The organism is Mesorhizobium sp. WSM4807, from assembly GCF_055811615.1.
The window spans coordinates 279,129-392,676 of record NZ_JBVVQY010000002.1; the positions used below are offsets into that span (position 1 = coordinate 279,129).

Genomic DNA, 113,548 nt, shown 5'->3' on the forward strand with positions numbered 1-113,548 from the left:
AAACCCCCTTTTTTTTTTTTTTGGCCCCCCACCCCCCCCCCGCCCCCCCCACCCGCCATCGTTAAAACCCCCCCTTTTTTGGGGGGGGGGGGGGGGGCGCCGGGGGGCGGGGGGGGGGGGCCCCGCCCCCCCCCCTCGACCAGGCCATTTTCATCAATCTCAACGCTGCAGGGGGACGGAGTGACTGCCGCCGCCATTCTTGAAATCCGCGACATATCGAAATCCTTCGGCGCCATCAAAGCGCTGACCGGGGTCGATTTCACGCTGCAGCGAGGCGAAATTCACGCGCTGTGCGGCGAGAATGGCGCGGGCAAGTCCACGCTGATGAACATCATCGCCGGCATTGTGCAGCCCGACGATGGCACCATTCGTCTCGAAGGCAAGGGCGTCACCATCGCATCGCCATCCGTCGCGCAGCGGCTTGGCATAGGCCTCGTCCATCAGGAAATCGCGCTGTGCCAGGATGCTACGGTCGCCGAAAATATCCTCATGGCGGCCATCAACAATCGGCGCGCGCCGCTGATGAATTTTCGCCGGCTCTACGCCGAAGCGCAGAAGATAATGGACCTGCTGGCGCCGATCCCGGTCGAGACACCGGTCGCCGACCTTTCGATTTCCAACCAGCAGCTTGTGGAAATCGCCAAGGCGCTGACGCTCGAATGCCGGGTGCTGATGCTCGACGAGCCGACAGCCGCCCTGACCGAGACCGAGGCGCGGCGCCTTTTCGCAATCGTCCGCGATCTCAAGGCGCGCGGAATTTCAATCATCTACATCAGCCACCGCATGGCCGAGATCTTCAGCCTGTGCGACCGCGTCACGGTGTTTCGTGACGGCAGATATGTAGCGACCGATTTGATCGCTTCGGTCACTCCCAACGATGTCGTGCGCAAGATGGTCGGGCGCGAAATCACGCAGCTCTATCCGCAAAAGCTCTCGCCTGAACGGCGCACCGACCGCCCTGTGCTGTCGGTCGGGAATCTCTCCTATCGAGAGGGTTCCGACGGCGTCAGCTTCACGCTTCGTGCAGGCGAAATTCTTGGCATCGGCGGATTGATTGGCGCTGGCCGCAGCGAGATGGTTCAGACCGTTTGCGGCTTGCGCGCGAAGCTGTCGGGATCGGTCGAACTCAATGGCGAGCCGGTCAGCATCAGGACCTACAGCGATGCAGTGCGCGCCGGCCTGGTCTACCTCTCCGAGGACCGCAAGGCGTCTGGCCTGTTCCTCGACCTATCGGTTGCCTCGAACATCTCCGCGCTGGACCTTCGGAAACTGACCACACCACTTGGGCTGCTCGATCGCCGCGCCGAGGCAAAGCAAGCCACCGACCTGGTCGAGCGCCACGGTGTGCGCATGGGCGGCATCGAGACACAGGTGTCGACGCTTAGTGGTGGCAATCAGCAGAAAGTCGCCATCGCCAGGCTTCTTTCGGTCGGCCCCAAGGTGGTCATTCTGGACGAGCCCACACGCGGGGTTGATGTCGGCGCCAAAGTGGAAATTCATCGCCTGCTTCGCGACCTCGCCGAGCGGGGCGTCGGCGTCATCGTGATTTCATCCGAGCTTCCGGAATTGATCGGGCTCAGCGACCGGGTGCTTGTCATACGCGAAGGTGCCCTCGTCGGCGAACTTGAGGCGGACGAATTGACCGAAGAAGCGATCATGCTGCTGGCTTCGGGTGTCCGGCAGAAACGATCAAACGCAAGGCAGGTTCAGAATGTCGCTTAGACAGACCGGAGGAACCCTCATGGACGCCGAAATCAAGGCGAGCGCCCCCGGGCTTGGCGGGCGCAACTGGCTGCGTCTGGGGTCAATGCGCGAGGCGGGGCTGATCGCAATCATGCTGGCGCTGTGCCTCGCCATGACATTCGCCTCGCCGCATTTCCTGACTTGGGGGAATTTCCGCGCGATGCTGATGAGCTTCTCCATTGAAGGCATCGTCGTGGTCGGCATGACGATACTCCTCATTGTCGGCGGCATCGACCTGTCCGTCGGGTCGGTGGTCTGCTTCTCCATGGTCGTGTCAGGCGCTCTCTTCCTGATGGGTCTGGACCCGTGGACCGCGAGTCTCATCGGCATAGGCGCCAGCGCGCTGATCGGCGCGGTCATGGGCTTCTTCGTGACCGTTATCGGGCTCAATCACTTCATCACATCGCTGGCGGCGATGGTGATCGTGCGCGGTCTCTGCCTTGTCATCACCAAGGGAACCCCGCTGTCGCTGTTCACCCTGCCGCCCGGATTCAAGGCGATCGGCCAGGGCAGCTTCGGCAATGTGCCCTATGTCATCGTCATCTTTGTTGTGGTCGTGGCCATCTTCGATTTTCTGCTTCGGCGTGCCACCGCCTTCCGCAAGGTCTTCTATACCGGCAGCAACGAGAAGGCGGCCCAATTTTCGGGCATCAAGACCAAGCAGGTCAAATTCTGGGTAACGGTCCTCTGCTCCACCCTCGCGGGCTTTGCCGGCGTCATCTATATGTCACGCTTTGGCGCTGCGACCCCGACCTTCGGCGCTGGCATGGAGCTCAACATCATCGCCGCGGCGGTGATTGGCGGAGCATCGCTCAATGGCGGCTCGGGCACCATCTTCGGCGCCATACTGGGCATGGCGCTGCTCTCGGTCGTCACAAGTTCGCTGATCCTGCTCGACGTTTCCGTCTATTGGCAGGACATGATCAAGGGATGCATCCTGCTCGCGGCGGTATCGATTGACCATTTCCTGCACCGCAGGAAATCGTGAGCAGCAGCGGCGAGAGTTGAGCATCCATCATGTCACCAACCAATTCGCGGGACGACGTCACGATCGTCCGCCAGATGTATCAGGCGCTTGTGCTTCATTACATGGAAGCCAAGACGCAGGCGGAAATCGCCAAAGCGCTCGGCATCTCGCATGCGACCGTCAACCGCCTCATCAAACGCGGTCATCAACTCGGGCTTGTCGAGATCAAGATCAAGTCGCCGGTCGAGCAACTGGTCGACATCGAGGCGCGACTTGTCGCGATAGGGGGACTCCAAAGGGCTGTCGTCGTCCCTTCCGTTTCGGACAATCCGCAGACTGCGCTTCAGCGTGTCGGCGAGGCCGCGGCCAGGCTGGTGCTCGAGACGATCAAGGACGGCGACACGATTTCCATTACCGGGGGCAAAGGAGTGAGTGCCGTCGTCGCCGGCCTCAAGCCGAACCGAAGCTACGACGTCGAGGTCGTTCCCGCGACCGGCCTGGTTCAGGGCAAGCATTACACCGACGTCAATCATGTCGCGTCGCTGATGGCCGACAAACTCGGCGGGCGCGCCTATCAGGTTCACGCGCCGCTGTTTGCCGACAGCCCGGCCCAACGCGACATGCTGATGGGCGTGCGGGCGGTTTCGGATGTCTTCAGCAAGGCGCGGGAAGCAACGCTTGCGGTCGTCGGCATCGGCTCCATCCTGACCGACGATTCGAGCTACTACGATCTGCACCCGTCCTCGAGCGCCGACCGGCTGGCCATCGAACGCTCGGGCGCGGCGGGCGAGCTGCTCGCGCATCTCATAGACAGCAACGGCAAGCTCGCCGACTACCGCCTCAACCACTCACTGGTTTCGCTGACGCTCGAGGAATTCGCGACCATTCCGCAGTCGATAGGGGTCGCCAGCGGCGCAAGCAAGGTGGTCCCGATCCTCAGTGCCATGCGCGGCGCTCACCTCGACACTCTCGTCACCGACGAAACCACCGGCTTGAAGATCCTCGAGCTCGCCGAAGGAAATGCAGCATGAATTCTCGACAAATCACCCGCTCAATCGGCAAGTCCGGCGTTGTCGCTTCGGCGGTGGGACTCGGCACCTGGGCCATCGGCGGCTGGATGTGGGGTGGCACGGATGAAGCAGAATCGATCGCTGCGATCCAGGCGTCCATCGATGCCGGCGTCTCGCTGATCGACACCGCGCCGGCTTACGGTCTCGGCCGCAGCGAGGAGATCGTCGGCAAGGCCATCAAGGGCCGGCGCGACCGCGCGGCCATCGCCACCAAATGTGGCCTGAACTGGCATTCGAAAAAGGGCAATCACTTCTTCGATCAGGATGGAACGCCGGTGAACCGATATCTCGGTGCCGAGGGCATTGCTTATGAAGTGGAACAGAGCCTGCGGCGGCTCGGCACCGATTATATCGATCTCTACATCACCCATTGGCAGGACCCGACGACCCCCATTGCCGAAACAATGCAAGCGCTCGAACGCCTCAAATCAGCTGGCAAGATCCGCGCCATCGGCGCAAGCAATCTCAGCCCCGCCGAGCTGCAGCACTACGTGACCGCTGGCCAGCTCGACGCGATCCAGGAAAAATATTCGATGCTGGATCGCGAGATTGAGCAGACATTGCTGCCGATCGCGCGCCAGCATCAGGTCGCTGCGCTCAGTTACTCGTCGCTTGCACTCGGCCTGCTTTCGGGCGCCATCGATCCGGCGCGTGAGTTCAGCGGTGACGACCAGCGCAAGGACAATCCGCGCTTCTCTCAGGCCAGCCGGCGCAAGGTAGCCGCTTTGAAGCATGCCCTGACCCCGGTCGCGGAGGTCCACCAGGCAAGCATGGCGCAGATCGTCATCGCCTGGACGCTGGCGCAGCCCGGCATCACCTTCGCGTTGTGTGGAGCGCGAAACGCGACGCAGGCGCTCGACAACGCCAGGGCAGGGGAGATTTTACTGAGCGCCGCGGAACTGACCGCCATCGATGCGGCGGTGGCCGGGCATCTCGTAGCGATAGATGCGTGATCGAAAGCGCGTCCTGAGATGAATCGCATCCAGACGATCGCCGGCTTGCGCGAGAACCCCGATATTGACGTCCTCGTCATAGGCGGCGGCATTAACGGCATCAGCGTGTTTCGCGACCTCGCTTTGCAGGGCGTCGATGTCCTGCTCGCGGAAAAGGGCGATTATTGTTCCGGCGCCAGTGGAGCCCTCTCGCGCATGGTACATGGCGGCTTGCGCTATCTTGAAAACGGCGAGTTCAAGCTGGTCCGCGAATCTCTGCTCGAACGCGATCGGCTATTGAAGAACGCGCCGCATTACGTTGCGCCACTGCCAACCACGGTGCCTATCTTCGACCTGTTCTCAGGCATCGCAAATGGCGCATTCCGCTTCCTTGGGCTAAGCCGTCGTCCGGGTCGGCGCGGCGCATTGGTCATCAAGACCGGCTTGGCGATGTATGACTTCTTCACCGCCGCACGGCGTATCGTCCCGCCGCATAAATTCAGGAGCCGCGCTGAAACACTCAAGGTCTGGCCTGCAATCAATCCTGCTATTCGCAATTCGGCGACATACTATGACGCCTGGGTCAGCCACCCCGAGCGGCTGGGTACCGAGATGCTGCGCGACACCATGAAGGAAAAACCGTCCGCCCGGGCGCTCAACTATGCACGCGTATCGCTCGGTGACGCGAGCCTGGTGCTTAACGACGGACTGTCTGGCGAAACCGTGGCCGTAAAGCCGCGGCTCGTCGTCAACGCCACCGGCGGCTGGATCGACTTGACCAATTCGGCGATCGGAGCCGTTGCGCCGAAGCTTATGGGCGGCACCAAAGGTTCGCATCTGATCGTCGACAATCGCGAGCTTCATGACGCGCTCGACGGCCACATGATCTACTACGAGAACGAGGACGGACGGATCTGCATCCTGTTCCCCTATCTCGGCAACGTGCTGGTCGGCTCGACGGATATCCGTGTCGACGATCCCGACCAGGCGCGCTGTGTGGATGACGAGCGGCAATACATTCTGCAGTCCCTGTCCTTCGTGTTTCCCGGGATCGAGATCGCTGATACCGACATCGTCTTTCAGTTCACCGGGGTGAGGCCACTGCCAATAAGCCAAGACAATTTTACCGGGCGCATTCCCCGCGATCATTTCTGCGAGCTCATCGAGGGCGCCGGTATAGTGCCGCCGACGCTCTGCATGATCGGCGGGAAATGGACAACCTTCCGATCGTTCGGCGAGCTGGCAGCGAATATGGTGCTCGAGCGATTGTGCCGACAGCGCATCGTCGGCACCCAAAACATGCCGATCGGCGGCGGCCGGCATTTTCCCATTGCCCCGGCAAAATGGTGCGCAGAACGCGCGGCGGGGCATGGCCTGTCGCTTGACCGCATGCGTAGCCTCTTCAAGCGCTACGGCACCGCGGCGGATGCCGTCGCCGCCCATATGGCAGCGGGACATGACGAGCTCTTGCCCGGCAACGACTACTCGGCCCGGGAGATCCAATATCTCATTGCCAATGAATATGTCGAACAGCTGGAGGACCTGCTGCTTCGCCGCACGACAATCGCCATCACCGGCGCTCTCTCTTCCGGCCTTCTCGATGCGGTTCTCGATATTCTCGCTGTGGAAAAGAACTGGGACGCCGCGCGCAAGGCATTCGAGCGCACCGATTTCCTCGCCCTGTTGCAACGCCGGCACGGCGTCGATCTCGACCAGCTATCCCAAGAAGACGAAGGAAGGAGCGCCGAATGCGCATCAACAAGAAAGTCCGCATGAACCGATTGTTCGGCCGGGCGCGCTGTCTCGACGTCGCAATCGACCATGGCGTGTGCAACGAGCCGTCGTTTCTGGAAGGGCTCGAGGATATGGCCGGCGTCGTCGCCCAGCTGGTTGCCGCGGGACCGGACGCCATTCAGATGAATTATGGCCAAGCCGATCTGCTGCAGTCCTTGCCCGGCAAGGACAAGCCGGCATTGGTCATGCGCATAGACATGGGCAATCCATATAACAAAACCCGCCATCGCTCGATGTGGGCCATCCTGCAGAACGAAGCCGAACCACTGATCGGCGCGCTGGAGATGGACGCGGCCTGTGTGGTCGTCAATCTATTCATGCTACCCGACGAGCCGGACCTGTTCCGGCAATGCGTCCACAACATTGCCCGCGTTCGCGCCGACTGCGAAAAATACGGCCTGCCGCTGATGATCGAGCCGCTGGCGATGCTGCCGAACTCGGATCGCGGAGGCTACATGGTCGACGGCGACCCCGAAAAGATCGTCACCCTGACCCGGCTCGCCAGCGAGATGGGCGCCGACATCATCAAGGCGGACCCGACCACCGATCCGAACGACTTCCACCGGGTGGTGGCGGCGGCGCGCTGTCCTGTCCTTGTGCGCGGTGGGGGCAGGGAGGATTTGCGCGCAGTCTTCGACAAGTCGGCGGCGCTGATGGCACAAGGCGCGGCAGGCATGGTCTATGGCCGCAACATATACCAGCATTCCAACCCTCGCGCCGTCGTGAGAGGATTGATGGCGATCATCCATGAGAATGCGGATGGCGCGGCGGCCTGGGAGCTCTACCAACAAGAATAATCTTTGCAGCTTGGGAGGAGCTTCAATGCAGCGATACATTCTTGGTCTTGATGCGGGCAATACCGTCATCAAGGCCATCATCTTCGACACCGCCGGTCGCGAACTCGCGCTCGCCGCCCGGGACGGCCGCTCCTGCATGCCAAAGCCCGGCCATGTCGAGCGGGACCTCGGCGAATTATGGCGCAACGCCGTCGAGGTCATCCGTCAGTGTCTCGACCAGTCGGGCATCGACCCCCGCGACATCGCGGCGATCGGCTGCGCCGGCCACGGCAACGGGCTCTACGCACTGGACCGCGGCGGTGACCCGCTGCTCGGCATCCAGTCGCTCGACACGCGCGGCATCGGCATCGTCAGCGAATGGGCAGCCGCGGGCGTTGGCGACCGGACCTATGTCCACTGCCTGCAACGGCCCTGGGCGGCGCAGACGCCGACTCTGCTGGCGTGGCTCAGGCGCCATGACCCGGCGCTCTTTGCCAAAATAGGCACCGTCTTCCTGTGCAAGGATTTTATCGTCAACCGCCTCACCGGCACGCGCTCGACCGAGACCTCGGATATGTCGGGCTGCGGGCTTTTGCACATGCCTGATCGACGCTACGAGCGAGAGTTGCTGGCCGCCTACGGGCTCGACGATTGCATGGAACTGCTGCCGAACGTGCTGGAGGCTTCCGACATCGCCGGCCATGTCACGCGGGATGTCGCCGCTGCTACCGGCCTTCCTGCGGGCACGCCTGTGGTGGCGGGCCTGTTCGATGTCGTCGCCAGCGCCATCGGTTCGGGCGTCACCAGCACCGGCGCCGCCTCGATCATTGCCGGCACCTGGAGCATCAACCAGGTCATCACCGAAGAGCCGATCCGCGATCCGTCGATCTTCATGCTGTCGACCTTCGATCCGGTGCGCTACCTCGCCATCGAATCGAGCGCCACTTCGGCCGCAAATCTCGAATGGATCGTGCGTGAGTTCTTCGAGCATGCGCCGCCGGCAGGCGCATCGCCATTCGAAATCTGCAGCGAGCTTGTTGCGTCCGTCGATCCCGCGGGAGACATGCCGATCTACCACCCCTTCCTTTACGGTTCGCAGCAGAATGGCAAGGCGCGTGCAGGTTTCTACGGCATCGCCGGCTGGCATACACGGGCGCATATGCTGCGCGCACTGTTCGAGGGCGTCGTCTTCGAACACCGGCGGCATGTCGAGACGCTGCGCCGAGCGGGAGCGCCTGTCAGCCAGGCGGTTCTTTCGGGCGGCGGCTCGCGCAGCGCCATCTGGCCGCAGATATTCGCGGATGTGCTGGACGTGCCGGTGACCGTGGCGCGCAGCCGCGAGACGGGGGCGCTGGGAGCTGCAATTGCAGCCGGGACAGGCGTCGGCCTGTTTACCGACTTCTCTGCGGGCGCCGCCGCGATGACCGCGCCCGACCGCTGCTACCAGCCCAACAGCGCAATCGCACCGGCCTATGAGCAGCGTTATCGTCTTTATGGCGAGATCAACCAGGCCATGGGTCCGCTATGGGACAGGATGGCAAGCGAACGGACGTCCAATTGACACAGACCGCTGCCGATTTTGGACAATACGACTTCATCATCGTCGGCGCAGGCTCAGCCGGCTGCGTGCTGGCCAACAGACTATCGGCCAATCCAGCCATGCGCGTGCTGCTTCTGGAAGCCGGCGGCAGCGATCGCTACCACTGGGTCAACATTCCCATCGGCTATCTCTACTGCATGGGCAACCCGCGCACCGATTGGCTGATGAAGGCCGAGCCGGAGGCCGGGCTGAACGGTCGTGCGCTCAACTATCCGCGCGGCAAGCTTCTGGGCGGCTGCTCGTCGATCAACGGCATGATCTACATGCGCGGCCAGGCGGCCGACTATGATGGCTGGCGGCAAGCCGGAAATCTCGGTTGGGGCTGGGATGACGTGCTTCCGTATTTCCGTAAGTCCGAGGACCATTTTGGTGGCGCCAACGACCTTCACGGCGCCGGTGGCGAATGGCGCGTCGAGCGCCAGCGCCTGTCGTGGCCAATCCTGGATGCCTTCCGCGACGCTGCCGAGGAACTCGGCATCCCCCGGACCGAGGATTTCAACGGCGGGACCAACGAAGGGTCGGGCTATTTCGAGGTCAACCAGAGGAAAGGCGTGCGCTGGAATACCTCGAAGGCGTTCCTGCGCAGCGTGCTGCGGCGGCCGAATTTGCGCGTCGTCACCGGCGCCGAGACCGAGATGCTGGATTTCGACGGAGCTTGCGTCACCGGCGTTGTCTTCCGCATGGGCGGCCAGCTGCATCGTGCGCGGGCAGGCGAGACGATCCTTGCCGCCGGCGCGATCAATTCGCCGAAGCTGCTCGAGCTTTCCGGCGTCGGCCGACCTGCCGTGCTTGGCGCAGCAGGAATCCCGGTTCGCCACGCGCTGGAAGGCGTCGGCGAGAACTTGCAGGATCATTTGCAGATCCGCACAGTCTTCAAGGTCGCCAACGCCTCGACGCTAAACCAGCGCTACCACAATCCGTTCAGCCGTGCGGCCATGGGCGTCGAATACGCTATCCGTCGCAGCGGGCCGCTGTCGATGGCTCCGAGTCAGCTTGGTATCTTCGCCAGAAGCGACCCACGCCTGGAGACGCCCGATCTCGAATACCATGTCCAGCCGTTGAGCACTGACCGGCTGGGCGAGCCGCTGCATCGCTTCCCCGCGGTCACGGTTTCGGTCTGCAATCTCAGACCGGAAAGCCGCGGCACCGTCCACATGGAGGCGTCCGATCCGCAGGCGGCTCCGAAGATCCGGCCGAACTATTTGTCTACCGAGGGAGACAGGACCGTGGCTGTAGCATCGCTTCGCCACGTCCGCCGCTTGATGAAGGCGCGCGCCATTGCCCGTTTCGCGCCTGAGGAAATGCTGCCCGGTGCACACTATGAAAGCGACGAAGATCTCGTCCTCAAGGCCGGCGATATCGGCACGACGATTTTCCACCCGGTCGGCACCTGCAAGATGGGCGGGGATTCGAGGGCGGTGGTCGACGGCCGGCTGCGGGTGCACGGCATTTCTGGCCTGCGCGTCGTCGACGCCTCGATCATGCCGACGATCGTTTCCGGCAACACCAACTCTCCAGTGGTCATGATCGCGGAGAAGGCATCGGAGATGATCCTGCAGGACGCCAACCAGAAGAAATAATCCTCGGTGGCGCATCTGAGCTGACGCAGACCGGCAGCTATTCGCTGTCGTGCCGTCGCCCCGCTCCATGCAGCGCCGAGGCGTTTACTGCGGCTTTGTCGCGCAGATCGCGAAACGGTGTTGAGTGGCGCGTTCGAGCGCCTTGGGCCAACTCATCCGGCGAGCCTGGGCGCGATGGATCGCGCCCAGTTTCCAGTCGACGACCGGCTGCTCGAACCCGGCTTCGGCCAGCAAGCGAACTATCTCTTCCGCCCGTGCGCCGCCTGAGAAATAGACACGGGCAAGAATGTTCTGGTGACGTCTGGCCATGGTGGCGCCGTCATTGTCCGAGAGCCGGGACTTGCCGGCCGTGAGCTTCTCCCAGACTTCCCGCAAGCGCGTCGCCCAGCTGCGGCTGACAAAATCGCCGTCGATGACCAGCAGCTTGCCGCCGGGCTTCAGCAGCGAGCACCATTCGGCAAAGGCTGCCTTCGGATCCAGCAGCGTCCAGACCAGGTGACGGGTGACGATGACATCGTAGCTCGCTCTGTCCTCGAGCGTCCGTTCGGCATCCCTCACGATGAAGCGGATATCTGCGCCGCGTTTTCGTGCCTTGGCGCGCGCCTTGGCGAGCATGGCTTCCGACCAGTCGAGGCCTGTCACCACAAAGCCTAGATCGTGCATCAGATGCGAAATGACGCCTGTCCCGCAGGCGAGATCCAGAGACGCCCGCCCGGCGCCAGGCCCAATGTGCCTGCTTATGAGCGCGTGCCAGGCGGCCCGCTCCTGCTCGGAAAAAATCTCGTGGCCGACCTGCAGGTCGAATGTCTCGGCGCGGTCGGACCAATAGTCCCGAATTTCGTCGCGCAGCGAATAGTTTGCGTGAGCCGTCATTGCCCGAAACGCTCTCCCCGAAAGCGGTACATTGGAATTGCTCTAAAAGATAATTCTTGATTACAAAACTCATGTTTTCTAAAGCCGGGCCGGTAAACTGAATTGCGAGAGCCCAATGATCTTGAAGTCGATATTCGCGGCCGCGGTCGCCCTCGCGGCCTTGATGCCGCTAACCCATGGCGCGCGCGCCGAGACCGTCACCGACATTACCGGCCGCAAGGTCGAGGTGAAGACGCCGGTCGAGAAGGTCATCCTCGGCGAAGGCCGGCAGATCTACCTCATCGCCGCGCTCGATACCGACAACCCCTTCAAGCGCATCGTTGGCTGGCGCGAGGATTTCTCCCAGGCCGATCCCGACAATTACGCCGTCTATCTGGAAAAATTCCCGTCGATGGCGGCGATACCGACCTTCGGCGGTTTCAAGGACGGCACCTTCGACATCGAGCAGGCCATCGCGCTTCAGCCGGACGTGATGATCATGAACATCGAGTCCAAGCAGGCAACCGAGGACGCGCAATACATCGAGAAGCTCGCCGCCGTCGGCATTCCGGTGGTCTATGTCGATTTCCGCGAGCAACCCTTCACCAACACCGAGCCGAGCATGCGCCTGATCGGCAAGCTGCTTGGCCAGGAACAGCGGGCCGAGGCGTTCATCGCCTACCGCGCGGCCCAGATCGCGCGCGTCACCGATGTGATCGCCGAGAAGAATCCCAAGCGCCCGACCGTGTTCATCGATCGCGCCGGGGGCTATTCTGATGATTGCTGCATGAGCTTCGGCAACGACAATTTTGGTAAGTTCGTCGACATGGCCGGCGGGGCCAATATCGCGGCCGACCTGATCCCGGGCACGTTTGGCGCGCTCAATCCCGAACAGATCATCGCCAGCGATCCCGACCAGGTGATTGTGACGGGCGGCAATTGGGAGGCCTATGTGCCGGGCGGCAAATGGGTCGGCGTCGGTCCCGGCGCCGACGAAGCGGCGGCACTGAAGAAACTCAAGGGCCTGACCGAGCGGCCCGCGCTAACCGGCATCAAGGCGGTGGAGAACGGCCAGGTCCACGCGATCTGGCACCAGTTCTACAACAGCCCATATCAGTTCGTCGCCATACAGCAGATGGCCAAATGGCTGCACCCCGACCTGTTCACCGATCTCGACGCCGAGGCCACCTTCAAGGAGTTGCACGAGAAGTTCCTGCCGGTCGGGTACAGGCCTGGCCATTGGGTCTCGCTCTCCGATGAGCAGTGAACCGGCCGCACTGTCAGCCAGACAAGGGCGCGGGCTCTACCGCGCCCTTGTCCTGCGCAAGCAGCTGATCCTGGCGGGGCTCGCCCTGGCGCTGCTGCTGAGCCTTTGCATCGACCTCGCGCTCGGGCCCGCAAGCTATAGCCTCGACCAGGTGGTGCTCGCCCTGGTTTCTCCCGGCAGTGTGCCGCTTCAGGTGCGCGTCGTGTTGTGGGACATCCGGCTTCCCATCGCGCTTATGGCCGTGGTCGTCGGCGCGGCACTGTCGGTCGCCGGTGCACAGATGCAGACTATCCTCAACAATCCGCTCGCCAGCCCGTTCACGCTCGGCATTTCGGCGGCGGCCAGCTTTGGCGCAGCACTCGCGCTCGCCTTCGGCGTCACGCTCATCCCCGCGGCAATCGAATATGTCGTGCCGCTCAACGCCTTCGTGGTGGCGATGCTGACCGCATTCGTTATCCACCTGCTGAGTCTCAAGCGCGGCGTGACGGTCGAAACCATCGTGCTTCTCGGCATCGCGCTCGTATTCACCTTCAATGCGCTGCTGTCGCTCGTCCAGTATCTTTCCTCAGAGCAAGCGCTCGCCGCGGTCGTGTTCTGGACCATGGGAAGCCTCACCAAGGCCACCTGGCCCAAGCTCATCATCATCAGCCTCATCCTTCTCGCAACGCTTCCGATATTCGCACGCCGCGCGTGGGCGCTGACGGCGCTGCGGCTGGGCGAAGACAAGGCCGCGAGCTTTGGCGTCAAGGTCGCGCGCCTGAGGCTCGAAACCATGATGATGGTGAGCCTGCTTGCTGCCATTCCCGTCGCCTTCGTCGGCACGATCGGCTTCATCGGGCTGGTCGGTCCGCACATCGCCCGCATGCTGATCGGGGAGGATCAGCGCTTCTTCCTGCCCGCCTCGGCGCTTTCGGGGGCACTCATCCTTTCGGCGAGTTCGGTTGCCAGCAAATCGCTCATTCCAGGCACGATCTTCCCGATCGGCATCGTCACCTCGCTAGTCGGCATTCCCTTCTTCATCTCGCTGATCCTCTCGAATGTGAGGCGCTCATGGTAACGATCAGGCTCGATGGTCTCGGAGCCTTCCACGGGACGCGGCTCGTCCTTTCGGACGTTTCAACTCCCATTTTTCGGGGTGGCGAGGTAGTCGCCGTTATCGGGCCCAACGCAGCGGGCAAGTCGACGCTGTTCAAGCGCATCGCCGGACTTCTGGAGGGCCCGGGCCGTGTCTGCCTCGAGGGAGCGGTGAAGGGGCCGGACGGCATCTGCTATATGCCGCAGGATACGGCAGCCAACGCGGTGCTGACCGTCTATGAATCGATCCTGCTCGCCCGCAAGCAGGGCTCGGCCTGGTCGGTCGGCGACGGCGACCTCGCACTCATAGACGGCATCGTGGCCGCGCTCAGCATCGCGGATATTGCCTTTCGCAACGTCGGAGAATTGAGCGGCGGGCAAAGGCAGGTGGTAAGCATTGCCCAGACCCTCGCGCGCGAACCTGAAATCCTGCTGATGGACGAGCCCACGTCCGCGCTTGACTTGCACCGGCAGGTCGAGGTGCTGAGCTTCATGCGCGGGCTTGCGCGCAAGCACGGGATTGCAGTGCTGATCGCAATTCACGACCTCAATCAGGCCCTGCGCTTCGCTGACAAATGCATCGTCATCGCCGAGGGACGGATGTTCGCCTGCGGTACGCCGGAAGAGGTCGTCACGCCGGCGCTCCTGCGTGATGTGTACCGCGTCGAGGCGAGGATCGAGCGCTGCTCGCGGGGCATCGGTCATGTAATGGTGGATGGCGTCGCGGACGAAACGGCAGCGGCCGCGTCGATGGCAGCTTAAGGCATCGCCAAGGCGGCTACTTTGGCGACGAATGGGGGCGTTCACTCACGATCGCTGCACGTCCTTCGACGAGCCGCTGTTGTACGAGACACCTTGGGTAGACAGAGGTCGTGAAAACGCGCGATAAGGTTAGCCTGCGCTAGATCTAGGGATGGCCGGGGCACCAGAAGATGGCACGCCGAATGTGCAACGCAATGCTTGGCTTCGCGGCGCTTGCCATAACCGCGTGCCAATCGGCTCCTGAAACGCCGCGACCCACCCTCGAACCTGCGTTAGGCTCTGGTACCATTCCTGCCCAAACCGCCTCGGATCCTGCCGCTGTTCCCTCCGGCTCGGCAATTATGGATCAATCCGTGGCGGTCACTCCCCCTGACAAGACCGTTCCGACAAAATATGCTGTTTTTTCGGGTCTATGGGCCGGACGTTTGGATGGGATGTATGACGCCAAACTTGCTGTTGAGACGATTTCTTCCAATGGGAAGGTGACGGTTACCTATGCCTGGGGAACTCTGGGCGACAACCATCCGGGCGAGGCCGCCGGCGTTGGAAGAATTGTGGGGACTACGTTGAAGCTTGAGCGCCTACCGAATGGCGCAGACGTCAGTCTTGTCATGCGGCCCGACAGAACCCTGGCCGGAACCGTTAGGCTTGCCGGCCAGACCTACACGGGCGCGTTCCTCAAGCAATGATCAAAGACGCGTCTGAAGGCTATGTAGGGGCCAGGCGACTGCCAGAAGGCGGAAATTGCTGGAAGTGGATGATGATCTGCCAGGTTGGGTCTGTGAAGGCCGATAAAGCTTGGCATGCGTTCTGATACCACCACGCCCAGGATGCACCCGAACACTCAGTCGTAGGCATTGGCAAACATGCTCAAATTGTCACCGCCGTGTTTGAAGCGTCCGGCGTACGAACCTTGTGGCAAGAGCAATGCCTCGCCTGAACCCATCCGCAAAGTTACAGCCTTCGGCCCGCTTGAGAGGTGGACTGGCGGATCAAAGACGGTGCCGTCAATGTCAACCGCGCCCCGTAATGGCGTTCCGGTTGCGCTGTACAGGCCATATACGCCAGGGATTGGGACATCGAAGACCTCCTGCTCACCGAGGTAAAGTCGACGGCCGGCAATCCTCAAGTTTGGCGCGACGGTGACATAGCTGTTCCGGATCAGAGGTGCGATCACTGGATAGATATATTCCGTACGGTAAGACCACAGGATCATTTTAGGCGGAGACTTACTGAATACTTCATAGGCCTCGGATCTGTCGCCCTGTCGCAAAGTCGCGAGGACATAGTGTCTATCAAGCCATAACGTCGACGGTTCGCTCCTGTTGGGCAGCATCCCGATGCCGTCGAAGTACCGGTCACCCGGAGCGAGCAAAGATTCTGCACGCGCGACCAGTTCAAGTTGCGCCGCGTTGTTGAAACGGAGGTAAACAATATTGCTGACGAAACTTAGGACCACGGCGGTCACCAGCGCCACCGATGCAATTCGGAAGTGGCGTGTGTTGGCCACGATCCGATCCAATGGTGCCAGTGACCACAATGACATGAACGGCAACGCCATGATGAATACGTAAGGCCAAGGCTGATCGTGAATGAAGACCAGAACGGTGATCACGATCGAGAAGATAAGCGCGATGCGATTTCTTTCCTCAAGCTGCCTGAACCGCATCAGTGACAAAGCCATTCCAGAGAAACAGAAGACGTAGAGTACTACGTTCCGCAAAAGCGTCTGCAACACGAGGTGCCTCAGTCCGCCGTACTCAACACCCCCGCGGGTCGCAACTTCAATCGGACCTAATACAAGGCTCTCGGCGATGGGAACTGGGTTGCTGCCGCCGAAAACGAAGCAGTACGCAAGGATCGAAAGAGCCCACCCCAACACCAGGCATGCCCCGCGAGCCAGCCCAGTTGAATAGCGTCTCATCATGGCTGCGTCAGTGACCAAGCCGAGCCCCAGCGCAACATTGAAGTAGACCGATTTTTGAGTGGCCAGGAAAGCCAGTCCGCTTAGGACGCCTGCAGCAAGTATATGTCGTGCACTCAACGCATGTGCACGCACCACGACCAGGAGCGCAGCCACCGCGAAGAACACCGCCAGCGGTTCGGCGATTGTTCGGAAAACACGCTCCATGAAGTTCGAAAAGCACAGTAGGACGAGAACGATGCTTAAGGCACGCACGCGATCCTCCCCGAGCGCACGGGCGCAGGCGTATACCATGGCAACGATCGCGCAGCCCAGCAGCGCGGTTTGTATGCGCCCGACAAGCAGAATAGACGTGGCATCCCAGCCTACCAGGTGCGCCAGCTTAAAGAACGCTGTCGATCCCGCCGCTTTACTCGGCTGAATTGTATCGAAAAGTTCCCTGAACAGATATTTGGCGTATCCGAGCTGCCCGAACTCGTCCATGACGAAGAGACTATTCCACGCAAGGACGAAAAGCAGAATAATCTTCACCATGATAAGACCGAGGGCGATTGTGCCTATCTGGTATCGGTCTCCACCGTAGGCTCGCATTCAAACATCGCCCTGATTTTCAGAAGAATTGGGCTTCTCTCCTCGTGCCAACGCAAGTAGACGCTCCGCCATAGACCTCCAGTCATAATGTGCTAACGCGTAGCGAGCCATGGCGGCCCGTTCCTTAGATGTGGGTGCAAGGGAATTAATGGCTTGGGCGCAACGTCTGGCCGAGCCTTCCGCGTCGCTGAGATCGATGGTCACGCCACGGAGCCAGTCGGTTGCGTTAGGGTCGGCTCGGTTGCTGGGTTCACCGCAGACGACCGGCAGCCCAGAAGCCATCGCCTCCTGGATTACGAGCGGAAAGCCTTCGCCCACGCTCGGCAACAGCAAGAGGTCAACGCTGCGATAGAGAGTGGCTAGAGCCTGCGGGCTCTGAGTCCCAAGGTCATGGACGTTGGCCAGTCCCCACATGGCGGGGCAGATCGGTCCGCTGCCGACCATCAGAAAGGCCAGGTCTTCCCTGGACGCAGCCAGGGCGCGTACCACCCTGAGTCCCTTCTTCTCGACATAGCGACCAACGAAGAGAATGCGGCGCGCACCCGGCGCAATTGGCATCCCGGCCAGAGCGTCCGGCTCGGGAGCCAAACCTTCGCCGGGATGAAAAACTGTACTGTCGACACCATTGAACAGTAGAGAACACGGCATGCGGGCTGGCGTACCGACAAGGTCGTGTCGCACGGTATCGCTAATGAACACGAGTGCGTCGGCTGCCCTCAGCATGGGGCGCGTGACGACGATGTTGGCCAGTGCAACTGCCGAGCGGAGCACGCGCGATGAAAAAGCAACGCCAGCAATATGCTGGACCAAGACAACGCGCTTGCGGTGCGCCTTCGCCATCAGCAATGCGAGTATCGAGGTGACGTACAATGCGTCATGCACCACCACCGCGTCGCAGCGGCGCACTTCGCGAGCCAGGGTTCGGATCGCGCGCGCACCCGGTAGGGGCATGGGCAGGCCAGTGATCTTCTCGATTGGGTTGGCGCAGGCAAGCGGGTGCGCCTCAACTTCGGTATACGGCGCTGGATCGGCATTACCAGCCGCCCAGACTGCCTCAGCACCTAAGCTTGCGAATTGGCGGCACAGTTGTCCGGCGACACGTTCTATGCCGCCGCCATGGGCCTCATAGAAATGGCTGATCGTGAGAATGCGCAACGGCTTATTCGGTCATACTGGCTCGAAGCGCATGGTTACTTCGAGCCGATTGGGAAACAGCAGTGCACCGACGCTTTTTCGATACCGCGCTGGTGTAGCGCGACAAGCGATGCGGTAGCCACTGTTGGCGGCCAGCATCTCCCATTCTGCTCGAGTGAGGTAACGCGCCCAGATCATGCCCCCAAAGGGGATATTCCCTATGGCATCCAAGGCCATGAGCCGCAGGTTGTCCAGCGTGCCGCATCTTTCGTGATCTTTGATATAAAGTGGACCGGTTACTACCCGCTGTATTTCGCGCAAGAGATCCGAACGGGCAGTGACCGGAACGTGGTGCACGACGTTGTTGAGCGTCGCTGCTTCAAAAGTTGCGTCAGCGAAAGGTAGTGTTTTGCCGTCATATTGCCGGGTTGGTACGCTGAGCGAGGAGCAGAAGCGATCGATTAGATCAACTGCCTGGACTTCGTCGACTGGGAAAAGTTCCGCCATGGCCTGGGCAATCACGCCAGTGCCGCCGCCGACGTCGAGCAGGTTCCGATGGCGCGCGGCCCATACCTCACGCAAACTATCGAGCATCGTCGCTTGATAAATTGGGACCCTGGTCCGATACACCGCGAGATGACGCGACAGGATGACTTGCAGGAGCCGCGGGTCTATCGGCGACATCGTTGTGTTCATCGTCAATCACCTTAGTTCCGTCCAGCGGGTCGGCGTGACGATGGCCCAGCGACCGAGCAGGAAATTCAGAGCTAGCATGCAGACCGAAGCGATCGGTGCGGCGAATGTCATCGGCAGATCGACCTGCTCATGCCAGAACCAGGTGGCAACGAAAGCGAACGGTATATTTGCCGACATTGCGATGAAGTAACGAACCAGGCCAATCGGGGCTAGCGGCTGACGAAAAGTGAACAACCCATGCAGAACATACCCGGCGCAAGCAACGATGCCGAAGGACAGCAGCACGGCGAACCACAGCGGCATACCGACACTATCTGCCAAGATGACAACGGCGTTGTGTAGCGCTATGCACAGGCCGGCGACAGCAACGTAAGCGAGAGGGGTCCGCACAGTCATGCAGCAGCCTTGCGAGCTCGTACCAGGAAGACACAAGCGTTGTCATCGCGTATGTGAGCGGGCGTGATCCGGTCTTCCAGCTGAGCGCGCAGGTTCATCAACACGGCCAATGAGGACGCCAAAATGCCACCGATGATAGGCACACGCCTGAGGATGAAAGAAAATCCCGTCGATCGGATCAGTGTGGTAGTCGCCAGCGGACCGACGATTGCGTGCACATCCTCCACTTGGAGGCCTCGATTGGCGAGGTCCAAGATAAGCCCGGTGCGCGTCCAGCGGCGATGATCTTCGGGGTGAGCATGATAGAGCCAAGTGCCGTGAGTAGATAGCAGCAGCACGCCATCATCGCGCAACAGCCTCCGTATTTCGCCACAATAGGCGTCGAGGTCGCGCACGTGCTCAAGTACCTGCACCGAAAGCACTGCACCTGCCGCACCATCGGCAAGCGGCACACGGCCCTGCTCGTCTATTTGCAAGAAACCATCACCGCCGATGTCTGCACCGCAGTAATCAATATTCATTTGACGCATCATGTCAGCATACGGCATGTCGCCGCAGCCAATATCTACCATCAGCGAGCCTTGTCTGACATGCGCACTTGCTTCTTCCCGCAACAGTCGCGCAAGCGCGCGTAGGATCAGCCAGTCCGTATCCCAGACGCGTGGAACAGCCCTGCTTTGTCTCATGCGGTCCAGTCCCCAAGAACACGCACTATCAGCCCCGCGGCACGTAGGTCCGGAATGTCCGAAACCGAATGGTTAGCAGACACGTCGGTTGTCCAGATTATCCAGGAGCAATTTGAGAACAAATCCGGAAAGCACCATGGAAACGCCTGCCACGCAGACCGTGGTAATCACAAAAGTCAGATGCACGGATTGCTCCATTGAGCCGCCAACGAAGATCCATCGCAGCGCCAGCAATATGTCCCCGAGGAAACCAATCGTCGCGAGCACACCTCCGGAGAGGACTAGCCATTCCAGCGGGCGGCTGCGCATCAGCCAGGCGATCATCAGTCCTGCCCGTACAGGGTGATAGATTGCGATCGCTACCTTGGCCAGCGTCCCGAAGAGAATGGCCGAAAGACCGATCAATGTTGCCATCGACGAGAGCGCGACGAAGTGGATCCCGAAATACTGCCCACCTATGGTGACAGGCCCAGCAGCGAGGATGGCAAGCCCGATGACACCGGCAATCAGCAGGATTAGTCCGGGTAAAAGATACATCGTGTCCGGTGCATGAGCTACGATCAGCCGCAGGTGTCGCCACCCGTCACGGAAAGAGCGCAGGTGAGGAGGGCGGTCACGTTTGTCGGGATAGAGCTTGATCGGCACCTCACGGATGATCAATCCGGCGCGATGCGCGTTGATGACCATTTCGGAAGCGAATTCCATACCGGGCGAGCGTGCGCCCATTCTTTGGAATGCGTCACGAGTGAAACCCCGCATGCCGCAATGAAAATCGCCTATAGGAGAGTGGTGAAGCCAGCGCGCAATCGTCGAAAGCACAGGATTGCCAAGATATCGGTGCAGAGGAGGCATGGCGCCAGGCTCTATCCCGCCAGCGAAGCGATTGCCCATGACCAACTCCGCGCCATCCTCCAGCGCGTCGATGAAGTCGTCGAGTTTGCTCCAGTCGTAGGAATCGTCTGCATCGGCCATGATCAGGTACTTGCCATGCGCAGACCCAGCCGCTGCACTAATCGCGGCGCCGTAGCCCTTGACCGGCTGGTGCGCGACGCGCGCACCAAGCGACCGGGCAATCTCCACCGAGCGATCGCTCGATCCGTTATCCCCGACCACGACCTCACCTCTGATCCCCCGCTTTGCGAACGCATCAAGCGCCTTTCGAATACAGATGCCGAGCGTGCGCTCTTCGTTCAGGCAAGGTATGATCGCCGATACCAAGGGAGCCTCCAACTCAAGGAAGCCTTGGTCAGTTTGGCCCGTCGCGACGTCAGACCAGCTATTCATCATTCCACCTGATCCAGTCGAATCGTCAGCTGCATCGAGAGTCGGGCACGTGACCAACGTGTTGCTTCTGGCCTTTATCGACCTAGAAAGAACAAGTTGCGTAATTATTCCCAAAGCCTAATTACCGTTGGGCGCGTTAATTTTTTGTGCTTATGCAACCACGACGATTGCAATCAGGAACACGATAGCTCCTGGCCAACACGACGCGCACAGCGCAAACCTAGCGGGAGAATGTCTGGAACTTTGGTGGATAGCTGTCGTTCTCGTCAATCTGCAAGCCTGCAGCCGCTTTGGGAGGCATTCGGTCAGCTCTTAGCTGACATTTAGGCCGGTCATGCCACGGTGTCGCAAATCACCTTCGCCAGGCTCTGACGAGCCGAGGGGAATCAAGCAGGCACTCCATCCGAAGATGACCGCAGGCGGTTGGATTTTATTCGACGCTCGCTTGGTCGCCGGTCTACCCGCTGTTTGCGCTGACCGCGTCACCAAGCACCTTTGTGCGGGGCTGCATGCGCGCGGCGGCAGGCGCGAACACCGAAATCGCCTTCGGGTGGACCTTGAAATGCGCCGGGGTCGAGGTGACGATCTCACCATCGGTGTTCACCGGCATCGGCCTTTTCGTCTCGATGTCGAACTCGACGCATCTGGCCGTGCGAACCTCGCTCCAGGCGCCGTGCGTGCCTGAGCGGAACGAGCGCAGCAAGAGCGCCATCTTCCAGAGGTTCGTCATTTCCAGGCTGTACAGGTCGAGATGGCCGTCATCGATCTCCGCCGTCTCCTCAACGACGTTGCCGCCGCCATAGTGCCGGCCGTTGCCGACTGCTATCTGGTAAGTCTCGACTTCGGTCGCTACGCCCTTTTCGGTAATCCTTGCTTCGAAGTGGCGGGCCTTGGTCAACACTTTCATGGCCGCCAAGGCATAGCCAAACCGGCCGAAACGTTTCTTCAGCGCCGGGTCGAGACCCTGGGCAAGGTCGGTGCTGAGGCCAATGCTCGCAACATTGAAGAAAGCGTGACCATTGACGGTCCCGACATCGATCAGACGCCTTCCGCCCTGTACGATCACGTCGGCGGCCTTCCGCAGATCCAACGGTATTTCGAGCGTTCGTGCCAGATCGTTCGCCGTTCCCATTGGAATGATGCCCATCGGCAACCCGCTTTCCATGGCCGCGACCGCCGCCGAGGACACCGAGCCATCGCCGCCGCACACGATCACAAGGTCGGCCCTATGGCGAAGGCGTACGATATCGCGTGCTATCTCGGGCAGCGCCTCAAACGTCTCGACGCTGACGCGGAGCCCACCGGCCTCCAGCCGTTCGACGACCGGTGCGATAGATTCCTGCCCGCGTCGCGCCTTTGGATTGACGAGCAGAAGCGCGCGTCTGGTCGTGATGTCGTTCATGCGGCGTAGATAGGGTGCTTGCCTGCGGATTACGACGTCAAAAGGCGCTTGGGAAGACAAGTCACAAAATGACGGCTCCGGCAGCCGTATGCGAAGGTTGAAATTCGGCCCAAAGGTAATACCTTATAGAAAACGGGTATTACCAGGATACGGACATGACCAGCACAGTCACAGCTAAAGGACAGGTGACCATCCCGAAGGCGGTTCGCGACCTGCTCGGAATCGTTCCGGGCAGCAAGGTTGATTTCCGCCGCACCGATGACGGCAATGTGTTGATTGTGCGTAGCGACAAGAAGCAGCCCGCCAGCCGCTTCGCGAAATTGCGCGGCCATGCCGGCAAGGGACTCGACACCGACGCGATCATGGCACTGACGCGTGGCGACGCGTGACTCTGGTCGACACCAACGTTCTGCTCGACCTTGTCACGGACGATGCGAACTGGGCGGATTGGTCGATCGCCCAGCTTGAGACGGCAAGCCTCAATGGGTCGTTGTTGATCAACGATGCAGTCTATGCCGAACTTGCCGTTCGCTACGACCGCATCGAGGATATCGAGGCGCTTCTTGACGAAGCCGGTCTCAAAGTGGCTCCGATGCCCCGGGCAGCACTGTTCCTCGCCGGAAAGGTCTTTACGCGGTATCGCAAATCGGGCGGATCGCGCACTGGGGTGCTGCCTGACTTCTTCATCGGCGCCCATGCCGCCGTCAATGGACTGCCGTTGCTCACCCGCGACGTCGGCCGCTACCGCACCTATTTTCCATTGCTGAAACTGATCGCACCGGACTCCTGAACAGCCCGCCAGCCCGAGAAACACGATTTGGCGCCAAGGCAGAGGCCTTTTGCCTCTTAATCCTGAAGTCTTGGTGAGATGGTTCCGTGCAAAATTGTCGTCTGGCTATAGGACTGAGTGGCTGCATGGCCTAACCGGCGACCGGTCTCTGGTTTCATCAGATGTTCAGAGCGGTTTCCGGATCCATTTTGCCAGGACGCCAACGATGCCCTCCCGGAACAACAGCACCGCGACAACGAAGATGATGCCCTGGCCGATCGTGACCCAGTCGCCAAATGTCGCGAGGTAATTCTGCATCGTGACGATGACTGCCGCGCCGACGATCGGTCCGAACACCGTGCCCATGCCGCCCAAGAGCGTCATCAGCACGACCTCGCCGGACATGGTCCAGTAGACGTCGGTAAGCGACGCCAATTGGAACACGATTGCCTTGGTTGCGCCGGCGACGCCGGCGAGCGTGGCCGACAGCACGAATACGGCGAGCTTGTAGCGGTTGACCCGATAGCCCAGCGAGATCGCGCGGGGCTCGTTCTCGCGGATCGCCTTCAACACCTGTCCAAACGGCGAATGGATGATCCGATAGATCAGCAATATGCCGGCGAAGAAGATGGCGAGCACGAAGAAATAGAGCACTTCGCTCGAGCGCAGGTCGATCAGCCCGAACAGATGCCCGCGCGGCACGGCCTGGATGCCGTCCTCACCACCGGTAAACGCCGCCTGCAGCGAGAAGAAATAGATCATCTGCGCAAAAGCCAGCGTCACCATGGCGAAATAGATGCCGTGGCGGCGAATGGCGAGGGAGCCAATCGCGAGACCGAGCACGGCTGCCACCAGCGTGCCCGCGATGATGGCGAGTTCAGGCGTCAGACCCCACACCTTTGCCGCATGGGCCGAGACGTAGCTCGCCATGCCGAAATAGGCAGCGTGGCCGAACGACAAGAGCCCGCCATAGCCGAGCAACAGGTTGAAGGCGCAGGCAAACAGCGCGAAGCACAGCACCTTCATGACAAAGATCGGATAGAGCAGAAATGGCGCGGCGATGAGGAAGACGAAGAGCGCGGCGAAGATCGCAAAGTGATGACGTGGCATGCCCGCGGCGCCAACCGAGGTGATGGCCGCCATAGCGATCGGGTTGGTGTCGGTTGTCATCACACACTCCGCCCAAACAGGCCGGCCGGCTTGACGAGTAGCACGAGCGCCATGATGACAAAGATCACCACGGCCGAGCCTTCCGGATAGAACACGCGGGTCAGACCCTCGATCAGCCCAAGCCCGAAGCCGGTGAGGATCGAGCCCAGGATCGAGCCCATGCCGCCGATGACGACGACGGCGAAGACGACAATGATCAGGTCTGCCCCCATGTTCGGATTGACTGCGTATATCGGCGCGGCGAGCACGCCGGCGAAACCCGCGAGTGCGACGCCGAAACCATATGTGAGCGTGACCAACAGCGGCACGTTGATGCCGAACGCGCCGACCATGGTCGGGTTCTCGGTAGCTGCCCTGAGATAGGCGCCAAGCCGGGTCCTTTCGATGATGAACCAGGTCGCGAGGCACACGATGAGTGAAGCCACGATCACCCAGGCGCGCGAATTGGGCAGGTACATGAAACCGAGATTATGTCCGCCGGTCAGAAGCGGCGGCGGCGGGTAAGGCAGGCCGGATACGCCGAAAAACTGGCGGAAGAAGCCGACGATGATCAGCGCCAGGCCGAAAGTGAGAAGCAGCCCGTAGAGATGGTCGAGGTGATAGAGCCGTCGGATCAGCACGCGCTCGAGCACGATGCCGGTGGCGCCGACGATCGGCGGCACGATGAACACGGCCCACCAGTAGCCGACGCCGAGATAGTTGAGCAGCATCCATGCGCCGAAGGCGCCCAGCATGTACTGCGCGCCATGCGTGAAATTGATGATGTTCAAGAGACCGAAGATGACCGCCAGCCCGAGGCTCAGAACCGCATAGAAGGACCCATTGATCAGCCCGAGCAGCAATTGGCCGAACAGGACCTGCGGCGGAATTCCAAGCAGTTCGAACATGGTCGCTCCGGCTGACTTGTCGACGAAAGGACGCGCCGAGCGGCTCGGCGCGTCGCTGGCGAGGCTCGCTTACTTGACGAGCGGACAGGCGCCGTCGGCGAGCGGGCGGAACGCTTTGTCGGCCGGAATGGTCGCAACCGTCTCGAAATAATCCCATGGCCCCTTCGATTGGTCCGGCTTCTTGACGCGGAACAGATACATGTCGTGCAGCTTGCGCCCGTCCGCGCGGATCGTGCCCTTGCCGAACAGCGGATCCTCGGTCGGCATTTCCTTCATCTTGGCCATCACCTTGGCCGCGTCCTTGTCGCCAACGGCCTCGACGGCTTTAAGGTAATGCAGGACCGAAGCGTAGACTCCGGCCTCGATCATCGAAGGCTTTTGTCCGGCATTCCGCTCCTGGAAGCGGGCAGAGAATTCACGCGTTTGATCGTTCTTGTCCCAGTAGAATGCGCCGGTGAGCACGAGGCCCTGCGCCACGTCGAGGCCAAGCGCATGCACGTCATTGATGAACATCAGCAGAGCGGCGAGCGCCTGGCCGCCCTGCGTGATGCCGAATTCCGACGCCTGCTTGACCGCGTTGATCGTGTCGCCGCCGGCATTGGCGAGGCCGACGACCTTGGCACCCGACCCTTGCGCCTGCAGCAGGAAGGACGAGAAATCCTGGCCGGGGAAAGGATGACGGACGGCGCCGAGAACCTTGCCGCCCGATGCTTCGACGACCGCCGACGTATCGCGCTCGAGCGCGTGGCCGAAGGCGTAGTCCGCTGTGACGAAGAACCAGCTATCGCCGCCCTGCGCGACCATGGCCGAGCCCGTGCCGTTTGCAAGCGCCCAGGTGTCGTAGGTCCAGTGGACGGTGTTCGGCGAACAGGCTTTGCCGGTGAGGTCCGACGAGGCCGGACCCGAGGCGAGGAAGATCTTGTTCTTCTCCTTGGTGATCTCGTTGACGGCGAGCGCCACCGACGAGGTTGGCACGTCGGCGATTACATCGACATTTTCGGTGTCGTACCACTGGCGCGCGATATTCGAGCCGACGTCGGGCTTGTTCTGGTGGTCGGCGGAGACGATCGACACGTTGATGCCCTTGTCCGCCGCCTTGAAGTCTTCCGCCGCCATCTGGGCGGCGATGACCGAACCTTCACCGGCGATGTCTGCATAGATGCCGGAACGGTCATTCAGAACGCCGATCTTGACATCCGTGGCGTAGGCCGCACCGGCCATCAGCAGGCTCGTCAGCGAAGCCAGAATAAACCCCATTTTTTTCATCGCTACTCTCCTCCGATTACGGCGCAATGCGCCATTGATAGTGGCCTCAGACACCGAGATAGGCGTGCAGTTTGTCGATGTTGGCGTCGAGTTCGTCGTTGGGGATCGTGTCGATCACGCGCCCCTGTTCCACCACGTAGTGCCGGTCCGCGACCAACGCGGCGAAATGAAAATTCTGTTCAACGAGCACGATCGTGAATCCCTCCTCCTTGAGCCGGGCAATGGTGCGGCCGATCTGCTGCACGATCACGGGAGCAAGCCCTTCGGTCGGCTCGTCGAGCAGTAAGAGCTTCGCGCCGGTCCGCAAGATCCGGCCGATGGCGAGCATCTGCTGTTCGCCGCCCGAAAGCTTGGTGCCTTGGCTCGAAAGCCGCTCCTTCAGGTTCGGGAAAAGCTCGAAAATCTGCTCGACGCTGAGCCCACCGGGGCGCACCTGCGGCGGCAACATCAAATTCTCCTCGACCGAGAGACTGGAAAAGATCGCGCGTTCCTCCGGGCAGTAGGCGATGCCCATCTGTGCGATCAACCGCGACGGCAGCTTGATCGTCTCCCGACCGTCATAGCTGACCGAGCCCGAGCGCCTGGAAAGGATGCCCATGACGGCCTTCAGCGTCGTCGTCTTGCCGGCGCCGTTGCGGCCGAGCAGCGTCACCACTTCGCCTTCGCCAACCTCGAAACTCACGCCGTGAAGCACATGGCTCTCGCCGTACCAGCCCTGCAGGCCATCCACGCGCAGCAGGGGTCTCGCCGAGGAGGCAACAGACGGCCTGCTCGTCAGTTCAACTTCAACCATGTCCGGCCCCGATATAGGCTTCGATAACGTGCGGATCTTTGGAAACCGCAGCATAATCGCCTTCGGCAAGGACTTTGCCGCGCGCGAGCACGGTGATGCGGTTCGACAGCGAGGCTACGACCGAAAGATTGTGCTCAACCATCAAAATGGTGTGGTTCTTGGAGATGCGCCGGATCAGCGCCGAGATACGCTCGATATCTTCTTGTGCCATGCCGGCCATAGGCTCATCGAGGAGCAGCATTTCAGGGTTCAGCGCCAGCGTCGTCGCGATCTCAAGCGCGCGTTTGCGGCCGTAAGGCAGATCGCTGGCGCGGATATCTGAAAACTCGGTCAAGCCGACATCGGCGAGAAGAGTCGCAGCCTCGCTATTGAAATTGGAGAGCACTTTCTCCGAGCGCCAGAAATCGAAACTGTCGCCGCGCCGGCGCTGCAGCGCGATGCGGACATTCTCGAGGGCCGTCATGTGCGGAAACACCGCCGATATCTGAAACGAGCGCACAAGGCCCAGCCGCGCGATGTCGGCCGGCTGCATCCTGGTGATGTCCCGGCCCTCGTAGCGGATCGCGCCGCGCGTTGGCTGGAGGAATTTGGTCAGCAGGTTGAAGAGGGTCGTCTTGCCTGCGCCGTTGGGGCCGATCAGCGCGTGGATCGATCCTCGCTCCACCGTCAGGTTGACATTGTTGACAGCGACGAAACCCCCAAATTCCTTAGTCAATCCCGCGGCTTCGAGGATCGCTCCGGAATTCATGCGCAGGAGCCTTCGCCCGTCATCGGCGTGAAAACGTGGAACCGCGCTGCGGGGCTGTCCGCCCCCAGGGTGACTTCCATGGTTTCCTCCGTGGCACTCCTGCCCGCAACAAACGACCTAATGCACATCGCGTCAAGGCTGCAATTTTCAGAAGGGTCTAACTTCGCGAAAAGCTGAGTCAACTTCCCTTGGCACAGGCGCGCCTGGAGAAGCTGGCGTGCGGTTGGCATCACATCCGATCGAGCGGCATTTACAGGATCTGTTGCGGTCTTTGACTGCCGGCGCTGTGGCACGGGGCCTTCGATCATGTTCGGATTGCAACGTTCGAGGGGCGCAAACGACAGACGAGATATGCCTGCAATCCGAACCCCTCCCTGGCCGAGCAGTGCGAAATCCTCGCCGCCCGACTAGATGAATGCGAAAAGCTTAGCTGCGTTAGTTCGAGTTGGGGTTGTCCTTGCCGCGGATTGGATCCTTGCCGGCAGCCTGGCTGCTCTGTTGCGGCTTGTCCTTCTTGTCCTGATTGCCGCCGCGGTTGCTTGACGCGGCGATTGTTCCCGGGGGAACATATCGGCCTTTCGAGAGTTCGCGCTATAGGACCGCAATGAACGCGAGGAAGGGGATTGCCGTCGAAGCTTTTTGAAGGATGACCTTCGCTTTCGAGAAGTTGTCAGGATTGATCCTGAACGCACCGGACGAAGCTGTGGACGCGGTACCGCGGATAAGCGGCTTCGATCGTGCACGGGTGCGACAAACTTTTGAAGTGCGATTTCACGGTCGAGCGCATGTGCAGCCACTACTTGGCGATCTATCGCTCGCTCATGGAGGGCACAACGAATGCACTTGGTTCTCAAAACAAGCGCGCTAAAAATACCGCAATGATGACTATGTCTACCCGACCGAGCAAGGCGACGGCCCGGCTGCCCGGATCAGCGCCTGAGCCGCCTTGGTCGCTTCTGAACGAGAGGGGTTGACCATGACCATTCAACTCGAAGACCGCAAGATTGATCCAGCCGTAGCGCTCCCGGCAATCGACGAAACGGCACCGCGCGAGCCGCATCGGCAATTTGCGCTGAAACACGAGGATTGCTTCGTCGTCGCAGACAGCTACGGCGACATACGCGGCACCGGCGACGGGCTTTTCCGCGACGACACGCGTGTACTGTCGCGCTTCCGCCTGTTCATCGGCGGCCGGATGCCGTCGCTGCTCGGCGCCTCGCTGTCGCAGGACAACATCCTGTTCACCGCCAACCTCACCAATCTAGCCGCTATCGGGCCGAATGGCAGCGAAGCGTTGCCGGGCGTCGTCCATATCGACCGGACGCGGTTCATCTGGCAAGATCGCATGTTCGAACGCATCACGTTCACCAACTACTCCGCGCGCGAGGTGGTTCTGCCGGTTCGGCTCGACTTCGACGCCGATTTCCGTGACATGTTCGAGGTGCGCGGCACTACGCGTAGCCGCCGCGGCCGCGCGCATGACGCGCTGGTCGGCGAGGCGAGCGTAACGTTCCGATATGAAGGCCTCGACAATGTGGCTCGTCAATCGGTCATCGCATTCTCGATCAAGCCCGATCAGGTACACCCCAACCACGCCGACTTCGTTATTCTCGTGGCGAGGCGTGACAGCAGAGCATTGTACCTGGAGGTCGGCCACAGCGAAGAGACCCCCTCCAGCGACCGCTTTCGCGCGGCCGCTGCGCGAGCCCGCTTTGCCATGCGCTCAAAGCGTCGGCAGGGCGCCACCGTCTTCAGCTCCGGCCGCGTGTTCAACGACTGGCTAACACGCACCCGCGCCGACATCGCGCTACTGACGACCGATCTGGCGACCGGGCCATACCCGTATGCCGGCATCCCCTGGTTTTCGACGGCTTTCGGCCGCGATGGCGTCATTTCCGCCTTACAGATGCTCTGGCTCAATCCGGACCTTGCTCGTGGGGTGCTGGCCTTCCTTGCCCACTATCAGTCGACCGAGACCTCTGTGTTCGACGATGCCGAACCTGGCAAAATCATGCATGAAACCCGGAAGGGCGAAATGGCCGTGCTGCGCGAGCTGCCGTTCGGCCGTTACTATGGCGGCGTCGACACCACGCCACTCTATGTCTATCTGGCTTCGTCCTACGCCGATCGCACCGGAGACGAGGCATTCGTCGATCGCATGTGGAACTCGCTGGGCGCTGCCACGGCGTGGATGGAGGAGGTCGGAACCCGCAACGGGGAAGGCTTTGTAACCTACAACAGGGCGGCCGACACGGGTCTGTTCAACCAAGGCTGGAAGGACAGCGCCGATGCCATCTTCCATGCCGACGGCACGATCCCCAAAGGGCCGATCGCATTGGTCGAGGTGCAAGGTTATGTCTTCGCCGCATATCAAGGGATGGCCGCGCTGGCCGCCAGACGCGGCGACGATGCAAAGGCGGCGCACTGGAGCGCCCTGGCAGAGGGGATCCGTGAGGCGGTGGAGACGCATTTCTGGATGCCGGACCGAGATTTCTATGCTTTGGCAATCGACGGAGAAGGCAAGCAATGCGCGGTTCGCGCGTCCAATGCCGGTCACCTGCTCTATGTCGGGCTGCCTTCAGCGGAACGGGCGCAGGCACTTGCCACCCAGCTGCTCTCAGGTCATCTCCATAGCGGTTGGGGCGTTCGCACACTGGCAGACGACGAGGTCCCATTTAACCCGATGTCCTATCATAATGGGTCGATCTGGCCGCACGACACTGCACTCTGCGCCTCCGGGCTCGCCCGCTATCACGAGCGCGACAGCGTCGTGAAGCTGATGAGCGGTATGTTCGAGGCGGCGGTCCGTTTCAACATGCGCCTGCCGGAGCTGTTCTGCGGCTTTACGCGCGCGGCCAGCGATTCACCGGTGGCCTACCCGGTCGCATGTCTGCCGCAGGCATGGTCGGCAGGCTCCGCGTTCATGATGCTGCAGGCCTGCCTGGGCATCCGGGTCGACGGCTGGACGCGCGAGATCACTGTGGAACGCCCGCGGCTCCCGATCGGTATCGACAACATTGTTATCCGCCATCTGGCCATCGGCGAGGCGAAAGTCGATCTCATCTTCGAGCGCATTGGCGACCGCGTTGTGTGCTATCTCGACCATCGCCATGAAGGTCTGGTGCCTCTGGTGGTGCGTTCTTAGCGCAGGCTGGCTCGCCATGTGCTCCGTGATGGACACTGCCATCCTGCCCAAGCCAAACCGGACGACTATCTGCTCGCCAGCGTCGCTACAAGATCGCTGAAACGTCGCCCTGGATGCTGACATGCTGGCGCAGGAGCGTGCGCGCCCGCTCCGCGTCGCCGGCGAGGATTGCTTCCACGATCGCGCACCCACCGTCCTCATTGCCCTCCGCGCATGCGCCGGGCTTTCCTTCTGGCCGAACGTCGCGCCAGCCACAATGAGCCGGCGCAACTTTGGTTCTTCATCTGTCGCCGGGCGTGTCGGGCGCATTGTTATGCTCCCCAGACCTGCCGGGATCCCGATCGCCTAGCTCGCCGGCAGCACCTTCACCGCCATTGCCTGGACCTGAGTTGACGTGGCCGGAGTTGCCGTTTCCGTCGTCATCGCCATCATCGCCATCATCGCCATCATCGCCGCCGCCGCCGCCATCGCCGCCATCGCCGCCACCGCTGCCATCATTGCCCCCATCGCCATTATCGCCGCCATCGCCACCATCGCCATTGTCGCTACCGCCGCCATTATCGTCGCCGCTGTCGTCGGCAGCCAAGACACTTTGGATTTGCGCAGTGGTCGTCGGCGGACATTGGTCGATTTGCGCCGCCGTGAGAATGTCAGTCCGGTTCAGCGCCACGCAGCAAAGCTCATAGTTAGCGTTCGTCAGAGGGTTGCATTGCTGAGCCGTGAGTACGGGCCGCTCGATCTCTTGGACTCGTGCTGGAACGGTCGCTGCCACTCCAAAAAAGGTGGCTGATATCAACACTATACCGGTGCTGTTGAGTAGTGACTCTAGCGTACGCATATTAGCTCTCCATTATATTAATTGCTACTAAAACGCGAATACTGTTTCAAATGTTCCCGTCACCGTTACAATTTGTTAACCAAAAACGGGACGCTAAGGCGTCGCGAGGGATTGCTTTAGGTTCAGCGTCGACTATTGCGAGGCGACCACAGAGGCCCCTCGTTTATGATGCGAATTCTGACGCTGCACACATGCGCTGTCCTGCTCTCGGCCTGCACCCAGGCTTCCGGCGCTGGCACTACAATGCAGACGCAGGGCTATGCGTTTGCGCCCCCTGCCTTCAAAACCTTCTGCGCTAAGGAAAAAACGCTTTGCGACACCAGAGGCAAGACCAAAGTTGTGGACTTGACGGGACCTCGCAAGGCGGAGCTCGCAAGAGTCAACGCCGCAGTCAACCACCGCATTGCTGAACGAAGCGATGTCAGCACCACGGGCAAGGCCGACGAGTGGGACTTGCCGAAATACCAGGGCGATTGCGAGGACTTCGCCATCCTCAAGAAAAGCGAGCTACTCAAGCTCGGCTGGCCGGCTTCTGCCCTGCTGCTGACTGTGGCGCGCAGCGGGAAAGAAGGCCACACCGTTCTGACAGTGCGCACCAGCCAGGGTGATCTGGTGCTCGACAACAAAACGTCGGCGATCAGGGACTGGTCGCGAACGTCCTACCGTTACTTTGCACGCCAGTCACAGTCGAACGGCAAGGTGTGGGAGCGGATAGGCAAGGCCGGACAACCGTAGGCGCGTCTGCGGCTCGCGCAACCGCTTGTGCTGCGGTCCCTCAAGATCGTTCGGGCACGCGTTTTTGGCGAGCGCGAACTCGCGATGCTGAAATGGGATATGCCGTCATTGCGCAACTGAGCCTATCACGAAACGCGAATCCGCAGCATGTGAGGGAAGCCGCTATAGGAATGTTCGATGTTTGTTCGCCAAAAGTCGCGTAACATTGTATTCGGGAACCACTGGGCGATCCACTATCTGCTCGCCATCGTCGCTACAAGATCGCTGAAACGCTCGCCCTGGATGCTGACATGCTGGCGCAGGAGCGTGCGCGCCCGCTCCGCGTCGCCGGCTAGGATTGCTTCCACGATCGCGCCATGCTCGGCGAACGAGGTGGCAACGCGGTTGCGCACGCGAAGCTGGAGACGCCTGTAGGGTTGCAGACGGCGATGCAGTGCGACGCACTGCTCGGCCAGGAAACCGCTGTGGCTGGCAGCATAGATAGCCTTGTGAAAACGTTCGTTATCGTAATAGTAGAGGTCGCTGTCGCCGGCCGAGGACGAACGCTCGCAATCTGCATGCGCTCCCAGGATGGTTGTGCGATCGGCATCGGTGAACCGTCGCGCGGCCAGCGAACCGGCCAAACCTTCAAGTTCCGCCATCACCTCGAACATTTCGAAAACGCGGTGCGGTCCCGGATCGATCACCACGGCACCCCGGCGCGGCCGGATCTCCACCAGCCCGATCGCGTTCAACTGCATCAGCGCCTCGCGCACCGGCGTTCTCGACACGCCGAAGCGTGTTGCCAATTGCACCTCGTCTAGTCGTGCACCGGGGGCGAAGTCGTTCGAGATGATGCCGTTTTCGATCTCGTCACGTAGGCGTTGAACAACATTCCCTGACATTTTTCGGACTCCAAAATGCATTACCCGAATTCTTGTATGCAAGATAGTTGACTTTGCGCACAATCGCATTTATTAACGATACCATAATAGGCAAGTCGCACACAATTGGCGGATTCAACCGAGCAGTAGCACCGCGAGCGCGCGGAGGGTCTTTTGCGCCGATTTCGACTTTGCCAGGAGGACTCCGACATGGCAGGCATCTCGTTCTTTAGCGATATGGTGCAAAGCATCACCGATCGCGGCCGCAGGCTGCTCGCGGCAGGGGCGCGCAGCGAGCCGGTCCAAGCCGAGACGAATATCGAAACACTCTGCGACATGCTTTTGTCGAGCCGGGGCGAAGCCTCGGGCATGGCATTGGCCGCCGAGGTCCTTCAGCGCTGGGCCCAACTGGACGCGGCCGGTCAGCAAGACTTCGTGCGTATGCTGCACGAACAGTTCGGCCCAGACATCGCCAAGCTTGACAAAGCCATCGAGCGCTACCGCAGCGACAGGAGTTCGGACGCCGTCATCGAACTGCACCAGGCAGCCGAGCCGCGTCGCCAGGAACTGGTGCGCAGACTCAACCTGGCCCCCAAAGGCACGGCAAGACTGGTGGAGATGCGCGAGCGCCTATTAGCCATGAAGGATGCGACGGAACCGTTTCGCGCCGTCGATGCCGACTTCGCCCACCTGTTCGGCTCATGGTTCAACCGCGGTTTTCTGACCCTGCGTCCGATCGACTGGTCGACGCCAGCCGACATCCTGGAGAAGATCATCAGATACGAGGCTGTGCATGAAATCGCCGGCTGGGAGGAACTGCGGCGGAGGCTAGCTCCAGCCGACCGCAGGTGCTTTGCGTTCTTCCACCCGCGTCTCGCAGACGATCCGCTGATCTTCGTTGAGGTCGCGCTGACCAAGGCGATTCCCTCTGCCATCGCTGATGTGCTCGATGTAAACCGTTCGTCGATCACGGCCCAGGACGCCACCACCGCTGTCTTCTATTCGATCTCCAACTGCCAGGACGGACTGCGCGGCATCTCTTTCGGGAACTTTCTGATCAAGCAGGTGGTGGAGGATTTGCGCCGCGACCTGCCGGGCTTGAAGACCTTCGTGACGCTGTCGCCGGTTCCGGGTTTCGCTGGCTGGCTAGCAAGACTGCGCAAGGCGACCGATGCGAGTCTCGATGATCAGGCCCTCAAGACGCTCGAGTTGCTGGACGATCCGAGCTGGGCGGACAATCCGCAGAAGGCACGGGTCGTGGAAGCTGTGCTCCTCCCGCTCGCCGCACGCTATTTCGTCAAGGAACGTGCCACCGGCAGACGGCCGGTCGATCCTGTGGCGCGTTTTCATTTGGGCAACGGCGCTCGCCTTGAACGGCTGAACTTCCTCGCCGATCGCTCCGCCAAGGCGATGCGGCAGTCCCACGGCTTGATGGTCAACTACTTTTACAAGTTGGACGACATCGAGGCGAACCACGAAGCCTTGGCGCAACATGGCGAGATCGCTGCTTCGCCGGAGGTGAGAAAACTGGCGGCAACCGCTTCGACCGACACCAGTATTGGCGCCCCGGTTCGTCGACGCCGCACCGAAATGCAGAAAACCTAAAAGCAAATTGGGAGGAGTTCAATGAGCAATCACCTGTTCGACGCCATGCGAGCATCCGCCAAGTCAGGCGAGTCGATTTTCATCGAGACTATTGATGGTCAGCGTTGGACCTATGGAGATGCGCTGCGGCTCTCCGGACAGATCGCCAGCGCAATTGATGTGCTCGGCGTTCGCCCAGGCGACCGCGTCGCGGTCCAGGTGGACAAGAGCCCGCTGGCTCTGATGCTCTATCTCGCATGCGTGCGCTGCGGGGCGATCTATCTGCCGCTGAATACCGCCTATACGCTGGCTGAACTCGACTATTTTATCGGTGACGCCGAACCGCGGCTCGTCATCGTCTCCTCGAAGTCGCGAGCTGATGTCGAAAGGATCGCGCACGGCCACGGCGCGATTGTCGAAACGCTCGATGCGGACGGCGCCGGGTCGCTCATGGAGTTGGCCCGGGACGAGTCTGCCGATTTTCTCGACGCGGCGCGCGCGCCTGACGATCTCGCCGCGATCCTGTACACATCTGGGACCACCGGCCGTTCCAAGGGCGCAATGCTGACGCACGACAACCTTTTGTCCAATGCATTAGCACTGCGCGAATGCTGGCACGTGACCGCAGCCGACCGGCTGATCCACGCGCTGCCGATTTTTCACACGCATGGGCTCTTCGTGGCGACCAATGTCACGCTGGTTTCCGGCGCCTCGATGTTTCTGCTGCCAAAGTTCGAGCCTGGCGAAATCCTTCCTCTGATGTCGCGGGCGACGCTGATGATGGGCGTGCCGACCTTCTATGTCCGGTTGCTTCAGCATGAGGGCCTGAACCGGGAGACGGTCGCCAACATTCGGCTGTTCATCTCCGGCTCGGCGCCGCTGCTCGCTGAAACGCACGCCGCATTCAAGCAGCGCACCGGTCACGCCATTCTCGAACGCTACGGCATGACCGAAACCAACATGAACACCTCAAACCCCTATGACGGCGAGCGAAGGGCAGGGACAGTAGGTTTCCCACTCCCGGGCGTGTCGGTGAGGGTCACCGATCCGGCCACGGGCGAGACGCTCGGATCAGGCGAAACCGGCATGATCGAGATCAAGGGCCCGAACATTTTCAAAGGTTATTGGCGGATGCCTGAAAAGACTGCGGCGGAGTTCACCAAGGACGGCTATTTCATCAGCGGCGACCTCGGCAAGATCGATGAGGCGGGCTATCTCCACATCGTCGGCCGCGACAAGGACCTGGTGATCTCCGGCGGCTATAATATCTACCCGAAGGAAGTCGAGGGTGAGATCGACCGGCTCGACGGTGTCGCCGAGAGTGCGGTCATCGGCATTGCACATCCGGATTTCGGGGAGGGGGTGACGGCCATCGTGGTGCTCAAGCCCGGTGCCACAATGGACGAAAAGGCCGTGCTCAACGCGCTGAGCGACCGCCTCGCGCGCTACAAGCAGCCGAAACGGGTGATCTTCGCCGAGGACCTTCCGCGCAACACCATGGGAAAGGTGCAGAAGAACCTTCTGCGCGACCGGTTCAGCAACCTTTACATGCCCGCCTCCTAGCAGGCGCTGACTACCCTGCGTTGGGGCTTGGGAGCGAGACCAGCGCAGGCTGATCTACTACCGATGGAAATGAGAACGGGCGCCTGAAGGCGTTTCCCGAGGGAGGAAGCTATGAACATCCAGATTCTGTCGATCGCGCTGCTGGTCGGCATGTTCGTGATCGCCACCATCCAGCCGATCAATATGGGCGCACTCGCCTTCGCATGCGCCTTTCTGGTCGGCTCGCTCATCATGGCTATGAAGCCGGCGGAAATATTTGCTGGCTTCCCGAGCGACCTGTTCCTGACACTGGTCGGCATTACCTACCTGTTCGCCATCGCCCAGATCAACGGTACTATCGATTGGCTGGTCGAGGGCGCGGTCAAACTGGTGCGCGGACATGTGGCGTGGATTCCCTGGGTCATGTTCCTGGTCGCCGCCGTCATCACCGGCTTCGGTGCGCTCGGACCTGCGGCGGTCGCCATCCTGGCCCCGGTGGCGCTGGGTTTTGCGTTCCAGTACCGCATCAATCCGGTCATGATGGGATTGATGGTTATTCACGGTGCACAGGCGGGCGGCTTTTCGCCGATCAGCGTCTATGGCGGCATCACCAACCAGATCGTCGAAAAGGCGGGGTTGCCGTTCGCGCCGACATCACTGTTTCTCTCCAGCTTCTTCTTCAACCTGGCCATCGCCGTCCTCGTATTCTTCGTCTTCGGCGGCTCGAAGGTGCTGCGTAAGTATTCGATGGCGTCGGGACCGCTGCCTGACCTCCACCCCGAGGGCGTGACGCAGTCAATCGTCGGCCACGGCGGCACGCCGGCAACTCCGATCAGCCATCACGTCTTTGAGGAGCAGACAAAAAATGTGTCGGCGCTTTCCGGCCTGACTACGGAAACGTTGACGACATTAATCGGCCTAACCGCGCTCGCGGTCGGCGCACTTGTCTTCAAGTTCAATGTCGGCCTGGTGGCGATCACTGTCGCGGTCGCGCTCGCGCTCCTCTCGCCGAAGACCCAAAAGGCAGCGATCGACAAGGTCAGCTGGTCGACGGTGCTCCTGATCGCCGGCATCATCACCTATGTCGGCGTCATGGAGAAGATCGGCACGATCGACTACGTCGCCCACGGCATTTCAAGCCTGGGCATGCCGCTGCTGGTTGCACTCCTCCTCTGCTTCACCGGCGCCATTGTATCGGCATTCGCCTCGTCCACGGCATTGCTGGGAGCCATCATTCCACTGGCCGTGCCCTTCCTCCTGCAGGGACAGATCAGTGCCATAGGTGTGGTTGCCGCGATCGCGATCTCCACCACCATCGTTGACACCAGTCCGTTTTCGACCAACGGCGCGCTGGTCGTCGCCAATGCCCGGGAAGCAGAGCGCGAGAGCGTGCTGAAGACGTTGCTGATCTACAGCGCGCTTATCGCCATCATCGGCCCTGTCATCGCCTGGCTGGTTTTCGTGGTCCCCGGGTTAGTTTGAACGGTCGGCCGCTTCCCGGGCATTCCCAATCAGTCTGGCCGCTCCGGTGCAATTTGACCGGCGGCCAGGCTTGACCCCGAACCTGATCTGGTCGGCGTCAATAAGAAAAACGCCGGCGCAGGCAGAACTGATTCCCTATCAAATCGGCCGTTGGGTCGATAGGGTGCCCCGCCCGGCTTGGCTACGTGACTCCGCTCATGCGGGCGAGGGCGCGTAGCGGCTGCCCAGTGAATAGCGGCTGCCGACATAGGTGAGCTTGTTGACGGTGGCGACCGCCGCGCCTGACCAGGTCCGCCGATGCAGGAGCAGGCAGGGGTCGCCTGGCCGGATCATCAAACGGCCGGCGGCCACCTCGTCGGCGGCGACGGCCGAGATCACGTGCTCCACTTCCGTCAGCGGCGTCGCCCGCTGCAGATAGTCGTAGGTGGTGGTCGCAACAAAATCTTGCCGGTGGTAGTCCGGTGCGAGAGCCGAATTGACGAAGCGTTCCTCAAGCTGGACGGGCACATCGTCCTCGAAATGCACGATGATCGAATGGGCGACCGGTCTGCGGCGCATGAACTCGAAGGCGACAATGAGGTCCAGCGCCGGGTCGCGGATCTTCTCGAGCACGACGACCTCGGCCCTGTGGCGTCCGCCGCGCGCGGCGATCTCGCCGGCGATGTTCCTGATTTCGATGAGGGCAGATTGCGGTTTCGGCGGCGCCACGAAGGTGCCTACGCCCTGGATGCGCAGGAGGTGGCCTTCCGAGGTCAGTTCCCTCAGCGCCCGGTGCACGGTCATGCGCGAGACGCCGAGCGTGCTGACCAGCTCGTTTTCGGAAGGCAGCCTGCGGTCCTTCGGCCATTTGCCGCTGCCGATGTTGCCAAGCACGTAGTCCTTGACCTTTTCGTAGAGCGGTCCGGCGGTTTCGGGAAGCTTGATCATCGCCCTCTCTCCATTCGGACGATGGTCTTCAGGCCGCCGCTCGCGCCTGCGATCAGGCGCTGGTAGGCGGCGGGAATTTCGCCGATCGCGATCTCTTCGGCCACGAAACGCGACAGCGCCGGGGCGAGATCGCCAAGCATGGCTACGGCCGGCGCAAGCTCGTCGGCGAAGGCGTGGCAGCCGACAAGCGTGATCTCGCGCTCGACCAGGAAGTTGGGGTCGAGGTCGAGGCGGCCATGCGAAATGCCGACCAGCGCCAGCGTGCCGCCGCCGGCCAAAAAATCGAGCAGCCGCGCTATCACCGCCACGCTGCCCGTCGCGTCGATGGCATGGCGCAGGTTGGGATCGTGGGGCAGGATGTCCAGGGCGACGACGGTCGCGCCGCTCACCTCGGCCACGAGATCCGCACGCGCCGCATTGCGGTCGGCGACGAGGACCGGTCTGTCGCTGCGCCGCGACAGGAGCAGCGCCGCCAGCCCGCCGATCGGGCCGCAACCGGCGATAAGCACCGGCGCCCCGGCCGGCGCCGACAGCCGCCGCACTGCGTGCAGGGCGACCGCCAGCGGCTCCGCCATGGCGGCGATTGCGGGATCGAGCGTGGGGTCATGGCGCAGGAGCAGCCGCGCTGGCAGCTCCGTCTCTTCCGCGAAGCCGCCGTCGCAGACCTCGCCTACAAAGCCCAGTGTGGCACAGACATTATGCAGGCCGGCCCGGCAAGCAGGACATTCGCCGCACCAGAAACGCGAATCGGCGACGACCCGGTCTCCGAGGGCCACCTGGGACACGCCGGCCCCCACGGCAGTCACTTCGCCAGCGAACTCATGTCCAACGACACTCGGCGCGCGGCTGATCCACTGACCGGTGCGGAAATTGTGGAGGTCGGAGCCGCAGATGCCGGCGGCCGTCACCCTGAGCCGCACCCAGCCAGGCCCTGGTTCGCCGGGAGACGGCACATCCTCGACCCGCAAGTCGCCCGCCGCATGGAGTCTGGCCGCCTTCATCATCCGCTACCGCACCAGATATCGGTCGCGCACGTCGGAAACGGCGTGTTCGTGCGAGGAAAAGCCTTCATAGCGGGCAAGCGTGCGGGCATGACGCGCGAATTCCGGATAGGCCGTCGCCGTCACGTAGCCGATGGAAGAGCGCTTGACGAAATCCGTGACCGAGAGCGGTCCACCGGTACGCGCCCAGCGGCTGGTCGGCAGCACGGCGTTCAGGCCCAGCCCGAAATTGCCGATCGAAACCGGCGTGTGCGGCCCCATCAGGATCTCGGCGGCTTCGGTGATGTGGCCAAGGTGCGCAAAGGGATCGGTGGAGAGGATCTCCAGATGCTCCGGTGCGTAGTCGTTGATGAAAAGGTAGCTCTCCTCGATCGATGCCGTCAGCACGATGCCGCCACAGGCACCGGTCAGCACCGCGGTGGAGAACGCTACCCGCTGATCGGTCATGCGCGCCCAGTGCTCGGGCAGCGCCGCCAGTGCCTCCTCCGCCACGCGGCGGCTGTGAGTCACCAGATAGGCCGACGAGTCCGGCCCGTGCTCCGCCTCGATCAGGAGGTCGAGCGCGGCCAGTCCGCCATGCACGCTGTCGTCGGCGAGGATAATCGCTTCCGACGGACCAGCGGGAAGCCCGGGATCGATGACTCCCGCAAGCAGCCGCTTGGCCGCAACGACCCAAGGGCTGCCTGGACCGACGATCTTGAGCGCGGGCCTGATCGTCTCTGTGCCGTAGGCGACCGCGGCGACCGCCTGCGCGCCGCCGCATTTGTAGACCGTTTCGACGCCGGCGAGGCGCGCCGCAACCAGTGTCGCTGCGTCCACCGAACCATCGGCCGCTGGCGGCGTCATGATAGCAAGCTCCGGGACGCCCGCCACGACGGCGGGCACTGCGGTCATCATTGTCACCGAAGGGAACGCCCCCTTGCCGCGCGGGACATAGAGCGCCACCGAGCGGATCGGCGTGAAGCGGTCCCCGGCATAGGCACCGGGCCGCATTTCCTTAAGCCACATCGCTTCCGGCTTCTGCTCTTCGTGGAAATGCCGGATGTTGTCGATGCCGAAGCGAATGGCGGCGACCACGTCCTCGTCCACCATGCCGAAGGCGGCATCGAACTCGGCGGGGCTGACCTTCAGCCGCGCGGCATCGAGATCTGCCTTGTCCAAGTCGCGGGCGAAGCGGACGAGCGCGGCGTCGCCTTCTGTTCGGACCGCCTCGATGATCGGTGCGGCCTTCTCCATAAAGCTGGAGAGATCGGTCTCTGAGCGCCGCATCAGTGCCGCTCGACTGGCGGCGTCGATCTGGCTCAGGTCGTGGAACGATACGTTTGGCATAGGATTTCCTTTTCGGCCCGGCGGGCCGGCATTGCTCATTTCGATTTCAGGAAGATGTCGAGCCCGACCAGCCTGTCGAGCAGGAAGACGGCGACAGCCGAGCAGGCGATGAAGACCACGGAGATCGCGGCAAGATCCGGCGTGATGATCGAGCGGATGGAGTTGTAGATCAGCACCGGCAGCGTCACGATGCGGGCATCGACGAGCAGCAGGCTGACCAGGAACTCGTTGAGCGCAAGGATGAACATCAGCAGCGAGCCGGTGATCACCCCCGGCATAACCGCCGGCAGGGTGACGGAGAAGAACACCTGGAGCGGCGGCGCGCCGCAATTGGCGGCGGCCAGTTCCAGGTCCGGGTCAAGCCCGGTGGCACTCGCCGTCACCGCCCAGATCATGAAGGGAAGGTTGATGACGCAGCAGGCGATGCCGACCGGCCAGAGTTGGCCGAGAATGCCGGCGTTGCCGTAAATCAGCATGAGGCCGATGCCCGATCCGATCAGCGGGATGGTAAAGGGCAGCAGCAGATAGATCTGGATCGTCTTCTCAAAACGCACCGCATATTTCGCCAGCGCGATGCCGGCCAGCGTGCCCACGGGAATGGCAACGATCGTACAGACCGTCGCAACTTGGAGCGTGCGCAGGAAAGCGTTGCGCAGGTCGGAAGCCTGCGAAATGCGCGCATACCACCGCAGCGACAGCCCATCCGGCGGAAACGTGATGATGTTGCCGCCGGTGAAGGAAGCGCCGAGCACGACGATCGTCGGCGCCGAAAGCGTCACCAGGGCGATCGTAACCAGGGTCCACAAGACAACGGATTTGCTGCGCGAGCCGCTCACGCCCGTGACCTCCCCATCGCAAGCGTTCCGGCTCCGAACAGCGCGAACACCAAGCCGACGAGGATTGACCCGAGCGCGACCAGCATAAGCGCCAGCGTTGCACCGAGGCCCTGGTCGGACGTTCGGAAGAACTGGTCGTAGATGGCGTTGGCGATGAAGTCCTGAGAGCCGCCGCCAAGGATCGCGGGGACTGCGAAATCGGTGAGCGAAAGCGTCAGCACCACCACGCCAGCGCCGATGAAGCCCGGACGAGCGAGTGGCAACACGACATGGATGAACGTGCGAACCCAGTTCGCGCCGAGCGATCCAGCTGCCGCCTCCAGCTCTTCGGGAATGGCGGTGAGTGCCGGCGCCAGCATCAGCACGGCAAACGGCAGCATGTACTGGACGAGGCCGAACAGCACGGCGGGATAGTTGTAGATGAGCCGCATCGGGGCGACCCCGACAAGGCCGAGTGCCTCGTTCACCATGCCCTGGTTGCCTAAGATGATCAGCCAGCCATAGGCACGCACTACCTGGCCGATGAAGAAGGGCAGGAACAGCGCAATCAGCAGGAATTTGCGCAGTCTTGGCGAACGCGTGCGCACCATCAGATAGGCGTAGGGAAAGGCGAAGACGAGTGTCACCGCGGTGACGATCAGGGCGGCGATGAGGCTGCGCTGCGCAACAACGAGGAATAGCGGCTCTGTCAGCGCCCGCCGGAAATTGGTGATGGAATAGTCGTCCGAGAATTGGAAGGTGGTGGTATCGAGCGTGCGCAGGCTGGCGTCCGCGATCTGGATGAGTCCAAGCGCGAGCAGTCCGACCAGCAGCACCGCCGGAAGCAGCATCAGATAGGGCGTGGCGCGCCTTAACCGAGCCGGCCAGATGGCGGCGGCAATGCCTTCCAGCGCATCCATGATGCGCCATTTCAGGGGATAGGCTGTCCTGGCTGCCCGCATGAAAAAATCCGTATCCGACGTCGTGAAGGAGCCGGTGCCGCCAGCGCAGCACCGGCCGACCCGGCGTCAGCCCTGCATGATCGCCTTGAACTTGGAAAACCACTCGCTCTCGTTCTCGACCTGGATCTTCGACGAGATGCGGATAAGGCGCTGGAAATCCGCTTCGGTGGTCGGATAGGACGGATCGCCCACCAGATCCTTGGGCGGCGTGAGGCCCGGCACCACGCCCGGCAAGCCAAGCCCATCCAGCCAGACCTGCTGCGCTTCCTTGGTCAGGGCGTGATTGATGTACCGCTTGGCCCAGTAGAGTTCGTTTTCCGGCAGGCCCTTGGGAATCCACAAACCGTCCGTGTCGAATTTTGCACCCTCTTCCGGCACGACCCATTCGATTTTGACGCCGTTCTTGCGGGCCTCCCGAGCGTTGGTCGAGATGGTGCAGGCGGCGTCGATCTCGCCGTTCTGGAACCAGGTGGTGAAGTCGGGATCTTCACCGAGCAGCGGCTGCTGCGCCTTCATCTTGGTGATGAAATCCCAAGCCGGCTGCATGTTGCCAGGTATGTCCTCCAGCTTGCCACCACCGGCGACCTGGGCCGGGAAATGGAAGCCGATGCCGTCATTGTAGAAGGCAAGCCGACCCTTGAACTTCGGGTCGAGCAGATCTTTCCAGGACTTGGGCGGTCCATCCGGGAATGCCGCAGGCCGATAGGCAAGCACATAGACATAACCGTAGGTGTTGACGATCGGGAAGCCTTCCAGGCCGGCCGGCTTGGCAAGGTCCGTCACATTGGCGAGGTTCGGCAGGTCGGAGAGGTCTTCCGTCACGCCGCGCAGTGCCGATTTCGTGGCATTGGTGGTGGTGTCCCAGTTGATGTGGATCGGCGGGATCCGGTTCTGCGCTACGGCCGCCCAGACCTTGGGCTGGATCTCATTGTCTTCGGTCAGGTCGTGACGAACAGCAATCCCCGTCATTTTGGTGAAGCTGTCGGACACACCGGCCTTCAAACTATCCACCCAACTGCCGCCCCAGGCGCGCACGATGATCTCCGCCGGCTTTTCCGGTTCCTGCGCATAGGCGCCGCGCAGGCCGAGCGACAAGGCGCCGCCAAGCGCGGCACTGGCCTGAAGGAAGGTTCTGCGGGAAAGATGGGATAATGTCGGGTTAAAGCGCTTCATCTGCATTCTCCTCTGGGTTTGACCGGTTTCCGGTTCTATCGAAAAACAAGCATGTCCCTGGCATTCCACCCCAGGAACACGCTTTCGCCTATGTCGAATTGCGTGTGCGCGGCGGGATCATGGTCAAAAACGCGAATGACCTCGTCGCCAATCGCGGCGCAGGCTACCTCGTAGACCATGCGCTCGCCTTCGAAGATGGTGTCGGCCACAGTCCCGGCCAGCATGCAATCAAGCTTCGACAGCTGCGCAGCATCGCCGGCGAGACGGATCTGTTCGGCGCGGATCGCTCCCGACGCCTTGTCGCCCTCCGCAGGTGGATTGACCGGATCGCCGATCTTTCCGGCAAGCATCAGATCACCTCGAAGGATGGAGACGTCGCCTGCTTCCGAGACGGCCCGTACCGTGCCGGCAATGAAGTTGGTGACGCCGATGAAATTGGCGACGAAGGCGTTGCGGGGCTGGCGGTAGGTGTGGATCGGCTGCGCCTTCTGCTGGATCTCGCCCTGGTCCATGACGACGATGTCGTCGGAAACCACCAGCGCCTCGCGCTGGTCATGGGTGACGTTGATCGTGGTGACGCCGAGCTCGCGCTGGATGCGGCGGAATTCGAGCTGCATTTCCTCGCGCAGCTTGCGGTCGAGCGCCGCCAGCGGCTCGTCGAGAAGCAGCAGGTCGGGCTCGAACACCAGCGCGCGCGCGATCGCGACGCGCTGCTGCTGCCCGCCGGAAAGTTCGTGAATGCGCCTGCCGCCATAGCCCCCGAGCCGGACCAGCCCGAGATATCGCTCGACGCGTTCGGGAATGGTGCGTGCGTCGCGCCGACGCATCTTCAGCGGGAAGGCGACATTCTCAGCCGCCGTCATATGTGGAAATAAGGCAAGCCTCTGAAAGACCATGCCGATCGACCGCTTGTGCGGTGGCACTGCGCTCACCGCTTCGCCGTTGATGAAGATCTCGCCGCTGCTCGGGGTCTGGAACCCGGCGATCATCCGCAGGAGGGTTGTCTTGCCGGACCCAGAAGGCCCGAGAATGGTGAGGAACCGGCCCTTCGGCAGATCGAAGGACGCATTCTTGACGGCATGAACCCCATCGAAGTCCATCCCGACGTTGCGGACCGTGACTGCGATTTCCCTGCCGCCTTCCGCTTCGCGTGAAGCTGTGGCCCGGAAAGGCTCCTGCATGGCGGTTCCCCTTGCTTGTCGCCGGTCGCATGCAAGGAAACGTCCGGGCTCCTAAGGTGGTATATACAACCATATACAAGTCGGGTCTACACGGTTCTTGTTGCACCACCTCAGTCGCTCAGATGGATGCGAGATAGCCGCCGTCGACTGGGAGGCAATGCCCGGTGACATAGGCTGATGCCCCGCTGGCCAGGAACACAACGGCTCCGGCCAGATCCTCCATCGTGCCGAAGCGCCGCTGCGGGATCTTGGCCAGCATCGCCATCTGCCAGTCGGCATCCTGATAAAAAGCATCCGTCATCGCCGTATGGAAATACCCCGGAGCGATGGCGTTGACGCGGATGCCGAGCGATGCCCATTCCGCGGCGAGCGCGCGCGTCATGCCCAGGAGCCCAGACTTGGACGAACCGTAAGGCACCGCGGTCGGAATGCCGACATAGGAGGTCAGCGAGCACAGATTGATGATCGCGCCACCGCTGTTGTCGGCAGCCATCCGCCGCGCCGCGGCCTGCGCGCAGAAGAAGGCGCCCTTCAGATTGGTCGATACGATGCGGTCCCACACCGCCTCGTCGACGTCGAGCGAGGGCTGGACTTGCTCATAGCCGGCGTTGTTGACCAGGATGTCGAGCCCGCCAAAGCCATCCGCGACATCGTCGACCACCACGCGGATACGATCGGTGTCGAGCACGTCGAGAGAGCGGCAAAGCGACCTTCGCCCGTTAGCGCTAATTCGGTCCGCCGTCTCACGAAGGAATGTTTCGTCGCGGGCGGTCACCGCGACGTCGGCACCAGCCGCGGAGAGCGCCCCCGCCATGGCCTGGCCGATGCCACGGCTGGCGCCGGTCACCAGCGCTTTTTTTCCCGTCAGGTCGAACAAGCGAGCGGCGTCCATGCTGTCACGGTTCCTGCATTCCCGAAAATTGCATGCGGGAAACGAACACCAGTTGCGGCCGGTTGTCTATACATCTTGCGATCTTCGCCGTGACGATCGGCGATATCGCCTTGGGCATCCAGAAAATTCGACCCGATCAGCGTGCCGAGCGTCTGGAGCGGGAACTCTCGTATTGTCGTCGGTTTGCCGATCGGATCTTCGGGCTGACCGAGGAAGCCGCGATGGCCTATGGTACTGCCGTGCGGCAGGGCCGCGGGATGTCGGCGCCCGACGGCATGATTTGCTGCAATCTCAAGGGTGAATAGCGGCCGCTTGGCGACGCGGAATTTGGGTGTCTTCGGCACGACTGGTCTCAAGTCGTTCTCGCCGTGGGAGTTCTGACCGATCGGATATGGCTCATTCAGGACTGGAGCATGGCGGCAGGATTCTTTTGCGCCCCTGTCCAACCACCCTCGTTGCATTGCGGGTGATTGGACAGTTTTGCATGGGAAGGCAAGTTCTCCGTATATTAACGGCCCGCCCATGGTGCACGACCCCTAAGAACCTTGCCGGACTGTGGCTGTCCTTCCTTTGGGGCAACCACGGGTGGAGGCAAGGAAGCCGTGTGACTGGTGTCTAAGGTCATTCCGCTGTTGTCGACGCCAGTAACGAATCCGCGGGTCGGGTCGCGATCCGGGTTTTGATTGGCAGCGAGCGAGACTCCCGTCGACATGGCAAGGAGGGCGATAGCCGTTACAAGCTTGTTCATCGTATTTTCCTTTCTTCGAATGAGCAGACCGGCCAATCGGCGCCTCGCGCGCTATTGACTCCTGCTTGCGAAACCGCTGTCGGCCTCCTGTCTCGTCACCATGACGAGCCTTCCTGCTCACGATTAGAACTTACGCTACCCCTGTCGCAGAGGTTTGCCCGGGTGCCATCGAAATGTATCCGAATGTATGCGAAATCTACGCGAGAGCGCCGTAGCTCTTGGCCTTCGGTCGCTTCGACAAATTTGGCTACAACTTTTTCTCGGCCGTCTGTCCACGTTTGGGCGGCCAAATACGTGTCGGCGTCATCTGGTCCTGTAAGCGGCGCTGCCTCGGTGACGTACAGGCGCACAATCCCCCATTGATTGGGTCGTCGATAGGCGCAGGTGCGCCGATGCGGTCACGCGAGAACACGCGAGGGTCTTCCGGTGGCCATGGAAATTTCCTGGCGCAGACCGCGCGGCGTCCAGCATTCGGTCGTTAGTGATGGTTCGCGACCGTAGCTGTAAATTGTGTGTCGGCTACGTTGATGTGCCCGTGAAAAGATGGTAACGCGATATTAAATATTGTTTCGGGTCGTTACCTTGGGCGGGGCGAATGGGATTGGTGATACCGCGGGCATGGCTGCGTGCCGGCCTACTGTTGGGCTTGATGATGTCCGCGACGCCGATGGAGAAAGCTTCGGCCGATGTGGTGTCTGGTGCCATGGCCACAGGGCAGCGGAGTTCCATCCCGGTCGGCCACGTTGAATTCTGCCGAAGGCATGCCTCAGAATGCAGGATACGATCGGGCAGGGTCCCTCCAGTCCTTTTGAGCAGAGGCGTGGAAGACAAGCTCGCGTCCGTCACCAAGCTCGTGAATGAATCGATCAAGCCCGTGAGCGATCTTGCCGCTCACGGAACGATGGAATTTTGGTCCTATCCTGACAGCGCGCTCGGCGACTGCGAGGACTACGTCCTGCTTAAGCGCCGGATGCTCAATTTGGAGGGCATATCGCTCTCGAACCTTCTGATCACCGTCGTCAAAAAGAAGGACGGCGAGGGGCACGCAGTGCTGACGGTCAAGACCGACAAAGGCGACTATGTGCTCGACAACCTCAACGACGAGGTGAAGCTTTGGTCGAAAACTGGATATAGATTTCTAAAAAGGCAATCGTCGACAGATACCGGGCGCTGGGTCGCGATACTTGAATACCGCGACGTCCTGGTCGGTGCGGTCGACTGAACCTCCCGCCGCCGCAAGCGCGATGACGAGCCTGAGTTTTTCGACGCGCACCTCCCGCAGGGCGTTGATCCGGCTGCATGCAAACATGTGATAACGAGACGCCGGTGCCATCAACTGCGCGCGCAGCGCGAGCCTGGCAGTGAGTTAACTCCGACAGCCCGGCAGGGATCGACTATTTTCCGGACCGGCCCAGGCACGTGACCCGTGATCTTGAGTCGCACCCCATGCGAGTTCCAACCTCGACGTTGCCTTATTACGGGCACCGGAAAGTGCTCTCTTGCGGCGCTCGATAAGCCCATGTCCTTCAGCTGGAACTCGACTTCATTCCGCGTCTGATGCCGGCAGAGCTTTCGATTTCGCCCGTTTTATGAACATACCGAAAAATGCTGGTACCGATGAAATTAAGAGATGTGGCACTCGCTGTTGTTTCGAAGAAACGCAGAGGCGTGGCTTGGTATAAGGTCTCTCAGAAGAAGGCCGACAAATACGGCTTCTATGTTTATTCCAGTCATATGGTCTGGAAGGACCAGCCGTTTTTCCGAAAGGCGCTGCAGCGGGTCAAAAACATCCGCGGGATTCCTGATCCCCGGGCTTTCGTCCTGCAAAGCTGCTTGCGATCGATCGAGCGTATCGATGGCGATGTGGCCGAATGCGGCGTAAGGCAAGGCCGGTCGACGATATTCATGCTGATGAGCGATCTTCGGCCACGGCACTACCACCTTTTCGACTCGTTCGCTGGCCTCTCCGAACCAACCGCAGAGGATCGCAAGCTAAACGGCCGAACGCCATGGAAGTCCGGCGATCTCAGCACCGACGAGAAGGTAGCCAGAGAGAATGTTTCCGACTTCAGCAACACCACTTTTCATGTGGGATGGATACCAGAAACTTTTTCCAGCGTGTCCGACCGGCGTTTCGCCCTGGTCCATATTGACGTCGATCTATACGAGCCGACACGTGACGCGCTTGCCTTCTTCTACGATCGGGTGTGCGCGAATGGCATGATCATTTGTGACGACTACGGCTCTGCGCTCTGTCCTGGAGCCCGAAAGGCCTTTGATCAATTCTTCGAAAACCGCCCTGAAGGCATCATCGAACTTCCAACGGGGCAGGCGATTGTCGTAAAGGCAAGCTAGCGCTGAATGGCTGCGGCTACGGCGACGGAGCAAAGTATGCATTGAAGAACTGTTCAACGATCTCGTCGACGACTGATATCTTTACGTGCCGTAAGTCCTCTCTATAGCTACGAGCAAGGCCTCCATGGGTGACAAACTCGAACGAGGGAAGGTAATGGACATTGTCCCGTTCCCGGCAGACTTGACCAAGCACAGCCCGAAGAACGGATTTGCCTTCAGTGCTCGCGGTGACGACATCCGCGTCTTGAAACGTCCGAGCCAACGCAACCGGTGAGACTGTAAGAATTATCGGTGCATCGGGTTTGTTTTGACGGACCATGTCCACGGTGGCCATCACGTTGGCGTAGTTTTCCAGAAAGTTGCTGACGTGAAGCGTCGTTTCCTGCATTCCGCCTCCGCCACGATAACGCGGTTTCTGTGCTGCTATTTTGCCACTGGCCTTGTTGATGAAGACCTCAGTCATTCCGAAGGTGAATATGAATGCCGTGGCTGCATCGAAGCCAACCCGCATCTCTCGGTTCACGCTCTCGATCACCTCTCTGAGAACTTGCGGAGATTTGGCGAAGATGCCACGGCGGTACGGGTCCTGAAAGCAGATTGGGCCCCAAGGAGCACGTTTCTTGACCTGCCACCAGTCGTCATGGGCCTGATCCCACAACCCGAGCATTTGCTCGATCTGAAGGCGAACCGTGAAGGTGTTGTAGAAGTTCATATGCTCCTGCCGAGGCAGCTCATCTACAATGGCCTGTGCCGGGTCGAAGCTGATATTTCTATAAGACGGAACGCATGCGATCTGCCTGCTTGTCAATGCACGTCGAATTTCCTGCGCGAAGCAACTCCCCATCGTGAAGAATATGTCGTCAGAAGTGAATATTGAAGTTTTGCGAATTGTAATGGCGCCCGAACTGACAAAGTCGTCATACTTCGTGTTTGATTTGTTCGATGCCATCAAACGGATAGGTTTGATGTATCCGAGTTGGTGGCGCAGCCGAAAGTACTTTCGTCGAACTCGCTCTAGTAATGTCACAATAGCTCCATGATCTTCATAGCCGGCCGCCGACAGCAATGCCCGACATTTAGTCCGCTTCGCCGCCAGCCGCAATCAGGAGGATTCAAGATTGACTATAACTTCGAACGAAGTCAGACGTCAGGTACCAGTTTGGCGCATGTGTGACGGCGTCGAGAGAATTTCATGGATCGGCAGGAGCGAGGGTCGTCACAAAAACGATACATCGCATCGGGAAACGGAATGAGCGCAAAGAAACGAATTTCAGCGGCCCTGACGTATCCGCCGGTCAAGCGCCTGATCGTCGAAAACCTACCACCGCATAAGACGCTGTATGTGACAGGTTTGCTGTGTTCGATCGCCGCTGCGGCGGCGACCGGCGCAACGGCCTGGATCATGAGTGTCATGGTCAATACCATTTATGTGGATCGGAACGCTGCCGCCGCATGGGGTATCAGCCTCGTGATTATCGGCATTTTCCTGATCAAAGGGATCGCTGACTACTGCCAGACTATTACGACGGGGAAGATTCGCCGGGCCATCGTTTCGGACCTTCAAAATCGGCAGTTTTCCCGAATGGTGCGTTTCGACATCGGCCGGTTCGCCAACCAGCATCCGGCGAAATTCGTCTCCAAGATCATGTTCAACGCGCGCGCCGGGGCCGCCGTTATTCTCACCCTCACGAGCAGCTCTGTCTCCGATGTGCTCAAGCTGATTGCCCTGGCAAGCGTCATGGTCAAGCAGGATCCGGTGATGTCGCTGATATCCGTGACGGTTCTACCGCTGCTGTTCCTATCGGTGGGCGCCATAACCAGGAAGCTCAAGGCGCTTGCAAGGGGTGAGACGGAGTTGGCTGCACTGGTCCAGTCGATCGGCACGGAAGCCGTCGAAGGCATCCGCACGATCAAGTCCTTCCAACTCGAAGACAAGGCAGCCGCCAGCTTCGCAAAGGCCGTCGGCAAGATGGAAAGGCGCGGCATCCAGATCAACCGGACATCGGCGTTGATGAGTCCATTGATGGAGACCGGCGGCGGTTTCATCATCGGCCTTTTCGTTATGTATGCCAGTTGGCAGACCCTCGGCAACGGCAAGACGCCGGGCGAATTCATGGGCTTCATAACCGCCTTTATGCTTGCCTATGAGCCCGTCAAGCGGCTCGCCCGGGTCAATGTCGACATCCAGAAGCAAATGGTGGCCGTCGAGCAGATGTATGATTTGATCGATACCCCCGAACAGCGACAACTCGCAACCGCGGGCGAGCATCTCACCGATGTCGAGGGCAGCATCCGTTTTGAAGATGTCGCCTTCACCTATGGCGGCAACAGCCCGGCGCTGCACGGTGTTTCCTTCGAGGTGCGACCTCGTGAGAAGCTGGCGATCGTCGGCCGCTCCGGCGCCGGCAAGACAACCATCGTCAATCTTGTCCTGCGCCTGATGGAGCCGGGCAAGGGCAGGATTCTCCTCGACGGAAAGGATATTTCGAAGATCAGTCTCTCCGACGTTCGCGACAATATCGCACTGGTGTCACAGGACGTCTTCCTGTTCGAAGGCTCGATCCGTGACAACATTCGTGACGGACGCCCGAACGCCACCGATCGGGAGATCGAGTCCGCGGCGGACCTCGCCCGGGTCACCAGCTTTGCCTCTAACCTGGAAAACGGGCTCGACACGCTTGTCGGGCCGAGCGGTACCAATCTGTCGGGCGGGCAGAAACAACGCGTTGCCATCGCGCGCGCCCTGCTCAAAAATGCTCCGGTGATTGTCTACGATGAAGCAACATCCGCGCTCGACGGCGAAAACGAACGGGCGGTCATGGAGGCTGCGTTCGACGATGCATTTCAGCGCACGGTGATCTGCATTGCGCACAGGCTTTCAACCATCAAGGCGGCCGATCGTATTCTGGTATTTGACGCTGGCATGCTCGCGGACTCCGGAACTCACGACGAGCTTGCCGAGCGTAGCGAAATCTATCGCTCGATCTTCCATCTGGAAGCGTCCGCTCCGATCGTCGAAGGCGGAAAAACGCTGCGGCAGAGCGTATCGCGCTGAAGGCCGATGACCAGTTTTTACCACGGTTCCTATATCCGGTACGTGATTGGTGGATTGGGCCTGCAGTTGCGCCGATACACAAAGGCCGTGCGCAGGCTGTTTACCGGCTCCAAACCTCGTTCCGTTCTCGAGCAGCAGGCCAAGGTCGACGTGTTGATCGCGCGCCGGGACTGGACAGGGCTTGAAGCAAGTACCAATGAAATGGCCATCATGGCCGATCGTGCCCGCGACCCTGAAATGATGCAGAAGGCAGGCCAGGCGTTCGAACGGCTGGGCAAGTTCGCGCGGGCGGCCGAGCTTCGGCTTTCCGCTCGCCGGCAACGAAAAGGGAAAGGTGCCAACGAGTGGACTGGAGAAGACCTCGGTTCGGATACACTGCTGATCGATCTTGTAGAGGATGACCCTCGCAGTCTTGGCCGGGTTATCCGCCATGCGCGACTGGCCGGTGCCGCCGCTGCATGCGCGCAAAGCGCGACAATTCGGGTCGAGCCGCGCCTTGTATCGCTTGTACAGAGAACGTTCCCGAATGCGACCGTGGTCCCAGCGCAGCAGAATGTCGTTGGCGACAAATTTGCGACCTTCGAAAATCTCGCCTGGGTTTTCGGCCGTGATGCCGAAAGACTTGCCGCCGATTTCGTGCCGCTGCGGGCAGATCCTGAACTCGTCGAGACATTCCGCAAGCGCTATCGCTCGATGACGGATCTGCCACTGGTGGGTCTGTCCTGGGGCAGCAAATCCCACACCAAGGACGTGCCTGATTTCCCCGAATGGGCGCGGTTCATCGCCCGGACACACGCGACGTTCGTTTCCCTCCAGTACGGACAGATCAAGCCGGCGCTGCGGCGCCTGCGCAACGGCAATGACGCACGCGTTATCTATGATGACAGTGTCGATCAGATGGTTGATATGGACCGTTTCGCCGCGCAGGTCGCCGCACTCGATGCCGTCGTAACGATCAGTAATACGGCGGCCCATCTGACCGGAGCACTCGGCGTGCCGACTGTTTTCCTGATCGATGACAATTTCCAGACAGCGTGGCCAGTGATTGGCGATCGAACGCCCTGGTATCCGAACGGCGTCGTCATGCGCAAGGAAGGACGCACGTGGCCGGTGGTGCTCGAAGACGTCGGCCGGCGCCTCTCGTCGATTCTGACGGCGCATTCGACGCTGTCTAGCGATAGTTGAGGGTCGCCGTGCCGAACAGACGATCCATCCTTGAGAAGGCAAAAGTTGCCGACCTGCGCCCGCAAGGTGTTGACAGCAAGCGGCTGCAGAATGTTCTCGATCGGGCGAAGAAGTTTTTCAGGCGTCCCTCGCGCCATGCTGACGAAAGCGTCGAACGGCATATGAGGCTGATGGCGCAGAGCGTCGAGCGGCGTGACTGGCAGGCGGCCCGGGATCATGCGCTGGCACTCGGCCTGCTCGGTGAGCAGCTTGGCGATCCCGGACTTGTCAAAAAAGCCGGGCGTGGACTGAGACGTCTTGGCGCTGGGAATCGCGCCTGGCAGCTGATTGCGTCGAGCAAGCGAGTGCCCGGCCGGCCCGAATGGGATGGCAGTGATCTTGCGGGTCGCCGGCTTGCCGTCGAGCGGCGCGAAGGCGATCTTGCAATCTTCCTCCAGTTCGCATCGCTGCTTGGGCCGGTGATCGCAGCTGCCGACCGATGCACCGTCTTTGTCGAGCCGCGATTGGCGCCACTTTATCGCAGAACATATCCTGCGCTCGATGTCAGGCTAGAAGGAGAAGGGGAGGTGGCGGCGATGGACGCCGATGTCTTCGCCTGCTTCGAAACACTGGCGAAGCACTTCTGGCCGGATGAGCCGACAGCACGCGCGCCCTTCCTTCCATTGGAGCCGGATCGCCGACTGGTCGCCCAGTTGCGCAGCACCTATCTCGATCGTGGCCCGGGTCCTCTGATCGGCTTCGCCTGGGGAAGCCTGAACAAGAGCAAGGACCTGCCGGCTCTGGACGATTGGCGGGCGCTGCTCGGCAATCTGCCGGGACGTTTCGTCAGTATGCAGTATGGCGACGTCGGGCCAGCGCTCTCCGAATTCGAACGCTGGGCGCCGGGACGCATCATCCATGACGCTTCCGTGGACCAGTTGTCGGATATGGACCGATTTGCCGCGCAATTCGCGGCGCTCGATGCGGTGGTGACGATCAGCAATACCGGCGCCAATCTGGCGGGAGCGCTTGGCGTCCCGACTGTGGTCATGCTCGACGACGGGTTTCGGCTGTCGTGGCCTGCCTTCGGCGAGACGGTAGCCACATATCCAAACGTTCGGCTGGTTCGAAAGGGTGGTCAGGCATGGGCGTATGCAATGCAGGAAGCAGGCAAGCGGGTTACACAAATCATCGATGGAGTTGATGATGGCCGGTAGCCAACTCCTTCGCCGGTTCCGCCGCGGTGTCGCGCTTGCAGGCTACAACTACAAGGTCTGGTTCCGTCGCCACCGGCGGCAGCTTTTCCTGCGCTGGCGTGATGGCGACATTGCCGACCAGATGGCGGATTATCGGCGAAGCATCGAGGCGCGCGATTGGTCGGCCGCACTGCCGAAAGCCCTGGCTCTGGGGTCGATTGCGAAGTCGAGGGGCGAGGTTCGCCTGCTCGACGAGCTTAGCAAGGCGCTGATGCGTATGGGCGCCTACGGCCCGGCGGCCGAGCTCAAGATCGCCCGGCGCCACATCGTTGAGGGCCGCGTCAACGGCGAATGGCTCGGCCAGGATATCTCGGACCGGGTCCTGCTCGTCGATTTGATGGAGACCGAAAAGCAGGGTCTGGCCACCGCGATCCATCATGCGAGTTCCGTCGGCCGTGCGCTCGCCCGGGCCGCTCGTTTGATCGTTCTGGTTGAGCACCGGTTGGTGCCGCTCTTTCAGCGGACATTTCCCGCCGCCGATGTGCGAGCTGTCGGTCCGGGGAACAAGGCCGCCTATGTCGAGGCCCAGGCCTTTGCGGGCGTTCAGCATCTGACTGCCGTGTTCGAAACAGATGAGACCACGATCCGGGAGCAATTCGTCCCGCTGAAGCCGGACCCGGCGCGCGTCGCTGAACTTCGCGCTCGCTATCGGAAGGATGGGCGGCCGTTGGTCGGCATCGCGTGGGGCAGCTCCAATCCCGGCAAGGACCTGCCGCCACTTACTGCATGGCGCGGGCTTATCAGCCGTCCGGACCTCCGGTTCGTTTCGCTGCAATATGGCCAGGTCGAGTCCGACCTGAAGATCCTGACCGATGGCGAGTTCGCGCGTATCCTCCATGACGGATCAATCGACCAACTCGTCGATATGGACCTTTTCGCGGCGCAGGTTGCCGCGATGGACGCCGTGGTAACCATCAGCAATACCGGGGCGCATCTGGCAGGCGCGCTCGGCATCCCGTCGGTCTTCATTCTTGGTGATGGGTTCAAACGTTCCTGGCCGGTCGAGGGCGAACGCACACCCTACTATCCTTCCGCCGTGCTGGTTTCGAAACGGGAACGGCCTTGGGCCGCGGTGATGGAAGACGCACAAAACCACATGGGCTCACTCATCAGCGCTGGTTGAATCCATCACGCAATACATCGCGAGTGTGCCAGGCAGGTCACAACCGGCGAAGCAGTCAAGCGTCTTTCTTGACGGCGCGAGCATTGTAAACTACCCGGCGGGCGGCCGTTCTGAATTTCACGGATAAGAGGCGATGCATATCTTTGGGTAGGTCGAGAACCAAGGCGGCTTCTCCTGTCAGCGAAGGCTTTGTGCAGCGGCTCCTCGCGGCGTACCGGCTTGTGCATCCAGGAAATCTGTTCAAGCGCGGGCGTATCTACGCTCGCGGCAGGGCAGCGACGAGGACTGTCTACTTCGTCCCACACAACCGCAACAATGTTCGGCTGCTGGCTGACGCGGCAGAAATTCTGGTTGACCGCGGCATCCGCTGCGTGTTCGCGCATCTTGATGGATTGAAACGCGGCGGCGTAGCGCGACCTGAACTCAACGCCCGGGGAATATCGCATATCGGCTTTGCCGAACTCGAGCGGATGATCAGACCCGGCGACATGCTGGTGACTGGAAATGACTATGCGCCGCAGTTCTTTAGGCGATTCATCGACTCCATCAACTTCGGCATGGTCCGTGTGGTCGGCCTGATCGGAGGTGCGCGGCTGCTGCAGCCGCATCGATTTGTGAGAGCGGACTACATCCTGTCGATGGGACCAGCGGCGCTGGAGCAAAGACGACAGCCGACATACGTGGTCGGCTCGCCGGTCATTGAGCGTGCCGTCGGAAGCGCTGGCGCCAGGCACGATGAAGGGCTTTTTGTGCTGGTCAACTTCAAGGGGGATATCGAAGAGCCCGCAGATCGCCAAGCGATTGAAGCCGTGACAGCCGCATGCGCGAAACTCGGCCTTGCCTATGTCGTTAGCGTCCACCCCACGATGTTCGCAAAAGTCGATATGCCGAACAAATCGACCCTGGATTTCGCACAGCTGCTCCCGGACGCTCTGGCGCTCGTAACGCGCCCAAGCACCACTGTTTACGAAGCAATCGCCTGCGGCATTCCGGTAGTGCTGTTTCCGCTGGTTTCGCCCATGGTCGAGTTCGACAGGCCTATGGGCGCTTTCAAACCAACATTGTCGGAGCATGACCTTGTCGAGGATATCCGCGCTGCGGTCAGGTCAAGGCCGACTTATTTTGAGCAAAGCCGGGACTTCCTCAATGCCAATCTGTCGATTGATCCAAAGGTGCCGGCTTCGCAACGGATCGCCAATGCCTTAATCGATATTTACAATCGCTGATCTGCTCGATCAAAGTGCCCGCAATCGGAGTCCGCAAGTTGAGTTTGTTTTCCAACTTTTTTGCAAGAAAGCCGCCCCTCCTTGTCGTCTCGTTTCCCAAATCCGGGCGGACCTGGCTGCGAGTAATGCTTGACGATCTGGGCGTCGATGCGGCTTACACGCATGACGGTTCCGACCACAAGGATCTGCGTGATATTACGCAGATCAGCCCCGACAAGTCTCGCTACAAACGGCAGCGGATTCTGTTCCTGACGCGAGACCCCCGCGACACTGCGGTTTCTGGATATTTTCAGGTCAACAAACGCCATGGGCTGGAAGCAGGTCCGATCGGCGATTGTATAAGAAGCCCCAAACACGGTGTCGAGAAGATTGCCCTTTTCAACCTGCAGTGGTTCGCAGCCGCAAGTCACATGCGAAAGATTGCGCTTCTGCGCTATGAAGATGTGCAACGGGATACAAACAACGCATTGCGCAGCATCGGGAAATTTTTGGGGAAACCTTTTGAGGAGTCCCAGCTTGCCGATGTTGCCGTCAGCAGATCGTTCAAACGCATGCAGCAATCTGAAATCTCAGGAGAGCTGGGTGCGCGCTATGGCGGGAGATTGCAACCGCGCAATCCTGACGACCCGGAAAGTTTCAAGGTTCGAAAAGGTAAGGTCGGCGGTTATTTGGACTACCTCAGCGCGGATGACGTGGCCTTCTGCGACGACGTGCTTGCGCGGCTCGATTACTGGAAGCGGCTCGATGACGCCTTTCAACGGCATGGCATATCTTATGCCGACGACAGGGCAGGTGTGAATTGATCCGATGCAAAGGCTTTGTCTGCGGATGCGGACATAGCGGCACCACGCTGATAGCGACGATTCTTGCTTCGCATGCCGATGTCTTTTTGCCATTCGAAGAAACCAACGTGTTTTTCAAATGGGCTCCACTTGCGCTGTATCGCTACTCGAAGCTGAAACGGGCGGCCATTGGGGCGGGCAAGTCGGTGCTGCTTGAAAAGACACCGCGTCATATCAGGCGTGTCGACCGGATACGACGCCTGGTGCCGGGCGCGAAGTTCGTGATGCCGGTACGCGATGGGCGCGATACCGTTGCTTCGCTGACCAGGCGGCTTGGCGATGCGACCGAGAGCCTGGATCGCTGGATTTCAGACAACACAATGGTGCTTGCCGAGCGCGGCAGCACGGACGTCCTGATTTACCGCTACGAAGATCTTGTCGATGACCCGGAAGCGACCATCGAAAAGATCTGCACCTTCCTGGGATTGTCGTTCGACCAGAGTTTGCTCGACTATCATCGGAGCCCGCAACGATGGTTCACACTTGATGCGCAGCCCCAACATGCCGCGTTGCGCAACCAGCAGGTGAACCAGCCAATTTACGATGGCCGCGGCCGCTGGAAGACCGAACTGGGTCAGCAGGAATTGATGGAGCTTACCGAGGGGCGTGGGAAACCCCTGATGCAGGCCTTCGGATACATTTAAGACCGCCGCGCGACCGCTTTACTCTGGAAGCGCGCGCGCATAGCCAAACTGATCGAAGTCGCGCTCATACGCACGATAGATGGTGTCCGCCAGTTCCGGCGTGAAATAGTCGGCAAGCCTGCGGCGCGAGGAGGTGTGCAGAGGTGGCATCGCCGCGCGTCTTACCTCGTCGCTCGCACCGACATGGTCGAGAACCCGTTCGAAATCCTTTGCGAAAGTCTCGGTCTTACCGATGAGGTCGAACGCAACGCCTGGAAGGTCGACGATGTCGCTTTGCCTCTGCCAATGCTTGTCGATGCGCCATGTGGACGTCGTGCAGGCAAAGGCGACAAAATCTGCAAAGGACAGGCTCTCGTCAGCACCGACAGGCAGCTCCGGATCAGCCCTTTCGCGGTGGGCTAGATAGACCTCCACCCTGCCATAACCAGGCACAAGGGGACGGTCGCGATATTGGTCGGCCCAGCACGACAACAGCCTTGTATAGGGATTGCGAACGAAGGTGAATCGCAAGGCTTCGGGACTTGTGGCCATGCGATAGAACTGCACGACGCCATGGCGAGGCGCCTGCAAGTTCGACGCCTTTCGGTTGTGCACCTTCCAGTTCTGGTCGCTGCGCCACCCCGACACGGTGTCGTTGCCGATCATAGCTGCAAGGTTGCTGCGAATGCGGCTGCTCGCCGCCTTTGGCGTGGCGAGGTACAGGATCTTGAGTTGCGGGACTACGTCGATCAGGTCGTCCGGCAGATATGCGGTTTCCATGGCTCTGCGGTAAAAAGCGAGAGCTTCCGGATGCGCCCAGGCAAGAAACGGCTCCTTGACCAGACCGCGAAGATGTCGCAGTCCTGGACGCAACGAGCGCTCGAGGCGGCGGATCACGCCGATCTTGCGTTTGCCCGGAATGTCCGTGTCGGCGGGCGAAACATGGCTGGTGGTCATCGGCAAAACCCTCGCCTTGAAAGCAGTCTACCAGTCGTGGCATAAGCCGCAACCACGCAGAACTATAGCGAATTGCCCTATCCAGGACCGGCTTGCTGCGCTTAATAGACTGCGAAGAAAGTCCCGCCAAGTTCGAAAGCTTAATCGTGGTACAAAAGGGCGTAGCGAGATCGCATGGATTTGTCACAGCATGATCAACGGGTTCAAGCTGAACCGAAGACGCCTATTGTGTTCGTACGCCAGCGCTATGCGCCTTTTGGCGGAGGCGAGATCATGCTGGAAAACATCATGGCGGCGTTCGCGGCGCGTCAACGGCCGGTGGCCGTGCTGTCCGGCGACTGGCCGCGATACGAGGGCATAGAATTCATCCATTGTGCCGGCCGCCGGTTTCCCCGCTCCCAGCGGGCGACATCCTTTGCCCGGGCTGCATGCCGCAAGATCGCCGAAATGCCACCGGCCCTGGTGCAGAGCAACGATCGGCTTCCGTGCTGCGATGTGTTCCGGGCCGGGGAAGGCGTTCATGCCGCCTATCTTGCCGAGCGGCGGCGTTTCGAGACGCGGCTTGGCAGGGCAGCGATGGCGCTGAGTCCCTTTCATCGCCAGACGCTGCGTCTTGAACGCACAACCTATGCCAGCCCGCGGCTAAAAGCTGTGATTGCCATTTCGAAAATGGTGGCTGAGGACATTGTCCGTCACTACGACTATCCGGCGGAACGTGTGCACCATGTTCCCAACGGGGTCGACCTGGATCGCTTCAACCTGGAGTTGCGCCAACAGCATCGGGCCGCAGTGCGCGCGCAACTCAATGTTGAGGATAGCAGGCCGGTCGTTCTCTTCGTAGGCTCGGGTTTTGCGCGAAAAGGGCTTCTTCCGTTGATGAAGGCTGTCGCCACGCTGGATGGTGAGCCAGAGGTGTGGGTCATTGGCCACGATTCGCGCGCCAATGCCTTCAAGCAGGCCGGCGACAGACTTGGTCTTGGCGCAAGGCTCAGGATGCTGGGGCCGCAGAAAGACACGTTGCCATGGTACGGCGCGGCCGACATTGCAGTGTTGCCTTCCATTTATGATCCATTCGGCACAGTGGTGATCGAAGCCATGGCCAGCGGCTTGCCCGCCGTGGTAAGCACCGGGTGTGGGGCGCGCGAGCTTGTCGATCGGTTCGAGCCGACGCTTGTTTGCGACGCAGCCAGCGTCAACGACCTCGCCGCAGGGCTTGCCCGCGCGTTGCAGCTGTCGTCACGGCCTGAGACCGCGGCCAGGGCCAGAGCGGCGGCCGAACACTACGATTTCAACGTCATGATCAGGAGAATGATAGCGCTCTACGAAGGTCTCGACCTGAAATAATTTTCGACATTTTTTTTGAATCCGTTAGTATCACTCGGAGTGCCAACAGGCCGGGGGGCAGTTTCATTTGAACAACAGTAGCAGTTTTGATGCCGGAACCGTCTGACCGTGCCGGCGCTCTCAGTCATCATAATCAGCCGCAATGAGGAAGCGTGCATTGCCCGTTGCCTTCGCTCGGTACATTTTGCCGACGAAATCGTCGTCCTCGACAATGACAGCACCGATCAAACCAGGGACATCGCCAGTGGACTCGGGGCCAAGGTCCTGATCACCCTCGATTGGCCCGGTTTCGGCGCGCAAAAAAACCGTGCCCTCGCCGCGGCGACAGGGGACTGGGTCCTTTCGCTTGATGCCGACGAATGGGTCGAGCCACCGCTGGCTGCAGAAATCAGAGCCGCTATCGCCAACCCAAAAGGCTATGACGGCTTCGAAATACCAAGAAGATCCCGCTTTTGTGGGCACATTGTCCGCCATGGCGGCTGGTCGCCCGATCTGGTGCTCAGGCTTTTCCGTCGACAGTCCGGGCGCTTCAGCAACGACACGGTGCACGAGAAAGTTGTGGTGAATGGGAAGGTCACGCGACTGTCCCACTCTATGGAGCATGACTCCATCGCCGACCTGGCAGACGCGCATGACAAGATCGGCCGATACGCAGAAGCGTCCGCGGCGCGGTTGCTTGCCGAGGGGAGAAAAAGCTCGATAAGCAAGGCGGTCTTCCGCTCGGCCTGGGCCTATATGAACAGCTATGTTTTCAAGCTGGGATTTCTGGATGGGTCGACCGGTGCGATGGTCGCCGCTTATTCGGCTAGCTACACCTATCAGAAGTGGGCGCTTGTCGCATTGGGCAGCGAGACGAAGTCCGCCGAAAAAAGCCGGACCGAGGTGAAAGGCAAATCCGTGAGATTCAGAAATCGCCCTGGCTAATTTCTGCACCATTGTTGCCGAGTTGTTGCCAGACAGCTAGGGTATGACCGTTTTGAAATCAGGAGCCAAGGTACTGAATATGACTGATGCGTTTAGGGTATTCGTTGGATGGGACAGCCGTGAGCCAATCGCCTACGACGTAGCGCGGCACTCTTTGCTTAAAAACGCTTCAGTGCCTGTCTCCGTCATTCCCATCAAACAGGACGAACTGCGTGCCCGTGAGCTGTATTGGAGGGAAAAAGATCCGCTCGCGTCAACAGAGTTCACCTATACGCGGTTTCTCACGCCTTTTCTCGCCGACTACACGGGTTGGGCTTTGTTCTGCGATTGCGACTTCCTGTGGCTCGGTGACGTCGCAGGTTTGCTGGAATACACGAAGTCGAACAAGGCGGTCTATTGCGTCCAGCATGACTATACGCCGAAGGCCACCACGAAGATGGACGGCGTGGTCCAGACATCCTACCCACGAAAAAACTGGTCCTCGCTGATGCTGTTCAATTGCGCGCACCCTTCGGTTAAATCGCTTACGCCAGAGGTCGTGAACCGCGAAAGTGGTGCCTACCTCCATCGAATGCAGTGGGTCGCTGATGAGGACCTGGGCTCGTTGCCAGTAGAGTGGAACTGGCTTGAAGGTTGGAACGAAAAGCCGGCGCTTGGCACACCCAAGGCGGTCCACTATACAAGCGGCGGTCCGTGGTTTGCCGAGTGGCAGAATGTCGACTATGCGGATCTGTGGATAGCCGAACGCGATGAATTCTTGGGTAATGCCGATCAGACAGAGGCGTCTCTTCGCGCTCGGCGAGCCGGCAGCTAATCCAACCGATCGGCTCGACTATATCAGACGTTTCGTCGAGGGCTCCGGCAACGCGCGGTTCGTGCAGATCGGTGAACAGACCGTGCGTGCCCGGTCGAAATTGAACCGAGCGGGTTGTCGAAAAGCCACTTTGGCGGCGTGCTTTGCAGCGCGCCAATGAATCGCCCTGGGCCAATCGCACTCCGGTTCAATCCGCAGGGCCCAGGCAGGCTTCAAGAGCCGATTCCACGGTGTGGGAGAGCCGACCTGCGTCGCCTTCCGCAAGGGGACTTCTCTCGAGATGCTCTCTCTGCTCCGGCTGATCAGGGCCATTTAGCGCTTGGCGTTGGCACAGCGTCTGCTGCACCAAGCCAGCAACTGCTTCGCCGTTGTTGCGGCATTTGTTCGCGGATCGCTGGCCACTCCAGATCGAATGAGTTTGCACTCGCTACTATGATTTTCTGAGGATCACGTCTGGGGCTATTGGCGCCCCGATGCCTGTTGGCTCAATCGGCCTGATGAGACGGGACGGGGCCGCAGCTCCAGAGGACGATATCGAGATCGTTTTGAAAAGCGGGGAGCCAGATCGTTTCGTGTCGTATTGATGGGGTGTAGTCAGTCGCATCGACACAGAGCAGGGCAGTCTATCGACAAACGGAACATCCCGTCAGCCTGCCTGCGATGATTTGCTGGATTCGGGAGGCTAGAGGCGATGGCGAAAAGAAGTGCGGGCATCCTGCCTTACCGCAGATCGACCAACGAACTGCAGGTGTTGCTTGTCCATCCGGGCGGGCCGTTCTGGCAAAACCGCGATCTTGGCGCATGGTCGATTGCAAAGGGCGAGTATGGTGATGACGAACAGCCGGAAGCTGCGGCGCGTCGCGAATTCGTGGAGGAAACCGGCTGGCAGCTCAAGGGAGCACTGCTTCCGCTGGGAGAACTGCGCCAGCGCGGCGGCAAGCTCATTACGGCGTTCGGCGTCGAAGGCGATTTCGACGCCGGCAGCCTGCGCAGCAACCTGTTCGAGATGGAATGGCCTCCGCGCAGCGGCCGCATGCAATTGTTTCCAGAGATCGATCGCGCAGGGTGGTTCGGCCTCGATATGGCCCGGGAAAAGCTACTTGTCGGTCAGCGGCCTTTTCTCGACCGGCTTGTGGTGTCTCTCTAAGGGTCGACCCAATGGCCGACCGACATCTTCCTAGGGCACGAAGATAAGGAACAGATAGGCGACAAACACGACGAGATGAACGAGCCCCGTCAGCATCGTTGTTCGGCCCGTCCCAAAGCTCACGATGCTGATGGCATGCGCGAGGATGAGAAGCACGGTATCCCCTGGGCCCAAACCGAGAGTCAGGCTTCGTCCTGTGAGCAGGCTCGCCGCACCGATTGCCGGGATTGTCAGGCCGATTGTGGCGCAGGCCGAGCCGAGGGCGACATTCAGCCCTCGCTGAAGTTCGTTATTGAGTGCTGCCCGAACCGCCGATACCGCCTCCGGCATAAGCACAAGCGCAGCGACGAAGAACCCCACGATTGCGTCCGCCTGGGTGACTTGAAGAAACTTGAGCCCATTCTCGATACTGCCGGCCACCTGCTCGGTCAGAAGAACGATCCCTGCCAGTCCGACAAATAAGAGGAGCACATTGGTGGTCACTTTCCCACCCTCAGATACATGCTCCTCATGTTCCGCGCTGGACGTCAGATCCTCGATAAAATCGCCCCGATGGCGCACCATCTGAGCAAAGACGAACGCTCCATAGAGGAGGATTGAAAGAACGCTCACGAAAGCGAGTTGCGATGCGGAGAACGCACCGGGGCTTGTTGCAAGAGTGTAGTTTGGAAGGATCAGCGTAAGAACCGTCAGCGCCATAATGACGGCAAGGGAAGCGCTGGTGCCCTGTCGTTTGATGTCCTGATATCGATGCTTCAGCCCACCCAGGGTGAGGCAGACCCCGACCACACCAGTGCACACGATCATGACCGTCGAAAACACTGACTCGCGTGCCAGCGTCGGGTTGTTCTCGCCATGCAGCATCATCGAAACGATGACCGATGCCTCGATGGCCGTCACCGAAAATGTCAACAGCAGCGTGCCGTAAGGTTCACCGAGCCGCCGTGCGACGGCTTCGGCATGATGCAAAACCACAAACACGGTCGCGAAGATGAAGATAGCGACCACGATCAACGTAAGGATCTTGATCAAAAGCAGCGAATGCTCGATCGACGCGGCGCCGAAATGAACTAGGGCGGCCAGGCCCAAGGAGCCGATTGGGAACAGATATTGGCCGATCGGTCGTCGATGAACAGCCAAGACGGATTTCCTCATCGCCATCGACGGCCGCAGATCGGGTATTCCAGAAACGGACCGAGGCCCACCGTATCAGTGTACTTGCGGCTGCCTGTCCGTTCAATGGCCGCGTGCTCAATCGACTTGGCGCAACGAAACTGCCGAGCTCGATGCCGCATGTGCCGAATCACAATTAAGCCTTGAGTTTTTGCGCTTACGGCAATAGCTAGGTGCTACCAGGCCGGGCCCCTCTGGCAGTCCATCAGGACTGTGATGTCGGACTGGAATTCAATCCGGGTGGCCTGGCTTTGAGATTTCTTCAGCTGTAGCAGCATTTCTCTTGTCATACGCGGTGTCCGCGTTGCTCTACGGTTATGCTCGCAAGCCGCGTCACCCCTAGCTGAACGCAAGGGTGCCGTATGACAGAATTTTTTAGTCCTGAAGCAATGACCGCTCTCTTGCAGGTCATCATGATCGACCTGGTGCTGGCCGGTGACAACGCCATCGTTATCGGCCTTGCCGCGGCCGGACTACCCAAAGAGCAGCGCAGAAACGCAATCGTCGTTGGTATCATCGCAGCGGCCGTTCTGCGCATCGGCTTTGCGGCCGCGACAACCCAACTCCTGCAGATCGTCGGCCTGTTGTTGGCTGGCGGTATATTGCTGTTGTGGGTGTGCTGGAAGATGTGGCGCGAACTCCGGCAAAACCATGCGCAGGAAACACAGGCGATCGAAGCGCTTTCGGAAAGTGATGTCGACTACGATGGCATCGTAGCTGGCAAAGCTCCACGCAAGACCCTGGCGCAGGCAACCTGGCAGATCATCATCGCCGACGTCTCGATGTCGCTCGACAATGTTCTGGCGGTAGCGGGTGCTGCGCGCGAACATCCAAACGTATTGATCTTCGGCCTTGTCCTCTCCGTCGCGCTGATGGGCATTGCCGCAAACCTCATTGCCAATCTGCTTCAGAAGCACCGTTGGATTGCCTATGTCGGCCTAGTGATCATTCTCTACGTGGCTGCCGACATGATCTATCGCGGTGCGCTTGAACTTCTGCCTCACGTCGCGGGCGTTTGAGACACAGAAAATGGGCCGGAACGACCTCGTTCCGGCCGATTTCGGCTTATCGCTCCCCTACGATTTAATGCATGTCGCGAAAAAGTGTGCAGCGGTTTTGCGATAACGACGTGCATAAAACAACAACCTAAAGCGCGTCGCGTGAGCTCGGTCGAACGCGACGCGCTTTAGAGCGCACTCACCCGATCCGGCGGTAGAAAGAACATCCTCCTGCTCAGATCCGTGTGAGTCGCGGTTTGCTCCCACGCAAACGACCAAATCGGAAGGCATCCGAAACCGCCGAGCGGACCATAAGCATTTCGCCTATGGTTTCGTGTGTCATGAGCCCGACCAGCCGGTCGGAATTGTCCACGACGGCGATAGCTGGCACATCTGCCTGCTGCATGAGCCGCAGGCTTTCCTCGAGACTTTTGCGGTAGTGTATTTTCGGGATATCGTTCCGCATTGCGCTCGCGACCGGTTCAGCAGGCCCCTTTTCCTTCAATGTCCGGATCATGTCGTTGCGTGTCACCAATCCCTCAAGGTGGCCGGCGGAGTCGATGACAGGGAAGTCGTGCTGCGTGGTCGAGAGCAGCATCTCGATTGCCTCGTCGAGCGTCGCCGACCGTTCCAGCCGGGCGAACTCGGTGATCATCACGTCACCGACCAGGACGCTTGTGGCAACCTCGCGGATCTGTGCGTTCTGCGCTTCTGCTGCCGCGGCGAGATAGACGAAGATGCCGATGAAGATCAGCAGCGGGTTGTAGAACAACCCAACGAAACCGAAGACGAAGGCCAATCCTTGCCCGATCGTGGCGGCGATCTGGGTGGCGCGCGACCAGGAAAGGCGGGCGGCGAGGGCGGCGCGCAGGATACGGCCGCCATCCATCGGGAAGGCCGGGATCATGTTGAAAAGGACCAGGAAGACATTGACCCCGGCAAGCCTGGCGAGAAAATTCATACGCGGATCCTCGATCCCGGCCATCTGTTCGACACCCGCCGACCCGCCGAGCAAGACGAAGATCAGCGCGGCGATCGCGACATTCACCAGCGGCCCCGCGACCGCGATCACGAACTCCTGCCCCGGCTCTTCGGGCATGCGTTCCAGCCTGGCCACGCCGCCGATCGGGAAAAGCGTAATATCCGGCGTGCTGATGTCGAAATACCGTGCGGCGGCGATGTGGCCGAATTCATGCAGGACCACGCAGGCAAAGACGGCAATGATGAAGGCTACGCCTTCCCAGGCGGCTGGCGTGCCGCCGATCTGATAGTGCGTCAGCCAAATCCAGACGAGCAGAAGCAGGAAGGTAAAGTGAACGCGCACGGTGGTGCCGGCGATCGTCCCGAGGTTCAGCGACCAACCCAAATCTGTCCACTCCGAGAGGCCCCGCCTTCGCAAGAAGCTTTGGCAGGACGCTTGCAATCGTTCGAGAACATCAGGCGCTCAAGCTCATCGTCTGCGACTGATACCCGCCTTGGTGTCGCGCGTCCCGTCGCAAGAAGAGTTTATCACGACATGACATCCCAGTGAACGTGCGCCATCGTGATCCGATGAGTCCGAGTCTGCACGGCCATTTCGCCCTGTCGCGCTTTCTCGGCGCTGAAGGACATGGTGCTTCGGATTGTCATCCATGGATTGTTCCTGAACCTTTGCCGAAAAATATCGCAATGCAGGCGCCCGGCCGCGCGTCGGCGTTGGCCGACGCACCGCGAAACAAGATACGTTGACCTGGCGCTGACGTGTCGCGCGTCAGTCAGTGAGCAGTCTGCGAATGCTCGCCGCCCGGCTTCGAGATGTCGCTTAAAGCCTCTCCCGCTTCTGCCGCTTCGCTACTCGTCGCGAGATCGCCAAGAGAGATGATGCCGACGAGCCGCTTGTCGCGGTTCAGAACCGGAAGCCGACGTACCTGCAGGTCGCCCATGTTTTCAAGCACATGCTCGACGTCTTCGTCATCGAAGCAATATTTTACCTCCGGGCTCATGACATCACGCACCTTCGTGTCAGGTCCCTTACCCAATGCTACGCCGCGGATCGCGATATCACGATCGGTGATCATCCCGACCAGCCGGTCGTGGTCGCCCACGGGCATCACTCCGGCGTCAAGCTTGCCCATGATCTGCGCTACTTCGCGGATGGACTGTTCGGGGTTCGCGACCTGGACATTCCTCGTCATGCAGTTGCCGACTTTCATGGCAATCTCCCTTTAACTTGCGAAGCCCCGCCGCCGGTTTTGGTGTTGACCTAGGAAACGAACTCTTCGGCGGTAACGTTCCCTTGAATCTGAATGCCCCGCAGAGGTTTTTCACCTGCAGCCGGAAGGCTGAGAAGGCCCGCGTCGCGGGGACGTTGCGGTATGTCTTTGACGCGAAGTCGAACCACACAACGGCCGCGCTTCACTGCGCCCATGGCCGTAACTGCCGCGGCAACGACAAACGCCAACGACCGGCCAAACTGGAACCCCGATGGGCGATACGACGTTCCAGGAGACAACTCCAGCCAACGGAGAATTCGAATGCAGCCCTCAGCCGCAAATTCCGCCCGCCATCCCGGCGCGCTTACAATCACCCCGTTCAATGGAACCGTGACGGTCAGGTTCTCCGACGCGATCGTCGCCTCAACCGAGCGGGCAAAAGTGCTTCACGAAGAAGGACATGATCCCGTTTTCTATATCCCTTTCGAGGATATCTATTTCGACCTGCTGGAGAAGACGAACACCACAACGCACTCCCCGCTGAAGGGCACGGCGAGTTACTGGCGGGTCCACGCGGTCGGCGGAGCGGCTGACGACTTCATGTGGGCCTACGAGACGCCCGACACGCCGGCATTGGCCATCGCCCGCCATGGCGCCTTCGATCCCGACAAAGCGCGGATCGATGCCGATCCTGCCGAGGACAAGCGACATACGCCTCACATCCCCGAATAGAGCGTCGCTTGAAGTTCCCATATCGGCCGATCACACCAATCTCTCCGTCATTCGGAGAATTCTTCGTCGAGGACTCGCAGCCCGTCTTCATATTTCGATGTCGACGCGCCAATCTGCCGTGCCTGCCACAGATTGTCGGTAAGATCTGCGCGCTTGACCGGCAGCGCCAATGGGTTGGCTGCTGCTCTGCGCACGAAAGCGAGGTCGTCCTCGTCCGGCCGGCGTGTCATGGCATCGACTGCCGACACGATGGATGTTCCAAAACCAGCCGCCTCGAGCCGATCGCGGTCCCAATCGTCGCTTTTCTCAAGCACGTCGTGAAGGTAGGCAACGGCCTTTTGGTCGAGGGTTTCGACGGCGTCAACGACCCGGCGGCAATGCTCGATATAGGGCCGCCCGGTCTTGTCCGTCTGCCCGGCATGAGCTTGTTCGGCGATTTTTGCCGCGCGGTAAAGCACGCTCATCGTGTGAATCCTTGCGTTGTTCCGATGAGATTCCTTGATTTAATCGTCAATTCGCTGCCGAGTTCCATTCGAACGAGACCAGTACTGGGACCGACCATTGCTCCTTTGTCCCACGGTGCGGCAGGCCAATCCCGCAGCAAACCCCAGCCAAGCCGCTTCATCAACCTATAGTTGTATTACACCAGGTTGCCGGGCTCATCAAAGCAGCCGACATGCAATGCGATTTCTTGCGGCGAAGCGTCGTAGGCAAGGCTGAGTGGAGACCCGCCGCCTTGCAGAAGCCTCTGCCGGCGCGCATGACCGTTCTTCACCTATACAGAAGAGGGGGATGGTTTCCAGTGGCCATTCATGGCCTGGATCGATAAGTCCAAGTGGATTGATCGGTCTAATGCGATCGACATAGGGACGCTATTTCCAGGGCGAGCGGTGAGCTGGCGGCGTGAACGAGCCGCCTGCGCTTGTCAGGACGCCTATCATGGAAACCACCTACGACACCCGGATTTTGGATGACCGCACGGCGTGGGGCGCGGTGCTGTCGATGGCGCTGTGCGTCGCTGTGCTGATTGCATCGGAGTTCATGCCGGTCAGCCTGCTCTCTCCGATCGCAGTGGATCTCAGCATCACAGAGGGCCGGACAGGCCAGGCCATCTCGATCTCTGGGGCCTTTGCCGTGGTTACCAGCCTGCTGGTCGCCGGCCTTACGCGCTGGATCGACCGCAAGCTTGTCGTGACCGGCTTCACGGTGCTCCTGATCGTTTCCGGTCTCGCGGTGACCTTTGCGCCGAACTTCGCGTTGCTGATGGTCGGCCGTGCGCTGCTTGGCGTGGCGATCGGTGGCTTCTGGTCGATATCGACCTCGATCGTCATGCGCCTCGTATCGGAAGACCGCGTCCCGAAGGGTCTCGCCATGCTGAACGCCGGGAACGCGATCGCAGCTACGATTGCCGCTCCGCTGGGAAGCTTCCTCGGGGCCCATGTCGGCTGGCGGGGCGCCTTCTTCCTCGTCGTGCCTCTCGGCTTGTTGGCGCTCGTCTGGCAATGGAACAGCCTGCCGCCGCTGCCCCCGCGCGGAAGGAAGGCGTCCGGTAACGTGCTGGCGCTGCTTGGCCGCCGCGCGGTCGTGCTCGGCATGGCCTCGATCCTGTTCCTCTTCATGGGTCAGTTCGCACTCTTCAACTACCTACGCCCCTTCCTTGAGGGCGTCACTGGACTCGGCATTTCCGCGCTCTCCGCCATGCTCCTCGTCATGGGCCTGGCGGGTGTTGCAGGCACGTGGTGCATCGGACGGCTGTTGCGAACCCGATTGTTCAGCGTCTTGGTCGTCATCCCGCTCGTGATGTCGATACTTGCCGTCGCGCTGATTGCCCTCGGATCAATGCCCATCCCCGTTTCGCTGCTTCTCCTCGCCTGGGGCTTCTTCGGCACCGCCGCCCCCGTGGGATGGGGGACGTGGCTGAGCCGTACGCTGCCCGACGACGCGGAGGCGGGAGGCGGCCTCCAGGTCGCCACCATTCAGCTCGCCATCACGGGTGGCGCGGCGATCGGAGGAATGCTCTTCGACACGATCGGTTGGTGGGGCGCGTTCGCGTTCGGCGCGACGCTGCTATGCGGTTCCTCACTGCTCGGCCTCGCCGCATGGCGCACAACCCTGAGGTTTTTGCCATGATCAAGCCGTCCACCCTCAGTCGCCGGGCATTGCTCGGCGACGTGGCAATGACCCACATCGCAATCCAGGAAGTCCAGGACGGCAAAGTCGTGGACTGGATGGAGCACGTTACCGACGAACAATACCAGGGAGACCAGTGATGACCGATACGATCAAGAACAAGGTCGTGATTATCACCGGCGCATCATCCGGCATCGGCGAAGCGACGGCACCCTTGCTCGCGAGCAAGGGTGCCAAGGTCGTGCTCGGCGCGCGGCGAGAGGAAAAACTGAAGCAGATCGCCGACGAGATCGGAAAGGCCGGTGGTCAGGCCGTCTACAGGGAGCTGGACGTAACCAAACCGTCCGACAACGACGCGGTCGTAAAGCTTGCCAAGGATACGTTCGGCCGCGTCGATGTCATCTTCCTGAATGCCGGGCTCATGCCGAACTCGCCGCTCTCCGCGCTGAAGACCGACGACTGGCACCAGATGGTCGACGTGAACATCAAGGGTGTTCTGAACGGCATCGCGGCAGTACTGCCAGCCTTCATCGAACAGAAGTCCGGGCATGTCATCGCGACGTCATCGGTTGCGGGGCTCAAGGCCTATCCAGGCGGTGCTGTGTATGGCGGGACAAAATGGTTCGTCCGCGACTTCATGGAGGTCCTGCGCATGGAGTCCGCCATGGAGAGGACGAACATCCGCACCGCGACGATCTATCCGGCCGCGATCAACACCGAGCTGCTGAACACTATTAGCCAGAGGCAAATGCTCGACCAGATGCAGAACACGTATGACAAATACGGGATCTCGCCGGACCGGATTGCCAATGTCGTGGCCTTCGCTATCGGCCAGCCCGAGGACACGACCATCAACGAGTTCACGGTGGGGCCGGCAAACCAGCCCTGGTAAGGCGGGGATGGATCGTGTGGTTACGGGCAAGATCAAGCAGCGTCTTCGATCCCGAACTGCCGCTAGCCCAGGTTGCGGATGCCTACCGCGCCATGGATGGGCGGCGGGCTGCCAAAATGCTGCTTCGGGTCTGACTAGCGGCCGACGGGCGACGGTGAACGCGCCTGTATAGCAACCGGTCCGGCGCGACGCAGAGACCGAAGGACTTGCCGTGCGCTGGCACTTGAACGTCTCATGAAATGGAGAAAAGACGATGACGAATGCCCTGCCTTTGATTGCCACGACGCTGGTGCTGCTCACTTCCGCTGCCGCCCAGGCTCAGGCAATGCAGGTCTCGCCCAACGGGTCACGCGTTTCCGTTCCGGGTCCTGCGGAAACGTTCACCGGCACCGTCACGGTCACGCCGCTGTTCGCGCCCAACGAGCACAGCAGTGCCGGCGGCGGCCTGGTCGAGTTCACACCGGCCGCTCGCTCGTACTGGCACACGCATCCGGCAGGCCAGACGCTGATCGTTACGGCGGGTGCGGGCTGGGTCCAGGAAGAAGGCGGAGAGAAGATCGCCATCAAGCCCGGCGACGTCATTTCGACCCCGCCCGGGGTGAAGCACTGGCACGGCGCAGCCGCCGAAAGCTCCATGAGCCACATCGCGATAACGCCTGCGCGCGACGGCAATGTCGTCGAGTGGATCGAGCCCGTCACCGACGACCAGTACCGCTGATCCCGAACCCGAGACGTAAGGAGATGATCATGAAATCCGTTGCGGCTCTTGCGCTGGCCATGACCGTTGCACCTGTCGCCGGTAATGCAGCTTCAGGCGCCAATGACGATGTCTCGTCCGTAGCGCCTCTGGGCGCGGCCGGGCCTGTCCGCGCGCGACCGAAGTGTCGTTACGGTCGCGGCCGTCATTACGCGCAACCAGACGGGTCTTATGCCCGAGCAAATCCGCCGCGCGCTCGACAACGGGGTCAAACCCGCCGAACTCTCGGAGATCATCACGCATCTCGCCTTCTACGCAGGCTGGGGCAATGCCATGGCGGCGGTCGATGCGGCCAGGCCCGTCTATGCCGAGCGAGGCATCGGCGCCAACCAGCTTCCGGCAGCCGCCCCGATGCTGCTTCCGCTCGATGAGGCAAAGGAGGCCCGGCGTGCCGCGAGCGTCGACCAGACCACCGGCCCGGCCTCTCCGGGCCTGGTGCGAGACACCCGCGAGGTGCTGTTCCGCGATCTGTGGCTGCGCCCGGCCCTTGCGCCGCGTGACCGCAGCCTGGTCACGGTCAGCGCGCTGATTTCTGCCGGCCAGGTCGCTCAGGTGCCGTTCCACTTGAACCGCGCCATGAAGAACGGACTGACCCGCGAGGAGGCCTCCGAGGTCATCAGCCATCTCGCATACTATGCCGGTTGGCCGAATGCATTTTCGGCAGCGCCGGTCGCGCGGGAGATTTTCGAGAAGCGTACGAACCCTTAAGGGCGGCAGGGCACGAGGTCAGCGGATGATCAGGCCGGCATATCAAATGGCGCTTCCGCCATGTTGAGCGACCGCTGGAGGAGGCCGTAGCGCTTTCAGGCCCCGCTATAGCGGAGGGCATCGACGATGACCTTGAAGGCCGGGAGGTTCTGCCGTCGGCTCGGGTAATAGACGTAGTAGCCCGGGAATTTCGGGCACCAGTCATCGAGCACCTGCACGAGATTGCCAGATGCGATGTGACGGTCGACGAGGTCCTCCGGCACGAAGGCGATGCCGTAACCCTTCAAAGCCGCATCGACCATGGCGTAGGAGGCGTTGAAGGTGAGCTGCCCATCCACCCGGACGCGAAGCTCATGACCGTCCTTTTCGAATTCCCAGGCATAGAGCCCGCCGCCACGAGTCTGGCGCATGTTCATACAGTTGTGCCCAATCAGCTCCTGCGGGTGGCGAGGCGGAGGATGCTCGGCGAAATAGTCAGGAGACGCGACCGCCACCATGCGCCAGTCCGGACCGATGCGGATCGCAATCATGTCCTTCTCGACGCTTTCACCCAACCGTACCCCCGCGTCGAACCCATCTTCGACGATGTTGCGCAGCCCGTTGTCGATGCTCAGTTCCAGCTTGATGTCGGGATAATCTGCGAGCGCCGGCCTGAGCTTCGGCCAGACGAGGCTGTCGAACGCGTGATCCGAAAGGGTCAGCCGGATTGTTCCGGCAGGCTTATCGCGGAACTCCATCAGCGAGGCGATCTCCGCTTCGATTTCCGCAACACGCGGTGCAAGCGACTGCCGTAGGCGCTCGCCGGCCTCGGTCGTCGCCACGCTGCGGGTCGTGCGCGTGAGCAGCCTAATGCCCATACGCGTTTCCAACCGCTTGATCGTGTGGCTGAGGGTGGACTGCGTGATGCCGAGCTTTGCGGCGGCGCGCGTGAAGCTCTTTTCCTCGGCAACGGCCAGGAACCACAAAAGGTCGTTGAAGTCTTCCTTGGCCATACCGTTTCCCAAACTGATCGCTGAAGATTTATGTCTCCCATCGATCAATGCAAGCGAATTAACGACCCTAATGCTCTTGATCGGGAGCGGCTACCCTGCAGGTCCGACAAGCCAACAGCCAGTCGTGTTGGCTTTCTCGCGAACCAAAAGGTGAAGGCCATGGAACTGACCATTAACGGCTCGACATTTCAGGTCGACGTCGAACCGGATACGCCGCTGCTCTGGGTAGTACGTGAAACCCTGGGTATGACCGGCACGAAGTATGGCTGCGGCGTCGCCCAGTGCGGCGCATGCACGGTGCTGATCGACGGACAGGCCACGCGATCCTGCGTGACGACGGTGGACAGCGTCGTCGGGATGGCGATCACGACGATCGAGGCGATCGAGCAGGATACCGAGGGCCGGAAGGTGGTCGAGGCGTGGCTCGCCAATCAGGTGCCGCAATGCGGCTACTGCCAGTCCGGCCAGGTGATGGCTGCCACAGCGCTCCTCAAGCAGACTGCGCAGCCCACCGAGGACGACATCGCCGGCGCGATGGTGAACCTCTGCCGCTGCGGCACCTACAACGCGATCTCGGCTGCCGTCCGGCAGGCCGCCCAGGCGTGAGGAGGAAACTATGAACGACATGACTCCTAGTTGGAATCACTGGTCCACAGGCAGCGAGGACGGTCCGCTCAACATCTCGCGCCGCAGCTTCCTCGGTGGCGCCGCAGCGCTCGTCTTATCCGTCACGGTGCCAGTCGGAAGCGCCCGGGCGCAGGCCGCCGTATCCATCACGCCCGGAGCTCGCGTCAGTGCCTTTCTGGAAATCCGCCCTGATAGCACCGTGCTGTTCCGCAGTGCCTTCATCGAGGGCGGACAGGGCATCTTCACCGCCATGGCGCAGATTGTCGGTGAGGAGTTGGATGTCGATCCCGTGAACTTCACGGTCGAGGGAGCGCCTCCCGGTCCCGATTATCTCCTGACCGGCGGCGGCCGCTTCACCGGCGGCAGTATGTCGGTGCGCATGAGCTACGAGACCATGCGCAAGCTCGGCGCCTCGGCACGCCAGATGCTGCTGCAGGCAGCGGCTGCGCGGCTCGGGCTGTCCATCTCGGACCTATCCACCGAACCGGGCCGCGTGGTCCATGCAGCGTCCGGGCGGGCGATCCCTTACGGCGAGATCGCCGATGCGGCCGCCGATCTGTCGGTGCCGACGGATGTCGTGCTGCGATCCCGCGACGATTTCCGCTGGATTGGCAAGCCCGTTCGCCGGCTCGACGGGCGCGAGAAGTCGACGGGACGCGCGCAGTATGCGATCGACCTCAAGGTGGACGGTATGCTTCACGCCGCCGTCCAGCACAGCCCGCGTCTCGGCGGGGAGCCGGGCGCCTTGACGAACGAGGCCGAGGTTCAGGCCATGCCCGGCGTGCACTCGATTCACCGCTTGCCTGGGGCCGTGTCGGTCGTCGCCGACAGCTGGTGGCGAGCGCGCCGCGCGGTGGAAACTCTGCAGGTGACCTGGACGGAGCCTGCGGCTGCAGCGCCTCGCGCCATGCCGGCTGATTTCTCCTCCGAGACCCACAAGGCAATGTTGAAGTCGACACCCGGAGACGGCGTCGCTTTCGAGCAGGTAGGCGACGCCGCAGGCACCCTTGCCGGCGCAGCGCGGATTGTGGAGGCGACCTATGACGCTCCCTACCTCGTGCACGGGCAGCTCGAGCCGCCCTCGGCGATCGCGCATTGGAATGCGGACGGGACTCTCGAGCTTTGGATCCCAAACCAGGCGCCCGAGATGTTCCAGGCCGAGGCTGCAAAGGTCGCGGGCATCGAGCCGGGCAAGGTGATCATCCACTCCCCTATGCTCGGCGGCTTCTTCGGGCGGCATTTCCTCTATCAGACGGCCAATCCGTTCCCGCAGGCGATCCTGCTAGCGAAGGCGGCAGGTCGTCCCGTCAAGCTCATCTGGAGCCGCGAGGAGGAATTCCTGCGCGACACGTTGAGACCAATGGGGGTCGCCCGTTTCCGCGCCGGTCTCGACGGCGACGGTTTGCCGGTCGCTCTGGATGCCGTTGCGGTGGGTGAAGGTCCGACAGGACGTTGGTTCGGCCGCCAGCCGGACAAGGTGGACAGCTCTGCCGTCGAAGGCATCGCGGGTAAAATCTATGCGATTCCGAACCGGCGCGTCGGCCAGGTTCACGTCGACGACCCGGCGATCATCGGCTTCTGGCGGTCGGTTGGTCATTCGATGAACGACTTCTTCTACGAGACGTTCTTCGATGAAATGGCCGACGCAGGTCAGCAGGACCCCTACGAACTGCGGCTGCGGCTTCTCGCGGACAGCCCGCGCCACAGCAATCTTCTGCAGGCAGTCGCCGATCTGTCCGGGGGCTGGAAGCGCGGTCCCTTCGCGGCAGAGGACGGCAGCCGCCGCGCGCGCGGCGTCGCGATGGCCTCGCCCTTCGGCAGCGAGGTGGCGACGATCGCCGAAGTCTCGCTGCGCGACGGCGAGGTTGTCGTGCACCAGATCTGGGTGGCCATCGATCCCGGAAGCATCGTCAATCCGGCCATCATCGAGGCACAGGTGAACTCGGCGGTCGCACTTGGCCTGTCCTCGGCGCTGCTGGAGGAAGTCGTCTATGTCGACGGCATGCCGCAGGCGCGCAATTTCGACGGCTATCCCATCCTGCCGCCAGACCGCATGCCGCGCGTGCATGTTCGCATCGTCGAAAGCGGTGCGCCGATGGGCGGCATCGGCGAGCCTGGCCTGCCCGGCGTGCCGCCGGCGGTGGTTAATGCCGCCTCGGTGCTCACGGGCCAGCGTATCCGCAGCCTGCCCCTCTCGAAGCTCGACCTGAAGGGCATGGAAGGATGAGGAATCTCGTACTACCTGCCTTGACGATGATTGCAGCAAGCTGGGCAACGGATCTGTCCGTTGCCCAGGAGGCGGATCCCGGTTCAGGAGAGCGCCTGTTCCGGCAGCGCTGCGGGGCCTGCCACCAGATCGCGACCACCCGGAACGGTGCCGGACCTCACCTGCAGGGCGTCGTCGGCCGCGCCGCCGCCAACGTCGAAGGCTTCAACTACTCGCCCGCCCTGCGCGACTCCGGCGTCACCTGGACGTCCGAGACGCTGGAAACCTACCTCGCGAATCCGACTGCCATGGTGGGCGGCACACGAATGGTTCAGCGCTTCAACAATGCCGAGGAGAGGCGCGCTATCATCGAATTCCTGAACAGCATGTAGCGCGGCGCCAGAGCCTGTTCGGGCAGCGCTTGATTCCCCGGTGTCCCCCGACTTTTCGAGGCTGTAATTGATGGCCAGGCCGCCACCGACCGTGGGTAATGCCTGTTTGTGCCGGCCTAGCATTTCATCTGCTTGCCGTCGGTTACCTTTAGTCCACTTTGAAGCCGGCTATATCTGGCGAGACGGCCAATGCATATCGCGCAAAAGTGTGCAGCGGTTTGCGATAACAACATGCATAAAACGACAACCTAAAGCGCGTCGCGTGAGGCCGGTCGAACGCGACGCGCTTTAGTCGCGAGACGGTCCATCAACAATCCCGGAATTGGGCAGAATTCCAAAATCCTGTGACTTGGCACCTTGTGCCGCGATCAAAAATCCGTCGGCGCGGAGACCTCGCCGCAGCAACTCTCTGACGGCCGCCGATCGGCTTGGCATGCGCCTTTCGAAACGCCAGTTTTCCAGTGCAGCCAATTCATCAGCAGTCAGCATGATCTGCAGTCGTTCGGGTCTTTCCAGTTCGGCCATTTCTGCCTCCAGCCGCTCAAAGTTAGTATTTAGCTAAGAGTTAGGGAAAGGCTGAGTGTGCGTCAAGGTCGGTCAATAAGCCGTTGGCGTGAAAGGCCCGGAGTTAATATGAGGCGTCGATTGCGTATCCTGCGTGATATGCTAACTAGTTGATTTTACAGGCAATTTTTTGGATTTCAGCTTGTTATTAGAGCCGATCTGGCGCATGCTGATCCCGAGGGACAAACCGCTCCTGAAAGGAGGGTTCTCCATGAGAGACGGTTATTCGGTTCGTTTGTGTCACGACGTCGACCGGCAAGTGTGGGCAGCCGCCCGGTGCAAGGGGATAGTCAATGTCACTGCGGTGGCTGAGACCGTGCGGCTGCGAAATCTCGCCGAAAACGTTGCGCTTGAAGACATCGAATGCCTGGTGTTGCAAGCCGCCCAGTTCTACGGGGCAGCCATGGAATTCGACAGCCTGGCCGCCTTCGAATTGGCTAACGTCCATCGGCTCTCAGTTCATCGCGATGCTTTGCCTGGGAGAGGCAACCTCGACGTTCTGGAGGACAGGGCAGTTTTGCTCTATCTTCGCCAGCCGGACCGAACGCAATAGGTCCGGCTGAGCGTCAGCACAGTCGGTCGGAGGGAAGCGTTCAGCTTCCCGGGCGCGTTCAATCGGCCGCGTTATCCTGCATTGACGCCTGGACGAAATGCAGCGGCGCCTCGAGCGTCCAGGTGACGCCTTGCTCGTGGAACTCCAGCCGCCCGCTGCCGCTGAGCGCTTGTGGCGCCACGCGCTCGAGGACGACCGCTCCGAAACCGCGCCCCCTGACAGCGTCCAGGATCGGCCCGTCCAACTCACGCCAGACCAGTCGAAAGGTGTCGGCGCCGTCGCCGGCAGGGACCACATTCCAATCGATTTCGACGCGTCCGCCGTTGCAGGACAGCGCTCCATGTTTTGCCGAATTGGTGGCGAGTTCGTGAAAGGCTATGCCGAGATACTGCACGGCATTCGGCTGCAGAATCAGCATTGGCCCGGCCCTCGATACGCGGGACTGCGCTGCAAAGGCCTTGAGCTGTGCCTTGATGAGTTCGCCGACCGTGGCGCCGCGCCACTCGGCATTGACCAGGAGATCATGGGATTCCGAAAGCGCCGTGATGCGCTCCCGGACCTGCCCGAGGAAAGCCTCAGGTGTGCTCGTCAGCTTGCTGGTCTCGCGGATCATCGAGATGATGACCGAGAACTGGTTCTTCACCCTATGGTTGACTTCGCGCATGAGCAGACGGATGCGCCGTTCGTTCTCCTTGTGGGAACTGATGTCGCGCGCAATCTTGGAGGCGCCGACGACCCTCCCGATGGCGTCGCGGATCGGCGAGACGGTGAGCGAGACGGAAACGAGCGTGCCGTCCTTGCGCAGTCGCATCGTCTCATAGGAGGGGACGCGTTCGCCGGCGCGGATGCGGCTGATGATCGAGACTTCCTCGTCGAGACGATCGGGCGGAATGAGCATCGTCACCGGCCGGCCGATCGCCTCGGCAGGCGTGTAGCCAAACAGGCGTTCTGCAGCGTCGTTCCAGCTGGTGATAATGCCATTCATGTCCTTCGAGACGATGGCGTCCATCGACGACTCGACAATGGCGGCAAGACGCATGCGGGCTTCATCGCCCAGCGTCTGCGTGCGCAGGTCGAGCAGCGTGTTGATCGCACCGACAACATTGCCCGCTTCGTCGCGAAGCAGGCGTGGGTGAGCCCTGAATGGGACGAGTTCGCCATCCGGCCGCTCCGCAATCGCCTGGTCCCAGGAGACATCCCGTCCTTCGCGCAGCGCCACGGCCATCGGACACTCGCCATGAGCCATATCCCGACCGTCCAGGTGACGAAGCTTCCACGAGCCGCACCATAGGTGCCGACCGACAACAGGACGATGGCCCCAGAGCTCGGCTGCGGCTTCGTTGAAGAAGGTGATACGTCCCTGTTCGTCGACGGTGTAGATGGCGACGGGCAGTGCCTGCATCAGATCGGCAGTCGGAATCCCCGGAACTCCGAGGCCGATATCGGCTTGTTCAACGAAGTTCACGTATGGGCGCCATTCTCGTGGATTTCTACAGCGGACATAATGCCCTTGAGCGATTTCGGTTCCGTCGGGACAATCACGTGCGCCCCTTTGCCCGCAGCCGCGGCGACATTCCCGGACGAGGCCTAAAGCGCGTCGCGTTCGACCGACCTCAACCGACCTCACGCGACGCGCTTTAGGTTGTTGTTTTCATGCATGTCGTTATCGCAAAACCGCTGCGCACTTTTGCGCGACATGCATTAGAGCGACACCGGATCAACGCTGAAGTTTGTCCACCTAATCGTGCGGGCACTAAATGCGTCCGAGAAGGACCAGGATAATCAAGATCAGCAGCACGAGACCGAGGCCGCCACCGCCATAATAGCCAGTGCCGTAGAACGGCCCGCCACCCAGACCGCTGAACCCGCCAAGCAAGATAAGGATCAAAATGATGATGAGTATGGTTCCGAGGCTCATGGTGGTTCTCCCATTCTTGCGCTGCCGCACCATACAAGGGCACGCCCATGCGCCTGTTGATGACGGTATGAACTCCCAGAGGGCCTTCCTGTTCCACCGGAAGTAGCATCGTTGTCGCTCGTCTAGCGGGAAAAGCCGGTAGGCTCACGAGAAAGCCCGCCGGCCGGGAGCCAGCGGGCCCGGACCACTGCGCCAGGCGGGTGCTCACAGTCAGACGGCCTGATGATGTTCGGCGCCTCGGATTTTCATGCGAAAATGCGAGGCGCCACGCCGCAGGCTTCAACGAAGACGTGAATAACTATTCACCTTCCTTGGCGTGCCGGTCGGGTGCCGCCGCCCTTCTTTTCGGGGTCATGAGTATGGTGGCTGTCGCGTTCGCCTCCGCCGCCTGAGATCTTGCTGCGGCTGCGCAGATCGGAATCGGCTGGCGGCTTTTCTATCACCAGCGGCTCCTTGGCATTTTCGTGCGATGCGCCAGGACCGCCATGACGGATGCTGGCGCGGGTCTTCTTCGACGTGGACATGAAATCACCTAACGGTCCTGCTGGTAGCCTTGATGGGTCGTATTGACCCTCGTGTTGCCCTGCTGGCCCTGTTTGTCGGGATTTGGGGCGGAATGGCTGTGCTGCGTTTGGTCGACGGGAACCGACTTCTTGTCGCCGGGACCCTTAGGGCTCTGGTTTTCTGCCGGTACGGGTGGTGGTTTTGTGCTCATGACGTTCTCCTTTCATTAGCCAAAACAAGCAGGCCCCCGAGAAGGTTCCTGATAGGAACCGTGCGAGGGGCAAACTTCTAACATTGCCAATTCCGGCCTTGTCGGCGCGTCGCAGCGCAATAATCTTTTGTTAGGGCGTGGGCACTTCGACCTATCGAAAGGAGCCGACCATGAAACACCAAACACTCGACCAACTGCAGACAATTGCAAAAGTTGAGCCCTCGGCGACATACCCGACCATGTCTCGGACGCAGCGGATCGAGCGTTGGGCAAAGCTTCTCGAACAAAATCCACGGCGTTGCCTTGGAGCGCTTTCAGGCACCGAATATCTCAGTCCTGAAGCCCGTGCTGTAGCGCGTGGCGCTGGCTCGCCGATCACCGTTGCCTATGAGGATCCGGTGCTGCGCGCCATGGGTCTGAAAGATGATACCTACGGTGAGGCAAAGCGCTTCTTCGAACTCAGTGACTGGCAGTTGCACAACATCGTCTGTCACTGCCACGTCGGTGCTACGATGCAAGCGCGATGGGCTGCCGCCAGAGTTCGCCGGACAATTACCGGCAACAGACTTCTGGCTTGGCTGAGGGCAAGGTTTGTGCATTGAGGCCAGCGCAGAACGGTGACGACAAGTCTTGATCGTTCTCGTTCGCGACTGGCCGCCAGGTGCTGGTGGCATTTGCCTGCAACGCAGTGGATGGTGGAGCCGATGCCGTGCTTTCAGAGCGGCCGGGTGAAGACCTCATGCTCGCCCGGTCGGGGCTCATTGTCGGCGAGCACGAATTCGAGCGGACCCCATCTAAAGGGTGACCAGGATGAAGCTCGACTTCATGGGAACACGGCCCGCGCTCATACGATCCATACCACCACATATGCATCGCTCTCGGAGGAACAATAGCCGGTTGTGGTTGTTGGGATCGTCTGATGGAAGAAGGCAGCTACGAGAGCGCCCAGCGCCTCTATTTCGACGAGTCTAGCCGAGCAAGGAAGAAAGTGATGGCGTTCACTTTGACCAGTCCCGCCTTTCAGAACGGCCAGCCGATTCCGGATCGTCATGCCCGGCGCGGCGATAATCTCTCTCCGTTTCTGGAATGGAGCGATCCGCCGCCGGGCACTCACAGCTACGTGCTCGTCATGGAAGATACGGATGCACCGTCACAGGCGTCCCGGCATTGGGTCGTCTACGACATCGGCGGAGACCGGCGTCATTTGGCCGAAGGTCGGAGTTCCAAAGCGCGAACCGAGGACCTGCCTCATGGCTTCAATGATTTCGGTAATCTTCTCTACGATGGACCCGACCAGCATCCGGGCGGTAAGCCACACACCTACCGCTTCAGGCTCGCGGCCCTTGGCATTGCCAATCTTCCCATCGGCCCGGAGCCCGATGCCCTGGTCGTGTGGCAGGCTGCCCGTGAAAACATGTTGGGTGAGGCGGAATTAATCGGCACTTACGGATGAATCAGCGCCAAGCAGCTTCTGCTCGTAATGGCTGAATGCGGTCCGCAGTCAGTTGCCCGTCAGCACGGCTTGTCCGCAGAATTGGTTCACTTTGAACTTGAACTTCGAGCATCCGGGCTCAGGCGGCCACCTGAAGCACGATCTTGCCGCGCGTATGCTCTCTCTCTAGCCGTTCCTCGGCCTTAGCGACCTCCTCCAGAGGATAAGTCGCCTGCACGAACGGAGTTACCTTGCCGGCGTCAATGAGGTGGCTGATCCTCGCAAGCTGCGCCGCATTTGGCTCAGCCAGATAAGAAACGCCACGCGCCTGATGCAGGTGTGCCTGTTCGGCCGAGGGCTCAGAAACGGTGGAAACAAGTATCCCGCCGGGCTTCAGTACACTCCAGGAGCGGTCCTGTGTGTCGCCCGCGACCAGATCGAAAACCATATCGATGTCTTCGACCTCATCCTCGAAGCGCTGGCTCTTGTAGTCGACGGCCTGGTCGGCGCCAAGCTCGCGGACGAAATCGAAATCTTCGGCAGCAACGGTTGTCACGACAAATGCGCCCGCAGCCTTGGCAAACTGAATCGCCAGATGTCCGACACCGCCGGCGCCGCCATGGATGAGAACCCGCTGCCCGGATTTGAGGTCGCCATGGTCGAAAAGGCCCTGCCATGCTGTAGTCCCCGCAAGCGGCACGGCGGCGGCTTCCACATGGCTTAGACGTTCCGGTTTTGCCGCCGCTTCCGTCGCCTTGACCACGACGTATTCGGCGTTGCCACCGCGGTCGTTGCCAAGCATCGCAAACATCGGATCGCCCTTCTTCAACGTATGCGCCCGCGTGCCGCACAGCTCCACCACGCCCGATACGTCGCGGCCGAGCGTAACGGGCAGGTCCCCGCCCGCCGAACCCTCGCGGGTCTTGCAGTCGACGGGATTGACGCTCGCTGCGCAGACCTTGAGCGTGACCTCGTCGTCACGGGGCTGAGGCATCGGGACTTCATCCAGCGACAGAACCTCTGGTCCGCCAAACCTATGAACACGGACTGCTTTCATGGTCACCATAGAGTTCCTCCTTGTTTCGGGGTCCAGCGCAGGTCTGGAAGCGGGACGAGCATCGGGTGAATGGGATACGAGGCGATCCTGGCAGTCGAATGCGGATTTCACCAATCACTGGGGCCATCATCTTTCACTTAATCCGCTTCAAAGCCTTGCCCACCTAACCGGATTGCGGGCTGGAAGTTCCGATGAATTTCCGGGTTCGGGTCGTGGCATTCAAAGACCGTTCTCTCGGGCTCTACGAGAGACCTTGCGCAGAGTTCATCCCGTGACATTCCCGCAATCTCGTCAGGGAACTTTTCTGGAGGCACATGGTTGGAATGTGCGGCCGAAAGAATCCGGGGCTGTGCCAAGGAGGTTCGCCATGAAGCTTCGCGAGTTGATGGACCAAGTGAAGGATATGCCACCGGATACTCTGGTCTGTGCTGCCGAGATTGACGAGGCCTTTGCGGCCAACATTGCTGGCATAGAAACAGTAAAAAGTGCCCGGATCGAAAGCCGCAAGCCGGACGGCACCGAAGCCGTCGAACTCGCCAACGGGAACGACAAGGTTGTCGTAATCCGCTGGTGAACTGCTGGCTGGAGCCGTCGCATGCTTGATCACTGAGCGCTGGAGGAGTCGCAGACCATGTTTCCGGTATTAAACAAAAGACTCTGCGCCGGCCTGATTGCCGCAATTCTGATATTCCCAGCGGGCGGCCTTGCTCCGCTCGCAGCCCAGGAAATCCCGAACGACTTCACGGCGATCGTGCGCGAGAAAATTCCAGCCGTGGTCGCAATAACGACCAAACAGATCATCCAGGACCAGGCGACGCTGGATGACTTTTTCAATCCTTTCGGTGGGCCCGGCCTCGGACCGGCGCAACCACAGGTGCGAGAGGCTCTCGGTTCCGGCTTTGTGATCAGCCCCGATGGGTACATCGTCACCAACAACCATGTCGTTGCCGATGCAAGCGAAATCCATGTCGTATTCTCCGACAAGCAGACTTTGCCTGCGCGGCTCGCCGGCCGGGATCCGGCAACCGACATCGCGGTGCTGAAGATCGACCCACGGCCCAACATGATAACGACCGCCTGGGGTGACTCCGATGCAGTACAACCCGGCGCATGGACGATCGCGATCGGCAGTCCGTTCGGGCTCGGTGGGACCGTCACCGTCGGTGTGCTTTCGGCCCGTTCGCGCGACATCAATGCCGGTCCTTACGACGACTTTCTCCAGACCGACGCCTCAATCAATCGCGGCAATTCCGGCGGTCCCCTGTTCAATGCGCGCGGCGAAGTGATCGGGGTCAATACGGCCATCGTATCTCCCACAGGGGGCAGCATAGGGATTGGCTTTGCGGTACCATCCCGCACCGCCCGGAACGTCGTCGACCAGTTGATCCGCACCGGCAGGATCGAGCGCGGTTTCATCGGAGTACGCCTCCAGGAGGTCACGCCGTCGATTGCCGAGGCGCTTGGAGTAGCTGGCAGCAAAGGAGCGCTGGTCGCTTCCGTCGAGCCCGGCAGTCCGGCAGAGCAGGCAGGCATACAGGCGGGAGACGTGATTACGCGTTTTAACGGCAAGGACATCCAGAACGTCCACGATCTGACGCTCGCGGTTGCGAGCCGAAGGCCGGGGACAAAGACGACGCTGACAAGGAACCGCGGGGGCAGCCAACAGGAAATAGCTCTGACCGTCGGCCAGCGTGACGATGAGGAGGAACAGACCGGTGCCGTTCCGGGACCGGAAGAAGCGCCGGACCAACGGCTCGGACTGTCGCTCAGTCCGATCCCAGATGAGGCGCGCCAGCAGCTCGGACTTCAGCCGGGCACCGCCGGGTTGTTCGTGCAAGAAGTGGCGCCGAACAGCCTCGCCGACCAAAACGGCCTCCGCGCGGGCGATGTGATCGTGTCAGCCAATAACCGGGATGTGACACAGCCGTCGGATATACAAGAGGAGTGGACGAAATCCCGCCAGCAGAACAAGCCCATATTGTTCCGCATCAACAGGCAAGGGCAATCGCTTTTCGTTGCCGTGGCCACGGCCAAATCTTGACGGGCCAGATCTTGACGAGAACGCGTTGAGCATAAGCTTGGCGAGTGTAAGGCTTGGCCGAATAGGTCACACGCTTTCGCGAAGGCGGTCTTTACGCTGGCAACGGGAACAACAGCCGACCAAGACCGTTTCGTCCAATGAGTCATTCGAACAGCAGAAAAAGGAGGCTTCGATGAGCGCCACCGGACTCGACGTATTCGACAAGACGCTGCAGACCACAAACATCTGGCTCGACGAGATCATGGCCGAGATGGGACCGGATCGGCAGATCGCATGGCATGTTCTTGGAGCGGTGCTCCACGCCCTGCGGGACCGCATGCAACCAGACCTTGCAGCCCACCTCGGCTCCCAGCTGCCGATCCTCGTGCGCGGCGCCTACTACGACCAATATCAGCCTTCCAAGACCCCTGAGAAGTTGCGATCGCTCGACGAGTTTCTAGCCAAAATCAAGGCGGAGCTGGAATTCACCCGACCGGTCGCTTCCAAGGATGCATTCAGGGTCGTATCCAAGGTGCTCGCTCACCATGTGGGAGAGGGGCAGATGACCAAGGTTTGGGAATCCTTGCCAGCAGAAATCAGGCGCGTCGCGGAAGCTCAGCAAGCGGCGTGAAACAGCGCAGGAATCTCGGCAGTCTCGCCCGTAACGCTTCTTTGAGGAAATAGAAATGCCACTTACCCTTATCAGCCCGGCGTTCCCGGCTGGCGGGAAAATCCCTGAAAGGTATACCCGTGACGGCCAGAACGTCTCACCACCGCTAAAATGGTCCGGTGTTCCGGACGGTACCAAGAGCCTTGTTCTTGTCGTGCAGGATCCCGACGCGCCGAGCGGGGTTTTCGGGCACTGGGCGGTGTTCAATATCCCGCCCGATGCCAGCGAACTCGCCGAGGCGCAGGATGGCAAGCCAGGTCCGTCGGCACTTCGCCAAGGCACCAACGATTTCGGCAATGCTTATTACGACGGCCCGCAGCCGCCAGTGGGGCATGGCGTCCATCATTATCATTTCCGGCTGGCCGCGCTCGACGTGCCGAGCCTCAGCGTGCCGGCACAGGCGGGCGTGCAGTCTGTCTGGAAGGAAGCCCAGAAGCATGCGCTGGAGCAGACTGAGCTGGTCGGAACCTACGCACGGTAACACCGGGCCGTGTCAGTCGCCGCCTTTTTTACAGCGCGGCCGGGGCAAGCGGTTTTCGAGCCGGGCCGTGGATGACCGAACCGTCGGCGGCGAAAATCGAGCCATGGCAAGGACAATCCCAGGTGTTGTCCGCGTTGTTCCAGGTCACTGTGCAGCCCTTGTGGGTGCATGTCGCCGAAACGGGGTGGAGTACCCCTTCAGTGTCTCTCCACGCCGCGATCTTTTCGTCACCCCTGACGATCACACCGCCCATGCCGGGCACGATGTCGTCGAGGCTTGAGACAATCGATTGGCTGCGGCCATTCTTATGAAAGTCCTCGGGATAAGACCGCGCCGGGTCATAGAGCCTTTGCCATGGGCTCGACCGAGCGCAGATCAAATCCGCGATCATCGTGCCTGCGGCCGTTCCATTGGTGATGCCCCAGGCGTTGAATCCCGTGGCGATATGAAAACCGGAGGCTTTGGCCGGATCGGGTTCGCCGGCATACGGAACTCTATCGGCCGTATCATAGTCCTCGTTACACCAGCGCCACGCAACGTCCCCAACTGGAAGGTTCATTCTTGCCCATTGTTCCAGCTCGACGAACCGTTTCGCCACGTCGCCGTCCTGGCCCGTGTCGAACTTGGGGCCGAGCGTGATCAGCAGTGGGCCTTCGGCGTCGCGGCCGGTGCGGATGGAATGCGTCGGATCGTCGATGCCGATGAACATGCCGTCGACGGCAAGAGGGTCATCGACCCGAAACGCCATGGCGGTGTGGCAGCGCGGCTGGGTGCGGTTCGCCATTCCGACGGGGCTCTTCACCGTCATGTTGGTGGCGACGACCACATGCTCGGCGTGAACGGTGCCGCTGTCGGTGACGACGCGCCAGCGGCTTGCCTCACCGATCGAGATCGCGCGGCTGTTTTCGAAAATGAGTCCGCCACGGGCCGTCACCGCTTGAGCCAGGCCAACCAGATACATCGCCGGATTGAACTGAGCCTGGTCGGAAAAACGCAGAGCGGCGGCCGTTTCGAAAGGCAGCGGCGCGCGCTTCAGAACATCGGCGTCCAGCCCAACTTGGCGCGCGGCCTCTGCCTCGGCCACGATCTCCGCGCGCCGGCTTGCATCGCAGGTGTAGGTATAGGCGTTCTTGGCCTCGAGGTCGCAGGGAATGGCATAGTTGCGAACCCATTCCCGGATCTGGACGGCGCCGGCGGAATTCGCATCGGCATAGGTCTGCGCCGGGTCCCGCCCGAAAGTGTCGATGAGATGGCGATAGATCAGCGCGTGCTGCGTCGTGATCTTGGCCGTTGAGCGGCCGGTCACCTGGCCGCCTGTCCGCAGGCCTTCGACGACGATCACCGACCGACCGGCCTCGCAGAGGCGAAGCGCCGTCGTAAGCCCGACAATCCCGGCGCCCACGACAACGGCCTCGGCATGGATCGAGCCCTCGAGCGGGGGATAGTTCGTGGCGGTGGCTGCCGCCACCCAGCAGCTTCCCGGTTTTCCCGAAAGAATGGCCATTTCACCGGCGTCCCATACGCTTCGATGCATCTCCATCGACAAACCCGCGCCGGCGCGAAAACGTTCCGGATTTACCGTCCTCAGTCGTCGTTTGGCCGTCCGGAAGCTACAAACGCACCGGGAAGATGCGAGGTGCAAGCCATCACCCAGGTGATCGCCTCGCGCTCGTATTCGTCGCCGGAGCGCCAATTCTCGAAGAAAGTGTTCAACCTCCCGATACGCTCGGGCCAGACGCCGGCGGCCTGCAGGCCCAGCGACACGCCGTAATTGGTGAAGGCGAACTTCATATCGGGCAGCCACGGCGCGCGGCTGAAATAGCCCGGCGGGTCGACCCACATCGTTTCCAAAGTCCGCAGCGAACGTTTCGTCTGCGCTTTGGCCCATGGCTCGGCGGGAAAGAAGTGGGCGAGCCACAGCATCATGCCGAGGCCGAGATCCTGTTCGATGTCGAGGGTGCGCCAGTCGCGCTCCATCAGGTCATGCATCTGCGCGATCTCGGGTGCCAGTGCGTCTTCATCGAGCATCCGGTAGGAGACGTAACCATCGTAGGCGTCCATGCTGCCGAGACCGTAACCGGGATAAGGACCGCTTAAATCCTCCTGCATTTTCCAGATCACGCCGCGGCCGGGGATCACGAAGGCCGGATGGATATCGCGCGCCAGCTCAATGCCGCGCGCGCGGTATCGCGGTTTCAGATCGCCGAGCCGCGCCAAGGCGAACAGCCACATCGCCAGGTAGTGGAAATACTGTCCGTCGCGATCTGCCGCTTCGCCGATCCTCAATCCGCGCAGCCGACCGAGCACACGCTCGACCTCCGCCACCAGCCGTTCAGCCTCACCCAGCCAACGTTTCTCGCCGAGCTCCTTGTAAAGCGAGACATAGAGCACGACCCCAAAAGCATCGGTCCAGAGATAGCGCAGGCCGTTGGGCCAGATGCCTTCGGCGTGCATCCAGTCGAGTTTTCGCAGGACATAGTCAACGTCACGCAGCATAACGCTGGTCTAGAACCCGAACGGATAAGTATCGGGTGCTCCGGCCTTGGCATGCTCCGACCCAAGCGGAGTGCCGACCGGCTATGTGCGCGTCGCAGTTGCGAGCATGCGGCATGTCGAGCATGTCTGCCTCCGTTCCGATTAGTCTGGGTCAGATCGCAAACGATCTGGTCGGCGGCGGGTTCCTTGGCCATCGCAATAAGCACCAGCCCGTTCCGCCGGCCCGACCCCGGAACCCTCCGTCTGTTCACGAGTTCCTGGGTCAGTCGCTCACTTCCGCACGAAATGGTTGAGGAGGTTTCATTGCCGCGCCCGATCGTGCTCTCGCTGGGCAGCATCAATGCCGATCTGCAGTTCGACGTTCAGGGTTCCCTTGGCGATGGCGGCACCGTCAGGGCCAGCGGCTTCGCCCAACGCGCCGGCGGCAAAGCCGCCAACGTTGCGTATTTCACCCATCGCCTCGGCGTTCCGATGAGGCTTATCGGGCGCGTCGGCGACGACCAGTTCGCGGAGATCGCAGTCGGTCCGCTGAAGGCGGCGGAGCTCGACCTCGGGTCCGTCGGCGTCGCCCGCGACGTCCCCACTGGCGTTGCTATCGTGGCGGTTCCGAAGGACGGCACGAAAGCCATTCTATCCGCGTCCAATGCCAACATGTCCTGGAATGACGCGGCCGTTGACAACGTCGTGGCAGCGATCAGGAATTCTCCTGATCGATCGATACTCGTTGCTGACTTTGAAATTCCCTTGCCAGTCCTGAATGCCGCCTTCGCGACGGCGCAAGAACGTGGGTTCAGAGTCCTGGTCGACCCGACATTCGCCGACCAAATCGATCGGTCGCAACTCTGTCGCTTCTGCGCGATTACGCCAAATCAGCAGGAGGCTTCGGATCTGCTTGGCCTGGCGATCGCCACCAATGACGATGCGGCCCGAGCGGCGCTCCAACTGAATGCGCTCGGGGCGGAGATAGCATGCGTTAAGCTCGAAGACGGTGGCTGCTTTCTCGCACTGGATCACGACGCAATGCAAATTCTCGCCCCGCCGGTCGATGTGATCGACAAGACGGGTGCAGGCGACGCGTTTATCGCGGCGATGGCCGTCGCCTTGCTCGACGGCAAGTCCGCCTACGACGCCGCTTGCTGGGGCGTCGCGGCTTCGGCGATTGCCGTCCGGAAAAAAGGCGCACAGGAATCCTATCCATCAATGATGGAACTCCAGCAGATGATCGGGTCAGTCGAACGCTGCAACGGACGTGAATTGGTATAGGCTGATGCCATTACTGTTAGGCCGGCGGCCGAAGACTGCGCCGTTACGGCCTGTGGCGAAGGTCACCTGCGCGCGCCCGGCAAAGCCTAAAGAATGGTTCGAGCCATTAGGATGTACCCGCATCCAGTATTTCGGCGATAAACCAATTCGTACCTTGTTTTTCCCTGTGCAATTGCCAACGATGGAAATGGATTGATTCGGAGCTTGTCTATGCGGGGACTGCAAGTGGCCCTGGCTGCGGTGATCTTGAGCATTTCAGTCAGTTCTGGACTCGCCGATGACAATTCTCCCTTTATCTATTTTGCGACCCAAGATCCTTTCACAGAGGGTCTGCCGACGAAGAATGATGTCTATGTCTTTGGTGGCGTGTTTGCGAGCGGGGCCTTCGGGGATACGATCAACGTTTTTGGTGCCGACTACACGGACAACTATATAATCGGGGCCGCATACGGTCGCGATCTCGTCGATATAGGCGCTGGTTTCGTTCTTGGTGGCGTCACCGGCGCGGCCATAAGATTTGGCGAAGACGATGATACGTCCGGCGAACTTTGGGTCGGAGCGCGACTTCGCCACCAGGGCCTTGTCATTGGTGATTTGGCGATTGCGCCCGCACTGACCGCTGGATTCAGTGCCGTTACAGGCCCTACCGAGATCGAGCGCGATCGCGAAATCCGCTACGATGGCGATGCATCGTTCCTCGGCTTCGTTGGTGCGGAGCTTTCGTTCAGAGTCAGGCAAGCTCCCAATGTCGAACTTGTCTACCAGCTCCATCATAGATCCGGCGCCGATGGTACAATTGGCGATATGAAAGAGGGTTCTAATGCGAACACTCTTGGAGTCCGTTATCGCTTCTAATGCTCGCTGCCGTTGGTCTTTTGCCTGCGCCCACGTGCCCCGTATTGGGCTCACAGTAAAGACGGCGACACTTCGTGATTTGCACGGGTGATGGCGACCGTGGGTCCAACATGGGATCACTGTGAGCGAAGCAGCCAGGAGATGGCGGCCGGCGGCACTTTCGGAGAAGAGATTCTGCGGCGGTTCGGCATCGGTCTCAATGCCGATCGGCATGATAAGCCATTGAAATCTCAGGGCGTGCAGGGTCACCCTGTCGCGCCATTTCGCACTCACGCTATATCCTTCAGAGTGTCGAGCGGCCCTTTCAGCGCAGACCTGGGCTGGATCAACTCTGGCGCAATCAGGAAGGTCTGTGGCGTCGTCGTCGGTTCATCGATCAGCTCGAACGCCTTCGTAATCATCGCCTCAACATTCTGCCGTACCATGATTACCGGGAAGGGCAGGAAGGAGCCGAACGGATCGTAGTCGTAGCAACCGACGACGAGCTCACTAAACATCTCCGCCGGCCGGCCCGCCATGAAACGCAGCAGACCTTCCATATTGATCGACGAATTGATGAACAGCGCGCGCGGCAGCTTGCCATGGCGTTGGTAAAACGCCTCAAAGGCACGCAAAGTTATATCAGGCGAATACCCGGAGGACTGCACACCGTCTTCAGGGTCGGCGCCCAGCAATGCCTTCTTGGTCGCATGGAAAGCGGCGATGCGTTCGCGGCTGGCGTGGTCGTTGCGGCCGCCAAACAGAAACAGCTCGTCCGGCCGCAGAGGATCATCATTGCCGAAGCGGCGGATGATTGCTTCCGTCAGCATCCGTGCGCCCCCATAATTGTCGCTGATCACCGAATGCGCCTTCGCTCCCGGCAGGTCGATGTTGATATGCCTCAGCCCCGCCGGTTCGCAGACCTCGTGCACACCGTCCGGATCGGTGGCGCCGACGATGAAGAGCTGGTCGATTGAATAGGAGATCAGCGTCTCCGCGGTCCGGCGTTCCTCTTCCGGGTCACGGCTGGCGCTAACCACGACCGGGCATTGGCCGCGGCTGCGCACATGCCCCTCAAACGTCTGCGCCATGGAGGAGAAGTAGCGATTGTCGTGGACGGGCAGCATCAGGCCGACCAGGCCCGATCGCGAGCGTCGCAAGCCTCGCGCTTGCAGATTGGTGGTGTATTGGTGGAGTTCGGCGAGGCCGAGAATTGTTTGCGCCGTACTTTCCTTGATGCGGCGCTTGCGCCAAGTGCCGTTCAGGACGGCACTCACGGTCGACGGCGAACTGCCCGATAGCACGGATAGGTCATAGATCGTCGCCTTCTTCTTGACCCGCTGATCCATCTGGCGCCTCCGGCGCGTCTATTTAGAGCAATATCCCGCTTGACGAGAGCTTCTCGATGCACAATAGTTTCTGCACCATCGATTGTGCAAGCGAAAACCGGTGGATGATCGATGGGGAAGTGCCCCGTCTCTTTCGGGGAGGTTTCTAACGGCCGCCGTCGTTCGACGGCTCGAGTGTGTTCCCACTAGGAACGTTATGGGAGGAGTACAGATGAAAAAGCTCATGATCGCGGCGCTTGCCGCGACCCTTTTGATTGGCGGATCATTCGCTGCGATGGCACAGCAGGCCGGCAAGGTCGGCGTCGTCGTCAAGATCGGCGGCATTCCGTGGTTCAACGCAATGGAGGCGGGTATCAAGGAGCGCGGCCAGAAGCTCGGGATCGACGCATTCATGGTCGGCCCGACCAGCGCTGATCCAGCACTGCAAGTTCGCGCCATCGAGGATCTGATCGCGCAGGGCGTCAAGGTCATCGGCGTCGTGCCGAATGATGCGAAAGTGCTTGAACCAGTCCTGCAGAAGGCCAAGGACGCCGGCATCATCGTCATCACGCATGAATCGCCTGGCCAGAAGGGCGCCGACTGGGACTTCGAACTCGCGTCCGCGACCGGCTTCGGCGAGGCTCATGCCAAGCTCCTGGCGGAGAAGATGGGCGGCAAGGGTGAGTACGCAGTGTTCGTCGGCTCGCTGACGGTGCCGCTGCACAATGCCTGGGCCGATGCGGCAATCGAATATCTGAAGAAGAACAACCCGGAGATGAAGCTTGTCGGCGAACGTTATGGCGTCGCCGAGGATGTAGACAAGAGTCGCAGCACTGCGCTTGACCTGATTTCCGCCAATCCAGGCTTGAAGGGTTTCCTCGCCTTCGGCAGCCAAGGCCCGATCGGCGCTGGCCGCGCAATCGAAGAGCGCCGGAAGGTGGGCGAAATTTTCGTGCTCGGACCATTCTCGCCAGGCCAGGGCCGGAAGCTCATCAAAAGCGACGCGATCTCCGGCGGCTTCATGTGGAATCCGAAGCAGGCGGGCGAGGTTTTCGTCACGCTGGCTGACCATCTCATGAAGGGCAACGAGATCAAGGACGGCGATACGATCGAAGGGCTAGGGACAGTCAAGCCGGACTTCGAAAACCGTAACATCATCGTCGATCAGCTGGTCCCCATCAACAAGGACACTGTCGACGATCTCGCGGCGATGGGCCTGTAAGGCTCAAGCTAATGGCAGCTGGGCCGGCGTCGAGCCGGCCCAGCTGCAGGATTGCAAACGCGATTGGATCCAGGGTTTCAACTCGATGGCTGATCAGGCACTCGATGGCGCCGCATCACGGCCGCTGCTGTCGCTCCGCAACGTCAATATGACGTTCGGCGGCGTGAAGGCGCTGAAGAATGCCAGCTTTGAGGTGCTGCCGGGCGAGGTGCATTGCCTGGCCGGCGAGAACGGCTCCGGCAAGAGCACGCTGATCAAGGTCATTACGGGCGTGTACAAGCCCGAGGCGGGCGCCGTGATCGACTATGATGGCCAGAGCTACTCCCATATGTCGCCGGTTACGGCGCAGGCCGGCGGAATTCAGGTCATCTGGCAGGACCTCGCCCTGTTTCCCGAGATGACTGTCGCCGAGAATATCGCGTTCCAGACAGTCATCGGCCGCTGGCCGCGGCTGGTGAACTATGCCGAGATGCGCCGTGTCGCGATCAACGCCTTGCAACGTCTTGGTGTTACCCTCGATGTCGATCTAGCACTCCACCACTTTCCCATCGCACAGCGGCAGATCGTAGCAATCGCGCGCGCCCTCGTCGGCGAGGCGAAGCTCGTCTTCATGGACGAGCCGACGGCGTCCCTCACCCAATCCGAAACCGACTATCTGCTGGACATTGTGCGCAATCTGTCGGCGTCGGGCGTCGCCGTTGTGTTCGTCAGTCATCGCCTGGCGGAGGTTCTCGAAATCTCCAGCCGCGTCACCGTGCTGCGCGACGGCGCGCTCGTTGGCGTCTATCCAACCAAAGGCCTGACCCAATCGCGCATCACCGAGTTGATGACGGGCAAGACCTTCGACTATTCCGTCCTGCATCGCGATTTGAGCACGAGCCCGGTCATGCTTGAGGTTAAGGGACTGTCGCGGCCCGGCGAATTCGACGACGTGTCCTTGACGGTCCGGCGCGGCGAGACGCTCGGCATCACCGGGTTGCTCGGGGCAGGGCGCACCGAATTGGCGCTGACATTGTTTGGCATGCGCAAGCCGAAATCGGGCTCTGTCGTCCTGGATGGCAAACCCGTTCGCTTCGGTTCCAACCGTGACGCGATCGCCGCCGGCGTCGCCTATCTTTCGGAAGACCGGCTGTCGCTCGGTCTCATTCAGCCCCAGGCAATCGCCGACAACATGGTCATCGCCTCGCTGGACAAGATCCTTACGGGCGGTTTCATTTCGAGCGATCGCAAGCAATCTCTGGTCAATCGCTGGATAAGGGATCTCGGGGTCAGGATCGGAAAGCAGGACGACGCGATCTCGACCCTGTCAGGGGGAAATCAGCAACGTGTCGCCATTGCAAAATGGCTGGCGACCGACCCGAAGCTGCTTATCCTCGACGCACCGACGGTCGGCGTCGATGTCGGCGCGCGCGCCGGCATTTTCGACATCGTTTCCAAGCTGGCGGACAGCGGCCTGGCCATTATCCTGATCTCGGACGAGGTGCCTGAAGTCTATTTCAACGCGGACCGTGTGCTGCACATGGCTCAGGGTCGCATTGTCGGCGAATTTACGCCGGGCGCTACGACCCTCCAGGCGATCGAGGAGGCGGTCTATGCGTAGGTTTGTCCGCTCCCACGCAACGGAACTGGCTTTGCTCGCCGTTATCGCCGTCATCTGCGTCTTCCTTTCGTTCGCGACGGACCGGTTCTTCACCCTCGGCAACGCGTTTGACCTTCTGAACACCAGCTCGGTCAACATCATCTTCGCCGTCGGCCTGCTCGTCGTGCTGATTGCCGGCGGCATTGACATCTCCTTCGCGGTTGCCGCCTCCGTTGTGCAATATCTGGCGGCGACCGTCCTTGGCTGGATCGGCGGCGGGAACTGGATTATCGGCCTCATCATCGCTGGCGCCTTGGGCGTCGCGTTGGGCTGCATCAACGCCTTCCTGATCCACAGGTTCAGGATCATCTCGATCGTCGCCACGATTTCGACTTTCAACATTTTCTTCGGCTTGCTGATGTTCTTCACAGGCGGCGTGTCGATTTACAATCTGCCGGACTGGCTCACCACCCGCGTCGTGCTGTTCGAGCGAGAGATGGCTGATGGCAGCTGGGCGGAGATCACCCTGCCAGTGCTCATTATGGCCATATGCGTGTTCGCGACCTGGGTGTTGATCACGCGCACCACCACTGGTCGCCAGCTCTACGCATTTGGCGACAACCCGGAGGGCGCGCGCCGCTTCGGCATCAATATCGGCGCCATGCAATTTATCGCCTTCGGCTGGCTTGGCCTGATGGCGGGTATCGCCGGTCTCGTCCAAGCGCATTACGCGCAGGAGGTTGTGCCGAATGCCCTTTATGGGCGCGAACTCGACGTCCTGGCAGCCGTAGTTCTTGGCGGTGCGCGGCTCGGCGGCGGCAAGGGCAGCGTGCTCGGCTGCATTCTGGGCGTTCTGTTGGTCTCGATTACCCAGAACGGACTTAATTTGATGGGTGTGTCGCCTTTCGCGTTCAAGATGATCGTCGGCGCCATCATTCTCGCCGCAATCACGCTTTCGAATACCAGCATCGAACGCCTGCTGCCGTTCCTGAAAAGCCGACGGGTGCCTTCATGACGGTTTTGATTGAACGCGTCCGCAACGCGCTCGGCCCCGAACTTGCAGGTCCGTTTGCCGCGTTCGTGGCGGTCATGGTCGTGTTCGGCTTTGCCGCGCCGAACTTTCTTTCCCGCGCTACCTTTGGATCCGTCGCCTTCCAGCTGCCGGAACTCGGCCTCCTCACACTCGCCATGCTGTTGCCGATCCTGACCGGCGGCCTGAATCTGGCCATCACCTTCACGGCCAACATGGCCGGCCTGACGCTGGCTTGGGTCCTGCAAAGCCAGGGAGGCGTCGACGCGGGCATCGGCGCCTTTGTGCTTGGCTCGGTCCTCGCCATCGCGGTCGGCGCACTGAGCGGGCTGATCATGGGGCTCGTCATCGCCTACACCAAGGCTCACCCGATCCTGGTCTCGCTGTCGATGATGATCTTCCTGCGCGGTCTCGGCGAATTCCTGACGCGCGGCGGCGACGTGTCCGGCATTCCCGGCTTCCTGGCGCCGATCGGCTACGGTTCGATTTTTGGCATCCCGGTGCCGTTGCTCATCTTCATCGCTTGCGTGCTGATCTGGCACGTCTTGCTGACGCGCATGAAGCTAGGCTTCAACACCTACATGATAGGCTCCAATATCGAGGCCACGCGCTATTCCGGTATCAATACGCGCAAGGTGCAGGTTCTCGTCTACACATTGTCCGGCGCGATGTGCGCGGTCGCCGGCATCATCATGCTGGCGCGCTTCAATTCGGTGCGTGTCGGCCACGGCGAGTCTTACCTGCTCATCACCGTGCTTGCCTGCTTCCTTGGCGGGGTCAATCCGTTCGGCGGCTTCGGTCGGGTGATCCCGGTCTTCGTTGCGCTGGTCGTGCTCCAGCTTCTGTCCTCGGGACTCAATCTGATGGGCGCAAACCAGCATCTTGCGACGGCGGTCTGGGGCATCCTGATGATCACGGTGATGATCCTGCGCTGGCTTGCCGGGCAAATCAAATTCCTAAACACAAACAGAGGATGAGTTAGATGCATGGTTTTGGGGTCCACACCTCGATGTGGACGATGAACTGGGACCGGGCCGGCGCGGAGAAGGCGATCGCGGCTTCGGTCAAATACGGGATGGACTTTATCGAGATCGCGCTTCTGAACGCGCCGGCGGTCGATGCCGCGCACACGCGCGCCTTGCTCGAAAAGCACAATCTTCCTGCCGTTTGCTCGCTTGGCCTGCCGGAGCGCGCCTGGGCCTCGGTGCGGCCGGATGCTGCCATCGAACATCTCGAAGTGGCGATCGACAAGACCGCCGAGATGGGCGCGCTGGCGCTTTCCGGCGTGATTTTTGGCGGTATCGGCGAACGCACCGGCCTGCCACCCACCGAAAAGGAATACGACAATATCGCCCATGTGCTGACCGTCGCCGCCAAGCACGCCAAGAAGCGCGGCATAGAGCTCGGAATCGAGGCGGTGAACCGCTACGAGAACCATTTGATCAATACCGGCGCGCAGGCCGTCTGGATGGTCGAGAAAGTCGGGGCCGACAACATCTTTGTTCATCTCGACACCTACCATATGAACATCGAGGAGAAGGGAGCCGCCAACGGCATTCTGGCCGCCCGCGATCACCTGAAGTACATCCACTTGTCTGAAAGCGATCGCGGCACACCAGGCACCGGCAACTGCCCCTGGGACGAGATTTACGCAACACTGGCGGCGATCGGTTTCAAGGGCGGACTTGCCATGGAAAGCTTCATCAACATGCCGCCGGAAGTCTCCTACGGCCTCTCGGTCTGGCGGCCGGTTGCGAAGGACGAGGCCGAAGTGATGGGCAATGGCTTGCCGTTCCTGCGCAACAAGGCTCGCCAATACGGTCTGATCTGACACGATGGATGACGGGCAGAAGGCGGACGGCGCAAGGATCGCCGTCTTCGACGTCGGCAAGACCAACATAAAGCTCTCCGCGATGACGCTCGACGGCGTGCTCGTGGAGAGCCTCTCTGTCCACAACGAAGTGCGGCCCGGTCCGCCGTGGCGGCAGCACGATCTCAACGGCATCGGCGACTGGCTGTTCGGCTCGCTCGCCACTTTGTGCCGACACCATCCGCTGGAAAAGGTGGTCGGCACCGGACATGGCTCCGCAGGGGTTCTGGTGAACGCAGATCCCGACGACACTTGCGCCCTGCCGATGATTGATTATGAGCAGGACCTGCCGCCGGCAATTCGCGAGGGCTACGCGCCGCTTTCGGGCGATTTCTTCGATCGCGGCAGCTCGATCATGCTGAAGGCCGCCCACCAGGCGCGCCAGCTGTACTGGATGCAGCAGGTTGATCCGGAGCGCGTCGCTCAGGCTCGGTGGTATCTGGGCTTGCCTCAATATTGGGCCTGGCGGCTGTCGGGCGTGCCATCGGCCGAAACGACCGTCCTCTCGGCGCAATCACATCTGTGGAACAATGTGCGCAAGCGGTGGGCGCCCATTGTGGCGGGGCAGGGATGGCAGCGCCTCATGCCACCATTTCATCCGGCCTGGGAGAGGTTGGGGCCAATCCGGCAGGATCTGGCGCGCCGGCACGGCATACCGGAAAAGCTGTCAGTCCTGACCGGTGGCCACGACAGCAGCCTGAACCTCTACCGCTACCAGGCGGCAGGGATGCGCGACGCCTGCGTGATCTCTACCGGAACCTGGATTGTCGGACTGTGCGCGGCGACACCTCTCGACCAACTCGATGAAAATCGCGGAATGGTGCTGAACAGCGACGTGACAGGACGCCCGGTCGGCGGCGTTTTGACCATGGGCGGACGTGAGTTCAGTCATGTGGCAGGGCAGGGGCAAGAAGGAAATGCAGCCGACGCTGCGCTGGTCAGTTTGCTGATTGAGCGCGGCACCTTCGCATTGCCGTCGTTCGGCGACGATGACGGCCTGTTTCCAGGCAGCGCCGGGTGCGGCCGGTTTGAAGGGCCGCCTGCAGAATCCCCTGCAGAGCGCAAGGCGCTCGCGGTGCTCTACGCCGCGCTGCTGACGGTGGAATGTATCGATGCGCTGAACGAAAACGGGCTGGTTGCATTGGATGGCACCTTCCTGCGAGACCCGCTCTACGCCACACTGGTTGCCGCGCTGCGGCCAAACGCCGAAACGGTCTACAACCTCGACTCCTATGGCACCGCTTCGGGTGCGGCGCTACTTGGCGAACACGAAACTCGTGACACGCCGGCTCCGATCGCGCTCAGCCTGCCGGCCGCCTTTGCCGGCGATCATGAGGCGCTCGCAGCCTACGCACAGCGGTGGCGCGAACTGATCAAGCGAAACAACTTGCAACAGGGCAAGACCAGCAAAAGGAACGATCGATGACTGATGACAGCGCTCTGCGCCGCGAAATGGTGGATGTTTGCCGCCGGATGAACTCCAGCGGTATCAACCAGGGCAATGCCGGCAACCTGTCGGTGCGCTCCAGCGACGGTTTCCTGATCACGCCCTCGTCGCTGCCCTACGAAACGATGACGCCCGAAGACATCGTCGAGATGGGCTTTGACGGCACTTATGTCGGCCGACGGCCCTCCTCGGAGTGGCGCTTCCACCGTGACATTTTGAGGGAGCGGCAGGAGATCAACGTCGTACTGCATTGCCACTCGCTCTACGCCACGACGCTGGCCTGCCATCACAAGACGATTCCGAGCTTCCATTATATGACAGGAGTGGCGGGCGGTACGACCATCCGCTGCGCCGGCTACGCGACGTTTGGCACGCAGGCTTTGTCCGACAATGTCTTGGTTGCACTCAAGGGTCGCCTCGCCTGCCTGCTCGGCCAGCACGGCCAGATTTCGCTCGGCAAGACCATGGAAGCGGCGTTGTGGCTGGCGAACGAGGTCGAAACCCTGTCGCGCATGTATGTCCAGGCGCTTACCCTTGGCGAGCCGCCGGTCCTTTCCGACGAGGAGATGGCGCGGGTGATCGAGCAGATGAAGAAGATGAGCTATGGCCAAGCGCCGGATCCGGAGGGAACGAACGATTTGGCGCGGCCGCGCGACGCTGCGGTCTAGCGCTGCTGCGGCAGATTTTAGTGGAGAGAGGTCTGTTTTTCCCTCGACCGTGGCAGGTTACGGCAAACGTTGAATCAAATCGTTCAGCAAAAGCAGCAACGCGCCGGCGACCACAGCTGCAGCCGCGTCGTCCAGCATGATGCCGACCCCACCCCTTACTTTTTCATGGACGACGCCGATGGGCCAAGGCTTGACGACGTCGAAAAACCGGAAAGCAAGGAAACCTGCTGCCCACCAGACCGGGTCGAGCGGCAGCATGGAAAGCGTTGCGGCGGTGCCGAAGGTCTCGTCAATGACGACGATCTGCGGATCCTCCGTCCCGGTACGGGAGATGACATGCGACGACGCCCATACTCCCACGGCGAATACGGCCATGTAGGCAAGCGCGATCAGCCAAGGCGATGCAGGTATCAGGACCGCGGCAAGAGCCACTCCGACGCCCGCGCCGACCGTGCCCGGCCATACCGGAGATAATCCTGCGCCGGCAGAGGTCGCGAGCAGGTAAGCAAACTTGGGCAGAAATTTACGCATGGAGTTTCGGACGGCTTCCCCGTGAATTGCGAATACGCGTTATAACGGCATCTTTCGGGTTACTACCGCTAGACCGCCAGTCGATTTGCGACAGCGGACACAACGGGTATTGCAGAAACTGCGAAACAATATCGGGCTGCTGTAGCAGCAACCGAAATTTTCCGTTTCGCCGCCAGCTTGACAGCCTCTGGCTACCTTAATCCATTGGCCGCATTCGCCAAAGAAACGCTGCTGGGTTGAGCTGGGAAAGACGTCTGAGCCAGTCTAGGTGCCGACGGGCTGGAACGAACCCGCAATTTGCCGGTTAAGCTCCGCGCAACGACATCATTAGAGGAGCCGAGTAATCATGATCGCCGGTCTCATGAAACGTCGTATCGACCCGCTATGGGAGCACGCCGCTTCTCCGCTGGTCGGGATCGGCATGACCCCGAACCAGGTTACATCAGTCGGGCTAGTGCTCGTCGCCCTGTCGTGCGCCGCCTATCTGTATCACCAGTCAAGCCTTGCCTTTGGCCTTTGCCTCGCGTTTGCCTTCACCTTCGACGCGCTGGACGGCGCGGTTGCCCGTCGCAGACATATGAGCACCAAGGCCGGTGGTTATTTCGACGCCATGGCCGACCGTTATCAGGAACTTGCCGTTTTTGCGGCAATAGGCTGGGTCGCTGATCTGTGGGCGATCGCAATGATCGCATTCGCCGGCGGGATCCTCACCAGCTACGCCAAGGCGCGGACGGCGATCGAAATCCCTATAGAAAACCACGCGTGGCCGGATTTCTTCGAACGGATGGAACGCCTGGTGTTCATTTGCGTGCTGCTAGTCGCCGACGGATTCGCGACCGCCATGGGCGCCGCTTCGCCCTGGATTCTGACGGGCGGGTTCGCGCTTTACGCACTGCTGGCAAACGCCACAGCTGTGCAACGGATCAATCGCGCATTTGCGATGCTCAAAAGAGCGGACGCGAAGCAGCCGTGAGACCGCGAGAACCCATACTGGTTTTGGGCGGCGGAAACGCGAGGCGCTGTCGCGGGCACAGTCGGGTTAAAAACAATCCTCGCGCGGCCTGCGTCATCTCTGGCCATAGCGAAGTTGCTGGCCCTGCGGGGCCAGATGTCCGCACCGTCGTTAGACCGTTTCGAGCCGGCTGAACCGAACCGGGATGAGTTTGCGAGTCTTCAGTTGCCCTGCCGAATCCTTGTCGATGACCGTCAGCAACTGCACTTCCTCAGGTCCGACAGGCAGAACCAGGCGGCCCCCCGGCTTGAGCTGCTCAAGCAAAGCCGGCGGCGCCCGCCCAGCCGCCACGGTGACCAGGATCTTGTCGAATGGGGCGTGCTCGGGCCAGCCGCGAGACCCGTCCCCGACACGAATGCTGACATTGGATAGACCGAGGCCCTGCAGGAGAGTCTCGGCGTGGCTTGCGAATTCCTCGATGATTTCGACGCTCCAAACGTGCCCGGCGAGTTCCGCGAGGATTGCGGTTTGGTAGCCCAGCCCGGTGCCGATCTCGAGCACCGCCTCGTGCGGTTGGGGAGCAAGGAGATCGGTCATGAGAGCGACGATGAACGGCTGCGAGACGGTTTTATCGAAGCCGATCGGCAGCGGCATGTCCTGGTAGGCATAAGGCGCAACCGAGGCTGGCACGAAGAGATGCCGCGGCACTCGCCGCATCGCAGCCATCACGCGCTCATCGAGCGCCGCCTTGCCGAGTTCTTCGCTTGCAAGGTCGGTATGGATTGCAATCATCTCGACCATGTGCCTGCGTAGAACTGCGAGATGCTCTTCGTTCATTGGCTTCATGACCGTCGGGCTTTCTTCAACCAGGCTCGCTGCCAGATAGGCTTATATCCTGTTCGTCACATCAACGCCCGCCATCGTTTCCAGTTGCGGGTGGCCCACGGCGACCGGAGGTAATTTTGGCGTTGCATCTTGATAGATATCGTCGGCGGCCCCGGAGATCCGGTGCCATTTCGCGCGTGCCATGTCGCCATAACGTCTTGGATCGCGGTGATTGAACGATGAACGGCTGAATCGCGTGCATGCGTGGGCAGCCGGCGATCTCGACCGGGGCGTTGTCGTTGTAGTAGTGGACGCCTGTTTCACCGATGCTGCGACTGCTGCATGGCTTCGGCAGCGGATGCCGCGACGGGCGGTTCGGGAGGTTCCTCACTCACCTACACAATCGGAGTTCCTAAATATCCAGCTAAAGTCCGGAGGCTGCTGCTTTATCGCTTCCAGGAGTGCTGAGTGGAACTCGTCGGGGGCCCTCTGCCTTGCCGCTCGGCCGTCGTGGTTGAATCCTCATCAGCTAAAGTAGTGAAATCTGATGGAACTACCGGCCCTGATGTGCCATTTTACCACGTCGTGAGAGAGACGAAGGCAAATGAGCCAGCACAATGCCACTGTGATAGGCGTCGTGGTGCCCATGTTCAATGCCGAGAGAACCATTCTCCCGACGCTGACCAGCATCTGCCAGCAGAGCCACCAGGCGCTGGACATTATCGTAGTGGATGATGGGTCGACGGACCGGTCCGCGTCAATCGTGGCCGCCTATGCCGAGCAAGATCGGCGTATACGCCTTTTCAGGCAGCCGAACGCGGGTGTTGCGCACGCACGCAACAGCGGCGCCGCTGCCACCGATGCGGAGTTTCTAGCGTTCGTGGACGCGGATGATCTTTGGGCTCCATCCAAAATCGCACTGCAACTGCGCGTCCTGCAGGAAGGAGGCTCGTCAGCTGGCCTGGCATATTGCTGGTTTGCGGAGATCGATGAGGACGGTCGGATATTTTCATTCAAACAGCCCGATGCCGATGGTCGCGTGCTGCAACGCATGTGCAGAAACAACTTTGTCGGTAACGGAAGTTCGATGCTTCTACGTCGCTCCGCATTCGAGCGGGCGGGACAGTTTGATCCTTCCCTGAGGGCGAGGAACGCACAAGGCTGCGAAGATCTTCTAATGTGCCTCAGAATAGCGGAGAATTACGAGTTTCGTGTCGTGCCCCAACATCTTGTGGGTTACCGGAGGACGATCGGCAACATGTCGAGCGATGTCATGCAGATGTTTCGCTCGTATGAAATTGTCCTGGCCGAGTTTCGCGAGAAATATCCGCAATTTGGGAGCGATCTCAATGCCCATCTGCTTGACACGATCAATGGGTTTGCCGTGAGAGCTTTGATTCAAGGGCGGCCTTCCGCAGCCTGGTACCTGTCGAAGAAGCTCTTTGTCCTGGAGCCGCGCACGGCCATTTCACGTCTGCCTCACACGGTCGACGTCTGCTGCCGGGGGCTGGTTCCTCGCTGGATCAAGGTTCGAGTGAAACGGATGCGAAACGCCGAGTCTCGGCCTCTTTATGGAAAGATTTATCTGGAGAGGTGAGCGCGTCCCTGTTCGGGCGTACCGAGCCAGAGCTGTTGAAGCTAGATGCTTGATCCCAGGCTTTGGCGGCGCACGCGGCAGTCACGTCATTGCCCGGACCCTGAGCGGCCACCAAAACGATCTTGGCCCGGACCACATTTCCATAGGACACGTGCAACTACGCGCCGCCTCTATACAATATTTAATTGTTTAGTTCGCGACCGCCGCTCCTGGTGGGGCCTCCAGCGTAATTGTGATGGTGTCACCCGGAGCAAGCAGAGTATCTTCGGTCGCCTCGGTCGTCGCTGCTTGTCCGTCAGTGGAGCGGGTTACACCGATCGTAATGCGGTCCCCTTCGCCTACAAGGTCGCTGCGCATCTGCATCACGTATGCGATTTGTTTGGTCAATGAATCCATCTCAGCGCGCATTTGCGTCATCGCCGCGCGTTCAGTCTGCAAATCAGCCAACAGGTCAATTCGACTCTGGTCGATAAGCTTATCAAGACTGCGCTGCAAATCCCCTTGGTCGCGTTCAAGTCGAGCGATCTCAGCGTTGGTTTGCAAAGCGCGGGTCGCTGACAAGAGCACTGCGCGTTGAGCATTGTTGACGCTAGTGATCTGGATCAGACCTTTTTCGAAGAGCTTCTTGAGGCGAACAAGTTCCGCCGCATCTGCGGCTGCGCCCGCTTGATCCGCCTTCTGCTGCTCCTTCAGGTAGCCCATTCGTTCCTCCGCCTTGGTTGCGGCCAACTTAATTGAAGCGCGCTCCTTCTCCTGATCCGCATAGACAGCTTCAAGATGCTTCCCCTCCTGCTGCAAAGCTTCGTCGCGACGAGGTTCGAGGCTCGGGACACGTTCTGCGTCCGGAAGCTCAATCGCTCTGGCGCCGCTCAGCTGCGCCTCTATGCGAGCAGCCTTGATTTCGCTTTCCTGGTACTTGATGCGCAGAATGTGGAGGCGGCCGCCAAGGTCCGCTGCTGTCATTTCAGGGTTTTGAAGCTCACCGCGACCGAGCTGGTAGCCGCCGCCAGCCGCCACAGCTTGTCGGACAGTCATTCCTGGTCTGAAGGCCTGAGTCCCAGGAGAGGCAATGTCCCCATCAATATAGACGGGTCGGTATTCCTCAATATCAACTACAATCTGATCCGGATAAAAACCAGTCCAAGTCTCAGTGCCATCTGTGGATCGTTGCGGAAGGGATTTTGGTTTTAAAACCTCAATTACCTCCTTGCGAACATCCCCTATTGTCTTCCCGAGAACTTTGAGGGGGCCTAGGACCGGCAACACAACTACACCGCTTTGGTCGATCACAGCTCGCTTTTGCATCTCGGGATAGCCTATGACAGCGAAGCCGATCACGTCGCCAGTCTGCAGACGGTACTCGCCGGCATTGTACTCCTCTGCTAGGGCAAGGCCATTCGACAGATTCGCATATGCGAACAACAAAAACATGCATGCGAGCGCAGCGCAGCTGCCTGACCGCATCCAGCGCACCGATCTATTCAACATTCGCGATCACTCCGCAATGCTTGAGCATGACATCGACGCAGACCTTTCTCACAACGCCATTCCTTTGAGGCGAATTTACGCTCTGAACAACGGCAACAAGGCAGACGATGTTCCGAGATCGCGCCACTCTGATCGTCATCCGGCTGGAAGAATACAACTATCCGGCGGCCACCGCGATCGCGGCGATCATGCTTTTGCCATCGTTCGAGATGCTCCTGCTCGTCAATCTGGTGCAGTCGTGGAGCCGCAAACGCTATGGCTGACGTCACCATCGTGTTGCCGATCGGAAGCGACACCGCCGGCCAGCGAGCAGCCGGTCGGCGGGCTACCTGCTGATGGCAGTCGCGTCCTGGTGGCCTGAGCGGCATTGGCCCGCCTGACGCGGGGCCGCCATGTCCGCCGCTCCGCTAAACACGGAAGCTGCGCGGCGGACACACCAACGTCACCGCTGAATGCCACGCCATTTTTGCAGAACTTGACGCACACAACTCGGACACCTTAGGGTCGGCCAGGTGGCGAGAGGCTTCGGACCAGATGGTTTCTGGCTTGGTGTTCTCCCTTACATCGAAGGCGCTCCGGTAGGCTTTGCCCCGTTGCCGCACTCGACATAGGCCAGCGCGAACGCTTCCCGCTTTGCAGTTAATTCGCTCATGTGGGGAGATTTTACTTTGTTATGATTGTCGTGCTGCTAATTGGGGGACGCAGATGACAAACCTAAAATTTCATCCGCCGAGGCGAAGTTGCGCCATTTGCGCGACGTGATGAACAACCTATCCCGTATTTCGCGGTCGGAGGTCGAGCGGATATCAGGCGGACGGGTCATGCTAATGATGGTTTCGTCAACACCCTAATGCTACTCTCCTTCGGAAGGGTGGTTTAGGCAGAGCGCGGCCAACTATTATCTTAGTATCTTGCTTTGCACGTCATCTCCTTAGGAGGGCAACGTGGACCGCGACTTGGTTTATGACGTCGGTATGCATAATGGCGATGATACGGCATTCTATGTGAGCCAAGGCTATCGTGTGGTGGCGATTGAGGCAGACCCTGCGCAAGCGGAAGCAGGGCGAAAACGGTTTGCTGCTGAGATCGAGAAGGGCCAAGTTCACGTCGTTGAGGCTGCGATTGGGCCAAGTCACGGACAAGCCTCATTTTGGATCGGTAGCAATCCCGAGTTCAACTCGTTCGATAGGCAAAATGCGGAGATGTGCAACAACACTTCTCATGAGATCCAGGTCACTTGCCGACCGATGAACGACATCTTGGCCGAGTTTGGAACACCCTATTACCTCAAGGTTGATATCGAGACTGCAGATCATTTCTGCTTGGAGGCACTTGACCCAAACGATCTCCCTCAATTCGTCTCGTTTGAGAAGAGCCGTTTGGAGGATCTGTTCTTTATGCACAATCTCGGCTATTCGCGTTTCAAACTGATTGCGCAGGAGGATTTTCGGCAGCTAAGTTATAGCCCCGATCAGGCCAACAAATGGTCACGAAATCTAAGACGATTGCGAAGTCGTGTTCGACGTATGCTGGGTCGCCGTGCACCAGAGAATGTTGCAAAGAAACATTCTGCCTACGGCTCCTCGGGTCCATTCGGTGATGAGACTGATGGCCCGTGGCGGCAAATGAAGGAAGTTGCATTTACGTGGCTTGCCTTTGATCTTGGCCACACCGGTGATCCTGACCCTGTCTGGCATGACTGGTTTGATGTGCATTGCGCACGCTAACAAGGTATGGCCCCGAAGGGGAAAGCCATCCGTATGAAATAGCCCCCGAATGAACCGGACACGATCTCCATCTTGATAAGGGATAGGAGTAATGTCGTGTCTATGACTGGTAGCATTCCGAAGATTGAGATCCTGAACGGCCACGAGCGACGGCGGCGGTGGTCGACGGCCGAGAAGCTGTGGATGGTCGAACGGGAGTTGGTCGCCTGGAAGCAAGCGTCCTGGCACAGGTGGGGGCGTCTTTATTCGCATCTGCTAATATATTGGTCGCTCTGACCCGTTCCGGTATGTTATGATGGTTAACGCGCTGAGGCCCGGAAGCCGAGGAGCGCGTCACGCGGCTGCGAGTGGGACGGCGATGTCCTTTTTGCCTTTTTTGCGAGGCCTTATCATAGTACTGTTGGCATTCGCCATCAGTACATATTTGCTCACCGCCTCCCTCTGGAGCACGTTTGTCCAAACGTTAATTTGTGGGATCTTGATACAGATCGGGTACTTTGTTGCTGTCATGCTGCTAGTGTGGCGCTCGGTCTCCAAAAAATCGGTGACTCCGAAATCACACATCGCGCGATGAGCCGAAAGGGAGCAACTGCCGAGCCACTTAGTAAGTGAGGCGGGCCCCCTCCGCCTTTATAGGCTGCTAGAGCAGGACGATCACCAAGATGACACCCCACACTACGAAACAAAATGTGACTGCAGCCTGTCTTATTCTGGCATCGGAGAGGATTTCCGCGAGGCGCCAGATGCGCGCAGGATACTTGCGGTGATCGTTATCGCGCGTCTGTGATCGACGAGCCATTCCAATCGACCTCCCTGTTTCCCGCAGGACAGGCTCAACCTGAGCCCGGAATCTCTTGCTCAGATGTTTTGCCATCTGGCAATACGACTCAATTTCTTCCTTCAATTGAAGCTTACGACATGCAGCGGAATTGCGGCAGTCGGAGCATGGGCCGCGTGAGGTTTCGTTTATTGCATCGAGGTTAGGAGTTGCGCCTTTAGCGAAGAGCGGGCTGATGCCCGCCCGAGCGGTGTGCCTGGGTGTGCCTGGGCTCCGCGGTCGTCGATACTGAATCTGCAGACATTTAGCCAGATGATGTGGTATGGTGTTTGTCACTAATGCGCTGCCAGTCTCATGCCACGGGTTTGAAGGCTTATGCTCCGCGAAGTTGAAAAGCACCCGGATTCTGCCTTCACATTCGGCGATCCTCAGTGGGGAACGATTGATCTCGAAACACTCGTGGCGGCAGCGCGACGGCAGTTGAGGTTCGTCCTTACATGCGCGCTCGCAGGACTTGTGCTGGGGCTGGCGTATCTCTGGGTCGAGGTGCCCTTGTACGAGTCGACGGCCAGAATCCTGATCGACAAGAACCAGCCATCCATCGTAACGCAGTTAACAGAGAGCGGAAGCTCCGCACAGCTTGACCCGATGATGCTGAGTCAGGTCGAATTGTTGCTTTCCGACCGCATCGGGCTAAAGGTCGTTGACAGCCTCGGTCTTGCTACCGATCGCTCTTTCTTGTCGGCGCCATATTCATTGCTCAACAGTCTCACGGGATCGGTCGCTCGGTGGCCATTCATCGGCAGTTCCGAAGCAAGCGGAGCGCCGGTGAATTCGAGTGCCGCGCGAGGACCCGATCCTCGATGGCAGGCATTTGGCATTCTGGCTGAGAATATAACGGTAGCTCGTGTAGGGCTTTCTTACATTCTGGAAGTCCAATTTCGGTCGCCTAGCGCCGAAATGGCGCAAAAAATAGCCAGTAAGTATGCAGAAATCTATATTTCTGACCAAGTCGGAGCCAAAGACGAGTCGATTATCCGAGCTCGCGGCGCACTGGCGGAAGAGCTCGAGACGGTGCGGAAGCGATCGGTCGATGCCGAGCTCGCAATCCACAGGTTCCGAACAGACAATACGCTGACCAAGGAAACGCTGGTTACCTTGCGCCAGCTCGAACTTGAGGCGTCCTCTCTCAAGTCGCAATATGAACAGGTCCTGCAGCAGTACCAAGCGAGCCTGCAGAACCTTTCGATGGCGTTGACGGAGGCGCGGACTATCTCGGAGGCACCAACCCCCAGCAGACCGAGTTCTCCGAACAGCAGTCTTACGTTGGCGTTCTGCGTCGTACTCGCCGGCATGGTTGGCGCCGGTGTGGGCGGAATTCGGGAGTACCGGGAGCGCTTTTTCCGCACTATGGCTCAAGTGCGCGATGAGCTCGGACTTCAGACGCTCGGAATGATCCCTTTGCTGGACGGGAAGCCAATTCGCCGAAACAAGCACGATCGTGCGGCCGGAGAGCCGTCATTCATCGAGGTGGGGAACAGCGCTTTCAACTGGGTAGAGCAACATCCGCGCTCGGAATTCGCTGAAGCGATGCGAACTGTGAAAGTCGCTGTTGACGTCGAGTTACCAAGGAAGAGCACCAAGGCGCTCGGCATCGTTTCTTGCCTCCCGGGAGAAGGGAAGTCTCTGGTCGCTGCTAATTTAGCGATGGTTCTTGCTATGCAGCGTTGTAAGACGTTGTTGATCGATGCCGATATCCACAATCCGGGCTTGTCCCCTATGTTAGCCAACGGCTGGGAACGAGGCCTGGCCAACTTGTTGGCTGGAGAACTCAATCCGAGAGATTTGCTGGCCCATCAGTCATTGCCATTGAGGTTCCTGCCCGGCGTGAACCAGAGCCAACAAAAGCTCGCAAACACCGTGCAGCCTATCGAGAAAATGGGCGACTTTCTGCTCAAGGTGGGCCCTATGTTCAATTACGTCGTCGTTGATTTGCCCCCGTTGGCTCCGGTCGCGGACGTGAGGTCCTTTGTCCAGCACCTCGACGGCCTTGTTCTGGTTGTTGAATGGGGTGTGACCGCTCGTACATTCGTGCGCGAAATCCTCAACAACAACCCGATCCTGGCGGACAAATGCATCGGCGTTCTGCTCAACAAGGTCGATATCACAAGAATCAAGCGGTACCAAAAGTTCGGCAGCGCCGAATTTTACAGTGAACGTTATCATCAGTATTACCAGGCCTAGTGTGGAGCAGGCATTGTTTTGTCTTGAGCAGATAGCCCAAGGAGGCTTTGACGAACAAACTCCGTCCGGGCTTATCCGCGCGAGACGCAGGAGATGGTGTTCGTCGGCAAGGACCGGCGATACATCGTCGCTTCCTCCAGCCGGTGGGCTGCGCGCTGGCATCGGACTGGGAAAAGGGCCAGGTCGAGAACCATGTCGGACAGGTGGGATGCCGAGCAGTCGGAATTCACGATCGGCCCGGCTATCCTGGTCGCCAGTGCTTTGCCGGTCCTTACATTCCGCCACCCAACACCGCCGTAGCGCGGACACGGAAAGCATCCTGCGAATAGGCCTCCAGCATATCGTGTCGTGCCTGTATTCCGATCTCTTTGCGAAGCGTTTCATCGCCCGCGAGCACCAACACTTGGGTCACCGCCATCTCCGCTGAGGGCACAGTAAGCTTCAGCATATTCTCTCCATGCTTGCCGTAATCCCGAATACCGCCGACGTCGGTCGCGACAATCGGAAGGCCGGCAAGCATCGCCTCGGCGACGACGATGCAGAACCCTTCAGTATCGGACAAATTGATGAACATGTCACGATCACAGGCCAGCTCGAACCAGCGTGCGACATATCCATGGAAATGCACGCGATCTCGAATGCCGAGCTCATCCGCCTTGCGCGAAAGCGCCTGCCGTTCCGGCCCATCGCCGTAAAGATCGAGGCTTGCAGAAACGCCGCGGTCTTGGAGCATTCGGATGGCCTCGATCAGGCGGTCAAAGTTCTTTCGCGCCGTAAGGCGTCCGGCTGCAGCAAGGCGCAAGGGTGTGTGAAGCGCGTAGTCGCGCTTGTGGGAGGAAGCCCCATCGGCACGAAACAGAGGCACCACATGCGACCGGCGCCTGCGGGGCAGGAAGTATGCTTGTGTCTCCCGGAGCGTATTTTCGCAATCAGCCCAGATTTCGTCGACACGCCAGGACAGCGCCTTGAGCACAGGGCCATAAACGCCTTCGGCACGCCGGGAGCGGTAACGGGCGATGTGCTCGAATGAAACGCAGCGAAGCCGAGGAGCGAACATCGCAGCGAATCGTCCCAGGAGATTGGCCTGCTTGAGCGACAACACAACCATATCCGGCCGCCACTCCCGGATGAGGCGCAACATTACAAAGAACGCGCTCACGAAGATGCGCAAGGAAGGCTCTTCGCTCTGCGACGTCAGGATAAGATTGTGCCCTCCGATCTTTGCGGCGATTTCATCGGCAAGAGCCCCGCGACCACGGCAACAGGCTAGAATCTTCAGCTCATGCCCGCTGAAAAATCCTGCTTGCAGCAAGGTCAGCAGCCCGTGCTCGGCACCACCGGGGTCGAAGCCGTTGATGAAGTAAAGAATTCGCATGTGATACGGAAGCGTTCCCGATTACCTTGTGCCTCTAGCGCTGAGCGCCCCGATATTCGTCAATGCCGCTCCCTTTGCGCAGGGCGCGGTAGAACAACAGCTTGGCTGCGCGGCGCACCTGGGGCTCCACCCCCCTCGGCAGGACGCAAAGAAGGATGTAAACGTAGACGCGCCAGGACAATGGATCGTGCCACATCGCGCGAATGAGCAAGCGCGCTCCGCGTTTCTTTTCGCCTTGAGCCACGCAATCATTGCCCGCCTTGGCGTACAAACGCGCGTTGCGCCGACGTGCGAGGTGCGTAAGTTCCGGCCGTCGCATGACCCATTCTCGCGTGAGGCGTTCGGCTACCGGCAGAAGCGCGTCGAGTCTGCGGGTTATGTTCGAGCCATGGCGCCGTTTATAGACGAGTGCTTCGGCCACATGTTGAAATGTCCAACGCTCGGCTGCGCGCATACAAAACTCTGTATCCTCTCCAGCCCTGAATGCCTCGTCGAATAACCCGATATCTTCGACCATCTCCCGCCGCATAACCATACTGGAAGGAACAATCGGCCCATCAAGCAGAAAATATGTCGGCAACGTATCGCATTGGTCCGCGCGATAGCGGCGCACGGAGACGTGTAGAGCATCGGACAGATCCGGTGCGGAAAAATCGACAAGATCACCATAGACAAGACCTGCCTTGCAGCCATTGCCCAAGACGGCTAATTGACGCTCAAGCTTGTCCTCGGCCCAGAAGTCATCGCCGTCGAGAATTGCAATAAGATCGCCGGCAGCATGTCTGATGGCAAGATTCCTCGCCGATGAAAGCCCGATACCCGCCGTCGTCAGGACATGTATGCGCGGCTCCCTGCGACCCAGCGATGCAATCACT

The 113,548-nt window shown here is 60.5% G+C and carries 105 protein-coding genes and 6 pseudogenes (1 of these 111 running past the window's edge); 65 read left to right on the top strand and 46 right to left on the bottom strand.

Going from position 1 to position 113,548, the window contains the following annotated elements:
* Positions 1–180: 180 nt before the first annotated feature.
* The 8 genes from AC0L3N_RS03590 to AC0L3N_RS03625 are packed head-to-tail and all read left to right on the top strand — an operon-like array spanning position 181 to position 10,462.
* Positions 181–1,722: a sugar ABC transporter ATP-binding protein gene (locus AC0L3N_RS03590; RefSeq protein WP_473545651.1), complete on the top strand. Its 1,542-nt coding sequence runs from the start codon at positions 181–183 to the stop codon at positions 1,720–1,722.
* A 19-nt stretch (positions 1,723–1,741) separates the two neighbouring features.
* Positions 1,742–2,731: an ABC transporter permease gene (locus tag AC0L3N_RS03595; protein ID WP_123147198.1), complete on the top strand. Its 990-nt coding sequence runs from the start codon at positions 1,742–1,744 to the stop codon at positions 2,729–2,731.
* A 29-nt stretch (positions 2,732–2,760) separates the two neighbouring features.
* Entirely contained in the window at positions 2,761–3,741 is a 981-nt protein-coding gene (locus AC0L3N_RS03600) for a sugar-binding transcriptional regulator (RefSeq protein WP_473545653.1), read from the top strand.
* Positions 3,738–4,733, top strand: a complete 996-nt coding sequence (locus AC0L3N_RS03605) for an aldo/keto reductase (protein WP_473545655.1) — start codon at positions 3,738–3,740, stop codon at positions 4,731–4,733. The genes AC0L3N_RS03600 and AC0L3N_RS03605 overlap by 4 nt, the downstream gene beginning before the upstream one ends.
* Positions 4,734–4,751: 18 nt before the next feature.
* Positions 4,752–6,488 carry a glycerol-3-phosphate dehydrogenase/oxidase gene (locus AC0L3N_RS03610; RefSeq protein ID WP_473545657.1) on the top strand — a complete coding sequence of 579 codons (1,737 nt, stop codon included), beginning with the start codon at positions 4,752–4,754 and terminating at the stop codon, positions 6,486–6,488.
* Complete coding sequence (locus tag AC0L3N_RS03615) at positions 6,461–7,303, top strand: class I fructose-bisphosphate aldolase (protein ID WP_473545659.1); 843 nt, start codon at positions 6,461–6,463, stop codon at positions 7,301–7,303. The genes AC0L3N_RS03610 and AC0L3N_RS03615 overlap by 28 nt, the downstream gene beginning before the upstream one ends.
* A gap of 25 nt (positions 7,304–7,328) precedes the next feature.
* The gene (locus AC0L3N_RS03620; protein WP_473545661.1) at positions 7,329–8,843 is read left to right on the top strand and encodes an FGGY-family carbohydrate kinase; all 1,515 of its coding nucleotides are present in this window, start codon (positions 7,329–7,331) and stop codon (positions 8,841–8,843) included.
* Complete coding sequence (locus AC0L3N_RS03625) at positions 8,807–10,462, top strand: GMC family oxidoreductase (protein WP_473545663.1); 1,656 nt, start codon at positions 8,807–8,809, stop codon at positions 10,460–10,462. The genes AC0L3N_RS03620 and AC0L3N_RS03625 overlap by 37 nt, the downstream gene beginning before the upstream one ends.
* Before the next feature lie 84 nt (positions 10,463–10,546).
* Here the strand turns inward: AC0L3N_RS03625 and AC0L3N_RS03630 are convergent, their stop codons facing one another.
* Complete coding sequence (locus AC0L3N_RS03630; RefSeq protein WP_473545665.1) at positions 10,547–11,335, bottom strand: class I SAM-dependent methyltransferase; 789 nt, start codon at positions 11,333–11,335, stop codon at positions 10,547–10,549.
* Positions 11,336–11,450: 115 nt separating this feature from the next.
* On the opposite strand from AC0L3N_RS03630, the gene AC0L3N_RS03635 reads away from it, so the two are divergent.
* From AC0L3N_RS03635 to AC0L3N_RS03650, 4 genes are all read left to right on the top strand, one after another.
* Positions 11,451–12,581: an ABC transporter substrate-binding protein gene (locus tag AC0L3N_RS03635; protein WP_473545666.1), complete on the top strand. Its 1,131-nt coding sequence runs from the start codon at positions 11,451–11,453 to the stop codon at positions 12,579–12,581.
* Complete coding sequence (locus AC0L3N_RS03640) at positions 12,571–13,638, top strand: FecCD family ABC transporter permease (protein ID WP_473545668.1); 1,068 nt, start codon at positions 12,571–12,573, stop codon at positions 13,636–13,638. Before AC0L3N_RS03635 ends, AC0L3N_RS03640 begins: the two co-directional genes overlap by 11 nt.
* Positions 13,632–14,417 carry an ABC transporter ATP-binding protein gene (locus AC0L3N_RS03645; RefSeq protein WP_473545670.1) on the top strand — a complete coding sequence of 262 codons (786 nt, stop codon included), beginning with the start codon at positions 13,632–13,634 and terminating at the stop codon, positions 14,415–14,417. Before AC0L3N_RS03640 ends, AC0L3N_RS03645 begins: the two co-directional genes overlap by 7 nt.
* Positions 14,418–14,611: 194 nt before the next feature.
* Positions 14,612–15,106: a hypothetical protein gene (locus AC0L3N_RS03650; RefSeq protein ID WP_244602677.1), complete on the top strand. Its 495-nt coding sequence runs from the start codon at positions 14,612–14,614 to the stop codon at positions 15,104–15,106.
* Positions 15,107–15,261: 155 nt separating this feature from the next.
* Here AC0L3N_RS03650 and AC0L3N_RS03655 read toward each other — a convergent pair whose 3' ends face one another.
* From AC0L3N_RS03655 to AC0L3N_RS03685, 7 genes are all read right to left on the bottom strand, one after another.
* On the bottom strand, positions 15,262–16,875 hold the full coding sequence (locus AC0L3N_RS03655; protein ID WP_473545672.1) for a DUF7055 domain-containing protein: 1,614 nt from the start codon (positions 16,873–16,875) through the stop codon (positions 15,262–15,264).
* Positions 16,876–16,932: 57 nt separating this feature from the next.
* Complete coding sequence (locus tag AC0L3N_RS03660) at positions 16,933–18,087, bottom strand: glycosyltransferase family 4 protein (RefSeq protein ID WP_473545674.1); 1,155 nt, start codon at positions 18,085–18,087, stop codon at positions 16,933–16,935.
* Between the two features lie 12 nt (positions 18,088–18,099).
* Positions 18,100–18,762 (bottom strand): class I SAM-dependent methyltransferase, encoded by a 663-nt coding sequence (locus tag AC0L3N_RS03665; RefSeq protein WP_473545676.1) that lies wholly within the window; start codon positions 18,760–18,762, stop codon positions 18,100–18,102.
* A 6-nt stretch (positions 18,763–18,768) separates the two neighbouring features.
* The gene (locus AC0L3N_RS03670; protein ID WP_292444496.1) at positions 18,769–19,158 is read right to left on the bottom strand and encodes a GtrA family protein; all 390 of its coding nucleotides are present in this window, start codon (positions 19,156–19,158) and stop codon (positions 18,769–18,771) included.
* Entirely contained in the window at positions 19,155–19,844 is a 690-nt protein-coding gene (locus AC0L3N_RS03675; protein WP_473545679.1) for a class I SAM-dependent methyltransferase, read from the bottom strand. Before AC0L3N_RS03675 ends, AC0L3N_RS03670 begins: the two co-directional genes overlap by 4 nt.
* Positions 19,845–19,916: 72 nt before the next feature.
* A complete protein-coding gene (locus AC0L3N_RS03680) occupies positions 19,917–21,131 on the bottom strand; it encodes a glycosyltransferase family 2 protein (RefSeq protein WP_473545681.1) in 1,215 nt (404 codons plus the stop codon).
* 454 nt (positions 21,132–21,585) lie between these two features.
* Positions 21,586–22,530 (bottom strand): lipid kinase, encoded by a 945-nt coding sequence (locus AC0L3N_RS03685; RefSeq protein WP_123147209.1) that lies wholly within the window; start codon positions 22,528–22,530, stop codon positions 21,586–21,588.
* Positions 22,531–22,685: 155 nt separating this feature from the next.
* On the opposite strand from AC0L3N_RS03685, the gene AC0L3N_RS03690 reads away from it, so the two are divergent.
* Positions 22,686–22,919: an AbrB/MazE/SpoVT family DNA-binding domain-containing protein gene (locus tag AC0L3N_RS03690; protein ID WP_473545683.1), complete on the top strand. Its 234-nt coding sequence runs from the start codon at positions 22,686–22,688 to the stop codon at positions 22,917–22,919.
* Positions 22,916–23,320 (top strand): type II toxin-antitoxin system VapC family toxin, encoded by a 405-nt coding sequence (locus AC0L3N_RS03695; RefSeq protein WP_473545685.1) that lies wholly within the window; start codon positions 22,916–22,918, stop codon positions 23,318–23,320. The genes AC0L3N_RS03690 and AC0L3N_RS03695 overlap by 4 nt, the downstream gene beginning before the upstream one ends.
* Positions 23,321–23,485: 165 nt before the next feature.
* Here the strand turns inward: AC0L3N_RS03695 and AC0L3N_RS03700 are convergent, their stop codons facing one another.
* The 5 genes from AC0L3N_RS03700 to AC0L3N_RS03720 form a co-directional block, all read right to left on the bottom strand.
* Entirely contained in the window at positions 23,486–24,469 is a 984-nt protein-coding gene (locus AC0L3N_RS03700) for a branched-chain amino acid ABC transporter permease (RefSeq protein ID WP_473545686.1), read from the bottom strand.
* Positions 24,469–25,356, bottom strand: coding sequence for a branched-chain amino acid ABC transporter permease (locus AC0L3N_RS03705; protein WP_473545688.1), 888 nt, complete (start codon positions 25,354–25,356; stop codon positions 24,469–24,471). The genes AC0L3N_RS03700 and AC0L3N_RS03705 overlap by 1 nt, the downstream gene beginning before the upstream one ends.
* 69 nt (positions 25,357–25,425) lie before the next feature.
* Entirely contained in the window at positions 25,426–26,622 is a 1,197-nt protein-coding gene (locus AC0L3N_RS03710; protein WP_473545690.1) for an ABC transporter substrate-binding protein, read from the bottom strand.
* A 46-nt stretch (positions 26,623–26,668) separates the two neighbouring features.
* The gene (locus AC0L3N_RS03715; protein WP_473545692.1) at positions 26,669–27,415 is read right to left on the bottom strand and encodes an ABC transporter ATP-binding protein; all 747 of its coding nucleotides are present in this window, start codon (positions 27,413–27,415) and stop codon (positions 26,669–26,671) included.
* Positions 27,408–28,163 (bottom strand): ABC transporter ATP-binding protein, encoded by a 756-nt coding sequence (locus AC0L3N_RS03720; RefSeq protein ID WP_473545694.1) that lies wholly within the window; start codon positions 28,161–28,163, stop codon positions 27,408–27,410. The genes AC0L3N_RS03715 and AC0L3N_RS03720 overlap by 8 nt, the downstream gene beginning before the upstream one ends.
* A gap of 976 nt (positions 28,164–29,139) precedes the next feature.
* Here AC0L3N_RS03720 and AC0L3N_RS03725 point away from each other — a divergent pair.
* A complete protein-coding gene (locus AC0L3N_RS03725) occupies positions 29,140–31,308 on the top strand; it encodes an amylo-alpha-1,6-glucosidase (protein WP_473545696.1) in 2,169 nt (722 codons plus the stop codon).
* A 65-nt stretch (positions 31,309–31,373) separates the two neighbouring features.
* Here the strand turns inward: AC0L3N_RS03725 and AC0L3N_RS03730 are convergent.
* A pseudogene (locus AC0L3N_RS03730) lies at positions 31,374–31,495 on the bottom strand (GntR family transcriptional regulator); the annotation flags it as partial.
* A 158-nt stretch (positions 31,496–31,653) separates the two neighbouring features.
* Positions 31,654–31,866, bottom strand: coding sequence for a hypothetical protein (locus tag AC0L3N_RS03735; RefSeq protein ID WP_473545698.1), 213 nt, complete (start codon positions 31,864–31,866; stop codon positions 31,654–31,656).
* Between the two features lie 448 nt (positions 31,867–32,314).
* On the opposite strand from AC0L3N_RS03735, the gene AC0L3N_RS03740 reads away from it, so the two are divergent.
* The gene (locus AC0L3N_RS03740) at positions 32,315–32,881 is read left to right on the top strand and encodes a transglutaminase-like cysteine peptidase (RefSeq protein WP_473545849.1); all 567 of its coding nucleotides are present in this window, start codon (positions 32,315–32,317) and stop codon (positions 32,879–32,881) included.
* Between the two features lie 233 nt (positions 32,882–33,114).
* Here the strand turns inward: AC0L3N_RS03740 and AC0L3N_RS03745 are convergent, their stop codons facing one another.
* Complete coding sequence (locus AC0L3N_RS03745) at positions 33,115–33,765, bottom strand: GntR family transcriptional regulator (protein ID WP_123147218.1); 651 nt, start codon at positions 33,763–33,765, stop codon at positions 33,115–33,117.
* A 189-nt stretch (positions 33,766–33,954) separates the two neighbouring features.
* On the opposite strand from AC0L3N_RS03745, the gene AC0L3N_RS03750 reads away from it, so the two are divergent.
* From AC0L3N_RS03750 to AC0L3N_RS03760, 3 genes are all read left to right on the top strand, one after another.
* Positions 33,955–35,349, top strand: a complete 1,395-nt coding sequence (locus tag AC0L3N_RS03750) for a malonyl-CoA decarboxylase (RefSeq protein WP_123147219.1) — start codon at positions 33,955–33,957, stop codon at positions 35,347–35,349.
* A 21-nt stretch (positions 35,350–35,370) separates the two neighbouring features.
* The gene (locus AC0L3N_RS03755) at positions 35,371–36,891 is read left to right on the top strand and encodes a malonate--CoA ligase (RefSeq protein WP_473545700.1); all 1,521 of its coding nucleotides are present in this window, start codon (positions 35,371–35,373) and stop codon (positions 36,889–36,891) included.
* A gap of 111 nt (positions 36,892–37,002) precedes the next feature.
* Positions 37,003–38,352, top strand: coding sequence for an SLC13 family permease (locus AC0L3N_RS03760; protein ID WP_123147221.1), 1,350 nt, complete (start codon positions 37,003–37,005; stop codon positions 38,350–38,352).
* Between the two features lie 195 nt (positions 38,353–38,547).
* Here the strand turns inward: AC0L3N_RS03760 and hutC are convergent, their stop codons facing one another.
* The 8 genes from hutC to AC0L3N_RS03800 form a co-directional block, all read right to left on the bottom strand.
* Positions 38,548–39,279: a histidine utilization repressor gene (hutC, locus tag AC0L3N_RS03765; protein ID WP_473545701.1), complete on the bottom strand. Its 732-nt coding sequence runs from the start codon at positions 39,277–39,279 to the stop codon at positions 38,548–38,550.
* Complete coding sequence (locus AC0L3N_RS03770) at positions 39,276–40,280, bottom strand: zinc-dependent alcohol dehydrogenase (protein WP_473545703.1); 1,005 nt, start codon at positions 40,278–40,280, stop codon at positions 39,276–39,278. Before AC0L3N_RS03770 ends, hutC begins: the two co-directional genes overlap by 4 nt.
* Positions 40,281–40,286: 6 nt before the next feature.
* Complete coding sequence (hisD, locus tag AC0L3N_RS03775; RefSeq protein ID WP_473545705.1) at positions 40,287–41,609, bottom strand: histidinol dehydrogenase; 1,323 nt, start codon at positions 41,607–41,609, stop codon at positions 40,287–40,289.
* 35 nt (positions 41,610–41,644) lie between these two features.
* On the bottom strand, positions 41,645–42,445 hold the full coding sequence (locus AC0L3N_RS03780) for an ABC transporter permease (RefSeq protein WP_473545707.1): 801 nt from the start codon (positions 42,443–42,445) through the stop codon (positions 41,645–41,647).
* Positions 42,442–43,386 (bottom strand): ABC transporter permease, encoded by a 945-nt coding sequence (locus tag AC0L3N_RS03785; protein ID WP_123147224.1) that lies wholly within the window; start codon positions 43,384–43,386, stop codon positions 42,442–42,444. Before AC0L3N_RS03785 ends, AC0L3N_RS03780 begins: the two co-directional genes overlap by 4 nt.
* A gap of 66 nt (positions 43,387–43,452) precedes the next feature.
* Positions 43,453–44,559 (bottom strand): ABC transporter substrate-binding protein, encoded by a 1,107-nt coding sequence (locus AC0L3N_RS03790; protein WP_473545710.1) that lies wholly within the window; start codon positions 44,557–44,559, stop codon positions 43,453–43,455.
* Between the two features lie 35 nt (positions 44,560–44,594).
* Positions 44,595–45,740, bottom strand: a complete 1,146-nt coding sequence (locus AC0L3N_RS03795; RefSeq protein ID WP_473545712.1) for an ABC transporter ATP-binding protein — start codon at positions 45,738–45,740, stop codon at positions 44,595–44,597.
* A 118-nt stretch (positions 45,741–45,858) separates the two neighbouring features.
* The gene (locus AC0L3N_RS03800; protein WP_473545713.1) at positions 45,859–46,632 is read right to left on the bottom strand and encodes an SDR family NAD(P)-dependent oxidoreductase; all 774 of its coding nucleotides are present in this window, start codon (positions 46,630–46,632) and stop codon (positions 45,859–45,861) included.
* Between the two features lie 59 nt (positions 46,633–46,691).
* On the opposite strand from AC0L3N_RS03800, the pseudogene AC0L3N_RS03805 reads away from it, so the two are divergent.
* The 3 genes and pseudogenes from AC0L3N_RS03805 to AC0L3N_RS03815 all read left to right on the top strand — a co-directional run.
* Positions 46,692–47,013 (top strand): annotated as a pseudogene (locus tag AC0L3N_RS03805) (PIN domain-containing protein); the annotation flags it as partial.
* Between the two features lie 1,070 nt (positions 47,014–48,083).
* A complete protein-coding gene (locus tag AC0L3N_RS03810) occupies positions 48,084–48,602 on the top strand; it encodes a transglutaminase-like cysteine peptidase (protein ID WP_473545851.1) in 519 nt (172 codons plus the stop codon).
* 383 nt (positions 48,603–48,985) lie between these two features.
* Entirely contained in the window at positions 48,986–49,735 is a 750-nt protein-coding gene (locus AC0L3N_RS03815; RefSeq protein ID WP_473545715.1) for a TylF/MycF/NovP-related O-methyltransferase, read from the top strand.
* Between the two features lie 16 nt (positions 49,736–49,751).
* Here the strand turns inward: AC0L3N_RS03815 and AC0L3N_RS03820 are convergent, their stop codons facing one another.
* A complete protein-coding gene (locus AC0L3N_RS03820; RefSeq protein WP_473545717.1) occupies positions 49,752–50,837 on the bottom strand; it encodes a GSCFA domain-containing protein in 1,086 nt (361 codons plus the stop codon).
* A gap of 147 nt (positions 50,838–50,984) precedes the next feature.
* Here AC0L3N_RS03820 and AC0L3N_RS03825 point away from each other — a divergent pair, with 147 nt between their 5' ends.
* From AC0L3N_RS03825 to AC0L3N_RS03855, 7 genes are all read left to right on the top strand, one after another.
* Entirely contained in the window at positions 50,985–52,790 is a 1,806-nt protein-coding gene (locus tag AC0L3N_RS03825; RefSeq protein ID WP_473545719.1) for an ABC transporter ATP-binding protein, read from the top strand.
* Positions 52,791–52,796: 6 nt separating this feature from the next.
* Positions 52,797–53,975 (top strand): glycosyltransferase family 9 protein, encoded by a 1,179-nt coding sequence (locus AC0L3N_RS03830; RefSeq protein ID WP_473545721.1) that lies wholly within the window; start codon positions 52,797–52,799, stop codon positions 53,973–53,975.
* A gap of 8 nt (positions 53,976–53,983) precedes the next feature.
* Positions 53,984–55,171, top strand: a complete 1,188-nt coding sequence (locus AC0L3N_RS03835) for a hypothetical protein (RefSeq protein ID WP_473545723.1) — start codon at positions 53,984–53,986, stop codon at positions 55,169–55,171.
* On the top strand, positions 55,161–56,333 hold the full coding sequence (locus AC0L3N_RS03840; RefSeq protein WP_473545725.1) for a glycosyltransferase family 9 protein: 1,173 nt from the start codon (positions 55,161–55,163) through the stop codon (positions 56,331–56,333). The genes AC0L3N_RS03835 and AC0L3N_RS03840 overlap by 11 nt, the downstream gene beginning before the upstream one ends.
* Before the next feature lie 191 nt (positions 56,334–56,524).
* A complete protein-coding gene (locus AC0L3N_RS03845; protein WP_473545727.1) occupies positions 56,525–57,559 on the top strand; it encodes a hypothetical protein in 1,035 nt (344 codons plus the stop codon).
* Positions 57,560–57,597: 38 nt separating this feature from the next.
* Positions 57,598–58,362 (top strand): sulfotransferase domain-containing protein, encoded by a 765-nt coding sequence (locus AC0L3N_RS03850; protein WP_473545729.1) that lies wholly within the window; start codon positions 57,598–57,600, stop codon positions 58,360–58,362.
* Entirely contained in the window at positions 58,359–59,045 is a 687-nt protein-coding gene (locus AC0L3N_RS03855) for a sulfotransferase family protein (RefSeq protein ID WP_473545731.1), read from the top strand. The genes AC0L3N_RS03850 and AC0L3N_RS03855 overlap by 4 nt, the downstream gene beginning before the upstream one ends.
* 18 nt (positions 59,046–59,063) lie before the next feature.
* Here AC0L3N_RS03855 and AC0L3N_RS03860 read toward each other — a convergent pair whose 3' ends face one another.
* On the bottom strand, positions 59,064–59,981 hold the full coding sequence (locus tag AC0L3N_RS03860; protein ID WP_473545733.1) for a sulfotransferase family protein: 918 nt from the start codon (positions 59,979–59,981) through the stop codon (positions 59,064–59,066).
* A 174-nt stretch (positions 59,982–60,155) separates the two neighbouring features.
* On the opposite strand from AC0L3N_RS03860, the gene AC0L3N_RS03865 reads away from it, so the two are divergent.
* From AC0L3N_RS03865 to AC0L3N_RS03880, 4 genes are all read left to right on the top strand, one after another.
* Positions 60,156–61,325, top strand: coding sequence for a glycosyltransferase family 4 protein (locus tag AC0L3N_RS03865; RefSeq protein ID WP_473545735.1), 1,170 nt, complete (start codon positions 60,156–60,158; stop codon positions 61,323–61,325).
* 108 nt (positions 61,326–61,433) lie between these two features.
* Complete coding sequence (locus AC0L3N_RS03870; RefSeq protein ID WP_473545737.1) at positions 61,434–62,249, top strand: glycosyltransferase family 2 protein; 816 nt, start codon at positions 61,434–61,436, stop codon at positions 62,247–62,249.
* Between the two features lie 43 nt (positions 62,250–62,292).
* A complete protein-coding gene (locus AC0L3N_RS03875) occupies positions 62,293–63,063 on the top strand; it encodes a glycosyltransferase (RefSeq protein WP_425350318.1) in 771 nt (256 codons plus the stop codon).
* 691 nt (positions 63,064–63,754) lie between these two features.
* Positions 63,755–64,210 (top strand): NUDIX hydrolase, encoded by a 456-nt coding sequence (locus AC0L3N_RS03880; RefSeq protein ID WP_473545739.1) that lies wholly within the window; start codon positions 63,755–63,757, stop codon positions 64,208–64,210.
* A gap of 30 nt (positions 64,211–64,240) precedes the next feature.
* On the opposite strand, the gene AC0L3N_RS03885 is transcribed toward AC0L3N_RS03880, so the two are convergent.
* Positions 64,241–65,350, bottom strand: coding sequence for a calcium:cation antiporter (locus AC0L3N_RS03885; protein WP_473545741.1), 1,110 nt, complete (start codon positions 65,348–65,350; stop codon positions 64,241–64,243).
* 395 nt (positions 65,351–65,745) lie between these two features.
* Here AC0L3N_RS03885 and AC0L3N_RS03890 point away from each other — a divergent pair, with 395 nt between their 5' ends.
* On the top strand, positions 65,746–66,402 hold the full coding sequence (locus tag AC0L3N_RS03890; RefSeq protein WP_123147241.1) for a TerC family protein: 657 nt from the start codon (positions 65,746–65,748) through the stop codon (positions 66,400–66,402).
* 214 nt (positions 66,403–66,616) lie between these two features.
* Here AC0L3N_RS03890 and AC0L3N_RS03895 read toward each other — a convergent pair whose 3' ends face one another.
* Positions 66,617–67,747: a site-2 protease family protein gene (locus AC0L3N_RS03895; RefSeq protein ID WP_123147242.1), complete on the bottom strand. Its 1,131-nt coding sequence runs from the start codon at positions 67,745–67,747 to the stop codon at positions 66,617–66,619.
* Positions 67,748–68,135: 388 nt separating this feature from the next.
* On the bottom strand, positions 68,136–68,573 hold the full coding sequence (locus AC0L3N_RS03900; protein ID WP_123147243.1) for a CBS domain-containing protein: 438 nt from the start codon (positions 68,571–68,573) through the stop codon (positions 68,136–68,138).
* A 321-nt stretch (positions 68,574–68,894) separates the two neighbouring features.
* On the opposite strand from AC0L3N_RS03900, the gene AC0L3N_RS03905 reads away from it, so the two are divergent.
* Positions 68,895–69,305 (top strand): DUF427 domain-containing protein, encoded by a 411-nt coding sequence (locus AC0L3N_RS03905; RefSeq protein ID WP_123147244.1) that lies wholly within the window; start codon positions 68,895–68,897, stop codon positions 69,303–69,305.
* 47 nt (positions 69,306–69,352) lie between these two features.
* Here the strand turns inward: AC0L3N_RS03905 and AC0L3N_RS03910 are convergent, their stop codons facing one another.
* A complete protein-coding gene (locus AC0L3N_RS03910) occupies positions 69,353–69,769 on the bottom strand; it encodes an HD domain-containing protein (protein WP_473545744.1) in 417 nt (138 codons plus the stop codon).
* A 475-nt stretch (positions 69,770–70,244) separates the two neighbouring features.
* Between AC0L3N_RS03910 and AC0L3N_RS03915 the strand changes: the two genes are divergently transcribed.
* The 5 genes and pseudogenes from AC0L3N_RS03915 to AC0L3N_RS03935 all read left to right on the top strand — a co-directional run.
* Positions 70,245–71,435, top strand: coding sequence for an MFS transporter (locus AC0L3N_RS03915; RefSeq protein WP_473545746.1), 1,191 nt, complete (start codon positions 70,245–70,247; stop codon positions 71,433–71,435).
* A 38-nt stretch (positions 71,436–71,473) separates the two neighbouring features.
* A pseudogene (locus AC0L3N_RS03920) lies at positions 71,474–71,575 on the top strand ((R)-mandelonitrile lyase); the annotation flags it as partial.
* Positions 71,575–72,327 carry an SDR family oxidoreductase gene (locus AC0L3N_RS03925; protein ID WP_473545748.1) on the top strand — a complete coding sequence of 251 codons (753 nt, stop codon included), beginning with the start codon at positions 71,575–71,577 and terminating at the stop codon, positions 72,325–72,327. The pseudogene AC0L3N_RS03920 and the gene AC0L3N_RS03925, both read left to right, overlap by 1 nt.
* A gap of 325 nt (positions 72,328–72,652) precedes the next feature.
* On the top strand, positions 72,653–73,045 hold the full coding sequence (locus AC0L3N_RS03930) for a (R)-mandelonitrile lyase (RefSeq protein WP_473545853.1): 393 nt from the start codon (positions 72,653–72,655) through the stop codon (positions 73,043–73,045).
* Between the two features lie 126 nt (positions 73,046–73,171).
* Positions 73,172–73,792 (top strand): annotated as a pseudogene (locus AC0L3N_RS03935) (carboxymuconolactone decarboxylase family protein); the annotation flags it as partial.
* A gap of 95 nt (positions 73,793–73,887) precedes the next feature.
* On the opposite strand, the gene AC0L3N_RS03940 reads toward AC0L3N_RS03935, so the two are convergent.
* Positions 73,888–74,784, bottom strand: coding sequence for a LysR family transcriptional regulator (locus tag AC0L3N_RS03940; protein ID WP_473545749.1), 897 nt, complete (start codon positions 74,782–74,784; stop codon positions 73,888–73,890).
* A 159-nt stretch (positions 74,785–74,943) separates the two neighbouring features.
* Here AC0L3N_RS03940 and AC0L3N_RS03945 point away from each other — a divergent pair, with 159 nt between their 5' ends.
* Genes AC0L3N_RS03945 through AC0L3N_RS03955 form a run of 3 tightly spaced genes read left to right on the top strand, consistent with a single transcriptional unit; the run spans position 74,944 to position 78,009 of the window.
* Positions 74,944–75,390 carry a (2Fe-2S)-binding protein gene (locus AC0L3N_RS03945; RefSeq protein ID WP_123147249.1) on the top strand — a complete coding sequence of 149 codons (447 nt, stop codon included), beginning with the start codon at positions 74,944–74,946 and terminating at the stop codon, positions 75,388–75,390.
* A 10-nt stretch (positions 75,391–75,400) separates the two neighbouring features.
* Positions 75,401–77,638: a xanthine dehydrogenase family protein molybdopterin-binding subunit gene (locus AC0L3N_RS03950; RefSeq protein WP_473545751.1), complete on the top strand. Its 2,238-nt coding sequence runs from the start codon at positions 75,401–75,403 to the stop codon at positions 77,636–77,638.
* The gene (locus tag AC0L3N_RS03955; protein ID WP_473545753.1) at positions 77,635–78,009 is read left to right on the top strand and encodes a c-type cytochrome; all 375 of its coding nucleotides are present in this window, start codon (positions 77,635–77,637) and stop codon (positions 78,007–78,009) included. Before AC0L3N_RS03950 ends, AC0L3N_RS03955 begins: the two co-directional genes overlap by 4 nt.
* 288 nt (positions 78,010–78,297) lie before the next feature.
* On the opposite strand, the gene AC0L3N_RS03960 is transcribed toward AC0L3N_RS03955, so the two are convergent.
* On the bottom strand, positions 78,298–78,534 hold the full coding sequence (locus AC0L3N_RS03960; RefSeq protein ID WP_473545755.1) for a hypothetical protein: 237 nt from the start codon (positions 78,532–78,534) through the stop codon (positions 78,298–78,300).
* 169 nt (positions 78,535–78,703) lie between these two features.
* On the opposite strand from AC0L3N_RS03960, the gene AC0L3N_RS03965 reads away from it, so the two are divergent.
* The gene (locus tag AC0L3N_RS03965; protein WP_473545757.1) at positions 78,704–79,126 is read left to right on the top strand and encodes a hypothetical protein; all 423 of its coding nucleotides are present in this window, start codon (positions 78,704–78,706) and stop codon (positions 79,124–79,126) included.
* Between the two features lie 58 nt (positions 79,127–79,184).
* On the opposite strand, the gene AC0L3N_RS03970 is transcribed toward AC0L3N_RS03965, so the two are convergent.
* The 4 genes from AC0L3N_RS03970 to AC0L3N_RS03985 form a co-directional block, all read right to left on the bottom strand.
* On the bottom strand, positions 79,185–80,591 hold the full coding sequence (locus AC0L3N_RS03970) for a PAS domain S-box protein (protein WP_473545759.1): 1,407 nt from the start codon (positions 80,589–80,591) through the stop codon (positions 79,185–79,187).
* Between the two features lie 288 nt (positions 80,592–80,879).
* A complete protein-coding gene (locus tag AC0L3N_RS03975; RefSeq protein WP_077381102.1) occupies positions 80,880–81,044 on the bottom strand; it encodes a DUF3309 family protein in 165 nt (54 codons plus the stop codon).
* A 302-nt stretch (positions 81,045–81,346) separates the two neighbouring features.
* Positions 81,347–81,568, bottom strand: a complete 222-nt coding sequence (locus AC0L3N_RS03980) for a hypothetical protein (RefSeq protein ID WP_123147253.1) — start codon at positions 81,566–81,568, stop codon at positions 81,347–81,349.
* An 8-nt stretch (positions 81,569–81,576) separates the two neighbouring features.
* Positions 81,577–81,759: a hypothetical protein gene (locus AC0L3N_RS03985; RefSeq protein ID WP_095486348.1), complete on the bottom strand. Its 183-nt coding sequence runs from the start codon at positions 81,757–81,759 to the stop codon at positions 81,577–81,579.
* Between the two features lie 170 nt (positions 81,760–81,929).
* Here AC0L3N_RS03985 and AC0L3N_RS03990 point away from each other — a divergent pair, with 170 nt between their 5' ends.
* The gene (locus AC0L3N_RS03990) at positions 81,930–82,361 is read left to right on the top strand and encodes a hypothetical protein (protein ID WP_095491718.1); all 432 of its coding nucleotides are present in this window, start codon (positions 81,930–81,932) and stop codon (positions 82,359–82,361) included.
* 116 nt (positions 82,362–82,477) lie between these two features.
* On the opposite strand, the pseudogene AC0L3N_RS03995 reads toward AC0L3N_RS03990, so the two are convergent.
* Positions 82,478–82,586 (bottom strand): annotated as a pseudogene (locus AC0L3N_RS03995) (DUF4396 domain-containing protein); the annotation flags it as partial.
* Between the two features lie 92 nt (positions 82,587–82,678).
* Here AC0L3N_RS03995 and AC0L3N_RS04000 point away from each other — a divergent pair.
* Entirely contained in the window at positions 82,679–83,212 is a 534-nt protein-coding gene (locus tag AC0L3N_RS04000) for a YbhB/YbcL family Raf kinase inhibitor-like protein (protein WP_473545762.1), read from the top strand.
* A gap of 118 nt (positions 83,213–83,330) precedes the next feature.
* Here AC0L3N_RS04000 and AC0L3N_RS04005 read toward each other — a convergent pair whose 3' ends face one another.
* On the bottom strand, positions 83,331–84,185 hold the full coding sequence (locus tag AC0L3N_RS04005) for an NADP-dependent oxidoreductase (protein ID WP_473545764.1): 855 nt from the start codon (positions 84,183–84,185) through the stop codon (positions 83,331–83,333).
* Between the two features lie 430 nt (positions 84,186–84,615).
* Between AC0L3N_RS04005 and AC0L3N_RS04010 the strand changes: the two genes are divergently transcribed.
* From AC0L3N_RS04010 to AC0L3N_RS04025, 4 genes are all read left to right on the top strand, one after another.
* On the top strand, positions 84,616–84,822 hold the full coding sequence (locus tag AC0L3N_RS04010; RefSeq protein ID WP_473545766.1) for a sugar phosphorylase: 207 nt from the start codon (positions 84,616–84,618) through the stop codon (positions 84,820–84,822).
* Positions 84,823–84,879: 57 nt separating this feature from the next.
* The gene (locus AC0L3N_RS04015) at positions 84,880–86,289 is read left to right on the top strand and encodes a Do family serine endopeptidase (protein WP_473545768.1); all 1,410 of its coding nucleotides are present in this window, start codon (positions 84,880–84,882) and stop codon (positions 86,287–86,289) included.
* Positions 86,290–86,461: 172 nt separating this feature from the next.
* Positions 86,462–86,899: a DUF2267 domain-containing protein gene (locus AC0L3N_RS04020; protein ID WP_473545770.1), complete on the top strand. Its 438-nt coding sequence runs from the start codon at positions 86,462–86,464 to the stop codon at positions 86,897–86,899.
* A gap of 55 nt (positions 86,900–86,954) precedes the next feature.
* A complete protein-coding gene (locus AC0L3N_RS04025) occupies positions 86,955–87,419 on the top strand; it encodes a YbhB/YbcL family Raf kinase inhibitor-like protein (protein WP_473545772.1) in 465 nt (154 codons plus the stop codon).
* A 28-nt stretch (positions 87,420–87,447) separates the two neighbouring features.
* Here the strand turns inward: AC0L3N_RS04025 and AC0L3N_RS04030 are convergent, their stop codons facing one another.
* A complete protein-coding gene (locus AC0L3N_RS04030; RefSeq protein ID WP_473545774.1) occupies positions 87,448–88,923 on the bottom strand; it encodes an FAD-dependent oxidoreductase in 1,476 nt (491 codons plus the stop codon).
* 80 nt (positions 88,924–89,003) lie between these two features.
* Complete coding sequence (locus AC0L3N_RS04035) at positions 89,004–89,915, bottom strand: hypothetical protein (protein ID WP_473545776.1); 912 nt, start codon at positions 89,913–89,915, stop codon at positions 89,004–89,006.
* A 303-nt stretch (positions 89,916–90,218) separates the two neighbouring features.
* Between AC0L3N_RS04035 and AC0L3N_RS04040 the strand changes: the two genes are divergently transcribed.
* Positions 90,219–91,178: a PfkB family carbohydrate kinase gene (locus AC0L3N_RS04040; RefSeq protein WP_473545778.1), complete on the top strand. Its 960-nt coding sequence runs from the start codon at positions 90,219–90,221 to the stop codon at positions 91,176–91,178.
* Between the two features lie 210 nt (positions 91,179–91,388).
* Positions 91,389–92,033 carry a hypothetical protein gene (locus tag AC0L3N_RS04045; protein ID WP_473545780.1) on the top strand — a complete coding sequence of 215 codons (645 nt, stop codon included), beginning with the start codon at positions 91,389–91,391 and terminating at the stop codon, positions 92,031–92,033.
* A 269-nt stretch (positions 92,034–92,302) separates the two neighbouring features.
* Here the strand turns inward: AC0L3N_RS04045 and AC0L3N_RS04050 are convergent, their stop codons facing one another.
* Positions 92,303–93,361 (bottom strand): LacI family DNA-binding transcriptional regulator, encoded by a 1,059-nt coding sequence (locus AC0L3N_RS04050; RefSeq protein WP_473545782.1) that lies wholly within the window; start codon positions 93,359–93,361, stop codon positions 92,303–92,305.
* Positions 93,362–93,572: 211 nt separating this feature from the next.
* On the opposite strand from AC0L3N_RS04050, the gene AC0L3N_RS04055 reads away from it, so the two are divergent.
* The 7 genes from AC0L3N_RS04055 (at position 93,573) to AC0L3N_RS04085 (ending at position 101,156) form a co-directional block, all read left to right on the top strand.
* Positions 93,573–94,562 (top strand): substrate-binding domain-containing protein, encoded by a 990-nt coding sequence (locus AC0L3N_RS04055; protein WP_473545784.1) that lies wholly within the window; start codon positions 93,573–93,575, stop codon positions 94,560–94,562.
* A gap of 85 nt (positions 94,563–94,647) precedes the next feature.
* Entirely contained in the window at positions 94,648–96,162 is a 1,515-nt protein-coding gene (locus AC0L3N_RS04060; RefSeq protein ID WP_473545786.1) for a sugar ABC transporter ATP-binding protein, read from the top strand.
* Positions 96,155–97,156, top strand: a complete 1,002-nt coding sequence (locus AC0L3N_RS04065; RefSeq protein ID WP_473526346.1) for an ABC transporter permease — start codon at positions 96,155–96,157, stop codon at positions 97,154–97,156. Before AC0L3N_RS04060 ends, AC0L3N_RS04065 begins: the two co-directional genes overlap by 8 nt.
* A complete protein-coding gene (locus tag AC0L3N_RS04070) occupies positions 97,153–98,148 on the top strand; it encodes an ABC transporter permease (RefSeq protein WP_473545788.1) in 996 nt (331 codons plus the stop codon). The genes AC0L3N_RS04065 and AC0L3N_RS04070 overlap by 4 nt, the downstream gene beginning before the upstream one ends.
* Before the next feature lie 5 nt (positions 98,149–98,153).
* Positions 98,154–99,002, top strand: coding sequence for a sugar phosphate isomerase/epimerase family protein (locus AC0L3N_RS04075; protein ID WP_023799537.1), 849 nt, complete (start codon positions 98,154–98,156; stop codon positions 99,000–99,002).
* A 4-nt stretch (positions 99,003–99,006) separates the two neighbouring features.
* Complete coding sequence (locus tag AC0L3N_RS04080; RefSeq protein WP_473545790.1) at positions 99,007–100,467, top strand: FGGY family carbohydrate kinase; 1,461 nt, start codon at positions 99,007–99,009, stop codon at positions 100,465–100,467.
* Positions 100,464–101,156, top strand: a complete 693-nt coding sequence (locus AC0L3N_RS04085; protein ID WP_473545792.1) for a class II aldolase/adducin family protein — start codon at positions 100,464–100,466, stop codon at positions 101,154–101,156. Before AC0L3N_RS04080 ends, AC0L3N_RS04085 begins: the two co-directional genes overlap by 4 nt.
* A 57-nt stretch (positions 101,157–101,213) precedes the next feature.
* On the opposite strand, the gene AC0L3N_RS04090 is transcribed toward AC0L3N_RS04085, so the two are convergent.
* Positions 101,214–101,687 carry a phosphatidylglycerophosphatase A family protein gene (locus tag AC0L3N_RS04090; RefSeq protein WP_473545793.1) on the bottom strand — a complete coding sequence of 158 codons (474 nt, stop codon included), beginning with the start codon at positions 101,685–101,687 and terminating at the stop codon, positions 101,214–101,216.
* Between the two features lie 421 nt (positions 101,688–102,108).
* Here AC0L3N_RS04090 and AC0L3N_RS04095 point away from each other — a divergent pair, with 421 nt between their 5' ends.
* Positions 102,109–102,660, top strand: a complete 552-nt coding sequence (locus tag AC0L3N_RS04095; RefSeq protein WP_473545855.1) for a CDP-alcohol phosphatidyltransferase family protein — start codon at positions 102,109–102,111, stop codon at positions 102,658–102,660.
* 150 nt (positions 102,661–102,810) lie between these two features.
* On the opposite strand, the gene AC0L3N_RS04100 is transcribed toward AC0L3N_RS04095, so the two are convergent.
* Positions 102,811–103,485, bottom strand: a complete 675-nt coding sequence (locus AC0L3N_RS04100; RefSeq protein ID WP_473545795.1) for a protein-L-isoaspartate(D-aspartate) O-methyltransferase — start codon at positions 103,483–103,485, stop codon at positions 102,811–102,813.
* Between the two features lie 583 nt (positions 103,486–104,068).
* Between AC0L3N_RS04100 and AC0L3N_RS04105 the strand changes: the two genes are divergently transcribed.
* On the top strand, positions 104,069–105,061 hold the full coding sequence (locus AC0L3N_RS04105; RefSeq protein WP_473545797.1) for a glycosyltransferase family 2 protein: 993 nt from the start codon (positions 104,069–104,071) through the stop codon (positions 105,059–105,061).
* A 189-nt stretch (positions 105,062–105,250) separates the two neighbouring features.
* On the opposite strand, the gene AC0L3N_RS04110 is transcribed toward AC0L3N_RS04105, so the two are convergent.
* Positions 105,251–106,492, bottom strand: a complete 1,242-nt coding sequence (locus AC0L3N_RS04110) for a polysaccharide biosynthesis/export family protein (RefSeq protein ID WP_473545799.1) — start codon at positions 106,490–106,492, stop codon at positions 105,251–105,253.
* Positions 106,493–106,660: 168 nt separating this feature from the next.
* Between AC0L3N_RS04110 and AC0L3N_RS04115 the strand changes: the two are divergent.
* From AC0L3N_RS04115 to AC0L3N_RS04130, 4 genes and pseudogenes are all read left to right on the top strand, one after another.
* Positions 106,661–106,812 (top strand): annotated as a pseudogene (locus AC0L3N_RS04115) (molybdate ABC transporter permease subunit); the annotation flags it as partial.
* Between the two features lie 681 nt (positions 106,813–107,493).
* Positions 107,494–108,276 carry an FkbM family methyltransferase gene (locus AC0L3N_RS04120; RefSeq protein WP_473545801.1) on the top strand — a complete coding sequence of 261 codons (783 nt, stop codon included), beginning with the start codon at positions 107,494–107,496 and terminating at the stop codon, positions 108,274–108,276.
* A gap of 358 nt (positions 108,277–108,634) precedes the next feature.
* The gene (locus AC0L3N_RS04125) at positions 108,635–108,850 is read left to right on the top strand and encodes an exopolysaccharide production repressor protein (protein WP_473545803.1); all 216 of its coding nucleotides are present in this window, start codon (positions 108,635–108,637) and stop codon (positions 108,848–108,850) included.
* A 579-nt stretch (positions 108,851–109,429) separates the two neighbouring features.
* Positions 109,430–111,298 carry a Wzz/FepE/Etk N-terminal domain-containing protein gene (locus AC0L3N_RS04130; protein WP_473545805.1) on the top strand — a complete coding sequence of 623 codons (1,869 nt, stop codon included), beginning with the start codon at positions 109,430–109,432 and terminating at the stop codon, positions 111,296–111,298.
* Between the two features lie 271 nt (positions 111,299–111,569).
* Here the strand turns inward: AC0L3N_RS04130 and AC0L3N_RS04135 are convergent, their stop codons facing one another.
* The gene (locus tag AC0L3N_RS04135) at positions 111,570–112,673 is read right to left on the bottom strand and encodes a glycosyltransferase (protein WP_473545807.1); all 1,104 of its coding nucleotides are present in this window, start codon (positions 112,671–112,673) and stop codon (positions 111,570–111,572) included.
* Positions 112,674–112,707: 34 nt separating this feature from the next.
* A protein-coding gene (locus tag AC0L3N_RS04140) for a glycosyltransferase family 2 protein (protein WP_473545809.1) crosses the window boundary here: on the bottom strand, positions 112,708–113,548 show its 3' portion. It continues 143 nt past the right edge of the window; only the last 841 of its 984 coding nucleotides appear in the window; its start codon lies off the right edge, out of view; the stop codon is at positions 112,708–112,710.

Excerpts from the sequence above, each read along its gene's own strand:
- AC0L3N_RS03685 (WP_123147209.1), bottom strand. The coding sequence starts at position 22,530 with ATGAACGACATCACGACCAGACGCGCGCTTCTGCTCGTCAATCCAAAG.
- AC0L3N_RS04100 (WP_473545795.1), bottom strand. The coding sequence starts at position 103,485 with ATGAAGCCAATGAACGAAGAGCATCTCGCAGTTCTACGCAGGCACATG.
- AC0L3N_RS03645 (WP_473545670.1), top strand. The coding sequence starts at position 13,632 with ATGGTAACGATCAGGCTCGATGGTCTCGGAGCCTTCCACGGGACGCGG.
- AC0L3N_RS04125 (WP_473545803.1), top strand. The coding sequence starts at position 108,635 with ATGTCCTTTTTGCCTTTTTTGCGAGGCCTTATCATAGTACTGTTGGCA.
- AC0L3N_RS03735 (WP_473545698.1), bottom strand. The coding sequence starts at position 31,866 with ATGGCGGCGGTAGCGACAATGGCGATGGTGGCGATGGCGGCGATAATG.
- AC0L3N_RS03960 (WP_473545755.1), bottom strand. The coding sequence starts at position 78,534 with ATGGCCGAACTGGAAAGACCCGAACGACTGCAGATCATGCTGACTGCT.
- AC0L3N_RS03985 (WP_095486348.1), bottom strand. The coding sequence starts at position 81,759 with ATGAGCACAAAACCACCACCCGTACCGGCAGAAAACCAGAGCCCTAAG.
- AC0L3N_RS04085 (WP_473545792.1), top strand. The coding sequence starts at position 100,464 with ATGACTGATGACAGCGCTCTGCGCCGCGAAATGGTGGATGTTTGCCGC.
- AC0L3N_RS03755 (WP_473545700.1), top strand. The coding sequence starts at position 35,371 with ATGAGCAATCACCTGTTCGACGCCATGCGAGCATCCGCCAAGTCAGGC.
- AC0L3N_RS04135 (WP_473545807.1), bottom strand. The coding sequence starts at position 112,673 with ATGCGAATTCTTTACTTCATCAACGGCTTCGACCCCGGTGGTGCCGAG.
- AC0L3N_RS03605 (WP_473545655.1), top strand. The coding sequence starts at position 3,738 with ATGAATTCTCGACAAATCACCCGCTCAATCGGCAAGTCCGGCGTTGTC.
- AC0L3N_RS04030 (WP_473545774.1), bottom strand. The coding sequence starts at position 88,923 with ATGGCCATTCTTTCGGGAAAACCGGGAAGCTGCTGGGTGGCGGCAGCC.
- AC0L3N_RS03795 (WP_473545712.1), bottom strand. The coding sequence starts at position 45,740 with ATGCAGGAGCCTTTCCGGGCCACAGCTTCACGCGAAGCGGAAGGCGGC.
- AC0L3N_RS04050 (WP_473545782.1), bottom strand. The coding sequence starts at position 93,361 with ATGGATCAGCGGGTCAAGAAGAAGGCGACGATCTATGACCTATCCGTG.
- AC0L3N_RS03910 (WP_473545744.1), bottom strand. The coding sequence starts at position 69,769 with ATGAGCGTGCTTTACCGCGCGGCAAAAATCGCCGAACAAGCTCATGCC.
- AC0L3N_RS04075 (WP_023799537.1), top strand. The coding sequence starts at position 98,154 with ATGCATGGTTTTGGGGTCCACACCTCGATGTGGACGATGAACTGGGAC.
- AC0L3N_RS03690 (WP_473545683.1), top strand. The coding sequence starts at position 22,686 with ATGACCAGCACAGTCACAGCTAAAGGACAGGTGACCATCCCGAAGGCG.
- AC0L3N_RS03945 (WP_123147249.1), top strand. The coding sequence starts at position 74,944 with ATGGAACTGACCATTAACGGCTCGACATTTCAGGTCGACGTCGAACCG.
- AC0L3N_RS04095 (WP_473545855.1), top strand. The coding sequence starts at position 102,109 with ATGACCCCGAACCAGGTTACATCAGTCGGGCTAGTGCTCGTCGCCCTG.
- AC0L3N_RS03615 (WP_473545659.1), top strand. The coding sequence starts at position 6,461 with ATGCGCATCAACAAGAAAGTCCGCATGAACCGATTGTTCGGCCGGGCG.
- AC0L3N_RS03770 (WP_473545703.1), bottom strand. The coding sequence starts at position 40,280 with ATGAAGGCGGCCAGACTCCATGCGGCGGGCGACTTGCGGGTCGAGGAT.
- AC0L3N_RS03750 (WP_123147219.1), top strand. The coding sequence starts at position 33,955 with ATGGCAGGCATCTCGTTCTTTAGCGATATGGTGCAAAGCATCACCGAT.
- AC0L3N_RS03620 (WP_473545661.1), top strand. The coding sequence starts at position 7,329 with ATGCAGCGATACATTCTTGGTCTTGATGCGGGCAATACCGTCATCAAG.
- AC0L3N_RS03705 (WP_473545688.1), bottom strand. The coding sequence starts at position 25,356 with ATGTTCGAACTGCTTGGAATTCCGCCGCAGGTCCTGTTCGGCCAATTG.
- AC0L3N_RS04080 (WP_473545790.1), top strand. The coding sequence starts at position 99,007 with ATGGATGACGGGCAGAAGGCGGACGGCGCAAGGATCGCCGTCTTCGAC.
- AC0L3N_RS03890 (WP_123147241.1), top strand. The coding sequence starts at position 65,746 with ATGACAGAATTTTTTAGTCCTGAAGCAATGACCGCTCTCTTGCAGGTC.
- AC0L3N_RS04045 (WP_473545780.1), top strand. The coding sequence starts at position 91,389 with ATGCGGGGACTGCAAGTGGCCCTGGCTGCGGTGATCTTGAGCATTTCA.
- AC0L3N_RS04035 (WP_473545776.1), bottom strand. The coding sequence starts at position 89,915 with ATGCTGCGTGACGTTGACTATGTCCTGCGAAAACTCGACTGGATGCAC.
- AC0L3N_RS03680 (WP_473545681.1), bottom strand. The coding sequence starts at position 21,131 with ATGATGAATAGCTGGTCTGACGTCGCGACGGGCCAAACTGACCAAGGC.
- AC0L3N_RS03815 (WP_473545715.1), top strand. The coding sequence starts at position 48,986 with ATGCTGGTACCGATGAAATTAAGAGATGTGGCACTCGCTGTTGTTTCG.
- AC0L3N_RS03785 (WP_123147224.1), bottom strand. The coding sequence starts at position 43,386 with ATGCGGGCAGCCAGGACAGCCTATCCCCTGAAATGGCGCATCATGGAT.
- AC0L3N_RS03860 (WP_473545733.1), bottom strand. The coding sequence starts at position 59,981 with ATGACCACCAGCCATGTTTCGCCCGCCGACACGGACATTCCGGGCAAA.
- AC0L3N_RS04065 (WP_473526346.1), top strand. The coding sequence starts at position 96,155 with ATGCGTAGGTTTGTCCGCTCCCACGCAACGGAACTGGCTTTGCTCGCC.
- AC0L3N_RS03925 (WP_473545748.1), top strand. The coding sequence starts at position 71,575 with ATGACCGATACGATCAAGAACAAGGTCGTGATTATCACCGGCGCATCA.
- AC0L3N_RS04090 (WP_473545793.1), bottom strand. The coding sequence starts at position 101,687 with ATGCGTAAATTTCTGCCCAAGTTTGCTTACCTGCTCGCGACCTCTGCC.
- AC0L3N_RS04110 (WP_473545799.1), bottom strand. The coding sequence starts at position 106,492 with ATGTTTTTGTTGTTCGCATATGCGAATCTGTCGAATGGCCTTGCCCTA.
- AC0L3N_RS03700 (WP_473545686.1), bottom strand. The coding sequence starts at position 24,469 with ATGACAACCGACACCAACCCGATCGCTATGGCGGCCATCACCTCGGTT.
- AC0L3N_RS03740 (WP_473545849.1), top strand. The coding sequence starts at position 32,315 with ATGCGAATTCTGACGCTGCACACATGCGCTGTCCTGCTCTCGGCCTGC.
- AC0L3N_RS03675 (WP_473545679.1), bottom strand. The coding sequence starts at position 19,844 with ATGAGACAAAGCAGGGCTGTTCCACGCGTCTGGGATACGGACTGGCTG.
- hisD (WP_473545705.1), bottom strand. The coding sequence starts at position 41,609 with ATGCCAAACGTATCGTTCCACGACCTGAGCCAGATCGACGCCGCCAGT.
- AC0L3N_RS03595 (WP_123147198.1), top strand. The coding sequence starts at position 1,742 with ATGGACGCCGAAATCAAGGCGAGCGCCCCCGGGCTTGGCGGGCGCAAC.
- AC0L3N_RS04005 (WP_473545764.1), bottom strand. The coding sequence starts at position 84,185 with ATGCCTCAGCCCCGTGACGACGAGGTCACGCTCAAGGTCTGCGCAGCG.
- AC0L3N_RS03600 (WP_473545653.1), top strand. The coding sequence starts at position 2,761 with ATGTCACCAACCAATTCGCGGGACGACGTCACGATCGTCCGCCAGATG.
- AC0L3N_RS03880 (WP_473545739.1), top strand. The coding sequence starts at position 63,755 with ATGGCGAAAAGAAGTGCGGGCATCCTGCCTTACCGCAGATCGACCAAC.
- AC0L3N_RS04105 (WP_473545797.1), top strand. The coding sequence starts at position 104,069 with ATGAGCCAGCACAATGCCACTGTGATAGGCGTCGTGGTGCCCATGTTC.
- AC0L3N_RS03715 (WP_473545692.1), bottom strand. The coding sequence starts at position 27,415 with ATGGTTGAAGTTGAACTGACGAGCAGGCCGTCTGTTGCCTCCTCGGCG.
- AC0L3N_RS03915 (WP_473545746.1), top strand. The coding sequence starts at position 70,245 with ATGGAAACCACCTACGACACCCGGATTTTGGATGACCGCACGGCGTGG.
- AC0L3N_RS03810 (WP_473545851.1), top strand. The coding sequence starts at position 48,084 with ATGGCCACAGGGCAGCGGAGTTCCATCCCGGTCGGCCACGTTGAATTC.
- AC0L3N_RS04025 (WP_473545772.1), top strand. The coding sequence starts at position 86,955 with ATGCCACTTACCCTTATCAGCCCGGCGTTCCCGGCTGGCGGGAAAATC.
- AC0L3N_RS03670 (WP_292444496.1), bottom strand. The coding sequence starts at position 19,158 with ATGACTGTGCGGACCCCTCTCGCTTACGTTGCTGTCGCCGGCCTGTGC.
- AC0L3N_RS03975 (WP_077381102.1), bottom strand. The coding sequence starts at position 81,044 with ATGAGCCTCGGAACCATACTCATCATCATTTTGATCCTTATCTTGCTT.
- AC0L3N_RS03990 (WP_095491718.1), top strand. The coding sequence starts at position 81,930 with ATGAAACACCAAACACTCGACCAACTGCAGACAATTGCAAAAGTTGAG.
- AC0L3N_RS03940 (WP_473545749.1), bottom strand. The coding sequence starts at position 74,784 with ATGGCCAAGGAAGACTTCAACGACCTTTTGTGGTTCCTGGCCGTTGCC.
- AC0L3N_RS03745 (WP_123147218.1), bottom strand. The coding sequence starts at position 33,765 with ATGTCAGGGAATGTTGTTCAACGCCTACGTGACGAGATCGAAAACGGC.
- AC0L3N_RS03905 (WP_123147244.1), top strand. The coding sequence starts at position 68,895 with ATGCAGCCCTCAGCCGCAAATTCCGCCCGCCATCCCGGCGCGCTTACA.
- AC0L3N_RS03625 (WP_473545663.1), top strand. The coding sequence starts at position 8,807 with ATGGGACAGGATGGCAAGCGAACGGACGTCCAATTGACACAGACCGCT.
- AC0L3N_RS03800 (WP_473545713.1), bottom strand. The coding sequence starts at position 46,632 with ATGGACGCCGCTCGCTTGTTCGACCTGACGGGAAAAAAAGCGCTGGTG.
- AC0L3N_RS03825 (WP_473545719.1), top strand. The coding sequence starts at position 50,985 with ATGAGCGCAAAGAAACGAATTTCAGCGGCCCTGACGTATCCGCCGGTC.
- AC0L3N_RS04020 (WP_473545770.1), top strand. The coding sequence starts at position 86,462 with ATGAGCGCCACCGGACTCGACGTATTCGACAAGACGCTGCAGACCACA.
- AC0L3N_RS04015 (WP_473545768.1), top strand. The coding sequence starts at position 84,880 with ATGTTTCCGGTATTAAACAAAAGACTCTGCGCCGGCCTGATTGCCGCA.
- AC0L3N_RS03665 (WP_473545676.1), bottom strand. The coding sequence starts at position 18,762 with ATGAACACAACGATGTCGCCGATAGACCCGCGGCTCCTGCAAGTCATC.
- AC0L3N_RS03725 (WP_473545696.1), top strand. The coding sequence starts at position 29,140 with ATGACCATTCAACTCGAAGACCGCAAGATTGATCCAGCCGTAGCGCTC.
- AC0L3N_RS03930 (WP_473545853.1), top strand. The coding sequence starts at position 72,653 with ATGCAGGTCTCGCCCAACGGGTCACGCGTTTCCGTTCCGGGTCCTGCG.
- AC0L3N_RS03980 (WP_123147253.1), bottom strand. The coding sequence starts at position 81,568 with ATGTCCACGTCGAAGAAGACCCGCGCCAGCATCCGTCATGGCGGTCCT.
- AC0L3N_RS03710 (WP_473545690.1), bottom strand. The coding sequence starts at position 26,622 with ATGAAAAAAATGGGGTTTATTCTGGCTTCGCTGACGAGCCTGCTGATG.
- AC0L3N_RS03720 (WP_473545694.1), bottom strand. The coding sequence starts at position 28,163 with ATGAATTCCGGAGCGATCCTCGAAGCCGCGGGATTGACTAAGGAATTT.
- AC0L3N_RS03610 (WP_473545657.1), top strand. The coding sequence starts at position 4,752 with ATGAATCGCATCCAGACGATCGCCGGCTTGCGCGAGAACCCCGATATT.
- AC0L3N_RS04000 (WP_473545762.1), top strand. The coding sequence starts at position 82,679 with ATGGAAGAAGGCAGCTACGAGAGCGCCCAGCGCCTCTATTTCGACGAG.
- hutC (WP_473545701.1), bottom strand. The coding sequence starts at position 39,279 with ATGATCAAGCTTCCCGAAACCGCCGGACCGCTCTACGAAAAGGTCAAG.
- AC0L3N_RS04130 (WP_473545805.1), top strand. The coding sequence starts at position 109,430 with ATGCTCCGCGAAGTTGAAAAGCACCCGGATTCTGCCTTCACATTCGGC.
- AC0L3N_RS03650 (WP_244602677.1), top strand. The coding sequence starts at position 14,612 with ATGCTTGGCTTCGCGGCGCTTGCCATAACCGCGTGCCAATCGGCTCCT.
- AC0L3N_RS03630 (WP_473545665.1), bottom strand. The coding sequence starts at position 11,335 with ATGACGGCTCACGCAAACTATTCGCTGCGCGACGAAATTCGGGACTAT.
- AC0L3N_RS03790 (WP_473545710.1), bottom strand. The coding sequence starts at position 44,559 with ATGAAGCGCTTTAACCCGACATTATCCCATCTTTCCCGCAGAACCTTC.
- AC0L3N_RS03950 (WP_473545751.1), top strand. The coding sequence starts at position 75,401 with ATGAACGACATGACTCCTAGTTGGAATCACTGGTCCACAGGCAGCGAG.
- AC0L3N_RS04070 (WP_473545788.1), top strand. The coding sequence starts at position 97,153 with ATGACGGTTTTGATTGAACGCGTCCGCAACGCGCTCGGCCCCGAACTT.
- AC0L3N_RS03640 (WP_473545668.1), top strand. The coding sequence starts at position 12,571 with ATGAGCAGTGAACCGGCCGCACTGTCAGCCAGACAAGGGCGCGGGCTC.
- AC0L3N_RS03900 (WP_123147243.1), bottom strand. The coding sequence starts at position 68,573 with ATGAAAGTCGGCAACTGCATGACGAGGAATGTCCAGGTCGCGAACCCC.
- AC0L3N_RS03830 (WP_473545721.1), top strand. The coding sequence starts at position 52,797 with ATGACCAGTTTTTACCACGGTTCCTATATCCGGTACGTGATTGGTGGA.
- AC0L3N_RS03760 (WP_123147221.1), top strand. The coding sequence starts at position 37,003 with ATGAACATCCAGATTCTGTCGATCGCGCTGCTGGTCGGCATGTTCGTG.
- AC0L3N_RS03840 (WP_473545725.1), top strand. The coding sequence starts at position 55,161 with ATGGCCGGTAGCCAACTCCTTCGCCGGTTCCGCCGCGGTGTCGCGCTT.
- AC0L3N_RS03655 (WP_473545672.1), bottom strand. The coding sequence starts at position 16,875 with ATGGTGAAGATTATTCTGCTTTTCGTCCTTGCGTGGAATAGTCTCTTC.
- AC0L3N_RS04060 (WP_473545786.1), top strand. The coding sequence starts at position 94,648 with ATGGCTGATCAGGCACTCGATGGCGCCGCATCACGGCCGCTGCTGTCG.
- AC0L3N_RS04055 (WP_473545784.1), top strand. The coding sequence starts at position 93,573 with ATGAAAAAGCTCATGATCGCGGCGCTTGCCGCGACCCTTTTGATTGGC.
- AC0L3N_RS04010 (WP_473545766.1), top strand. The coding sequence starts at position 84,616 with ATGAAGCTTCGCGAGTTGATGGACCAAGTGAAGGATATGCCACCGGAT.
- AC0L3N_RS03635 (WP_473545666.1), top strand. The coding sequence starts at position 11,451 with ATGATCTTGAAGTCGATATTCGCGGCCGCGGTCGCCCTCGCGGCCTTG.
- AC0L3N_RS03875 (WP_425350318.1), top strand. The coding sequence starts at position 62,293 with ATGACCGTTTTGAAATCAGGAGCCAAGGTACTGAATATGACTGATGCG.
- AC0L3N_RS03865 (WP_473545735.1), top strand. The coding sequence starts at position 60,156 with ATGGATTTGTCACAGCATGATCAACGGGTTCAAGCTGAACCGAAGACG.
- AC0L3N_RS03955 (WP_473545753.1), top strand. The coding sequence starts at position 77,635 with ATGAGGAATCTCGTACTACCTGCCTTGACGATGATTGCAGCAAGCTGG.